The following is a 115343-nucleotide window of genomic DNA, read 5'->3' as shown; positions in this document are numbered from 1 at the left end:
CCAGCCAACGATGCCATAAGCAAACAGCCACCCGCCATGCGATAACGCGAAGTTGGCAGCAAAGAACGCAGAACGATCCCCGTCCCCAGCGGAACGTTGCACAAGCCGTCCACCGGGGGTCTGGGCAAATGTTGTACCTGCCCCGGCAATCAGCCACAGAACTGCAAACGCGAAGACTGACGCCAAATCTGAAATCATCAAAGCACCGCCAAGCAACATCGCGACCGCGGCAGCGACAATACCCGCCAACATCAGATGGCGTTCACCGACGCGTTCGATCAGCCGCGGAATCAGGAACGCCGCACACATCGATCCGGTGCCGGCACAGGCCAGAAAACTTGTCGTCAGCAACTCTGTCCCGCCAAGAATGCCGCGGGTCAGAACGACGGTATTGACGATGATCATTGCCCCAACCGATGAGACGGCAAAGTAAACAGCCAGAAGCCCGCGTAAACGCGGCGTCTTGAGATAAGCCACAATGCCAAACACCGTATTGGCATAAATGCCGCCAGTCCGATCCGTTGGTGCGGCCTGCGGGATCTGAGCTGTCATGATCAGCAAAGCCGAGATCGCAAAGGTCAGGCTATTGGCCAAAAACAGACTGTCAAACGACCACACAACCAAAAGGGCCGCGGCCAAGGCCGGGCTGGCCAGATTTTCAAGGTCATAGGCCAGCCGCGCGTAAGAAAGCCCCTTGGTATATGCCTTTTCATCCGGGAGGATTTCCGGGATGATCGCCTGAAACACAGGGGTAAAGGCGGCTGAGGCCGCGTTTACAACAAACACCAGAACGAAAATCTGCCAGACCTGATCAACAAAGGGCAGACAAAGCACGATCGCCGCACGCAAAACATCCAAGCCGACCAGCCACATTCGGCGCGGCAACAGATGGGCCATGCCGCCAGCCACCGGCGCGATCACGAGATAGGCCACCATTTTCAAAACGAGGATGGAACCGAGCACCCGACCAGCGTCATCCTCGGCAAGATCATAAGCCAACAGCGATAGCGCCACCGTCGTCAGCCCGGTCCCGATCAGGGACGTAATCTGGGCGGAAAACAGATGGCGAAAGGCCGGTTTGGAAAACGGGGATAGGTTTGATGTCATCACCGCCCTTTCATGATCGTCCGAGGCACAGGGTCCTCAGGATGTGGCCTCGGCCTGGTTCGCGCGTTCGCTGGCCGTGCATTTCTTGTCTGGCAATTGAAGCACTTTTCCGGTGCGCAATTCAATAATCCGCGTTGCAAGTTTCCGTCTGAAATGCGGATCGTGCGAGACAAGGATCATGGCTTGTGGCAGCCCCAGCAGGATTTCTTCAAGCCGGCGCAGGTTTTCTTCATCAAGCGCGTTTGTAGGCTCATCAAGCAGCAAAACATCGGGCTTCATGGCAAGGACTGCGGCAACCGAAACCAGCCGTTTCTCACCACCAGAAAGCTCATGGGTAATACGTTCACGCAGGTGTTTGAGATGCAGTTGATCCAGGACCTCATCCACAATCGCAAGGGCTTCCTCGCGACTGGCACCCAAGTTTAGCGGACCAAAGGCGATGTCCTCAATCACGGTCGGGCAAAACAGCTGGTCATCGGGATCCTGCACGATAAAACCAACCCGGCAGCGCAAATCGTGAAATTCTGCATCGGTCACACGCGGGGTACCAAAGGCACGGATTTCGCCCGCATGCGGCTTAATCAGGCCGACAAGAATACGCAAAAGCGTGCTTTTACCAGCCCCATTCGGCCCTGCAAGGAACAGTCGTTCACCCGGATCAAGCGTTAGACTGACACGATCAAGCACATTCTGCCCTGCCCGATAACCATAGGAAATATCATTCAATTCAATAAGCGACGACATACATTCTATCCATCAGGACAAGGGCAATAATCAGGGCAAGAAAGAAAACGGCAAATGCACCGTCCCGACGCTTGAATTCCAGATCATCAATCATCGGGAAATGACCACTAAATCCGCGGCATTTCATGGCTTCAAGCACACGTTCGGCCCGTTCAAGCGACCGCACCACCAACATGCCAAACAAATAGCCAAAAGACCGGTAGGTATGGGCATTGTTGCGTGCCTTAAACCCGCGAAGTTTCATCGCCATGCGAAGACGATGATATTCGTCATGAAGCACCGAAATATAGCGCACCGTGAACATCATCAGATGCACCAGAACCGGCGGACATTTCAAACGATACAGTGTGTGGCCAAGTGTCACCGGCGTCATACCCGACAAAAGGCTCAGCATCATCAGGACAACCGCATTGGCCCGTATGCCGACAAGGATGGCATGCATCAGGCCTTCCTTGCTGGCCTCTGCCCCAAGGACCGAAAACATCGGTGTTCCGGGGGTCGTAAACGGCAACATTACCAGCATCACGATAATGAAGCCGTCCATCGCCGCCATGCGTTTCAGAGTTGCACGCAGCGGCAAGTCCGTCAGGCTCATGGTAATGGCGGCAAATATCAGGGCACCCAGTGCGAATTCGATCTGATGCAGGGCCACCACGACGATTGCAAAAACACAGGCCGCGACCCCCCTTACCCTGGGATCGAACGTCCCGACGAATGACGGTGAATGCCCGCCACGCGCCTGAACGCTCAGGGGTTGGTCATGTCCGAAAAGGTGGCTCATGCGTTGGGTGCTTTTGCTCTTAGCCGTCGCGCAGCGATGTAATAAATGATCCCGAAGGCACCGAATATATAGCCAATGCCGCCCAGAATCGATTGAAGATCATTCTTTTCCTTATAGGCGGTAAGTTCGCGTCTGAGCGGACGCAATTCATCACGCACGATGGTCGCGATGATTTCTTCCTGTTCGCGGGTAATTGCAGGCCCAGCGTTCGATCCTACGCCTGATGCAACCGGTGTCTTTGACGTTTCCGATTGCAAAGCCCCATCAACACCCGCCAGGTCCGCTATGGAAAAGGTTGCTTCGGCAACGTGGCCTGCCCCGAGATCGGCACGAAAACGCAGATCAACCTGCTGGCTTGGTGTGTAGATAAAGAAACCGTCACCATCGGTGGTAACTTCATCAATCTTGTTGCCATCAAGGTCAAAGATCTCAACAGGCGTGTTTTCAGCCATGACACCGTTGGAGAAACCGATTTCACCTTCGATGTTCGAACCACTTGGAAACAGGGATGCGATAACCTTGTGCGCCTGTGCAGGTGCTGCGCCGAACACAAGCATACCAAGCGCAAAGACCAGCATGAGTGATCTAGCCATTTGATGCCTCGCCCGCCTGCTTTGCACGCAAAGTTGCTGCCGGCTGCATCTCAAAGCCCGACGTCTGATCGGCGGCCTGCAGTAAGGCCGGTTTGACCTTGGCGATCAGATACACCGATGCCGCTGATACCAGTCCTTCGACCACCATGATCGGAATGTGGGCAAAGAAGACCAGCTTGGCCGCCGGAACAAATGCATCACCACTGAGTGCAAGCGAAATCGCGACAAACACCGTTGTCAGCGCGATGGAAAACGCACCGGCACATCCACCAAGCACGGCCGCCGTGACCGGGCTGCTGCGCGACACCATTCCCCGGAACAAAAGGCCCGCCAGCACAGCCGGAAAGGCGATATTGACCGTATTGACGCCAAGAACCGTCAAACCGCCAAAGCCAAAGAAAACGGCCTGAAGCAAGAGACCGACAAAAAGTGCCGGAAACGCGGTCCAGCCAAGCACCAGCCCGGCAAGACCGCTCATGATCAGATGCACACTGGATGGTCCCACCGGCACATGAATAAGCGAGGCAACAAAGAATGTTGCCGACAAAACCCCGGTTGCGGGAATTTTATCGATTGGCAGTTTCCGCAGTCCAAGGCTAAGCCCGGCAACTGCAAGAACACCCCCGCCAATCAAGACTTCCGGTGCCAGCGCACCATCAACAATATGCATCTGTTTTGTCCCTCGCCTATTTCACATCATAGGCGCGAACCCACAGGACTGCATCCTGTGAAAGTTCCTTGCCCTGAAATTCTTTGTCAGGGCCGCTGCCAAGTGCTGCAAATCCCCAAAAACCTGCTTTGGGGACACCAAAAGTGAAATACCCGTTTTGATCGGAAATGGCCACAACCGCACCACCGGGCATTGGCGATGCCGTTGGCCCTTTGGGTGTGTTGCTGGCCATATCAGGTTCTGCGGCCATGTATTCGATTTCGACTTCAACACCGGCCACAGGTTGGCCTTCGCTTAAGACACGGCCGGTAAAGGTCGAACCGGCAATGATGTTGGTTGGTCGATTAAGCGGCAGGATTTCGGTTTTAAGACCTTGCGGTTCCATCCAGTCGGTCGGAATTTCATTGCGGTTCACATAGGACTTCGTGATCTGCTGGATGAAGATATCTTCGCTTTCTTCGTAATACGGCGTCGGCACCACCACCATGACGTAATCACCGCTGCGGCGCAGAGTCAAAGTTGCGTCAAAGGCAGCTGCCGAGTTGGCAATTCCGGTGAAAGTAATCGGCGAAATCGTTGATTTCAGATCAATTTTCTCGCCGCGGTTAACCGCATAAAATTCAAGCGGCTCGGCCATATCCATGACATGGCCGTTTTCAAACGGGTGCCAGAAAATCAGCTTCACCGGCTGATCCCCGGCCTTGGTCACGTTCACGTCCGGCGTATAGGCCAATTGAAAATGCGCATGCGTCGGCATGGTCGCCGACAGCACACAGGCGCTTGCAATTGCAAGCCTGCCAAGGGTCTTCAACATATAATCGTCTCTTTCTCAAACGATGCACGCAGGCCAACGGCCCAACGCACAGGGTCAGGACAAAGAACGATAGGATGGCTGGAAGCAAGATTGCGGATCTTCAAAAGACCGTTTGTACCCCTGCAACCTGACGCTCACCCCGGCGTCCAACAGTTTCATACCGGGCAATCGGCACCCGGCAGTCAAAGGCAGGTCTCCTGGCTCACGGTTTGAAAAGCAATGCGCCTTCCCGGTTTGCACCAGTGGCATATGCAATGCTCTGACCGCTTACAGTTGCGGGGGCAGCCGTGGCTTTGTCATGCATGACGCACCACGTTCCCTTTTAAGTTGGTCCAATCGGATCAACACCAAAGACAATGTCATAATCCACGTCGGACGGATTGCTGTCAACTCCTTGCCCCAAGGTCCGTGACAATCTTTTTGCGGATGGCTTGACGCGCCTTAAACCGGGCGCGAAGATCACCCGCAACTTTGCCGACGGGCCGCAAAAGCCTGCAATGAGATGGGTGGAAACATTATGAAACCTGAAACGGTTCTTGTTTTCTGGTTCAAGGAACTCGAAGAAAAACAGTGGTTTATCAAGGATAAAGCCCTCGATCGCCATATCGCGGAACGCTTTGCCGATTTTCATGCCGCCGCCACGGCCGGAGAGCTTTTTAACTGGCGCAAAACCGCCCATGGACGACTTGCAGAAATCATCGTTCTTGATCAGTTTTCACGCAATATGTACCGCGATCAGCCACAGTCCTTTGCATCAGATCCAATGGCATTGGTGCTGGCACAGGAAGCTGTTTCCTTGAGGCTGGATCGCAAACTGGTCACACCGCAGGAACAGGCATTTCTGTATATGCCCTACATGCACTCGGAATCAGAAATCATTCATGAAGTGGCGGTTGACCTGTTTTCACAGCCCGGCCTTGAGCACAATTACGAGTTCGAGCTGAAACACAAGAAGATCATTGACCGGTTTGGCCGCTATCCACACCGCAATGAAATACTGGGTCGTCCATCGACGCCAGAGGAAGTGGCGTTTCTCAAAGAACCCGGATCATCGTTCTGAGCATTAAAAAAGGGACGGTTTCCCGTCCCTTTTATTCGATCTCACTTGATCACGGAACATCAGCCAACATCACGGTCGCGATTATCCCACCAGCCCTGCACAAGGCTTTCTGCCTCATCCATGTAATCCGCCTTGCCGGCAAGGAAGGCTGCCATGGCAGCACTGCCCTTGATCTTGGCTTCGGCAGGAATATCTTCTACCTCGCCACGCCAGACAGCCAGGAAGTGCTTTAGCGACACAGGGCTTTGGTCTTCGCCATCCTTTTCGGTTTTTGATAGCAATGCGGGCCAGCGAACATCATTCAGCTCACCATTATCAAGCATGCGCAGATCGACATGCTTATAGGGTGTTCTTTCGGCTTCGCCGCCACCGCCCTTGATCACACCGATGCGTGGAAGCTCCAAAAGCTTGCCGGTTTCACGATGGACATCAAGAAACGCCGGATGAAACACACCAAGGAAGGCTGCACGCGCATGCAACGGATTAAGCAAACGCAGTAACGTATTGACCGGACTACGCAATCCAAGAAGCGGACGCAATCCGATCAGCTCCTGCAGTTTGGGATGCATGTGACGCAGCGGCAGATATGCAAAGCCCTTCGATGCGATATCAGAACGCGCTTCTTCTGCAGACATGGCAATCGGAAGCTTAAGCGCCTTGATGGCAACTTCTGTGCTGATCCCGTTGACCAGATGCGAGTTATAGCCATGCATCAGCACCGGAACATTATTCTGTGACAGCAAAAGCGCCGACAGCACGAACCAAGGCAGACCACGGGTCCGACCGGCCGCATAGGATGGCCAATCCAGCGCAGGACGCATAAGCGCGTCATCTTTGCTGTCTTCATCCGGTTCAAGGCGCGCGGCCTTGCGCACAGCTTCGATCATGCCAGCCAGTTCTTCGGGCGTTTCAGCACGGTAGCGCAGCATCAAAAGGAATGCGCCAAGCTGGATCGGTTCGACCTCGTCGCGCAGGATCATCGAGAACGCATCAAATGCCTCCTCGCGGGTCAGACTGCGCGAACGGCCCGGCCCACGGAAAAACGTGCGCAGATAGCCAGAAAACGGATGCGCCTCTGGTAAGACATTCTCATCCTCGAGCTGTTCAAGATGCTCGTCGGTCATATGGTTTCACCGGAATAGTTGGTGTTACTGATCGTGAATACGCGTGAAGACCCACTCTGTCTCGGTCGAGAGGTCATCCTGATAGCGATAGCCATCAACATTAAACTTCTTGAGCTCTTGCGGGTCTTCGAGCCGATTGTCAATCATATAGCGTGCCATCATGCCACGCGCACGCTTTGCCGAGAAGCCGACAACCTTGGCCGTACCGCCCTTCACTTCCTTGAACACAGGCGTAATTACCGGGCCATCAAGGACCTTGGTCTTGATCGATTTGAAATACTCGTTCGAGGCGAGATTGATCAGGCTACGGTCCTTGTGACCTTTGGTAATCTCGTTGATTTCTTTTGAAAGCTTATCATCCCAGAACGCGTAAAGGTCCTTGCCCCGCGGGTTCGAAAGGCGCGTTCCCATTTCAAGACGGTATGGCTGCATCAAATCACGCGGCTTCAGAAGGCCATAAAGGCCCGAAAGCATCCGAAAATGGTCCTCTGCCCAGTCGATGTCTTCGGCCTTCATGGTATCGGCATCAAGGCCGACATAGGTATCACCGCGGAATGCAAAGATCGCCGGTTTGGCGTTGGTGCTATTAAACGGACGCGAAAAATGCTGAAAACGCTGATAGTTCAGATCGGCAAGGTTTTCGCTGATGCCCATGAGCTTCATCAAATCGCTGCGGCTTTTTTTGCGCGCGACATCAACAAGTTGTTCGGTGTCGTCCAAAAATGCGGGTTGAGAAACAGACATTTCCGGGACGTCTGTTTCGAAATCCAGCTTCTTGGCCGGGGACACAACAGCAAGCATCAATCTGCCTCTTCTCTTTCATCTCGGTTCGATTTGTCGTAACAAGCCACAAGGCATGGGCAATGTCTAGGGTCCAACCCTATGTACAGGAGCATACGGCTGTACATGGATTTGGACCCTTAGCGTTATCCATAAACTTCTAATCTTGCAGAAAATCCGTCGGTTGCAAGTTTTGACGGATGAAAGGACCCATTATGAGTGAACAAGTTCGCGCGTCGCACATTCTTCTGATGTATGCCGGTTCGGCACGTTCGACCGCCACCCGCACCAAAGACGAAGCCCTGACCGAAATCAACGCGCTGAAAGATCAGATCGCAAACGGTTCTGATTTCGCGGAACTGGCAAAAGCCAATTCCGATTGCCCGTCCGGCCAGCAGGGCGGCGACCTTGGCTTCTTTGGCCGTGGCATGATGGTTCCGGAATTCGATGCTGCTGCGTTCAGCATGGAAGTTGGTTCGACGTCTGACGTGGTTGAGACCGATTTCGGTTACCACCTGCTGCAGCGCACCGCATAAGCAATCGCTTCCGCGTGATGCAAAACGTAAAGGCTGGCATTTGATTGCCAGCCTTTTTCTTTTTCAGACGCGCCTGTCAGAAATCGACAACCGGGGCATCAAGTTCGTATTGCCCCTTGTGATCTTCGATTTCCAGCACCCAGACATCCGGATCATAGCCAATTTGTTTGCGCCAATATTCATCGCAGGCAAACTCGGTTTCGCGGTCCCCATCCGGGCCACCGGCCACCAGCATCCAGCCCAGCTCCCCATCAAGTGTCGTCACACGTGAATAGACAAAGCACCCTGCATCAAACCGGTTGAGCTTCACAAGCACGGCGCCTGCATCTTCGTTGCCCTTATGGACAACCATCGCCGTAATCAGGTTCGACTGGCAAATCGCGATCTGCGCGCGCATCCACAACCCGGCTTTCAGACGCGGTTGCATCTATACCCCTTCCCGTGACGCGGTCACGTTTTCGGGCATTTGCAGGATCAGGTTCGGGTTGGGGCAGATACTTTCCCAGATATCCCATTCAGACGGTTTGGCAGCGCCAAAGAAGTCCCCTTCGCGCCCCAGCATGTCAAAGATGATCTGGAAATGCAGATGCGGGATCCAGTCGCCATTGATCGGGAAATCGCCAAACCGACACAGAATGTCACCGGCGTTGATTTCCTTGCCCTTGTAAAGCCCTTCCAGGGATTCGCGGCTGAGATGACCATAGAGCGTATAGAACCTGATACCCTCGGACGGTTCATGCTGCAAGATAATGGTCGGCCCATAATCCAGATGCAGGTTGTTATCGGCAAAGCTATGCACAACACCGTCCAATGGCGCAAATACCGGGGTATATGCCGGTGCGAACAGATCAATACCAAGGTGCTGACTGCGGGCCTCGCCATCGTTTTTGAACTGTTCGGACTGATAACAGATGCGGTCTTCGCGATAACGCCCAATGCCAACCGGGGCATTGGCATCGGCCAGTTGCTGCCACATGATTTCGGTCTGGCGCGCCGGATCGCTCTCGCCACCAATCACCACATCGCCGTTTGAAGAAAAGTCGTAAACGATCTTCGCGCATGTTTTGAGGTCGCATTCCATGACCGAGTGAAAAACATCTCGGTTCTCATCGATCCACGCACGCAGGTTTGCGGCTTCTGGCATCGGCTCCTCGCCATTTGCAAAGCGGTCCTGATAGGATTGAAGACGTTGGGCAGCAGCAGTCGATCGCAAGGCGGTCACGGTGGTGGCTCCGAAACAGAAAAAGGCAGGGAACGATGCCCTGCCTTTAGCTACATTAATTTTTGCCCGAACGGCAAGCCTTGGCTTACCAGTTGGTCACTTCATATTCGCAGGACACATCATCATCATCGGTGTCGGTCAGTGCAACCGTCAGGCGGCGCATCTGCGGATTGAAGCGTTTGATGAAGTTCAACAGCAGCAGGGCTTCTTCGGAAAGCTCGCCGGCGTCTTCGTCATCTTCATCAATTTCGCAAAGCTCGACCAGTTCCAGGAACAGGGCACCAAGGGCGCGTTTGACGTCTTCGCCACCCTTAAGGCCGCCGGTAAGCTCACCAAGGGGTGAAAGATCGATTTCGAGTTTGCGCAGGTTTTTGCTCATCTGGTCGATGGCATCTTCATCAAGCACCATTTCGGCCGCGATCATGTGCGTGCCGACTTCGTTGATGTTCATGAAACCAATGAACTCGAACAGGTCGTCCTTGGTGCGACCGTCTTCCAGCAGCTTTTCGGTATGGGCTTCGAATTCTTCGAAGTCGATGTCGTCGCCGAGATCGTTTTCAAGATCGCTCATGTCGCTCTCCAATCAAAATTTGCGCTGCTGATACTCTGGATTGCGGGAAAACTCAACCCGGACTGGTGACATGACCATCTGCTATGCATCCATCACATTGCGTGGCAAACAATATTGCGAACGATAGCGCATTATCACTAGGATTAGAATAAATCTGATGGAACGGCTTTGAATGGAACCCGTTATGCCCACCTTCACGCTTCTTGATGTTGTCGCAATTTGTTGGGCGTTTGCCTGGTGGGTTGGTTATACGATTTTTGCCGATGCCAGTTCGCGACGCCGCAACTCCATCTCCGCCCATATGGCACGCAATCGCCATCGCTGGATGGAACAGATGCTCAAACGCGACATCCGGATGGTTGATACATCAATCGCCAGCAACCTGATTACCGGCATCAGTTTCTTTTCCTCGACGACCATTCTGGTCCTGATCGGTCTGATGGCGCTCCTTGGTTATACCGACAAGGCGATTGAAACTGTTTCTGCCCTGCCCTTTGCCGCTGTCACCACGCCAGCTGTGTGGGAGTGCAAGGTGGTGTTGCTGATCGTGATCTTTATTTATGCCTTCTTCAAATTCACGTGGGCGTTTCGGTTATCCAACTATTGCTCCATCCTGATCGGTGCCGCCCCGGAAGCCGACGCGCCAGATGCGGCCCGCGCGGCTGCACGTGCATCACGCATGAGCATGATGTCGGCCCACAACTTCAACCGCGGAATTCGCGCCTATTTCTTTGCGCTGTCGGCATTGGGGTGGTTCTATCATCCGCTTGCCTTCATTGTTTGTGCGACCTGGGTGACGCTGGTTCTCTATAATCGGGAATTCCGATCGCACGCGCTCGATATCCTGAGCGGTCATCACTGATCGTCACCGCAACGAAAAAGGGCCGCACATGCGGCCCTTTTTTATCTATCACAGTCCTGTCTTCAGGCTGCTTGTGCCTTACGTCGGATCGCGAAGGTCGCAACGATCAGCAACACCAGACCAACCGGCAAAGCGGCACTGTAAAGCAGCGTGCCCCATCCGGACCCGGCATAGATCGTGCCTGCCGACAGTGATGCAATCGCAACGGTGCCGAACACGCAAAATTCGTTGATCGCCTGTACCCGTGCCTGTTCGGACGGACGGTAGTTTTCGGTCAGGAACGTCGTCGCACCGACAAACATGAAGTTCCAGCCAACGCCGAGAAGTACCAACGACACCCAGAAATTGCCGATCAAGTCCTGTCCGGCAAGACCAACCGCAAGACAGGCAAAGTTCAGGATTGCACCGGCCTGAATGACCTTGAGCGCACCAAATCGCTTAATCAGGTTACCGGTAAAGAAACCGGGCGCATACATGCCGACCACATGCCACTGAATGATAAAGGCGGCATCACCGAACGCGTAATCGCAATCAAGGATCGCAAGCGGTGTCGCCGTCATCACAAAGCTCATGACCGCATAGCCAAGCGCGCCTGCAATGATCGCAACAATAACGGCGGGTTGACCCATCACGGTCGATAGCGGGCGTGCCGGTTCAGCATGCTTGTGCCCGCGCATATCGGGCAAGCGCAGCTGACCAATGGCAATCACCAACAGGAACTGCAAGCCGATCAGGGCAACGAAGGTGCCAAGAAACGGGATCGTCTCAAACCAGTCCCGCGCAAAGCTTGCCAGGTTCGGCCCGATAAAGGCCGAGGCAAGCCCGCCCAGCATGGTGTAGGAAATCGCACGTGCACGAAATTCCACCGGCGCGGCTTCTGCGGCGGCGAAACGGTATTGCATGGCGATGGCATTGCCAGCACCAATGCAGGCACATGCCACACAAAGCAGCCAGAAATTGGCGTAGTAGACAGCGCCCATACCCGACACTGCCCCCATCATGGCAATGGTCGCCCCCATCCAGAACCCGAATTTTCGGCCCATCTTGGCCATGACAACCGCCGACGGGGCCGTCATCGCCATCATGGCAATCATCATGAAGGCAACTGGCAGGGTTGAAAGGGATTTGTCACTGGCCAGCGAAAAGCCGATCACAGCGGCGACCGTGAAAATCAACGACATCGCGCTGGCAGACAACGCGACGCACAGACTCAAAATCATGATGTTCCGGCGAACTTCCGGGCTCGACATTTGGGGCTCCCTTCGATGGCGTTGGTGGCGCCGTAATAATGTGTTGAACAAAACCTGCCTTTGGCAAAGGCTTGCGTCTTGCTCTACAAGTTTGTCCTGTTATATTAAGTCTTCACCTTACGGGATAGTATCAATGCACGGCTTTGCCGACAAAAAGTTGAATACCGCCAAAAACACTGCACGCCTGATTGGCGTTGCGGCGGTTCGTGCTGTCCCGAAAGTCGCTTTTTTCAAAGAGCGAACTTGACCTCATCCTGAAATTCCTTTTCTTGTGCATTTACCCCGCGTAAACATGCGGGTCCTATATGTGCATTCCTGAATTATGCCCGCAGATAAAGCAGAGTTGAGCCAACCATGATTGCCCTGACCCTTCCCGATGGTGCCGTGCGCGAATTTGACGGCCCGGTATCGGGTTTCGATGTCGCCAAAAGCATCAGTTCTTCGCTGGCAAAGAAGTCCTTTGCCATCATCGTCAACGGTGAAGTGCGCGACCTCGCGCGCGAGATTGACACTGACGCGACTATCGAAATCGTGACCAAGGGCCATGCGGAAGTTCTGCCGCTGATCCGTCACGATTGTGCGCATGTCATGGCCGAAGCCGTCCAGGAACTTTATCCCGATACGCAGGTCACGATTGGCCCGTCGATCGAGAACGGTTTCTATTACGATTTCGCCCGCGAAACGCCGTTTACGCCCGACGATCTTGTGAAGATCGAAAAACAGATGCACAAGATCATCGAACGCAACGAACAGATCGTGCGCGAGGTCTGGGACCGTGATGAGGCGATCAAGTTCTTCCTTGATAAGGGTGAGAAATACAAAGCCGAGATCATCCGTGATCTTCCGGAAACCGAGACCATTACCTGCTATCGCCAGGGCGATTTCATCGACCTGTGCCGTGGCCCGCATGCACCGTCGACCGGCAAGATTGGCAAGGCCTTCAAGCTGATGAAGGTTGCCGGCGCCTATTGGCGTGGCAATTCGGATAACGAAATGCTGCAGCGTATCTATGGCACTTGCTGGGAAAGCAAGGAAGACCTGGATGCGTATCTGCACATGCTCGAAGAAGCCGAAAAGCGCGATCACCGTCGCCTTGGCCGTGAAATGGACCTGTTCCACATGCAGGAAGAGGCCCAGGGCTCTGTGTTCTGGCATGACAAGGGTCTGAAGCTTTATCGCAAGGTTGAAACCTATATCCGTGATCGCCTTGATGCGGCCGGGTATCAGGAAGTGCGTACGCCGCAGTTGGTTGATCGCGTGCTTTGGGAAAAATCCGGTCACTGGGAAAAGTTCCGCGAGAACATGTTCACCACGACCCCGGATGAAGACGATCCCGAGAAGGTTCTGGCGCTTAAGCCGATGAACTGTCCGTGTCACGTGCAGATCTTCCGTCTTGGCAGCAAGTCCTATCGTGACCTGCCACTGCGTATGGCGGAATTTGGCTGCTGTCACCGCAATGAGCCGTCTGGCGGTCTGCATGGCATCATGCGTGTCCGTCAGTTCATTCAGGATGACGCCCATATCTTCTGCACTGAAGACCAGATTGTCTCTGAAACCAAGATTTTCTGTGACCTTCTGAAATCGGTCTACAAGGATTTCGGCTTTACCGACATTCTTGTGAAATTCTCCGACCGTCCGGAAGTGCGTGCGGGTTCTGACGAGATTTGGGACAAAGCCGAAGCGGCGCTCCGCGAAGCGGCTGAAGAAGCGGGTCTGGCACTTGAAGTCAATCCGGGTGAAGGCGCGTTCTATGGGCCGAAGCTTGAGTTCGTGCTTCGTGATGCCATCGGTCGTGACTGGCAGTGCGGCACGCTTCAGGCTGACTTCGTTCTGCCGGAACGTCTTGATGCATCCTATATGGGTGAAGACGGTGAAAAACACCGCCCGGTCATGCTGCACCGCGCGATCCTTGGCTCGCTTGAACGCTTCATCGGTATTCTGATCGAAAACTATGCCGGTCGTTTGCCGCTGTGGCTGTCCCCGGTTCATGCGGTTGTCTGCACCATTACCAATGATGCCGACGACTATGCCCATGAAGTTAAGGCAGCACTTGAAGCCAAGGGCCTGAATGTTGAGCTCGATACCCGTAACGAGAAGATCAACTACAAGGTCCGCGAACACAGCCATGCAAAGGTTCCGATGATCCTTGCGCTTGGCAAACGCGAAGCCGAAGAAAAAACCGCTTCGGTCCGTCGCATTGGGTTCAAGCACCAGAAGACGTTTGGCATTGAAGAGCTTGGTGATGCGATGGCGGCCGAAATCCGCGATCGCGTGATCGAAGCCGACTTCTGATCGACGTTAGAAACACAACCAATAAAGCCCGCAAGTTAAATACTTGCGGGCTTTTCTTTTGGCTCAAGGTGACCTTATTCAGGCGGAAGTTTGGGTTTGTCCGATGGTGGCAAAGCTGATCCGCCTGCCCCGGACAGATTGAGTTTTGGCAGCCCCGTACCAGTGCTTGCTTGTTGCGCACGCGTTTGGGCGTAGGCCACGGACGGATGGCGCGCATTGCCAAACACCTGTCCAATGAACCGCCAGATCTTTGGCACCAGCCAGACCAGAAGCAGAACGAACAGGGCAAACAACACAAAGAAAACCACCGGATGGAAAGCGACCGTGTACAGCGCGCCAAATACGGCGACATCCTCGGCGACTGAGGCGATGCTGTTGCTAAACGGTTCAGGCGATGTATTGATTGCCGCGCGGCTGCCAGCCTTTGTAAAGTGGCTCCCGGCCGCGACCGTCCCGCCAACCAGCAATGCAATCGCAGTTTGAAGGCCATCGCCCATGCCGGTATCAAGGCCGCTCATGGCGCCTGCGGCAAGAAGTGCGCCGGCGGGAATCCTGATGAAGGTATGAATGGCATCCCAGACACTATCAACGATCGGAATTTTGTCGGCCACAAATTCGATCAGATAAAGGAATATCGCAAGAGCCAGCACCCACCAACTTCCCAGAATCTGAAGCTCCGGCGGCAAATCAAGCAGCCCGAAATTGTTCATAAGACCAAGAATAACCACTGTGCCATAGAGGTTTACACCACTGGCCCAGGCCCCGCCCATTCCCAACGCAAGAGTTTCAATTACCCCCACAGATTAGGCCCTTTCAAAGCCATAATTCTCACCAACAAGTGAACAGGAAAAACGTTCAGTTGTGATAAATCACACTTTCAGCGCGTCCCGACACACGTATTAATGCCAAACCAGATCACAGAAAGGTACGACGATGGACCGTAACGGTGAAACCCCAAAAATGATCAAGGCATGTGCTGTTATGATGATGCTTGCCGCCCCGCTTCTGGCAGGCAACGCTTTTGCAATGGGCAGTTCGGATAGCTGGAGTTCGGAAGGTACCGACCTTTCCGCTGTTACGGAGCTTGTTGATACCGGCATGTACGACATGGCGATCGACAAGATTGAAACCATGCTCGAAGAAGATCCGGAAAATGCAGATCTTTACAATTACCTTGCCTACAGCCAGCGCAAGATGGGTGACTTTGACAGTGCGGCGCAAAACTATGAACGCGCCCTGATGATTGACCCTGAACATGTCGGTGCTCTTGAGTATCAGGGCGAACTTTTCCTTCAGACCGGGAAACCTGAAATGGCTCAGGAAAACCTTGCGCGATTGGAACAGCTTTGTGGCATGGACTGCGAAGAGTACAAAACGCTGGCCAGCAGCATTACGAACTGATCTCTCCCGTTTGACCGTCAAGAGAACCTATTCTTTAGAATAGGTTCTTATTTTTGCACTAACACGCCATATGTCTGTCAAAGTTGTACACAAAAAACAGGAATAAAGATGGCCGACGCGGCACTTAGCAAAAGTTATACTGTGGTTTGCCTGCGCAAGACCGGGAACCTGATGGAGCTCGAACCGGTATCGGACTACAGTTCGGCCCTGAAGACTGCCAAGGATGCGATCAGCAGCAAAGGCAATTCTGAAGTACGGATCGTTGAAAACAAGTATGACCAAGATACCCGCAAGGAAAAGAAGCAGGTCATCAAGATTTTGACATCCGAGAACGCGGGCGGTGCGTTGGGTGCCTCCGGCCGATCTTCTCAAAGCCGTGGCATGACGCGTGAAACGGCAAACAAGGCAACAAAAGGCATCATAAATATCGTCATCGCCGTAACCGTGCTGATTCTGCTTATCGGGATCATGGTTCCATTGGCCATGCGGTGATTATATCTGCCTGCGGTTCCGCCCTTCCGAAGGCTATACCGCTTGCCGTCGAATTTGCTATCTCCCTGATTTCCAAAGACAGCTGATCATCATCGTTGCATTAGCAGGAGTTGTTTTTGCTGGCGATGAAAGATATAACTTTCTGCAATACAGCGATGATCAGGTGAAGCGTGAAAATCAGGTTTGCGACAACAAACACTCCCCTTCGACGCAACTGGGGAAGAATAACTGCCGCAGCTCTCTTGCCGCTCCTGACTGCTTGCAGCACTTCTGATTTTTCGGGCCTTTGGTTCGGTTCATCCACTGCCTCGCAAGAACTAAGTTCTCCATCGAACGAACAATTGCCTGCGGCGGAAAAAACAAGCTTTAACCGGGCCGCCTGTGGTTTGTTTTTCGGCCACACGGCTTCCACCGGCACCGGAATGGCGAAGGATGGCTCCACCCCATCCGAACCGATTTCACTTGATCGAAGCCCCGAGGATAACTTCCTGCAGGCAATTTCTTATGACATGGACGGCAACTATGAAAGTGCGCGCAAACTTTATGTTTGGCTGACCGCGACGCCGCCCGACGCCAAGATCGATCTTGATTGCGGCCAAGATGTGCGGCTTTCAGGCAGCATCAACAGCCTCGCCCAACGACGCCTTGTCACGCTTGATGCGTCTTCTCCGAAATATGCGCGATCCAAAGAAATAGATGCAGTTGTCGCATCCGCCACTGTTGCACCAGGTCCAGAATTACCAAACCCGCCAAAGGTCGAACGTGACCGCCGGTTTTATGAAACCGGTGGCGTGGTAGAGGCAGAACCCGAAGCGCCTACCAGTCCCGTGGTTCGGATGGAGATGGAAGTCAGCGAAAACACGGCGCGACTGACGCGTATTGACCGACAGGCCGCTGCACCCAATGCGACGCCAGAAGCGACGCCCGTCCCCGCAGCTGAGCTAACCGATGGGCCGGCGAGCAGTGGAACGGAAACGGCAGTGTCGAAACTTGCCCCGGTTGCAGCCCCTGCGCCGGTGCCCAGTCAGTCAGTGCAATCCGCGGCACCGGTACCCGTCATTGCTGCGCCGACGATTGCCGGCGACGCAGCATCAACAGAACATAAGGGTGCAATGGTCACCTCAAACGCGCGCCCGACCGAACAGGGTGAACTTGATATTGTTGATCCTAAACCCGATGCACCCATGATCGAACTTCCGATCACCTCGACAGAGCCGGTAGCAACACAAAACGCGATGGCGCCATCAACCGAAAACTCGGCGCCAGCGCAAACTGCCGGTAGCCAAACCGCACAAAGTGATAGCCCCTACTACGCTGTTCAGCTTGCAGCGTATCGTTCGCGCGGACGTGCGGAAGATGCATGGACGAAGTTCCAAAGCGCATCGCATGGCATGCTGGCGGCCGCAGACCATGAAGTCGTCAGCATCGCGATTGAAGGCAAAGGTTTGTTCTTCCGCCTGCTGACCGGAATGTATGCTTCCTCTGGCGAGGCAACGCAGGCTTGCAACAGCTTGAAATCTGCCGGGACGGATTGCCTGGTTCGACGCGTTAGTCCTTAGACCGTTGTCTGGCGGATGCCGCCATCTTTTCAGACCGCATCAAGCCATCCGGGCGGGTTTTCCGACCGTGTCTTCGAACGAAACCGGGCATCTTTGCCAAAAAAAATTCGATCTTAGTGTTGTGCCGGTAATACCGCCAACGCAGATGCTGGATAAATCGCCGCGTTCGTTTTGATCCGGCTGCCAACAATGGAATACCAAGCGCAATAAACACCATGCCAAAAAATGGTGGTGGCAATGGCAGGAACAAAAGCCCGACCAGCAAACTGAACGCCCCCAACAGCATCAAAGCTGTCGATTTCAAATGCTTGAACCTGTGCAAAGCCATTCCATCATGCAGTTCCATGAACTTTGGGTGCGGATTATCCGCGTGATCGCGGGTGCCGCCAAAAGAATGTTCAAAGACATTTGATCAAGACGGGAATTGCTATTGTGCGCTTCTGGAGTACATTGCAGGCATGAACGCAAATTCTTCTTCGGGAAATCAAGACATGTTCTCCGTGCTGAAATCAGACAAACCCAAAATGCCAACCGCTGACACCGCGCTTCCGGGACGCGAAGAAGCACTGCCGGTTGCCGATGCCAATATCGTCACAGGCAATCCGATGAAGGGCCCCTTCCCGGGTCATCTGGAAATTGCCGTCTTTGGCATGGGATGCTTCTGGGGGGCGGAACGCCTGTTCTGGAAAGCTGAAGGCGTTTACAGCACTGCTGTTGGCTATGCTGGTGGCTTCACCAAGAACCCGACCTATCGCGAAGTTTGCAGCGGTATGACAGGTCATGCCGAAGTGGTGTTGGTCGTCTTTGATCCTGCTATGACGTCCTATTCAGCGCTTTTGAAGCTGTTTTGGGAAAACCACGACCCGACTCAGGGGATGCGTCAGGGCAATGACATCGGCACCCAGTACAGGTCCGTCATCTACACCTTTACGCCTGAACAACAGCAAGCGGCCGTTCAGTCACGTCAGGACTACAACGCTGCACTGAAAGAAGCAGGTCAAGCCGACGTGACAACCGAAGTCACCGGGGCACCGGAATTCTTTTATGCCGAGGACTTCCATCAGCAATACCTTCACAAGAATCCTGATGGCTATTGCGGGCTCGGCGGCACTGGCGTTTCCTGCCCGGGTATGTAAACAGCAATCCGACTGAGCAGGATCGCTTTGGTCCGTGGAAGAACGCCGGTCTTTAGACCGGCTTTCCTCCATATTCACGGCTCAGGTCGGCGCAGACACGGCGTATTTTAAGCCCCAATTGCTCGATATGGTCGTTTGGAATACGGGCCGCGGGCCCCGAAAGTGATAATGCCGCGATTGGCAAACCCGTTTCATCACGGACAACGCCCGCAACACAACGCAGACCAACCGCGTGCTCTTCATCATCAAGGGCATAGCCACGCTGACGGCAACGCTCCAGATCCTTTTCAAGAGCTTCCTGGGTTATCAGGGTTCGTTCGGTAATTTTTGGCAACCCGTGCTTTGCGACGACCGAATGCAGTTCTTCTTCAGGCAAAAAGGCAAGCAAGGCCTTGCCAACGCCCGAGCAGTGCATCAACGCCCGGCGACCGGGTGTGACGAGTGCGCGCATCATTTTGCGGCATTCCACCTGCGACAGGAAGATGACCTCCCCACCGTCTGCGACAGCAAGATTGACCGTTTCACCGCTGTCTTCCATGAGTGCGCGCATATAGGGGCGCGCGATCTGGCTGAGATTGCGATTTTTGGTAAACGAATTGCCGACGCTGAAAGCCTGAACCCCTACGAACCAAAGGGTGCGCTCCCCCTCGAACGATACATAGCGTTCGTGCTGCATGGTGGTCAGCAACCGGTGTGCTGTCGAGGGCGGCAATTTCACCTGATGGGAAATTTCGGTCAGGGTCATCCCGTCTTCGCTTTCGGCAAGCGCGTTGAGGATACTTAACGCCCGTACCAGTGACTGGACTTGCTGCATTCAGCGACTACTCCCTGTGTGCGGTCGATTTGACCGACCATCATTGTCGTGTTCTCTGAATGTTAGGAGATCATTGCACTGCTTGCACGGACTTTTGGCGGACCCAGACGAAAGTGGTGTACCCGACCAGATAGACCGTAGCAGCACCAAAGGCGCAAAGCGTGCCCAAGCCAAGCCCAAGAACAGGGTAACCAAGGGTCACGGCAAGGATATAAACCCAGAGCGCCCCCATTCCCCTTGGAAAGTTTCGAATAACCGTATGCACCGGTTCGGCCCCATAGGTGAAATGAAGGATCAACATCATGGGATAGAGTGTGACGGGGAAACCTGACAATAACCCTGCCCAGCGCGGACCAATCCACGCCGCCATGCCACTGATGACCAGAACGATGATGGCCGCCAGTGAAGCACGAAGCAAAACAACCCGCTTGGTCAGGCGAACCCGATTGAGAATGCGCACATTCTCGATCTTGCGGAAAAGGATGAGTGCCACAACGATCGCAACCAGCAAAATCACCGCCGCCTGCGTCAAGCTCATCGGTGCGAGCTGAAACAACCAGGAGACCGACAGATAAGTGACAAACGCCCCGAGCGAACTGAGAAGAATCTGTGGAAAGACAGGCAGGCGGACGCATTGGCGCGACACAATGAAATAGGCATACAGAAAGGTTAAGGTCGCAATCAGGCCGGGCAAGGCGTACACCGCGCTTTCACTTGCGAAGGCAACACCCTGCTCGATTGCGATGAAATACAAAAGGATGGCTGTTCCCAACGGGTAACCTGACAACACACCGGCCACACGTGGTCCTGCCCGTTCTGCAAGCATCGAAAGCCCCAGCACCGTTCCAATTGACACGGCAATTTTGGCAAGGATCAGTTCCAACAGCTTTCATCCTTTAAGGCAGATACGATGACATTTTATCAATAAAGTGACAGCATCGTTATCTCTTTTCATGCCAAGGGGCAAGCGCAAACACCTGAGCACAAAACAAAAGAAGACGGGCACTAACACAAGGTACCCGTCTTCGTTTAGCAGATCGATATCGCCGTTTTCCTGGACGTCGACGTTTAGGCGGCGGCATTTTCCGCTCTTGGTGTTTGAACGATAACCCCACGCCAGCCGAGCCCTTGATAGGTCTCGTAACCTGGTGTCAAGGCGTAGGCCACAAGGGATCCGTCTTCAAGCAGATAGGCCCCGCGAGCAGGATCATCGACCCGCAGATTAAATGTTTCGCTGAGCACGCCGCGGTCATCGGAAGCAGCAAGGACCCGATTTTTTGCGTCGATCAACATCACCCGGGTACGTTCACGTTCTTCCGCGTTGAAGTTCAGCGATTTGACGATCATCGGCGCCTGGCTTTCCCAGTCAAAGAAGACCCCCAAAACACCAATAACATCGCCATCAACAGAACCGCCCCTGCGCACGGCGGTCGCATAAGTCGGGGTTGCGGCATTGTTTAATAGCGAATTGGCTGCCACATCCGCGACGGCATAATGTCCGCCATCGCGACAGCGCAACGCTTCCTGAAACCAGCCCTGACCAGAAACATTTTGCCCCATCACGCGATAGGAGTCCGGGCGTCCGTTGGCAATAACGTTCCCGTTCCTGTCAGCCACCCAAAGATCAAGATACACAGTATAGGAATCAAGGATCACACCGAGCCGTTCCGATGCACGCAACGCAAACGCAGGGTCTTGCAGATTTTCACAAACATCGACCACGGCTGCGTCAGTTGCCCACCAGCGCACATCGCAAGATCGTTCGTACAGGTTGCGGTCCATCAATTCGACAGAATAGCGGGCAAGGTCGGCAAAACGATCACCGCGAACCGTCTGCGCTGTTTTCTCCAGATCGGAGGCAAGCGTCAGAAACATGTCTTCAAGTTCTTCGGTAATCACGTTCACACGCTGCGAGATTTCCTTGACCTCGTTGGCAACAACGCCAAAACCCCGGCCCACTTCGCCTGCGCGCGCAGCCTCGATCAACGCATTCAGTGCAAGGGTTCGTGTTGCCCGTGTAACGGCCTTGATTTCGGTAATTTTATCATTGGCTTGCCCGGAAATTGCTGTCGCAACCTGCAGAATTCTTTCTGGCATTTAAATAAAGCTCCCATATGCGCATCAGGTTTCCTCCTGGCTGCTGATCGCGTGCTTTTATTCGCCATCCATTCTGCTTGTCTTTGCAGCACTGATATCTAATAAGCCACTTATACCATTACGTAAATACAGGATTATACCCGGACCACACGGCTATCTAATGGGCATATGCCATGTCCACCCTAAAGCGAGTGGACATATAGCATCAAAACCACTGATCGATACGCCGATAGTTAGTGTGGTGCTGTAAAGTACCGCGCAAACCGATGCGATGTTCAGGCTGTAAATTCGAGGATCGAATCCGCAAGCAGCTTAATCCCGGTCAGGAACAACAGGCTGTAGCAAACCCGGTAGAACAATTTGACACTGACTTTGTCATGCGCCCACAAGCCAAGCCATGTCCCGAACAGCGCGATCGGCACGAACAAAAGTGATGTTCCGAGGTTGGATGCATCGAATTGCCCAAGCAGCGCATAAGGGATCAGTTTGACGTAATTGACGACAATGAAGAACATGACTGTCGTGCCGACAAAGATCGATTTGTCCATTCGCTGCGGCAGCAGATAAACCGATACCGGTGGCCCGCCCGCGTGGGCGACGAAACTGGTAAAACCTGCGAGTGCACCAAGAACTGTACCCTTGCCGATCGTTGCCCTGCCCGGTGCACCGGTTTCCTTCCGGCCACGAAGCCAGTGATCAAGGGTAAAGATGATCGCGATCATTGCGATGATCAATTTGACGGCTGCCTCGTTCAAGTAGCTGAAAGACAATGTCCCGACAAGAATGCCCAACAATGCAGCCGGCACCAGGATCTTCATGTTCCGGCGATCCCAGCGATTGCGATATGCCCAGACATTTGCAAGGTCCATTAGGCACAGAATGGGAAGCATGATCGCCGCGGCTCCCTGTGGTGATACCGCCAAGGCCATCAAAGGCACAGCCACAACACCGAGCCCGCCGCCAAAGCCGCTTTTTGAAACACCGGCAATCAAGACGGCGGGAATGCCGACAACATAGAAAAACGGATCCGAGATAAATTCCATCGGAAGTCCTTGTTAATTGGGGAATTCAGGGATCGCGGGCAATGGATATGGACGGCGTGCGCCTTTATTCTTCAAGAAGACGCGGCATGAGCTCGACGAAGTTGCACGGCCGATGGCGGATATCAAGCTGATAGGTCAGAATTTCGTCCCAGGCATCTTTGCATGCCCCGGTCGATCCGGGTAACGCAAACATATAGGTTCCCATACACACCCCTGCAGTCGCCCGTGATTGCACCGTGGATGTGCCAATTTTCTGATATGATATCCAGCGGAACAGTTCGCCGAAGCCCGGTATTTCCTTTTCGTAGATTGCCCGGTGGGCCTCTACCGTCACGTCGCGCCCGGTAACACCTGTGCCGCCGGTGGTAATGATCACATCGACATCCGGGTTTGAGCACCAAGCACCGAGCTGCTTGCGCAAGGCCAATTGATCGTCTTTCAGGATTTTGCGTTCATAAACGTGATGGCCCTTGGCGATGATGCGTTCACAAAGAACCTCGCCCGAGGTGTCGTTATGGAGATCGCGCGTATCGCTGACAGTCAATACGGCAATATTGATCGATACAAAGGGTTGGCTTTCGTCAATACCTGCCACGGTTATCTCCATGTCTCGTAAAATGCTGTGTCAACCTAATATGCCCAGACAGGCGTGCAAGCGTTTTCACGTGCAAGACACGCCAGCATCGCAACCCAACGAATCACGATAGAACAAAAACTGGCCGCCATTTGATATTTTATTAGTCTTGCGGGCTATTTTTATGCTCCAACCCGCAATATTTTTGAGCATCACAATTTCGTATATTTATAACTTTTAGACAGGTACTTATGAAAATAATCTCACCTTATATATGATGAAAAACAAGACAATTGGTATTACCAGTTAAGGACATCTGTGTTACTTCACTTGCTGGTCCGCATTTTTACGCCTAGAAAAGCGGTAAAGGACTACCAATTTGGCGCCCTCAAAGGATGCGCCGACGAGATCGAAACGTTCGGCAGGAAACAGAGGACTCATGATGAGCGACTTTCTTTGGCAACCGACGAAAGAACGCGTTGAAAATGCAAACGTCACCCGCTTTCGCGACTGGGTGAATGAAAAGCATGCGCTTAACCTTCAGAGTTTCACCGAACTCTATGACTGGTCCGTTGCAGAGATTGAGCGTTTCTGGCCTGCTCTTATCGAATATGCCGATTTGAAAGCGGAAACATGGGGCGACCGTGTCCTGATCGACGGCAACAAAATGCCGGGCGCCCAGTTCTTCCCGGATGCGCGCCTGAACTTTGCCGAGAACCTTCTGGTCCGTGATGACAACATCGACGCCCTGATCTTCTGGGGTGAAGACAAGGTCAAAAGCCGCCTATCCTGGGCGGAACTTAATATTGCGGTATCAAAATTCTCACAGGCTCTTCGCGTAGAGGGCGTTGGCAAGGGTGATCGCGTATGCGGCTATATGCCAAACATGTCTGAAACCGTGATTGCGATGCTGGCAACGGCAGCCATCGGGGCAACCTGGTCTTCCGCCTCACCTGATTTCGGCGTTCAGGGTGTTGTAGACCGCTTTGGCCAGATCGAACCAACCGTGATGATCACCGTTGACGGTTATCACTATAACGGCAAGCAACACGACATCCGCGAAAAGGTTCACGATGTTGTCGAGCGGATCGACAGCCTTAAAAAGGTCGTCATCGTGCCCTATGCCTTTGACGGCGCCAACACGACGGATATCCGCAGCGCCGTCACCTATGACGACTTCATTGCCCCCTTCCGGACCGAGAAAATCGTCTTTGAGCAAGTCGAGTTCAATCACCCGCTTTATGTAATGTTCTCGTCTGGGACGACGGGCAAGCCGAAATGCATTGTTCACGGCACGGGCGGAACGCTGCTGAAACAGGTTTCGGAACATATCCTGCATTGTGATGTCGCGCCCGGTGATCGCGTTTTCTATTTCACCACTTGTGGCTGGATGATGTGGAACTGGTTGATGGCGGGCCTTGCGGCCGGTGCAACCCTTCTGCTTTATGATGGCTCGCCCTTCTATCCGAGTGGCAATATCCTGTTTGATTATGCCGATGCAGAAGGCATGACGCTGTTTGGCACATCTGCCAAATATATTGATGCGTTGGCCAAGGCCGAACTCAAACCGCGAGAAACACACGATCTGTCCACTGTGCGTGCGATGACGTCAACCGGCTCGCCGCTTGCACCGGAAAGCTTCGATTACGTTTATCGCGACATCAAAGAATACATCCATCTGGCGTCCATTTCGGGCGGCACAGATATCCTTGGCTGCTTTGTGCTGGCTTGCCCCGTCCTGCCAGTCAAACGTGGCGTCATCCAGACCCGTGCCCTTGGTGTTGCTGTCGATGTGTTTGACGACGATGGCAACTCCGTGCGGAACGAAAAAGGTGAACTGGTTTGCACCAAACCATTCCCATCGATGCCGGTCGGCTTCTGGAACGACCCGGATGGTTCGCGGTATCACAGCGCCTATTTTGACCGGTTTGATAACATCTGGTGCCATGGTGACTATGTCGAGCTTGATGATGATGGCGGCATGGTCATTTATGGGCGCTCGGATGCGACCCTTAACCCCGGCGGCGTTCGCATCGGCACGGCAGAGATTTATCGCCAGGTAGAAAAACTACCTGAAATTCAGGAATCGATTGTGATCGGCCAGGACTGGGATAACGACGTTCGGGTGATCCTGTTTGTTGTGCTCCGCGACAATTACGAATTGGATACCGCACTTATCGACAAGATCAAGAAGCAGATCCGCAACAACTGCACCCCACGCCACGTCCCCGCCAAGGTGCTTGCGGTTGCCGATATCCCGCGGACAAAATCGGGGAAAATTACCGAACTCGCTGTTCGTGATGTTGTCCACGGACGGCCGGTAAAAAATCAGGAAGCCTTGGCCAACCCGACGGCACTGGAACTGTTTTCCAACCTGTCGGAACTGAAAACCTGATCAAGACAAGCCCCGCATCTCAAAGCGGGGCTTTTTCGTGCCGATCCTGTTTTGCAAGATGCTCGACCGCGCTGCTTAACGAATGCCGCTCCCGATTCCGCACTGCACCCATGCGTATTTTTTAAACAGCGTGAACTGATGCACTTTTTTTGATCATGACCGATTTTTTGGTGAAAAAAAGTTCGTGCAATTCTCGGTCTTGCCGGTGATCAGAACGAAACTACTACTAGGTTATTGAATATATGAGACAAACAAAGTTTTGTATATTTTATGTGATCGTATGTCCGCGCGATATAACCGCAGAAAAAGCCTCAATTTTTAGCCAGCACCGTAGGTTCTAATGTTGCCAAAATTTTTTCACACTTGACACAAGGCGGCCTAAAATTTCTTAATTTGGCGGTCCGATGTTCTTCGGACGAATGGATATGCGGCTGTGCATATCCAGGGTGGCACAAAAGCTAAAAACAATGCTTTGCTAATAAGGGAGCTATCTTATGAAAATCCAGACGATCCTTGCCGCTGGCGCAATGACCGTTGCAGCCGTTGCCGCGCAGAACGCACAGGCAGGTGCCGTTCTTGACGGCATCAAGGCCAAAGGTTTCGTTCAGTGCGGCGTGAACACCGGTCTTCCGGGTTTCTCCGCTGCCAATGCCGAAGGTAAATGGGAAGGTATTGACGTTGACGTCTGCCGTGCAGCAGCTGCTGCAGTTTTTGGTGACGCAAACGCCGTTCAGTACACCCCGCTGACCGCAGCACAGCGCTTCACGGCTCTGCAGTCCGGTGAAATCGACATCCTGTCGCGTAACACCACTGCAACCACCACCCGTGATGCGAAACTGGGTCTGACCTTTGTCGGCATCAACTACTATGACGGTCAGGGCTTCCTGATCCCGAAAGCTCTCGGCGTTTCCAGCGCAACCGAGCTTGACGGTGCGACCGTCTGCGTTGAGCCGGGCACCACGACCGAGCTGAACCTCGCTGACTACTTCCGCGCCAAAGGCATGTCCTTCGAGCCGGTCGTTATCGAGAACATCAACGAAGCAACCGCAGCCTTCTTCTCTGGTCGTTGCGACGTTTACACCACCGATGCTTCGGGTCTTGCTTCCATCCGTACCCAGATGGCTGAAAATCCGGCTGACTATGTGATCCTTCCGGAAATCATCTCCAAAGAGCCGCTCGGCCCGGTTGTCGCCCAGGGCGACGAACAGTGGTCGGACGTTGTTCGCTGGGCTTTTGCTGCGATGGTTGAAGCAGAAGAGTATGGCGTCACCATGGAAAATGTTGACGACATGAAAGCAAACAGCACCAACCCGGGCATTCAGCGTCTGCTGGGCGTTTCGCCGGGCATGGGTGAAGCTCTTGGTCTTGACGAAGCTTGGGCATACAACATCGTCAAGCAGGTCGGTAACTATGGCGAAAGCTATGAGAAAAACGTTACCGCCAAGCTCGGTCTTGAGCGTGGTCTGAACGCTCTGTGGACCGATGGTGGCCTGCAGTATGCATGGCCGGTTCGCTAATCGCTAGCAAACCGACTGCCTAAACCTACGAAGCTCCGCCCCACTGCCTGAACGCATGGGCGGAGCTTTTCGTTAGGTGCTTGCTGATTTTGGATACAATCTACACCTGAGGGTCATATGAGTAAGCCTCAAAATGCCCCGGGGGATGTTCGTTCCAAGGGCCTCGTTGATTATCTCAATGACGAAAACGTCCGTGCGGTGCTTTATCAAGTCGTCGCAATTGGACTGATCGTTCTTGCGGGCTGGTACCTGGTGTCCAACACCTTGTACAACCTTGAACAACAGAACATCTCAACCGGTTACGGGTTCCTTGATCTTGAAGCTTCCTTCGAGATCAGCGAAACCATGATCGACTACAGCGCCCAAAGCGACTATGCGACGGCGTTGATGGTCGGTCTTCTGAACACTGTGAAGGTGTCACTGCTTGGGATCATTTTGTGTACGATTATCGGGACAATCTTTGGCGTTGCGCGCCTGTCCTCGAACTGGATCGTTCGCAAACTTGCGACTGTGTATGTTGAAACGTTCCGGAACATTCCGGTCCTGTTGCAACTCTTCTTCTGGTACGCACTTATTCCAAGCGCTTTCCCGCATCCACGCGACGCGCTGGAGCCTCTGCCCGGTGTTTTGCTGACGTCGCGCGGTATGTATTTACCGGTGCCGGAACCTGATAACGCCTACACCCTTATGACCATTGCGGCCGTGATTGCCTGCGTTGTGATCTATTTCGTCAGGAAATGGGCCAAGAAACGCCAGGACGCCACAGGTCAGCCCTTCCCGATGCTTCTTGCCGGGATCGGTATTTTTGTCGGTCTCGTCCTTGCTGCCTATCTGGCAGGTGGCGCACCGACCGACATGAGCATGCCGGCCCTCAAAGGCTTTAACATTCAGGGTGGCTACAACATTTCGCCTGAATTCATGGCAGTTCTGATCGGTCTTACGGTTTACACCTCGACCTATGTTGCCGAGGTTGTTCGTTCCGGTATTCAGGCTGTTCCGAATGGCCAGTGGGAAGCTGCCGACAGTTTGGGCATTCGCCGTTCTATTGCGCTTCGCAAGGTGATCCTGCCGCAATCGATGCGTGTCGCGATCCCGCCACTGACCAACCAGTATCTTAACCTGACCAAGAACAGCTCTTTGGCTGTTGCCGTCGGTTATCCGGATCTGGTTTCTGTTTCCAACACGACCATGAACCAGACAGGTCAGGCGATCGAGGCCATCTCGATCTTCATGTCGATCTATCTTGGTTTGTCCTTGTTGACCTCGCTCTTTATGAACTGGTTCAACAAGAAAATGGCACTGGTGGAGAGGTAACATGTCAGAAAACGCAAAATTACCTCCTCTTCCGACCGGCACCTTTTCCGAGCGTGCCGTGGCATGGTCGAAAAAGAACCTGTTTGATGGATGGTTCAACACCCTCCTGACCCTTGGTTCGATTGCATTCCTCGTTTGGCTGATCCCGCCAATCGTCGAGTGGGCCATCATCAATGCGACGTTGGCGCCATCAATTGAGGCCTGCGCGGAAGCGACAGGTGCCTGCTGGGGGTTCGTTAATGCCAATTTACGACTGATCCTGTTTGGCACCTACCCGTTTGAAGAACAGTGGCGGCCGCTTCTTGCCATGATCCTTCTGATGGGAATCATTTGCGGCAGTCTGGGTGCGGTTAAGTATCCGAGCCTGCGCAAGGCAATCATTCCGATGTGGGTCATTGGTGTGCCGATTATTGCCATCCTCATGTGGGGTGGTGTGTTTGGCCTTACCTATGTCCAGAACAGCTATTGGGGTGGCTTGCCGCTGACCCTGATCCTGTCCTCGATCGGTGTGATCTTTGCTTTCCCGTTCGGGCTGCTGCTGGCACTTGGTCGTCAGTCGCACATGCCGGCCATCAAAACCGTTTCCGTGGTGTATATCGAAGTCATTCGTGGTGTGCCGCTGATTACGGTTCTGTTCATGGCATCGGTCATGTTCCCGCTGTTCCTGCCAGATGGGGTTACCATCGACAAGCTGCTGCGTGCGCAGATCGGTATCATCCTGTTTACCGCCGCCTACCTCGCCGAGGTATTCCGTGGTGGTCTACAGGCCGTTCCGCGTGGTCAGTTTGAGGCTGGTGACAGTCTTGCGCTGTCTTATTGGCAATCGATGCGTCTGATCATTTTGCCGCAGGCACTGCGTCTGGTGATCCCGCCGACCGTTAACAGCTTTATTTCCATGTTCAAGGACACCACACTGGTCGTGATTATCGGCCTGTTTGACTTCCTTGGCACGGTGAAGCTGGCACTGCGCAGTGACCCGGCCTGGACCAAATATTACGTCGAAGGTTATGCCTTCGCCGCGGCAATATTCTTCCTGATCTGTTTCTCGATGGCGAAATATTCCGCCTATCTTGAAAAAGAGCTTCGCAAAGGCGAACAAAGGTAAGGAGTGAGGAAAAAACAATGACTGTAGCAACTGAACCCACTACCGGCGCTGTGCCTCCTCCGTCCAAAGAGGATGTCATCACCGTCAACAAGATGAACAAATGGTATGGCAATTTCCATGTTCTTCAGGATATTGACCTGTCTGTTCGCAAAGGTGAGCGTATCGTTATCTGCGGCCCGTCCGGCTCAGGTAAATCGACGCTGATCCGCACCCTGAACCGCCTTGAAACCTATCAAAGCGGTGAAGTCTACGTCGATGGCATTTTGCTTGGCGACGATGTCAAAAACATCGAAGCCGTGCGCCGCGAGGTCTGCATGGTGTTCCAGCACTTCAACCTTTTCCCGCACATGACCGTGCTGGAAAACCTGACGCTGGCCCCGATCTGGGTTCGCAAGATGCCCAAGAAGCAAGCCAACGAACTGGCCATGCATTACCTTGAGCGTGTGCGAATTGCCGAGCAGGCCCACAAATTCCCGGGTCAGCTTTCCGGCGGTCAGCAGCAGCGTGTGGCGATTGCCCGTTCGCTCTGCATGCAGCCGAAAATCATGCTGTTTGATGAACCGACCTCGGCGCTTGACCCGGAAATGGTCAAGGAAGTTCTCGACGTGATGGTCGAGCTCGCCAAGGAAGGTATGACCATGCTTTGCGTAACCCACGAGATGGGCTTCGCCAAAGAGGTCGCTGACCGTGTGATCTTTATGGATGCTGGCCAGATCGTCGAAATGGCTGGTCCGAAGGAGTTCTTTGATAACCCGAAAAGCGATCGTACAAAGCTGTTCCTCAGCCAGATCCTGTCGCATTAATCGGCTATCAAACACCCGATCTTTGCAAAACGGCCCCCATTTGCGGGGCCGTTTTCATTTTTGTAAAAATGATCCTTGCCCAGACCGGCGCAATTGCCGAAACTCGGCCCAACACGTTCATCATCCGGATTGCCAATGACCACGCCTGAAACCAGCTCCGCGACCCATCCGGCCTTTATCTCGGTTGAAAATCTCAGCAAACGGTTTGGCGACAAGCTTGCCCTTGATGATGTCAGATTGCATCTTCCCAAGGGCGAAACCATGGCCATTATTGGTCCGTCTGCCGCAGGCAAAAGTGTCCTGATGAAATGTCTGGTTGGGATTTACGGGGCCGATGCTGGCAAGATCCTGTTGGATGGCGATGATGTCAGTCAAACCAATGCACCCAAACGCGCCGCATGGGCCGAACGCATTGGCATGCTGTTTCAGCAAAATGCCCTGTTTGACAGCCTGAAGGTTTGGGAAAACATCTGCTTTCGTCAGATTGAAACCGGTACTCTTAGCCGCAAGGAGGCCCGGGAACGTGCCCTTGATCTGTTGGGTCTTGTCGGTCTGGCATCCGAAAGTGCGGATCTAACGCCAAGTGATCTGTCTGGCGGCATGCAAAAACGCGTTGGTGTCGCAAGGGCGATTTCCACCGATCCGGCGATCCTGTTGCTGGACAATCCGACCGCCGGACTTGATCCGGTTCTGTCGAACCATATCGAACGCATGATTGGCAAGATTGCAGAACAACGCGGGACCACGGTGATATCAATCACCAACGATATGCACATTGCCCGCACCCGCTATCAGAACCTGATGATGATGCATGACGGCAAAGTCTATTGGGCAGGTAAAACCAAAGATATCGATGACGCACACAATGCGCATCTGACCCAGATGCTGAACGGATCGTCACAGGGCCCGATCACCATGCGAACTGGCAAACGCGAAGACCACGTCTATAGCTAACGGCGCAAACAACACCCTGCCCCGTGCTGGAACTAGTTGGCTGTATAGACCGAAACGTCGGCTTCGCGGATCACATCGGCCCAAACCGGCCCAGGATGACGATCGGTAAACAGAGCGTCGATTTCGGAAAGATGTCCCAGACGGACCATCGCACGACGACCGAATTTTGATGCATCTGTGCACAGGAATGTTTGGCGTGCGTTGGAAATAATCGCCCGCGCGACGCGCACTTCACGATAATCGAAATCCATCAGGCTGCCATCCTCATCGACGCCGGATATCCCGACAATCGCGTAATCGACCTTGAACTGGTTGATGAAATCAATGGTGGCCTCGCCGATGACACCGAAATCGCGCTGTCGCACAACGCCGCCAGCAATGATCACTTCAAATCCCTGATTGGCAGCACAGATTTCTGCAACATGCAGGTTATTGGTAATGATCTTAAGGCTTTTATGGCCGAGAAGCGCATGTGCGACTTCTTCGTTGGTCGTTCCAATATTGATAAAAAGAGACGCGCCTTCGGGGATATGTTGCGCCACCAGCTTTGCGATCTCGCGCTTGCTGCCAAGGTTTAGAACCTGACGGTCGGTATAGGCGGTATTTTCGGTGGTCGAGACACTGGCAGCCCCGCCGTGATAGCGGGCAATCAGGCCTTCTTCGGCCATTTCATTGATGTCGCGTCGGATGGTTTGTGGCGTGACAGAAAAATGTTCGGCAAGGGTATCAATGGTCATAAAGCTGTTGGAGGCGACAAGCTCCAAAATCTCTCTACGACGCCGATCCAGTTTCCCCATGCCTCTCTCCTTCTGTTTTCAATTTTCATCTTTATTGGAAAATTTTCATTCCTGATCAAAATGCTTTCTCTTGAGCCATTTGGCAAGCCTTGTCCGCCGAAAGCGAAATGCTCGCAGAACGCCGGCGGCGAACTTCGTTAAGAGCAGAAAACAAAAAAGCCGGGTTTCATTCCCGGCTTTTTGCTTTTGACTTGGTGACAATCACGCCTTTTTGCGTGCCACGATCCGCTCACGAACTGCTGGCTCGGTACCTGTCGGATCGACATCCCCCTCGCCGATCACAATCGCTTCACGCAGCAAGGCGGTTGCTTCTTCAAGCTGTGCCTCGTCTCGGGTATGGGCCAGGCAAATTGGTGTCTCGGCCGATACCGGCTGCCCAACCTTGATGAAATCGGTAAAACCTACCGCAAAATCGATCTTCTGGTCTGCCCGCGTGCGCCCGCCTTTAAGCGACACCAGCGCAAGACCAACCTTTCTGGCATCCATCGAAAGAACACGTCCGGTCTTGGCGGCTGTTACCGTGTTTATCATCGGGGCGGCTTCAAGATACTTGTTGGTGTTTTCGACAAAGTCCGCAGGACCACCAAGACTTGATACCATCTTGCCAAAGGTGTCGGCTGCCTTGCCGCTTTCAAGTGCCTCTGTTGCCATACGCAGACCATCGGAAACGTCGGCCGCCACACTACTAACGGTCAGCATTTCTGCCGCCAGCGCCATGGTGACGTCATAGACACGCTGTTCCTGGTGCTTTCCGGTCAGGAAGTCGATCGCTTCCTGCATTTCAAGTGCATTGCCAACTGTGTCACCCAGCACCTGTTCCATATCGGTCAGAAGTGCGACCGTGGGAACGCCATTGCGGGTGGCAACTTCGGTGATGCTTTCGGCCAGTTCGCGGGCGCGCTCATACTCGTTCATAAAGGCGCCGGAGCCGAATTTCACATCCATGACAAGGCTATCAAGCCCGGCTGCCAGTTTCTTTGACAGGATGGACGCCGTGATCAACGGGATGCTCTCGACCGTCGCAGTCACGTCGCGAATGCCATAGAACCGTTTGTCCGCCGGTGCCAGATCGGCTGTCTGCCCGATAATGGCACAGCCGACTTCACGGGTGACCTTGGCGAATTCGTCAAGACTTGGTGTGGTGCGATAGCCCGGAATGGAGTCAAACTTGTCCAGCGTCCCACCAGTATGGCCAAGGCCACGGCCGGAAATCATCGGCACGAACGCCCCGCAGGCACCAACAATCGGGCCCAGCATCAGGCTTACCTTATCGCCAACGCCGCCGGTCGAATGCTTGTCCACCACCGGTCCTTCAAGGCCAAGCGCCTTCCAGTCCAGAACCGTACCGCTATCGCGCATATTGCGCGTGAGCGCCGCGCGTTCGTCCATGGTCATGCCATTAAAGAACACTGCCATGGCAAGGGCGGCAACCTGCCCTTCGCTGATGCTGTTATCTGTGATGCCCTTGACGAAAAAGGCGATCTCAGCGTCTGTCAGAACTTCGCCTTCACGTTTCCGGCGAATGATTTCTTGGGGCAGCATGTGCTGTCTCCTGCGCACGTGTCGTTAAATCAAATCAGACGCTTTGAAGTCACACGACTTCAGGAAGCGCTTGAAAAATATTGCAGTAATATCTTGATAAGATTGGCCGAACCGACTTTCGACATTTCCAATGTCTGCTCGTGACTAAGCGGTGTCGCACTCATGCCAGCGGCCAGATTGGTGATGTTTGAAACCGCGGCCACCTTGAATCCAAGACGGCGGGCCAGAATGTTTTCCGGGACGGTCGACATACCCACCGCATCCGCGCCAAGAATCTTGAGCGCACGAATTTCAGCTGGTGTTTCAAAGCTTGGTCCGGTGCACCAGCAATAGGTTCCCTCAAACAGTTTGATGCCAAGCTTGGCCGCCGCACCATGCAGGCCAGACCCGATTTCAGGATCATAAGGCACATCCATGCCGACAAAACGGTCGTTTCCGTAATAACCGATCAATGGATTGGGACCAAACAGGCTGATATGATCGGTGATCAGCATCAGACTGCCCGGTACGGCCTCAGGGATCAGTGAACCGGCAGCATTGGTCAAAAGCAGACGTTCCGCGCCAAGTTCGCGCAGAATTTCAAGCGGTTCGGCCATCAGATCCGATCGGCCATGCTCGTAATAATGCGCCCGCCCCTGCATTACAGCGACCGACACACCGCCAATACGGCCAAGAACAAGTGTCCCGCCATGTCCGACCACGGTCGGGCGCGGGAACCCGGGGAGTTCTTCATAGGCAATGCTGATCGCATCACTTACGGCGTCAACCACACCACCAAGGCCGCTACCAAGAACCAATGCAACTTCTGCCTTGAAACCCGGCGCCTTGGCGGCAATGACATCAAGCGCTGCTTTTACGTTGCTCATTTTAGGTTCTCCGGCCCGAAGGAATGCGGAATAAGTTCTTCACGGCTGAGCGTCAGAAGTGTTTCACCGGCATCATTGATGATAAAGATGGTCGCATCCGGACCGGTAAATTCGCGGATCTTCTGGCGGCACCCACCACACGGGGTACAGGCGATATCGCCCAGCCCGACAACGACGATCTCGTCAAAACGGGTTTCCCCTGACAGTACCATTGCCGAAATCGCGCCGGCCTCGGCACAGACGCCTTCGGGATATGCCGCATTTTCAACATTGCAGCCTGAAATGACCTTGCCCTCAGTCGTGCGCAACGCAGCACCGACAAAGAAGTTCGAATAAGGCGCATATGCCTTGTCACGAGCCGCAAGAGCCGCGTCAATCAGATCGCGCGGAGCCTGTTTATGAGCAACCATTTGTTTGATCCTGTTTTGATTACCTATCGCGCCTGACCAAAGCGCACATTTTTGGAAAAGTGGTTCGGGACTGCCTGTATGATAGGCCGAGACCCGAACCACGAAAAGCTTAGCGTTCCTTGACGTATGCCCGCCCAAGCGCCTTTGGCGGAATGGCGCGGCCAATGAAGCCGGCCAGAAGAATGACCGTCAGGATATAGGGCAATGCCTGCACCAATTGGACCGGAACTTCGCCGATACCGGGCAGAACGACACCCTGCAAACGTGTGGCCGCCGCATCCAGGAAGCCAAACAGCAGACAGGCTGCCAATGCCGGGAACGGACGCCACTTGCCAAACACCATCGCGGCCAGCGCGATATAGCCTTTGCCTGCGGTCATGTCTTGGAGGAAGGATGCGCCCTGTGCAGTTGAAAGATAGGCGCCTGACATGCCAACAAGCACGCCGCTGCAAATCACGGCGCGATAGCGCATCGCGACAACGCCAATGCCGGCCGTATCAACAGCCCCCGGGTTTTCACCAACCGCGCGCAGACGCAAGCCAAACCGGGTGCGATACATCACCCACCAGGCTGCCGGAACGGCAAGGAAGGCGACATAAACCAGTATATTATGACCGCTTAGCAGTTCCGAATAGATCAGGCCCAGAACCGGAACGTCCTGAACGGCGTCGGCACCCGGGAACGTGATCGGCTGGAAACGCGATCCTTTATCAAGCGCTGGCGTTTTGCCGCCCTGTGCAAAAAGTGCAATCCCGACAAGGGCGGTCAGACCCGACATCAGGATATTGATCGCCATCCCCGAAACCACCTGGTTGCCCTTGTGCGTGATGCATGCAAAACCATGCAGAAGCGAAAGCGCAATCGTGGTTGCAATCGCGGCCAGTAGCCCGACCCACGGGCTTCCGACATAAAATGCAACCGCAGCAGCCGAAAACGCACCGCCCAGCATCATGCCTTCAAGGGCAAGGTTAATTGTCCCGGACCGTTCGGAAAACATCCCGGCCAAGGCCGCAAGAATAAGCGGTGTCGAGGTCCGCAGCGTCGCATCAAACAACAGGATAATTAGCTGAAATGTATCCATTACGCGGCCTCCCCGGCATCCTGGCGCAGACGCCAGGCTGTATAGATCTTTGTCACACGCGGACGGAACATGTGTTCCATCGCACCGGTAAACAGGATGACAAGCCCCTGAATAACCACAACCATGTCATTCGAGATGGTCGGAATTTCAAATGAAAGCTCCGCCCCGCCCTGATAGAGCATCCCAAACAACAATGCTGCCAAGAAGATGCCAAATGGATGGTTGCGCCCCATCAGCGCCACAGCGATGCCGACAAAGCCATACCCGGCGGTAAAATCAATCAGCAGGCGGTGCTGAACACCCATGACTTCGTTTAGCGCCACGAAGGATGACAGCGCACCTGAGATCATCATCGCAATGATAATAAAACGCCCGGGTTCAAGCCCGGCATAGGTTGCCGCCACCGCATTGGCACCGACTGTCCGGATGGCATAGCCCCAACGGGTATGCCAGATAAACAGCCAGACCATGACGCTGATGACGATGGCATAGACAAATGACAGGTTCAGCGGGCTTGACGCCATATCAATGCCCAGCGCGCCTGCAATGTCATGAATGAATGGCAATCGCAAATGTTCGGCGATCTGTTCGCTTTCGGGCGTCATCGAGCCTTCCGGACGAAGCACATTGACCAGCAGATACACCATCAGCGATGAGGCGATGAAGTTGAACATGATCGTCGTAATAACGACGTGCGATCCGCGACGCGCCTGCAAGTAGGCCGGGATATAAGCCCACGCCGCGCCAAAAATCATCGCCGCCAACATCGCCACAACCAGCATGATCGGGAATGGCAGGAAGTCGAGATAAAGGGCTGCCAAAGTTACACCAAGGCCACCGATATAGGCCTGCCCTTCGGCACCGATGTTAAACAGCCCGCAATGGAACGCGACGGCAAAGGCAAGGCCGGTAAAGATGAAGTTGGTGGTGTAATAAAGCGTATAACCCCACGCCTCTTCATAGCCAAACGCGCCATAAAGCAGGATTTCAACCACCTGAACCGGGTTTTCACCAATCGCCAGAACCACAAGCCCGGACACAACAAGAGCAAGCAGCAGGTTCAGTAAAGGTAATGCGCCAACATCAATCCAGCGCGGCAGTTCGACAGTCTTGCTCATGCCTGCCCCTCCGCTGCCTTGGCTTCATTTGGGTCAACGCCCGCCATCATCAAACCAAGCACGCGTTCGTTGGCCTCGGACGCAGCGACTTCACCAATGATGGCACCATCGCACATCACCAGAATGCGGTCGGCAAGCGACATAATCTCGTCAAGCTCCACTGACACCAGAAGGACGGCTTTGCCAGCATCCCGCATGGCGACAATACGTTTGTGAATGAATTCAATGGCACCGATATCGACACCACGGGTCGGCTGGCCCACCAGAAGCAATTCCGGATCACGCATGATTTCACGCGCCAGAACAAGCTTTTGCTGATTGCCGCCCGAGAAATTGGCAGCTTTCAAATCCGGATTGTCCGGACGAACGTCAAATTCCGACATCATATTGGCTGTGGCAGCTGAAATAGCATCCCAATCCAGAAGCCCGCCCTTTTGATAGGCAGGATCATCTTCATAGCCAAGAATGGCTGCCTCTTTGGCTGAAAAGGCCGTGACCATTGCCATGCGATGGCGATCCTCGGGCACATGCGCGACACCGCGACGACGGAGCTCTGCGGCATCTACCCCTTTACCGGGCGTTACATCTTGCCCGTTCAGTTCCACGGTCCCTTCGCTGGCAGATCTGATTCCACCAAGCGCTTCAAGCAGTTCGCTTTGCCCGTTACCGGATACCCCGGCAATGCCGACGATTTCGCCTGCGCGCACCGTAAAGGTCGCATTTTTGACCTTGCGAACGCCCTGCGCATTATCAACGCAAAGATTATCGACTTTCAGCACCGTTGCCGCCGGATTGGCTTCACCTTTTTCCAAGCGCAACAATACCTTACGGCCGACCATTAATTCCGATAGTTCTTCCGGGCTGGTTTCGGCTGTCTTGCGATGTGCCACCATTGCGCCTTGGCGCATGACGGAAACATTGTCCGTTGCGGCCATGATTTCGCGCAGTTTGTGGGTAATCAGAACAACCGTCTTGCCCTGTTCTTTCAGGGTATCAAGAATTCTGAAAAGATGATCTGCTTCTTGGGGTGTCAGAACACCGGTCGGCTCATCCAGAATAAGAATTTCCGCCCCGCGATAGAGCGCTTTTAGGATTTCCACACGTTGCTGGAGCCCGACCGAAAGATCACCCACCGTGGCATCGGGATCGATGTTGAGCGAATATTCGCGTTCAAGACGTTTGAGTTCTTCGCGTGCCTTTTGCACACCATCGCGCAGAACAGCACCGCCTTCGACGCCAAGAATAACGTTCTCAAGCACCGAGAACGTCTCAACCAACATGAAATGCTGGTGAACCATCCCGATCCCGACCGCAATCGCGTCTTCTGATCCGTTGATTTCACAGAGCTTGCCATCGACGTGAATGGTTCCTGCATCGGCCTGATAAAAGCCATACAGAATACTCATCAGGGTCGATTTACCAGCCCCATTTTCGCCCACGATTCCGTGGATAGTTCCTTTGTCGACCTTAAGGTCGATTTCTTTATTGGCATGTACCGCACCGAACCGCTTGTCTATACCGCGCAGTTCAATAGCGGGTTGCACGGCACCGGTTTCCCCGGCGCCGTGCATTTGATGCATCGTATCCGACACGACAAATCCCCGATTTGCTTTGACGTCTGCCTTACATTGGGCAGGCGCTATCGCTCATGTAATCGTGTACTTCAAGGTTACCGGAAATGATTGCTTCCTTGGCCTCGGCAACGGCTGCTTTCATTTCGTCGGTGATCAGGCTTTCGTTGTTTTCATCAAGTGCCCAATCAACGCCGCCCTCTGCAAGACCCAGAATGGTCAGGCCCTGCTCCCAGGTATCGTTGGCAGCAGCCTCGAAAGCTTCGTAAACAGCAACGTCAACGCGTTTCAGCATAGACGTCAGAACCGAACCCGGATGCAGGCCGTTCTGGTTGGAGTCCACACCAATACCGAGTTTACCGGCATCTGCAGCAGCCTGAAGCACACCAACGCCAGTACCACCTGCAGCATGGTAAACAACATCTGCACCACGGTCGAACTGCGATTTCGCAAGTTCACCACCCTTTACCGGATCGTTCCAGGCCGCACCGGTGGTACCGGTCATGTTCTGGAAGACTTCCGCATCACCGTTCGAATACTTCACGCCCTGTGCGTAGCCGCAGGCGAATTTGCGGATCAGCGGGATGTCCATACCACCAACGAAACCGACTTTGCCGGTTTCAGATGCCATAGCCGCCAGAACACCGACAAGGAACGAACCTTCATGTTCCTTGAAAACCACCGACTGAACGTTCGGCAGGTCTACAACCATGTCAACAATGGTAAATTTGGTTTCAGGGAATTCTTTAGCAACTTTTTCAAGTGCAGAAGCCTGGGAAAAACCAATCGCAACAATCGGATTCATGCCGCGGCGCGCAAAGTTGCGCATTGCCTGCTCGCGCTGTGAATCGTTCTGGATTTCGAAGTCACGATACTCAGTACCGGTATCTTCCTTGTACTTCTCGGCACCCGTGTATGCCGCCTGGTTGAATGAGCGGTCAAAACGACCACCAAGATCGTAAACCACAGCCGGATTGATTTCTGCAGCCGAAGCAACGCCTGCATAGCAAGCAACAGCCGCGACCACCGAGGTCAGAAGCTTTTTCATTCCGATGCCCTTCTTTGTTTGAATTCTGATTATCTTTCCGCCAATGCCCATCTTGTTTGGCGGAACTCCCTCATCGAAAACACATGTCTCGCAACATAAGCAAAGCGGCGTTGGTCAAGGACCAATGCAGCGCAGTTTGGCATGCTGCGAATGCTCATGGTAACTACAAAATATAGTGCCCTGTAAATAGCTGAGCACGCAACACGTTGCACAGACCTGTCCACTTGGTCAGCACCAATGCACTACAACCGGAACTTCAAATCGCATATCTGCGGGGTTTCCCTTAGTTTCGGACCAATCAGGCTCAAACCTGAACCAACCTTTTCTGCACGTTAATTTATCTTTGTCGATACGCGTAAATGGCATCAAATCGGGACCATTGAACCTCGAATGACTGAAATTGGTGCGTTTCCGATTCTTCCCGACATAAATGAACCGGTGCGGACCTAAGACCACAACCGATGTGTAATTTTAACCACACCGTCAACAACCGGACATACCGTTCGCGAAAGTTTGGTGCTAGCATTCCGCGGGGCAAAGATTTTCCGACCCACAGATTTGCGTTTTCATACTTTCCCTCCCGATCGGGACAGGAAGAGTGGATTATTGTTGGAGAACAGGAATGAAAAGAACAATTGCAGGGCTGCTGTCGGCCTGCACCATGCTGAGCCTTGGTGCCGGAAGCGCGTTGGCCGATTATGATTTGCGTCTGATCCATACCAATGACGTTCATGACCGCGTTGAATCGGTCACAAAATACAATAACACCTGCAGTGCCGAGGATGATGCAGAAGGCAAGTGCTTTGGCGGCTACGGCCGTCTTGCCACAGCCATTCGTCACGCCCGTGCCGAAGGCGGCAATGTTCTGGTTGTCGATGCAGGTGATCAGTTCCAAGGGTCCCTTTACTATTCGACCTACAAGGGTTCGCTGACGGCGGAGCTGATGAACCTTGTTGATTATGATGCAATGGCGGTTGGCAACCATGAGTTTGATGATGGCCCGGACGTTCTGGCAAGCTTCATCAAAAAAAGCCTTACCCCCATTTTGTCGGCCAATATCGAAGCGACCACGGATGGGCTGAACGAACTGATCAAACCTGAAACCATCATCACGGTTGGCGGTGAACGCATTGGTATCGTCGGGCTGACAACGCCGGAAACCGCCGATATTTCAAGTGCGGGTCCGAACATCAAGTTCAATGACCTTGCGCAATCACTGCAAAGCTCGGTCGATCGCTTGACCGCCCAGGGCATCAACAAAATCGTCGCACTCAGCCATTCGGGCTCATACGCCGATTTTGAGTATGTCAGCGATGTTACTGGTGTTGACGTGATTGTCGGCGGTCATGATCATCTTCTGTTTTCCAACAGTGATGACAAGGCATCCCATCCCTACCCGGTCGTCAAAAATGGTGCCGATGGCAAACCTGTTCTGATCGTCCAGGCGTATGCCTACAGCCGTTATCTTGGCGATCTGAATGTCACATTTGATGATGCCGGTGTGGCAACCGCATGGTCGGGTGATCCGATTGCCCTTGATGCCAGCATCAAACCGGCCGAGGATGTTCTTGCCGTTATCTCTGAAGCCAGCGGTCAGGTTGATGCCGTTCGCACCCTTGAAGTTGGCAGCTTCACGGCACCTGCAGATGGATCGCGCGAAATCTGCCGCAAGATGGAATGTTCCATGGGTTCGTTGGTTGCCGATGCCATGCTCTGGAAAGCTGGCGATGACTATCAGATCGCCATTCAGAACGGCGGCGGTGTGCGTGCAAGCATCGATGAAGGCACGGTTACCATGGGTGAAGTCCTGACGGTTCTGCCGTTCCAGAATGCGCTGGCAACCTTCAAGCTTTCCGGCGCTGATATCGTTGCATCGCTTGAACATGGTGTATCGCTTGTCGAGGAAGGCAAAGGCCAGTTTCCGCAGGTTGCGGGCCTGAAATTTGACCTTGATCTGTCGCAACCTGCCGGATCGCGTGTTTCAAACGTCATGGTTGCCGATGGCAACGGCTTCGTACCGATCGAGGCTGGCAAAATGTATGGCGTCGTTTCCAACGACTTCATGCGCAATGGCGGTGATGGCTACGCCCTGTTCCGGGATAATGCCGAAGATGTCTATGACTTCGGACCGAACCTTGAGCAGGCTGTTGCCGACTATATCGGGCTTAACTCGCCACTGACCCCAACGACCAAGGGCCGCATCAATCTGAAATAAAAAGGTTTTCTGAGTGATCAAGCGAACGAAAGGCAGTCCGTTACGGACTGCCTTTTTTGTTTTCCTTGCCTTCATGCGCGCTTGAGGCTTATCAACATCGCTTACAGCACATGTCCGTCACTTGCGTGACGTGCCACGACAAAGAGCACCCGTTCTCTATGACGACTAATGCCAACATTCTTTGCTTTGGTGCCGCCCATTTCGACCGCACCCTGCAATGTACCGAGACTTTTGTCCCTGCTGCCTCGAACCCGGTTCGGACATTGCATCGCAAACCTGGCGGTGTCAGCCGCAACATTGCGGTGCATCTTCGGCTTCTGGGCAATAATGTCGCGATGCTTGGTGCTGTCGGGGATGACGGGGATGGCGATCAGGTGATCGAGGCGCTGTCCGAACTTGGGATCGATACCCGCCATCTGATGAAGATCAGTGGCATGGCAACGGCCGGTTACACGGCCCTTCTTGATGAAACCGGCGAACTCGCGCTCGGCATGATGAATGCCGAGGTCTATGACCTGCTGACCATTGATCGCCTTGAACCGCATCTGGCAAACCTTCAGGCACGGCCCTGGTGGTTGGTTGATGCGAACCTGCCAACCGAAAGCATCATGTGGCTTGCCGAAAACAAACAGACGACAAAATTGTGCGCAGCTACCGTTTCGCCCAGCAAGGCAGTACGGTTCAAGCCGGTGCTTGATAAACTGGACCTGCTGATTGCCAACCGTGCAGAAACACGCATCCTGACCGGTATCGAGATCAACGATCTTGTGCAGGCGAAAGTCGCGGTCGAGCTTTTGCGCGGCAAGGGTATCCCAGATGTCGTGATCACGCTTGGTGCCCAAGGGGTTGTCTCCTCGTCGGCATCGGGGACGGCGTTCTGGCATCCGTTGCCCACCAAGGTCAAGGACGTCAATGGTGCGGGTGATGCCTTCTATTCCGGTTTTCTGTCGGCTTACTCGAAACCGCATACAAGCTTTGACGATGCAATGGCATCGGGCCTCGCGATGGCCAGCCTGACGGCAGAAACCGAGGGCACCACTGTTTGGGATCTGACGCTGGACGCGGTCACGGAACGCGCGGCAAAGGCCGAAAGCAAAGTCCTTTGACCCAAAGGGGCCAAACCAAGATCCTGCTTGATGATTGCATGGATCATGCAACGCAGGTAGCTTGTCCTGAATTCAACATCAAACCGGAGCCGATCCGATGCATCCATTTTTCATCTTTGTGAAATGTGAACTTGGCAAAGCCTATGACGTCGCAGCAGCGCTTGTTGAAGAAGTCGAAGGCGTTTCCGAAGTCTATTCCATCTCCGGCCCGTTTGAATTGTTGGTCAAGGTATATATTGATGATGGACAGGATATTGGGCGCTATGTGAACGAAAGTATCCACAAGCTGCCTCATATCAAGGATACGCAGACCATCATTACCTTTAACGCCTTCACCTGATGGCCAAACGGCAAACAAACCAAGCTTGCAGAACCAAAAGCGGCGCCAATCGGGCGCCGCTTTCTTTCTGTCGGATGCAGGCAACGCAACTTAGTTCCTGGCAACATCCCGGATCACATCAAGAATGATCTCGGTCCCCTTTTCGATCAGCACAACATCGTCGCCAACGATCTGACGCAGCGCGCCGTCCGTGCGCGCAGGAAGTCGTGAAATCAGGTTATCGGGTAAATCGCGTTTGGCGATGCCGGGCGGCAAGGTACCACCGCGCTCAAGCTTCATGGCAATACCGGGCGGCAAGCCTTTGTTGCCTTTGCCCTTGTTACCCTTGTTCTTTTTGTCGCTATCTTGGTCAGTCTGCCCGGTCGCAACATCAAGCACATCGCGAATAATGCGCCGTTCCTCATCACTAAAAATGCCACCACCTTGGGCAAGTTCGACGACAGTGTGATGATGTTCCTGATTAGCCGCATGTGACTGTACAGGTGCTGTCAGAGCAAGACTGGCTCCGACAAGAACAAAACCGGTCGTAATTTCTTTGACCCAGCTGGTTGTGAACGGCATGGCGACCTCTGTCATCGTGAAAAACATCCAAACTCATGTGGGGACTTTGCCCAAAATTGCGACAAGCCCAATAAGGATAACGTTTCACCGGCCACCTTTATGCCACACAGCAGAGAATATTTTTCTGGATTGGTCACAGTGCAAATCACGGCAATACCAGATGACGCATTTGACCTTGTCATCAATACGCCTTGGGCTTTTCAATCCGCGACGGTGTTCACCCGAAAACACTGGTCAATTTAACGCTATCATATTGTTTTCATAGACAGTTCATTATGTGATACAAATCACTCTGTCATCGCGAAAAGCGACGGCAACCAAGTTTCATTAGAACAACAGAATTAATTTCCAATATGGCATCCGGTAGATTTTCTGTTCATCTTGCCAAGACCAAACAAGACCTGAAAGCGGCGCAAAAACTTCGCTTTGAGGTCTTCTTTGGCGAATTTCACGCCAAAGCCATGACCGAGCAACACTCGGCCGGCCTTGATAGCGATAAATTCGACGCGTTCTGCGAACACCTGCTGGTCGTGGATAATGAAAATGACAAGAAAGTCATCGCCACCACCAGATTGCTGCTTTCGCAACAGAAACCCGCAGATCTGTCATACATCGCGCAGGAAGAGTTCTCTATTCCCCTGCTTGACGCCGTGAAAGACAACTGCATGGAAGTCGGCCGGTCCTGTGTTCACAAGGACTATCGCGATGGCAAGGCCATTCAGCTTCTGTGGCGCGGTATCACCAAGCTGATTTTCAATCATGACATTCGCTATTTGTTCGGCTGTGCAAGCTTCCATGCGACCGATATCGACAAGATCGCCTACGAACTGTCATACCTGCATCACTACCGATTGGATGATGAACCTCATATTGCGCGCGCACTCGATTATCAGTCGATGGAACGCATCGCAAAAGACGACATTGATCCGGACGAGGCACTTGCGAAATTGCCACCCTTGATCAAAGCCTACTTGTCACTGGGAGGCGTTGTTGGCGATGGCGTCGCACTTGATCCCGATTTCAAGACGCTTGATGTATTGATTACAGTCGATGTCGCCAAGGTTCCCGACCAATACTACAGATTCTACAAAAAGCAGGCTGATCGCCTTGATCTCACACCTCTAAACACGTGAGTGCGATTACTGTTAAAAGAAACATCCGTGACGTCAAACAAGGGTTTTCAAGCGCTTTGGACCAGATGGCAACACCCCACATCACTGCACCGATCACACCAGCACAGCACGTGAAGGCAGGGCTAAAATTCACGACGCTGATGGTCTGGCTGTTTGCGATGCTGATCCCTTTCTTGATCCTTGAAGGTCTCAAGCTCCGGGCCAGTTCCCAGATTGTCCGCATCTGGCATCTTGGTGCCCGCAAGATCACCGGCATTAAGGTCGAAGTCACCGGATCGCCAAGCGAAACACTTCCTTTGCTGCTGTTGGGGAACCATACGTCTTACCTCGACATTCCGGTGATCAACGCGCTGTTCACCGTTAATTTCATCGCCAAGTCCGAAGTTCGCAGTTGGCCGGGGATCGGGTTCCTTGCGCGTTGTTGCCAAACCATTTTTGTTGAACGTCGGGCCATCAAATCCCACGAACAGATCAAGATCCTGCGCGACAAGATCCTGCCCGACCGCAGGCTGGTTCTGTTTGCCGAAGGGACAAGTACGGATGGAAGTGTCGTCCTGCCGTTCAAATCGTCGCTGATGGAATTTGTGTTTGATGAAAAGATTGCTGAAGTTTGCCACGTTCAGCCGATAACCGTTTTATGCCTGAAAGACAGCGCGAGTGGATCTTCGCCAGAACCGGAAACGGTTCTTTACCCGTGGTTTGACGACACCACCCTTGCCTTCCATTTCTGGCGGTTCATGGCAACGTCGGGCTGTACCGTCAAAGTCCATTTCAGTCCAAGCCGTCCGGTATCCGAATTTGACAACCGCAAGGAACTGACGCGATGGGCCCATGCTGGGGTTCAAAACGGCTATGACATCATCCTGAAAAAGGCATAATCAGCTTACGCCTTGCGCGCCCGGGCGTGTGCCCAGTCTTCCTTCATCTGATACCACTTCTTCTCGCCAATCATCTTGCCGAGATACTGGTCAATGACCTTGAGCTTGAAGATGCTGGCAAGACCCGCCGCACGCGCAGGCCAGGTTTCCGGCAAGGCGCGCAATGTCAGGCTGATGCCAGCCGTGCTGTATTCGATGAAATGCCACCAGCGGCTGGGGATAAAGATGGTATCGCCGGGCTCCAGAATGCATTCATAGCCGTGAATATCCTTAAGCTTGGGATAGCGTTCCAGATCCGGGTTTCGAAAATCAATATTGCACGAAACAGTCAGCGGATGCTGATACAGGTGCCGTCCGTTCTCGCTTCCATACAGGATCACACGTTTGGTGCCGGTCATCTGCGTCAGAAAAACATGGCTGTGATCCAGATCGTAATGAATATCGACATACGCGTCCTGACCACCAACAAACAGGAATGGATGATTTTTCAGGAACGTGACGCCCAGGTCAGGATATGAAAAATCCTCGCGCAGTTGTGGCATATGCTTGAACACATTGAACAAAAACATGCGAAGAGGTGTCGGCCCCGCCTGAATAAGATCAAGATATTCGCCAAAGGGCATGCTTTGGGTTGAATCGAGATAGTCGTTGTCCGAGTTCGCAAATGCCTCGCTGTAAAGCGGCACCTCGACATCGCCACAGCCCTGCTTCAGGTAGTCATAAGACCACTTTTCCAATGCAGGCCAGTTTGCGGCGAAACTGCGCATGATGACGGGACGTTTGGGCTTAAGATACTGGACAATAAACTCTTCTCGGCTCAGATCATCTCGTCGATCAATGCTCAGATAGCTTAACTGGCTCGTCATTCCGGCCCCGTCTGTTTTCTTGTTTTGCTGCACACCAGAACGCTCAAGCCCTTTTTCTGTTCCACCTTCGGCTTGGAGCTTTTCAGATAGATCATAGGAAACAGCCGAAATCAAGCTGGCTGCGCCGATGGCGATATGTACTAAACAGTTGTAATTTTTGATCTCTTGCGATGAGCCAACGTGATTTGGGAACGGATCTGGCCTCACCATGATCAATCGCGTCGGCCGCGGCCCAAATGCGCGGGCTCGAAACGAAAAAAGCACCCTTTTGGGGTGCTTTAATCAATGGCGGGCAAGGAGGGATTCGAACCCTCGATAGGGCTTTTGACCCTATACTCCCTTAGCAGGGGAGCGCCTTCAGCCACTCGGCCACTTGCCCTTTATGTCCTTGGTGTTCCCTGCGGAACGACGCCTTTCTTAAACATCGCCATGGCGCATGTCAATGCCCGAAACCGGCGTTAAGGTCGTTTTCTTTTTAACAGTCCTGCCAAATAAAACCAGCAGCTTTTTGACTGCATTGCTCACTGCATTTCACGGTTGATTGGGAAAAGAGTCTTCAAACCATCACATGGCTGTCATCGGATAGAAAAAAACAGCTGTCATAACGGTGTGGTCGATTGGTTTTTCACCGTCTTTTGACGTAAATGCTGGTTGGAGAAAAATGCGTACGATCTATCAAAGCACGGATGATCTCGGTCATACCCTTCGCGCCCTCAAGATGACCAAGGAAGGTCATAACGACCCTGTTTACATGGGGCTGGTCATTCAGGACCGCGAAGTCCTGTTCCGCACCCGCGAAAACAGTTCACGCGATTTCGTTTTGCAGAAGATCAAGGAATTCGTCGCAGGCAACGCGACAAGTTTGGTATCCCAACCGGCCTGATGGCCGGTTTTTTATTGCCTGTACACATGAACCCGACCCGTTCGCGTCCATCCCGAACGGCTTGGGGTGCAAGCGACTTCAGTCGCGCCGGGGCGGCGATCCCCGTTCGCCCTGCAACTTCACCGCCGGTCGTCTTGACCGGCGGTTTCTTTTGATTTCATACGCCTGCGGTTGCTTGCTTTGCGGCATATCCCCGCCACATCAAAATCAGTGCAACACCCAAAACGGGCAGCACACCAAAGTTGATCAGGCTCCAACCGGCACCCGCGATCAATGCCCCGCTGGCAATTGTGGCGACTGTCGCCGTCCCACTGTTGCCAAGCTCCATCAGGCTTTGAGCATGCCCGCGTTCCGCCGCATCATGCCCCTCGCCCAGCATCGTCGTCGCTGCCAACAGCATCATGTTCCAGCCAATCCCCAGAAGGAACGAACTGATCAGAAAAGCGGCAATCGAAATGCCCGAGACGGCAACGCCAACACTTATTACCAGCGCAAACGCCCCGAATGATGCGACCCGGCGTGGCCCAAACCGGTCGATCATTGGCCCGGCAACGAAGGCCGGCAAGAACATCCCGATCAAATGCCAGCGGATCACGTTGGCCGAAACATCCACATCAAATCCACAATATTTCATCGCAAGCGGTGTCGCTGTCATGACCAGGACCATAATACCCTGCCCGGCGGCACTGATGGCGATTGCCCCGCGAATGACTGGGCGACGCAACAGACTGGACATGACTGCCCTGCTCGACCCGGCACGTTGCGGAATGCCACCATCTGGCAACATGATCATCAAGGATGCACCCAAGGCCGCCAGACCTGCCAGTGCCACGTAGGCCCCGGCAAACGGAACCGGGAACATGCCTTGGCTGGCAACAGCAATCTCCGGGGCAATTAGCGCGGCAAGAACACCCCCGCCCAGAACAAGGGCGGCAGCACGCCCCTTTTCGGATGGCGCGACAGTTTCCAGCGCCGCGTAACGATAATACATAGCCGACGCCTGATAGGTGCCAATCAGTGCGGCGGCAAGCGTCACCAGCCAGAACGAACCGATATAAATGCCGTAAGCCACCATCAAGCCACCCAAAACCCCAAAGAGTGCCCCGACAAACAACCCAACGCGTCGTCCACGACGCTGCATCAACATGGCAAGCGGATGAACAGATACGAGATTGCCGACCATAAGCAATCCAAGTGGCAAAGTTGCCATTGATGGCGCGGCGGCAAGCGACACACCGACAAGCGATGTCAGCGTAATGCCGATCAGTGAACAGGACCAATACAGCGCCTGTGCTAAGAAAAGCAGACGCAATGATCCATTGGTCAGCAACAACATGTTCCCAACTCCTGAAATTCAGACTGTGATGAAAGCCGTCAAACCGTCGCTAGTTTGCGGTGACTAATGATTTGCGGGCAAAGCGCTCCGCATATTCCTGGGGACTGACAGAAAGATGGCGCTGAAACGCCCGGCGCAGCGTTTCCGGATGACGGAAGCCACACAACTCGGCAACTTGCCCAATGGCAAGGGCTTCGTCCTGCAACAGCGCACGGGCGGCTTCTACCCGGACGCGTTCGACGTAACGCGCCGGGCTCATCCCCAGATCGCGCGCAAACACCCGTGAAAAAGTGCGCGGTGTCATCCCGGCACGTTCGGCCAGTGTTTCAAGTGACAAATCCTTGGCGATATTGCCGGGCAACCATTCAAGCAGATTTGCAAGCCGTGCTGTGGCACCTGTTTCAGGGATCAGGTAGGCACTGAACTGAGCCTGCCCGCCGGGCCGTTTGAGGAACATCACAAGCCTGCGTGCAACGGACAAGGCCAGGGCACGACCGAAATCCGCTTCGACGATTGCCAGCGCCAGATCAATCCCGGCGGTGACGCCAGCTGATGTAAAAACGTGCGGATCGCCATCCAAGCCCGCGGGATCATAGCTATGCAGCCGATCCCCCATCATTTGGATTGCCGGGTAATCCCGTGCCATTTGCTCACAACGCGACCAGTGGGTTGTGGCCATTTTGCCATCAAGCACCCCGGCCTCGGCCAGAATAAGTGCACCTGAACAGATCGACCCTAGCCGTGGCACGATGCCTTCGGCCTTTCTGACCCAATCAAGGATTTGCGGTTCTTTACATTCTGTCAGAACACCGACACCACCTGGCACCAGCAAGGTATCGACCGTTTCCAGATCAAGGTCGCGCCACGCCATATCGGCATATATTCGCACGCCACAGGATGTCCGTACCGGCCCACTCGCCCCGGCCACAACGATCCCTTCGTATCCTTGTGGCCGACCCAGCGCGGAAAGCTCGTCATTTGCCGAGCCAAACACCTGAAGCGGTCCGATGACATCGAGGCTCATGACACCATCAAAGGCATGGCAGGCGACTAATTTTGGGGTGTGGGGCGAGTTGGACATCATCGTAGCTCCTTGTCAGAGATACATGATGCCGAATTGCGGATGTGGCAACAATGACAAACACCCCACGAATCTTGCCAATCGGCTTTCGTGGGGTGTTTTGATCATTCAACGCCCAAAAAGGATGTATTCGGGTCAGAACCCGCTTCGTTGCAACAATGCATAGAAATCGCGGATCGTGCCTTCCTTGGTCGTCATGTCCTTGATGTCATCGACCAACTTGTCGGTAAAGTTGGGCTGTTTCAGATACCCGACGACCCTTTTACGTGCCATGGCAGCCGACTTGCCCTCAATCAGAACACCGCTTGAACAGAATTGAACCAGCATATAGGCGCGTTTGCGCAGGTGCAGGCTCGGATTATCGATGCGTTCAATCACCTTCTCGCGGACAAGATACTCTGCCAGTCCGTCATCAAGCTTGGCGCCGATTTCGGCCTTCTGCTCATCAGGAACGTTTGATGCCGCAAGCACGTCGTTCATATGTTTGACAGTCGCCATTTTGTCGCGTGGCTTGGCGTCCGGCTCACAGAACGCGCGCAAAGCACGCATATCACCAACAGCGTCGCGCATCATCTCATAGAGTTCGTCGGCAAAGTCTTCGACGATCCCGCTATTGGCGACCGCAATAAGCCAGGTCAGCTTCCGGAAGTTCGGGATCAGGCGACTATTGATTTCTGCAACACCTTCGATCAGCGCCCTTGGGCCGCCAACATTGCGCAGGCGGGCGCCGCGTTCGGCAATCGCGCTGACCATCGGCGTGCCATAAATCACGCCCTGCTCTGTGATCAGGCGTTCAAGGATACCGTCAAGCGGATCCGGATCGCTTTCGTGGCGTTGCAGGCTATTGGCACTGCGCAGTTCACGAACGATGTAATCAAACATCGCTTCCTGACTGTTGGCCAAAAGGCCGGACCCAAACAGCGGGTTCAGAAGTTCAAGAATGTCATCAGCAGCACCGCGATTTCCCTTTGCACGGCCAAGTGCGAGGTCAATGTGCAGGGTCACGGCTTCGCCAAAGCTGCGGGAACCGCCAAGCAGTTCCTTGAGTGCGACGGGAGAGCCGAGAATATCGGCAATCACGTCATCAATCATCTTACGGGCGGCTTCGTCCTTTTCATCGCCCTTAACCTTAAGCGCGAGGTCAAGTTTGCCAACCCAGTTACGGGTCGAGGACAGCACGCGCGTCAACGCAACCATGGTCAGGAAGTCGGTATCTTCCGCAAGGTTGAGGCGTCGGATTTCGTCACGCACTTCCGAAATGGTGGCGTCTTCGAATGCCGGAAGATCGACTTTTTCAACTTCTCGGGCGCGCGCAGAAAGCTGCTCAATCGCGCCATGAAGGTTGTTCATCGCCTCAATGTGATCGCCATCAGTCGCCTTGGCATGAAGCCCGGCAACCTTGTCAACCGCGGTCGGCATCAAAGTGTCATGGAACATCAACTTGCGAAGGTTCTGGTAATTGTACATTACCTCGCAAGGCGTCAGAATTTCCTGCTCGAAATATTTGCGCAGCAACCGGTTGATGGTCGCGCGGCTTTCTTTCTGCAAAAGGTCGTTATCCGTCTCGCACAACGGCGCTTCGTCGATCGAAGTTACCCGAACGTCATCGTCCTGGTCCTCGCCCGCGCCTTGTTTTTCGAGAAGTACTTTTTCAATATGACGACCGTCGCCGCGTTCCCAGTTACGAATAACGCGCACGGCAGAGATCTTGGTTTTCACAAGCTTTTCAGCTTCTGTAACCGCCTCCTGTTCGACATCAAATGTCGAATGGATTATCCAGCGATCCCCACGCTGGACCATAACTTCAAATGTCGTATCCGACATGACGCGCTCTGGCTCCCTAACTTCCTGTTTGGGCGGCATAAGTCTGCCGTTTAACTAGTCAGGCGCGTGTCCCAATTTTTATATTTATTCTTACTTATACTGCTATTCGGGTTCCTAAAACAATAGTTCGATGCAGATGTTTTATATACTTTCGGGTATTTCTTTAGAATTTCCTGAATTCCCCTGCCCTTCGAGCGGGAAATTCTGAAAATCAAACTGCGTATTTGCCCTTGAACCGTCATTTCGCGACGAATCACGGTATCCGCGCCGCAATTTCGGCCGTCAAATCGGCAAGCAGACTGCTCATGGCGATAACAGTGTTATCGAGTGTTTGATCGACTGGTGTGCTGACCTTGTCATACTTGGCCGCTGTGACGATTTCCCCACTTTGGAAATGCACAAGCTTCCAGCGCGCTGTCAGGTTAACATTGCCATCGGCCTGCCGTTCAAAACGGTCAATATCAACAACCACCTGCCATTCCACCATATCCCGTGAGTTCCAGGGAAAGACTTCCAACCGTGCTGCAACCCCGGTCCTGTCGAGGTTATCCATAAGAACACGATTGATGTTCTCGCCCAGTGGTTCGGCCCAGCGGTATCCGGAATTGACCTCCGGTCGATTGGCGGCACTGCGCGTGACGATCGTCGATCGGTCGAGATAGCTTGGAATTGTCACCGGCCCGACACCAATGACCGTCGTTTCACCGGGTGCCGGCGACACCGGCTGCACCATTGGTGACAGCAAATAATATTGGTCAGGAACCGAGGGTGACGCACAAGCGGCCAAAAGCGGTGCAACCAGCAGCACCCCCCATCTGGAGATCATTTTTCGGACTGTCTGTCGCATCATTTATTCTCCTCCGGGCCGCTCTTGCCAAGGATAAGGGCACTCGGGTTCTGTTCGAGGAAATCGGTCAGTTCACGCAGGGAACGCGCCGTCGCACCGAGTTCTTTCAGGGCCTGTTCAAGGTTGTAACGCACAGGTGACGTTGGCGCCGTGACATCGCGAACACCGCCAAGTGCCTCACGTGCTGCATCCAGTGCGGTCTGGGTTGCGGGTAACACACTCGCATCCAGATTGGTAACAAGCGTATTTATGCCCGCTGCGGCCTGTTGCAGGCTGATCATCCCGTTATTCAGGGCCGGCGACGTTACGATATTCTCCATGCCCTCCACGGTCCCAAGCAGGCGAATTCCGATTTCTTCAATCGGGAAGGTTTCGACCTTTTCAAGAAGACTGGTTAGCGAATTTGCAATTTCGTCCAGCTTTTGCGGCAATGTCGGAAGTTCCGGCAAATTGCCCTCTTGATTGCCAAGATAGCGCGCCGGGGAAACCGGATGCATGGACAGATCGACAAACAACTGACCCGTAATGAAACTTCCTGTCTTGAGGCGGGCACGCAGGCCATTATCAATCAGGGTTTCAATGGTTTCCTGCGGGTCAACATCCCCCAAGCGTCCACCGACGATGCTTACCCGTTCGGGTTCAAGTGTGACTTCAACCGGCACACGGAAGGCGTGCTGTGTGACGACATATTCAAGGTCGACACTTTCGACTGTCCCGACACGGATACCGTTAAATTCCACAGGTGCACCGCGCGAAAGCCCGCGAACCGAGGAATCGAAATAAAGCATGTAGCGCTGGCTGTATCCCTCGGCAAGCAGTTCGGCTTTCTCAAGGCTTTCATGCAGGCGGAATACCGTATCTGCGGTTGCCATTTCGTCGTTTTCATTTGCGGGCGGCGTATAAAAGTTGATCCCGCCCGCCAAAACAGAGCGAACAGACTGCGCGCGCACAGAAAAGCCTTCGGCATTCAGATCAAGGGCAATCCCGCTTGAATCCCAAAATCTGGTTTGGCGTTTAACAAGCGCATCGAAAGGTTTGCGGATAAATACGGGGATTGAAACACCATCCGCATTGGCATCCAGTTCGGTATCAAGCACCTCTCCGACCTCGATCCCGCGCAGAAGGACCGGTGTCCCCTCACCCAGGGAACCAAGTTCTTCTGCGGTCAGGACAAAACGCGTGCCGTTTTCTTCATCAGGGATAAATTGCGGCTCTTCCTCGCCAATAAATTGGCGTGCCTTTTCCCCCGACTTGTCCGGTATCACTTCAATGTAGGCCCCGGAAACAATGGTTTCCAAGCCGGTAATACCCCGCGCACTCACACGTGGACGCACAACCCAGAACCGCGTTTTATCTGTCAGGTAATCGCTGAAATCTGCGTTCATCCGGATCGTCAGAACAACATGTTCCATATCGTCGGCAAGATTGATGGCTGTTACCTGACCGACATCGACATCGCGATAACGCACGGCTGTCTTACCGGCAGATAGACCTTCTGCCGCTTCAAACGTCACGGTGATTTCAGGACCCTTTGAGACGATATCACGCCACAACAGCCAACCACCGACGATCAAGGCCACCAGCGGCACCAGCCAGATAATTGAAAAACGGCCCCAGCCTGTTCGGATGTCGGGCTTTTCCGGCTGTTGATCCGGTTCTGAACTTTTCGCGTCACTCATGACGGAATCCCCTGATTTTGAACGCGGTCATGATCTGTCTTCACTCTTGCCAATCTTGGTCGCTTGACCGTTTGCATACCGGCGCGATCCCAAATCAAACGCGGATCAAAGGCCATGGCCGACAGCATTGTCAAAATAACCACCCCACAGAATGCCACAGCCCCGAAACCGGGTTGAACTGTTGCGATATTTCCAAGTTTCACCAGTGCAGCAAGGATCGATACCATAAACACATCAACCATCGACCATCGCCCGATCAGCTCCGTGATACGATAAATCAATGTGCGCTCCTTGAGTGGACCAGACAACCCCAAGGCGGTCGCAATATAAACCCACCCCAACAGCAGGATTTTGATGATTGGCACCAGAATGCTTGCAGTAAAGACAACGATGGCAATTGGCCACTCTCCGGCCCGGACCAGCGCGCTGACGCCGGAAAGTATTGTGTCTGCCTCTGCCCGGCCAAGATACGTCACGGTCATGATCGGAAAGACATTTGCCGGCACATACAAAATGACAGCAGCCAGCAATAACGCCCATGAACGCGACAGGCTGCGTGGTTTTCGGTGATGCACCATCGCACCACAGCGCGGACAATGCACATTTTCATGCCCGCCGCCCAGAACAACCATGGAGCATGTGTGACAGGTCAGAAGTGCTCTGTCTTGCTGATCTGAACCTTGTTGGTTGCCAATATCTTCAGATGTCGAATAACGCAGGTTTGCCGGTGCCAACCGCCGCCAAACGTAGCGCGGATCAAGCGTGATATTCATCAGAAGAACCGTCGGGATCAGACAGCAAATCGCAAAAAACGCAGGACCGGCAATGACGTCAGCAAAATCCGTCAGCTTGGTCAAAGCCACCAGCAACCCGATCAGGAAGACATCCAGCATCGACCAGGGCCGGATGATCGCCAGAATGCGCCAGACCTGCTGCATGCCGGGCACTTGCCGGTTCAAGCTGATCGGCAGCAATACATAGATGTGCGCCGTAATCAGGACCAGCGGTGCCAGTACAGATGTGACGGCGACCATAATGGCCAAAAACGGAAACCCTTCACGCCAGAACGTCAGCACGCCACTGCTCAGTGTGTTGGTCTCAACCCGGCCTTCCATGGCAAAGGTCAATACCGGATAGCTGTTGGCAATCAAGAACAACAGAAAGGCCGTAACAGCCAGTGCCAACGGTTTGTCAAAGCGCACCTGTGCCGCGCGGTACAACGGCGATCCACATCGAACGCAATATGCGACACTGCCCGTCGGGATTTCTTCCTCGACATGGAGATAGTCGCAATTTTCACAGGCGATCAGTCGATGAGACATTGTTTTCCTGTCTTTACAATCCGTTATACGGACTGGTTCGCACATCAAAGTAAGCGACACTTTTGCATGCAAGTCAAATCGGGTCACTTGGCAGCGGTGAATGTCCTTGGCAAATAAGACAAAACAATGTTCAGAGAGACATGATTTTACTGCGAAATTTCCGGCAGATGACGGCGCGCCTCAGACAGGACGATATCGTTGACCTGATCAAGAAGCCGACTGTTGATGGTTTTGTGATGCCAATATAATGGACGATCAATTTCAAACGGACACGGCCGAACCAGCTTTCCGGTGAGAAGCCCCTCTTCCGCCTGATGCTGTTCAACGACGGCGTAGGCGACACCCTGTTCGGCAAGGGTCACGAACCCCTGTGAACTTGGGACCGTGTGGGCGGGGAATTCCCCGGGGTTTAGTCCGAAATATTGATGAAGGAACTGGTTTTGCAGTTCATCATGTTCGGAAAAATTCACCGCTGGACAGGCGCGCAAGGCATCCGAGGTTACGCCATCCTTGAAATAGCGTTCCTGAAATTCTGGTGAAACCACCATAAAGTAACGCATGGAGCCCAGGGGCCGCACCCGACATCCCTGAATGGGTGTATTGCGCAAACTGACCGCACCGAGCACGTTTCCTTCCTGCAAGGATTGATGATTAAGCGATTCATCATCGACGACCAAATGCACCAGAACCCCAAGTTTCTCGAACAGAAGCTTGGGCACATCAACAAACCAGGTCGCCAGACTGTCGGCATTAACCGCAAGCGTTACCTGACCAAATTCGCCTTCGGCGCGCAGCTCTGGCAGTTCTGAACCCAGATCCTGTTCAAGCAGTCGCACACTTTGATAATGCGCAAGCAACCTTTGGCCTGCAACGGTTGGGACAACCGGCTTGGCGCGCACCAACACTGGCTGACCAAGTCGCTCCTCCATCAGCTTGACCCGCTGGGATATTGCAGACTGAGTTAGTCCAAGCGCCCGCGCCGCCTTCTCAAAGCTTCCGAAACGGATAACCTCCGCGCAGGCCTCAACCAATTTGTAATCGAGCATGACTAACCATAAATTTTTCTAATCCATGTTTAGTATAATTCGATTTTCTTAAAGGACAAAGATGCTATCAACGGCGGACCACAGCACAAGGAATGCCAGAGAATGCTTTTAACCTATGCCACCGGATTTGGCCTTGGCGGCGGGCTGATCATTGCGATTGGCGCGCAGAATGCCTTTGTTCTCGGTCAGGGATTGCGGCGCAATCATCCGGTGATGGTGGCCTTCGTCTGCGCCTTGTGTGATGCGGTTTTGATTGCAGCGGGCGTCGCAGGGCTTGGAACGCTGATTGCTGCCTACCCGCTCCTCACAAAGGTTGCGGCTTGGGGCGGCGGTTTATTCCTGATCTGGTATGGATTTGGTGCTCTGCGGCGGTTGTTTGAAACCGAAACATTGTCGGAAAAGGCGATCTCGAAAACCGGCTGGAAGGCGGTTCTTGGGACCACCCTCGCGGTCACGCTTTTGAACCCGCATGTCTATCTTGATACGGTCGTCATGCTTGGTGGTATTGGCGGCCAATATCCAGCGGACGAAAGACTTGGCTTTGCCTTGGGCGCCATGAGTGCCAGTTTTGTCTGGTTCTTTGCCATTGCACTGGGGGCTGCATGGCTTGCCCCCTATGTCGCACGCCCAATCACCTGGAAGATCATTGATGGCGTAACCTGTGGCGTTATGTGGCTGGTGGCCTATAGCCTGCTGGCACCGGAAATACGGGCGCTCATCGGGAACTAGAACGCCATATCGAGTGCGCCTTACTCGTCCATCGCTTCCTTGAAATGGCGACGACAGACCGGGACATAACGGTCATTCCCGCCGATTTCGACCTGTGCCCCTTCGCGGACAGGTTTGCCATCTTGATCAACCCGCAAAACCATGCCGGCCTTGCGACCGCAGTGGCAGATGGTTTTAAGCTCATTAAGCTTGTCCGCCCACGCCAGCAGCCATTTGGAACCTTCAAACAATTGCCCCTGGAAATCGGTGCGGATGCCATAGCACAACACAGGGATGCCATGGATGTCGGCGATATCCGAAAGTTGCCAGACCTGTTCTTTAGACAGGAACTGTGCCTCGTCAATCAGGACACAATCGACTTTTCCCTTTTCGACCTGCTCGAGGATAAGGGCCGTCATATCTGTATTGGCATCAAACAGCAGTGCCGGTGCTTCAAGACCAATGCGCGACGCAATCTTGCCTTCGCCAAAGCGGTTATCAAACGCCACTGTCATCAGTAACGTTTCCATGCCGCGTTCACGGTAATTGAAACTCGCCTGAAGCAAGGTGGTCGATTTCCCCGCATTCATGGACGAGTAATAGAAAAACAGGTTGGCCATGCGTCTCCCCCCGAAAGTCGTCACAGGGGAATAGCCCAACAATCACGAATGATCAATATGGCTGTCGCCTTGAACTTGCCCATTGCGCGAAATATCGATTTCACGCATTTCACGCCGCATATAATCCAGAAGAGACTGAACCTTTGCACTGCGGGTCACACCGCCCGGATAAACGGCATAGATCTCAAGATCCGGCAGCTTGCAATCAGGCAAAACCCGGATCAACTCGCCGTTATCAATTTCCTGCTGAACATCACATAGCGGAACAACCGCCAATCCGTGACCGCCCCGCAGGAACTGCAATCTGGCTGTCGCGTTATCCACCCGAACACTGCCCGACACGCGGATATTTCGGGTGCCGTCGGCGCATTGAAGCGTCAGCGTTTCAGGAACACGGCTATACATTACCCATTCATGTTCGGATAAATCATCCGGGCTTTCGGGCAATCCGAACTTGCTGACGTAGGACTTGCTGGCTGCGATGATCCTGTGGGTCTGATAAAGTTTGAAATTCTTGAGTTCCGAATTTTTCAATGGCCCGGAACGCACGGCAATATCAATGCCGCGACCAATCAGATCGACAACTTCGTCGCTGAGATGCACATCAATCGAGACACCCGGATATGTTTGCCGGAACCGGTCAAGGATCGGCACAATTCGAAGTGTGCCGAGATGAACCGAACAGGTCAGCGATATTTTGCCCACCGGATCGTCACGCAGTTCTTCGACGCGTTTTCGCGCTGCTTCGGCTTCGAGGGAAATGGTGCGGCAACTGTCGTAATAGCGTGCACCTGCATCGGTCAGGCTGAAACTGCGTGTGCTTCTGCGCAACAAAGGCACGCCAAGGCGTGTCTCAAGCTGGCGAATTTGATGGGAAATGGCCGCACGGCTGAGCCCCATTTTCCGCGCGGCCGCTGAAAACCCGCCTTCGTCAACAACGCGGGCAAAAATCATCATCGCCCGAACTTCATCAAGTGCCGACATTCAATATGCTCATTAAATTTGACAATGTGTTCACTTCATCAATCTTTCGCAAATTCTGTCAGCCAGTTAAGATGAGTGCAAATGAATTCCACGCATGGAGGAACTGATGCGTATTTTGATGATTGTTACGTCACATGATCAGATGGGTGACACCGGACACAAGACCGGTATCTGGCTCGAAGAGTTTGCAGCCCCTTACTATCGCTTCAAGGACGTCGAGGCAGAGATCACGCTGGCATCCCCCAAAGGCGGCAAGCCGCCCCTTGATCCCAACAGCCAAGTGCCCGACGCCCTGACCGATGCGACCGAGCGGTTTGAAAAGGACGAAGCGGCAAACGCTGTTTTCGCCAACACCGTCACCCTTGAGGGTTTGAAAGCCGATGATTTTGACGCCCTGTTCTATCCGGGTGGGCACGGTCCGCTCTGGGATCTGGCAACTGATCAGAAATCCATTGCCCTGATCGAGGCGTTCGTTGCCCAGAACAAACCGGTTGCTGCCGTCTGCCACGGTCCGGCCGCCTTGGTGAACGCCAAGACGCCAGATGGCAAACCGCTTGTTTCGGGCAAACGTGTTACCAGCTTCACCAATGATGAAGAAAAGGCCGTCGGCCTTGAAAACGTTGTACCGCTGTCGATTGAGGACGAATTCAAGAAGCATGGCGCAACGTTTGAGCGCGGCGACAACTGGGCGTCCTATGCGGTTGTTGATGGCAAACTTGTCACCGGTCAGAACCCGGCATCAAGCGATGCAACGGCCGATGAAGTCATCAAACTTTTGTCTGCATAAAACTGCTTGACCTTCCATCTACTGGAACCTCCATACTGCGTTCATAGACACTGATCATATGGAGAAATCTGATGGTGAAACTGAAGGTCGAAAAAATGAGCTGCGGTCATTGCGCAAGTGCCGTGACCAAAGCAGCAACCAAGGTCAGCGGCGTTGAAGGTGCCGAGGTTGATCTGGCAAATGGCGAAGTCGCTGTTTCCGGAAACCCCGACGTCAATGCCCTGATCGCGGCGATCACCGATGCCGGTTATCCGGCATCCGAGGCCCGCTAGACTAGACACCCACGTTCTCGTCCCCCACCCGAACGTCAGAGCCGCCAGTATTGAAAATATGCTGGCGGCTTTTCTTTACGCTGCGTGCTCGTTTGTGCAAACATCGCCACAAACAGATAGCGGCACAAAATGACTTTTCATATCACAGCCCTGTGCGGAAGCCTTCGCCAAGCATCGATCAACAAAACGCTCCTTCAAGCGGCACAAAAGGTTGCAGGCCCCCATGGTGCAACCATTCATCTGTTTGATGGCTTGGGCCACCTTCCGATCTTTAATCCGGACAATGAAGATACCGATGATCGCAATGTCGCGGCGCTTCGAGATGCACTTCGTCGCGCGGATGCAGTCCTGATCGCCAGTCCCGAATATGCCCATGGTGTCACTGGCGCGATCAAGAATGCCCTTGATTGGGTGGTGGCCAGTGGCGAATTCATGCAAAAACCGGTCGCCTGCCTGAATGCTTCTGGCCGGGCAACAATCGCACAGGCGGCATTGATTGAAACCATTCGCACCATGGATGCACGCATCGTCACAGACGCCTGCATAACGATCCCGATGAACGGCAAGAACTTTGACGTTGATGATATCGTGCGCGATTCGCCCAGCCGGTCCTTACTTGAAACCGCGCTTCGACACTTAACGGCTGATATTCCACGCGAAATTCAAAACCAGGCCAATTAGTCATACAAAAAAAAGCCGCCCAAACGGGCGGCTTTTTCTTTGGTCTTATGATTACAATCAGCCGAGGATTTTATCGCGTAGCAGCTTGTTGACCATGCCCGGGTTGGCCTTGCCACCCGTGGATTTCATGACCTGACCAACAAACCAGCCAAGCATTTTGTCTTTACCAGCGCGGATCTCTTCGACCTTGTCCGGGTTCGCGGCAATGACTTCGTCAATCGCCGTCTCAATCGCGCCGGTATCGGTGATCTGCTTAAGACCTTTTTCCTCGACGATCTTTTCCGGATCGCCGCCGGTTTCGATCATGATTTCAAAGACATCCTTGGCGATACGGCCAGAAATGGTGTCGTCAGAGATCAGATCGATCAGCTTGCCAAGGTTTTCGGCCGTTACCGGGCTATCAGCAATCCCGACTTCTGCCTTGTTCAGCGCACCGTACAGGTTGGTGATCACCCAGTTCGCCGCCAGTTTGCCATCACGGCCCTTGGCAACAACTTCGTAGTAATCAGCCTTTTCCTTTTCGGCAACAAGAACACCGGCATCATATGCCGACAGACCGTTTTCACGCATGAAGCGGGCCTTTTTCTCGTCTGGCAGTTCGGGCAGTTCTTTTTCGATTTCCGAAATGAACGCGTCATCAAATACCAGCGGAAGCAGATCCGGATCCGGGAAATAGCGATAATCATGTGCCATTTCCTTGGAACGCATCGAGCGGGTTTCCCCCAGACGCTGATCATAGAGACGGGTTTCCTGCTGGATTTCCCCGCCGCCTTCGATGACTTCGATCTGGCGTTTTGCTTCGATCTCGATCGCCTGCATCACGAAACGGATGGAGTTGACGTTCTTGATCTCGCAACGCGTACCAAAACCTTCGCCCGGACGACGCACTGAAACGTTGGCATCACAACGCATGGAGCCTTCGTTCATGTTGCCATCACAGGTGCCAAGATAACGCACAATCGCACGCAGCTTGGTAAGGTATGCACCCGCTTCTTCCGGCGAACGAATGTCTGGCATGGAAACGATTTCCATCAGCGCCACACCCGAACGGTTCAGGTCGATATGCGAATATTTCGGGTCCTGATCGTGCATCGATTTACCGGCATCCTGTTCAAGATGCAGGCGTTCAATGCCAACCGACTTGGTCGAACCATCAGGCATATCCAGAATGATCGTGCCTTCACCGACAATCGGTTTGTCGAACTGCGAAATCTGATAGCCCTGCGGCAGATCGGCATAGAAATAGTTTTTGCGGGCAAAAACGCTTTCCTTGTTGATCTTGGCTTTAAGGCCCAGACCGGTTTTAACCGCCTGACGCACACATTCTGCGTTCACGACCGGAAGCATGCCCGGCATGGCCGCATCAACGAGGCTGACATTGCTGTTGGGCTCGTTACCGAACTTGGTCGAAGCACCTGAAAACAGCTTGGACTTGGAAATCACCTGGCAGTGGACTTCAAGACCGACAACGATTTCCCACGGGCCGGTAGAACCTTCAAGAATATAGCTCATGGATCAGCCCTCCTGCCCGGCAGGTTTTGCGGTAAAGTTGGCAGCACTTTCGAGCACGCCACCGACACGCAAAACGGTTTCTTCATCAAACGGCTTGCCAATCAGCTGAAGACCCAGCGGCAATCCTTCGGCCGAAAGACCGGTCGGCACCGAAATGCCCGGAAGACCCGCAAGGCTTGCAGGAACGGTGAAGACGTCATTGAGATACATCTTGACCGGATCGCCTTCGTTTTCACCGATGGCAAAGGCCGCAGACGGTGCGGTCGGGGTCAGGATCGCATCGACCTGACCAAACGCACCTTCGAAGTCCTGATAAATGCGACGACGGACTTTAAGCGCCTTGTTGTAATAGGCGTCATAATAACCAGCCGACAGCACATAGGTACCGATCATGATACGGCGCTGGACTTCCTTGCCGAAACCGGCAGCACGGGATTTCATGTACATGTCATCAAGGCTGTCGCCGTCATCCATGACACGCTGGCCATAACGAAGGCCGTCATACCGTGCAAGGTTCGACGATGCCTCTGCCGGGGCGACGATGTAATAGGTGCCCAGCGCATATTTGGTGTGCGGCAGGGTCACATCGACAACTTCGGCACCGGCATCGCGCAACATGGCAACGCCGTCATCCCAAAGCTTGCTGATTTCTTCGGGCATGCCATCAACACGATATTCCTTCGGAATACCGATTTTCATGCCACGGATGTCACCGGTCAGGGCCGCTTCGAAATCCGGAACCGCAATCGGTGCAGACGTGCTGTCCTTGGCATCGTGACCCGCCATCGAACCCAGCATGATCGCCGCGTCGCGAACGGTTTTGGTCATCGGGCCGGCCTGATCAAGCGAGCTTGCAAAGGCAACAATGCCCCAGCGTGAGCAACGACCATAGGTCGGCTTCAGACCAACAATACCGCAATAAGATGCCGGCTGACGGATCGAACCACCGGTATCGGTACCGGTCGCGGCCAGCGCCATGTTGGCAGCAACAGCAGCCGCCGAACCACCGGAAGATCCACCCGGAACCAGATCCTTGCCGGATTTGTCTTTCCACGGGTTGATCACATTGCCGTAATAGGACGAGGTATTCGACGACCCCATGGCGAACTCGTCAAGGTTCGCCTTGCCCAGCATCACCGCACCATTGCCAAACAGGTTGCTGGTAACAGTGGATTCATATTCCGGTTTGAAACCTTCAAGGATGTGCGATGCCGCCGTGGTCTGGACACCTTCGGTGCAGAACAGGTCTTTGACCGCAATCGGCAGGCCTTCCATTTTGCCGGCACTGCCCTTGGCGCGCTTGGCATCGGATGCCTTGGCCATTTCCATGGCCTTTTCCGGGGTTTCGGTGATGTACGCATTCAGATTGCGATGTGCGTCCATCGATTTCAGGTGTGCTTCGGTCAGTTCGACCGAGGTATAATCACCCTTTGCAAGCCCGTCGCGGGCTTCTGCAAGTGTCAGCTTTGTCAGATCAGTCATTATTCAACCACCTTGGGCACAACAAAACAGCCAGCATCGGTCATCGGTGCGTTTGACAGCACTTTATGCTGGATATTGCCATCGGTGACTTCGTCCTTGCGCAGCGGCAGGGTCAGATCGGCAACAGATGTCAGCGGCTCGCAGCCTTCAACATCAACTTCTTGCAGTTCCTCGACAAAATCGAGGATACGGGTCAAATCTCCCGCCAGTTCGGAAAGGCCTTCTTCGGACACGTTGATACGCGAAAGATAGGCAATACGGCGAACTGTTTCCTTATCCAAAGACGACATGGATGAAAGTCTCTCTTAAGGAATGACAAAAAACCCGGCAGATAGATATCTGCCAGAACGTGAATTACAGCGCGGAAACTAGCACCCCGCCGCCCCTGCCGCAAGGGTTCGAAGCAATGAAGAACGCCTGTTTCGTGGCTGGTTTGCAGATAACCGTCCGCAGCTTGTAAAAACAAACAGGCCGACAACATCAATGCTGTCGGCCTGTTTGGTGTTTTAGGGCTCGTCGACGACTTAGCCTGGGCTCATCCCACGCAGACGTTCGGAACGACGACGCAGCAGTTCCACCGTCAGCAGCAGCAAGATCGAGACAGATACGAGGATCGTCGCAGCTGCCAGAATGGTCGGCGAAATCTGTTCGCGCAGGCCGGTATACATCTGCCATGGCAGGGTTTGCTGACGGGCAGAACCGACAAACAGGACCACAACCACTTCATCAAACGAGGTGATAAAGGCAAACAGGCCGCCCGAAATCACACCTGGCAGGATCAGAGGCATCTGAACCTTGAAGAAGGTGGTTACCGGGTTTGCCCCCATGTTTGCCGCCGCACGGGTCAGCGACTTGTCAAAGCCAACCAACGTCGCGGTGACCGTGATGATGACAAACGGTATGCCCAGCACAGCGTGGGCCAAAATCACCTTTACATAGCCGACAAATGCCTGATTGAGCCCAAGATTAAGCTCAAGCCAGTTGCCCAGAGGCGCATAGAAGAAGAACATGCCGGTGGCTGATATGATCAGCGGCACGATCATCGGTGAGATAAGCACGGCCATCATTGCCTGACGGCCGGGCACGTGCGACTGACTGAGGCCAATCGCGGCAAGGGTCCCGAGCGATACCGAAATCAGCGTCGCAATCGGCGCGATGATCAACGAGTTCTTAAGCGGTACCATCCATTCGTCGGTACCAAGGAAATCGCGATAATGCTTGAGGCTATAGCCCTCTGCCTTGAAGCTCAGCATTTCAGGCGTAAAGGTAAAGAAGTTCTCGGCATTGAAGCTGAGCCAGATCACCGGCAGAAGCGGCGCGATCAGGAAGAAGAACACAAACGCACAGATAAACAGGAATGCGTTGTGCCAAAGAACCTGACCCGGTGTGTAATAGATCGGAACACCGGCGCGATACCGACCGCTCCCGACCCAGTTGGCAAACCAGCCCATCGAAATACCGACAAGGAAGCCACCAAACAAGCCGCCAAGCCCACCGAAAATCATGCCTACACCGCCGAAAAGCACGCCAGTTGCCAGCGTTTTCTGTTTGCTTTTCACCTTGATGATTTTCGAGAACACAAAGGCCAGCGCCGCACCGACCAAAGCACCGATGACGAACCCGACCCACGGGCTGCCAAAGATGTTGCCGGTAACGAAGCCAAACATCGCGCCTAACAAGGCCACCAGTGGCATTGTGAAGGTCATCAATTCGGGCCGTCTTACGTATGAGATTACTTCATTCATGTTCTTAGCCCCCCAACTTCACGTTATCGATGCCCACAATCTTGTCGTAGCACCAGTACAGGCCAAGAACGACGACGAGAAGGATGGACCCGAGTGCGGCCGCAAGGCCCCAGTTGAGTGAACTTGAAATATGATAGGCAATTCGGTTGGAGATGAAGACGCCATCCGTACCACCAACGATTTCCGGCGTGATGTAGTAACCGATCGCAAGAATGAACACGAGGATCGAACCAGCACCAATACCCGGAACCGATTGCGGGAAATAGACACGCCAGAAGGCCGTCCAGTTCGTCGCACCAAGTGACTTGGCGGCCCGCTGATAGCTGGGCGGAATGGTTTTCATCACCGAATACAGTGGCAGGATCATGAATGGCAGCAGGATGTGGGTCATCGCAATGACCGTACCTGTTGCGTTATTCATCAGAACAAGGCGATCCGCATCATTAACAAAGCCAAGCCAGACAAGGATTTCATTGATCACCCCTTGCTGCTGTAACAAAACCTTCCAGGCCGACGTTCGCACCAAAAGCGACGTCCAGAACGGTAGCAGAACCAAAATCATCAGGATACTTGCCGTCCGCATTGGCAGATTGGCAAGCAACCATGCCACGGGATAGCCAAGAACAATGCAGCTTGCAGTAATGATCAGCGCCATGATCAGGGTGCGCATGAACAGCGTCGTATAAATCTGCTGATTTTCGGGCTTCATCACGATCCCGTCGGGCGTCAGCGTCATATCGACGGAATTCAGGAAGTAGCCCGGGGTCATGCTTGGCGAATAGAGCTTGATGGTTGCCCAGATATCAGCTGAGCCCCAATCTTTGTCTTCTTCGGTGAAAGCTTCGCGGAAACCGAATTGTGGCAGCTGATCAATATTGGCGGCAGCGGCTTGCAAGGTGCTTGCGCCCGCACCGTTATAGCTGTTGATCGCCGAAACCGTATCCGGATTGGTCAGGTCCATACCAAGGGCGCCATAAACGGACTCCCACGGATCTTCCTCGGCAACGGTGTCGCCATCGCGGATCGCAGCCCACAACGCAAAGTCGGTATAGGCACGCGCGGTCCAGGGCAGCAGCTGAATGATTTCTTCTGACGGCACAAAGCCGACATCACCACTCATGTCTTCATCAGACATCAGCGCCATCAGTTCCCGGCGTGTTTCAAGGAAATCTTCGCCGCCTGTGCCCGACATCATTTCGAACCAGAAAGAACCTTCTTCGAAGTTCGGATCGATGTCTTCAAGCGGATCCTGCCAAAGCTCACCGATATCATCAAGCGACCGCCCCGTGGTCCGGAACAAGGATGACAATCCGGATTGCTCGTAGTTCAGGCGAGAACCAAGGCGGGTGTGCTGTTTAGCTTCCTCTGCCTTGAATAAATCAATGTAAAGATTGCGGTAAACGTTTTCGTGCGGCGGTTCCCCGCTTGATCCATCCCACTGGGAAAGCGCAATCACGGTTCCCGGGATCGTATTCGGCACAATGTCGTTTTCAACCGACCGGAAAAGCATCGAGAGAATCGGTACGATAAAAGTCACGACCACAAAGATCAAAAGTGGCGCAACCAGCATGAGCGCGCGCATCTTCTGGCGCATCAATGCCCTTCGTAGACTTTGTTTTAGCGGTCTGCCATCAGCAGCTAACACTACTTCTTGAGATGTATCACCCATTACGCCCCCGTAAGCCTGCCCCGGTGTTTTCGGTCTATTGTTTCGACCGGCAATTTATTGTTTAGCGAATTGGTCGGTAAAGGGGGCCGCGAACGGCCCCCTACCCTTAGCTCTTATTGAGCAAGCCAAGCCTGGAATTTGGCATCGATGTCGTCACGGTAGTCAGCCCAGAACTCGTAGTTATAGAGGAACGTGTTCTTGGCGTTTGCCGGATCGGTCGGCATGTGCGGAGCCATGTCGATACCGAGTTCAGCATGCTTACCAACGAGCGGTGCTGAGGAGAAACGAGCCGGACCATACGAGATGTAAGCAGCCTGGTCAGCAAGACGCTGGGTGTCGGTTGCGAACTTCACGAAGTCCAGAACGCGGTTCAGACGCTCTTCCGGAAGACCGGACGGAATGATCCAACCGTCAAGGTCAAAGACCTGCGCGTCCCAAAGCATGGCGATCGGCTGATCCTGCTCTTCGATTGCGGAGAACAGACGACCGTTGTAGGTCGAGCCCATGAAGACTTCGCCGTCAGCCAGAAGCTGCGGGGTGTCTGCACCAGCACTCCACCAGATAACGCTGTCTTTGATGGTTGCCAGCTTATCAAGAGCGCGCTGCTGACCTTCCGGAGTTTCAAGAACGCTGTAAACTTCGTCCTTGGCAACACCATCGCAGAGCAGAGCCCATTCCATGTTGTTGATCGGGCGTTTTTCAAGCGAACGCATGCCCGGATAGGTTTCGGTGTCGAACAGTGCACAGATATCGGTCGGTGCCGGAGTTCCAGCCGGAACCATGTCTTCGCGGTAACCAAACGTGGTCGAATAAACGATCTGCGGGATGAAGCAGTCACTTACGAGGAGATCACCGAAGTCATCTTCTGCCGAGGTGCCATCCGGCGCTTCTGCAAGAACTTCGTTCGGGTCGATTTCCATAGCGAGGCCTTCGTCGCAAAGGCGCATTGCATCGGAAGCAACAACGTCAACCAGATCCCAGGTCACGTTGTTGGCTTCGTTCATTGCACGCAGTTTTGCAACGGCTTCGTTCGAGCTTTCATCCCAGGTGATCGAAACACCCGGGTTCATTTCCATATAAGGCTCAGCATAAGCCTTGATCTGGCTGTTCTGATAGGCACCGCCCCAGCTGACCAGCGTCATGTCAGACGCCATGTGGTCGTCGGCATAGGCTGAGCCTGCCGCCACAACAAGCAAAGCTGTTGATGCTGTAAGGGTTTTAATAAGCTGCATTAATAGACTCCCTGATTGTTTCCCGGACTATTCGTTGAGGACCAGCACCCGGGCGTACCGGTCCTGTATCTGCCTGACTAAAAGTTACGACGCGTCAAGCGCGCGGCAATCTTCTGCAAGCCAGCCAATCTCGATTTCCTGACCCGGCTTCAGACGCACCTGGTCCGGTGCGTTCCTGGTCTTGATGATGAACTCGTCATTGCCGGCCACACGCAGGCGTGTACGGAAGATGTCACCCATATAGATGAATTCCAGTACCTCGGCCTTGAGCGTATGCGCATCTGCATGCAGGCGATCACGGTTATATTCAACACGTTCAGGACGGATCGAAACGCGTGTACGTTCACCCACCTGGCTGACATTGACCGGAACGGCATCGATGATTTCGCCGCCATCAAGCTGGACAACACAGGTGTTACCCTTGATTTCCTTGATGACGCCTTCGAGCGTGTTGTTTTCGCCAATGAACTGCGCGACAAAGCTGTTTTCGGGCTGTTCGTACAGTTTATCTGGCGGTGCAAGCTGCTGAATACGGCCGTCGTCAAACACGGCGACGCGGTCGGACATGGTCAATGCCTCGGTCTGGTCGTGGGTGACGTAAACCGTGGTAATGCCGAGTTGATGGGCCAGATGCGTGATTTCAAACTGCATCTTTTCACGAAGCTGTTTATCAAGCGCACCGAGCGGCTCATCCATCAGAACCAGTTCAGGTTCAAACACAAGCGCACGGGCCAACGCGACACGCTGTTGCTGGCCGCCGGAAAGCTGTGCCGGACGACGGCCACCGAAGCTTCCCATTTCAACCATGTCGAGTGCGCGTTTGACCTTCTCTTCCTGTTCCGCTTTGCCCAGTTTGCGGACCTCAAGCGGGAAAGCCAGATTTTCGGCAATGGTCATATGCGGAAAGAGCGCGTAGTTCTGGAAGACCATGCCGATACCACGCTTGTGCGGCGGGATATCGTTGATCGAAACGCCACCAAGGCGGATATCGCCATGGGTCGCGGTTTCGAAGCCGGCAAGCATCATAAGACAAGTCGTCTTGCCAGACCCTGACGGACCAAGCATCGTCAGGAACTCGCCTTTAGGCATTGTTAGGTTGAGATCTTTAACGACGAGTGTCTCGCCGTCATAACTTTTCTGTACACGTTCAAACTCAACGAACGCTTCATTTGATGCACCGTCGGCCAAACCCTATACCCCCTGATTTGTCATTGTTTGTTCAGCGTTTTCGCTTTTGGTGATTTTTGTATGCGGAAATCAACTGGAACCTGTCGAGCATGACGGTTCCCGAACCCCGTGGATAGAAGCATTGCGACACTCACGTGTAATAGGTGCGCTGCCTCTTTCTGTTTTCTTTCTCTCAAGATGATCTGCGCATTCGGTCTGCCTGTTTCGCCCTGCATATTTCGATTTCGATCAATTTCGGCAGTGCGATATTAAAACAAACCTGCTGAGGCACTTCAACCCCTCATCATTCAGAAAGATTTTTACGCTAGGAAGTCCGCCATTCTTGGCTGCATTTAGAATAAAATGCGCTCACACACTCAACTCGGCGTCGTTTCTTCCATAAATCGGAAAACGATACATTTGCTTTGCGCTGGCATTTTCGCAAAAAGACTCCTATAAGGTCGCCATGATTTGCAATGACACTCAGGAATTGCTGCGGTTCTTGCCACCGGCAGCACGTGTATTGGGCCTTGATTTGGGCACCAAGACAATTGGCGTAGCCCTATCAGATGTAGGGCTGCAGATTGCCTCACCGTATGAGCTGATTTCACGAAAGAAGTTCACACGCGATATTGCCCAGCTTTCGTCGATTATCGACAAACAGAATGTCGGCGGCATTATCATCGGCTTCCCGCGCGAACTTGATGGGTCGATCGGCAAGGCGTGCCATCGCGTCTATGCCTTTATCGACGAAATGGAAAAGTATATCGACCTGCCGGTTTTGATGTGGGACGAGCGCCTGTCAACAAACGCGGTCGAGCGTATTCTGATTGAAGAAGTCGATATGACCCGCAAACGCCGTGCTGAAGTCGTCGACAAGACAGCTGCTGCTTATATCTTGCAAGGCGCGCTGGACCATTTGAACCGCCATACCGATCCCGGCGAAAACGCCGAAGCCGACGATGACGATATCGAGGCTGAAGAAGACTGATAACCAACAGTCTGCCATGACCAAAAAGATCAAAGCTGCCTGTTCATTCAGGCAGCTTTTTATTTGGCTTTGATCACCATCAACACCCCGAAGAACCTTGAAGGCGGAATGATAAGCATGCCGTCTTTTTCAACGGCCCCCATTGCGACAGCTGCATCAGCGATTTTCGCGATGTCATCGACAATTAATTCAAAGCCGGCAAATCCGTCTGTCGGGAATGCTGAATCCTCAACGCCATAGCGCGAAATCAGTTCGTCGCCATGCAAGGCATCAACAATCGCGTCGACTCCGATTTCCTCATAAAAGTCGCGTACCGCCTCGGCCGCCCAATGATCAACAAGAACCTTGCCAATCGCAACAGCGCCATTCTGATGGCTTTGATAGTCAGGAAAATAGAAATTCTGCACCGGATGACGATGTTGACACACAAACGTCACTGCATGTCGTAACAGTGGATGGTTGGCATAGGCCAACGAAAAGGCAACGCCGACGGTTTCACCATCAGGCGTCTTGGCATCGCGTTCAAAGTGAAATACCGGCGGCACTGCGGCACCGGCTGCGATAAATTTTTGTCTGTCCTGCTCGGCGTCGCGTGATTGCAGCGCCAGCATCGACATGCCTTCACGATGTCGCAGATAGTCGCGATTGTAGATCGGAAACGAAAATGGCTGGGCAAGGTCCGTTTCGGCAATCTTGTCCGGATCAATCACGGCAAGAAGTTCGATATACATGCCGTCAAGCTGGATCAGGGCATTACCGGTACCAAAGGGATGAACTGCACGCGGGGTCACTGTGAATCCGAGCTGCGTATAGACAGCTATCGCGGCATCAAGATCATTCACACATAATACAATGTGATCAATCGCGCGTGACATGGCGTCCCTTTCCTTGAACATTCAGCGAGCTGGACGACTTTGCAGAACAAACAGTCTATCGACGCCAAAACCTGTTGGATGTGCTGACTATCACATCGGAAAACACCGGCAAAGAACAACTCGCCACCAACTGAATTTTAGTCATCTATGCCAATTACATATTGCGAGCGTATTTCACCGTGCTCAGATCGGTGATAACAGTATGGTGACGTTGAAAGTTCTTCTTCATTACGTGATGAAAGCCACCTGATGCTTGCCATTCTCTCAGCACTTCTGCCGACCTTTGCCCTGATCGTTGTCGGGTATGTGCTGCGCGAACGGCGTTTCTTGCCCGACAGTTTTTGGCCGGGTGCCGAGAAACTGACTTATTTTATCACCTTCCCGGCCCTTCTTTTTTCCAACACCGCCAAAGCAGACCTTGGCAGCCTGCCACTGTTGGGGATTGCGACGGCAATGCTGGGCACGATTGCGATCTGCACCGCACTGATCCTTGTGGTGCGCCCCGTTTTGAAGGTTTCCGCACCGACATTTTCATCGCTGGTGCAAGGCGCCATCCGGCCAAACACCTATATCGGGCTTGCCGTTGCCGCGGCCTTGCTTGGCACACACGGACTAACCGTTACTGCCCTTTGCGTCGCGTTGGTCGTACCCACAGTTAACGTTATTTCCGTTTTGGCATGTGCCCATCTGGGTGAAAATGATCGCAAGCCCGGCGTTTTGTCATTGCTGCGTGATGTGGCAAAAAATCCGCTTCTGATGGCATGCGTGCTGGGTAGCCTGTTTAACGTTCTGGGAATTGGCTTGCCGCCAATCATTGGCCCCTTTCTTGAGGTGCTTGGACGCGCGGCCCTACCCATCGGCCTGCTTGCCGTTGGTGCCGGGCTTGATCTTTCGGCTGCACGGCGCGCAGGTTTTCCGGTCGGGGTTTCAAGTGTTGGAAAACTGGTGTTGAGCCCAGCGATTGCAGCCGGTCTGTGCCTGATGCTGGGACTGCCCGATATCGAACTTGCTGCGGTGGTGCTTTATGCGGCACTGCCCTGCTCTGCCAGTGCCTATGTTCTTGCGCGCCTCATGGGGGGCGATGCGCAGATGATGGCCAGCATCATCACCGTTCATACCCTGCTTGCGATTATCACCATGCCGGTGATCGCCATTTTGACCCAGGCCGTCTGATCGCCGATCGTCTGGCCTTCGCCGCCTGAAACCTGACCGATCAGTCAGGAAATTTGAAGCGATTGGATCGGCATTACCGGCAATATTTAACTTTTCGTGACAGGGGCAATTCGTTATGCTCCGCCCGAAATTTTTCAAAGATCATCCAAGGGAAATGTGCAACGCCATGAGCGTCATGGGACCAGCGGCGGATCATTATCCGCACCCACACCTCCTCGGGATCGAGGGTCTTACCCCCGGGGAAATCACCCTTATTCTGGATCGCGCCCAGCACTATGCGGAAAAAAACCGCTCCGCAGACAAGACCAGCAATATTCTGGCCGGCGCGACAGTTGTTAATCTGTTTTACGAAAACTCCACCCGGACGCTGACATCGTTTGAACTGGCTGCCAAACGTCTGGGGGCTGATGTCATCAACATGACGGTCGGCACCAGTTCGGTCAAAAAGGGCGAAACCCTGATTGATACGGCGATGACCCTGAATGCCATGAACCCGGATGCACTGGTTGTCCGCCATGGCGATAGTGGCGCGGTCAAGCTTCTGAGCGAAAAGGTCAATTGTGCGGTTTTGAATGCGGGCGACGGTCGCCACGAACACCCAACCCAGGCACTTCTTGATGCCCTGACCATCCGCCGCCACAAGGGACGCCTGCATCGCCTGAATGTTGCGATCTGTGGCGATATTGCCCATTCGCGTGTTGCACGTTCCAATATCCTGCTTTTGAACACCATGGGATCGCGCGTGCGCCTTGTCGCCCCGCCAACCCTGATCCCGTCCAAGATCGACCGGATGGGTGTCGAGATTTTCCATAACATGGAAGAAGGCCTGAAGGATTGCGACATCGTCATGATGCTGCGTCTGCAGCTGGAACGCATGGAAGGCAGCTTCATCCCGTCGGTGCGCGAGTACTTCCATTTCCACGGGCTTGACCGTGCGAAGCTTGCCAACGCCAAACCCGATGCCCTGATAATGCATCCCGGTCCGATGAACCGCGGTGTCGAGATCGACAGTGAAGTGGCTGACGACGTTGAACGTTCCGTCATCCGCGAACAGGTCGAAATGGGCGTCGCGGTGCGCATGGCAGCGCTTGAGTTGCTTGTGCAGAACCACAGAAAGATCGGAGGTCAGGCATGAGCCCCGCCATTCGCGCCAAAGGAGCCGGCAAAAAAGCCTTCATCAATGCCAGGCTGCTTGATCCGGTCAAACAAACCGATGAAACCGGTGGCCTTCTGATTGAAGATGACACCATTGCCAAAAGTGGCGCGGACATCACCGAAGGTACTGTTCCAGATGGTTTTGAGGTCATTGACCTTGGCGGTGCATGTTTGGCACCGGGTCTGGTTGATATGCGCGCCCAATTGCGTGAACCGGGATTTGAACATCAGGAAACCATCGAAACCGCTGGCAAATCGGCGGCAATCGGTGGCGTCACCACCATTATTGCCCTGCCCAACACCGATCCGGTGATTGATGACGTGGCCGGTGTCGAATTCATTGCCCGTCGCGCCCGCAAGGTTGGCTTGGCCAAGGTATTTGTCTATGGCGCCGTCTCCAAGGGCATCGAGGGGCAGGAAATCACCGAAATGGGTCTGCTTCATCAGGCCGGTGCGGTTGCCTTCTGCGACGGGATCAAGACCATCGCCAGTGCACGTCTGCTCCGCCAGGCCTTGTCCTATTCCACGTTCTTTGATGGCATGATCGTCCAACACCCGGAAGAGCCCGAGCTTTCCAAGGGTGCGTCGATGAATAGCGGCGAACTGGCAACCCGCCTTGGCCTTTCCGGGGTCTCGCCACTGGCCGAAGTCATTCAGATCGAACGCGACTTGCGACTGGTTGAAATGACGGGCGGGCGTCTGCATTTCGCCCATATTTCGACCGGTGAATCGGTGGAAGTGATCCGCAAGGCGAAGAAACGCGGGCTTAAAGTCACCTGCGATACCGCACCGCCCTATTTCGCACTGAACGAGAATGCGGTTTCGGATTACCGCACCTTTGCCAAGCTGTCACCGCCGCTTCGCTCCGAAGATGACCGACAGGCGATTGTTACTGGCCTTGCCGATGGCACGATTGATGCCATTGCATCGGACCACAACCCGCAAGATGCCGATTCCAAACGCCTTCCCTTTGCGCAGGCCGCTGCCGGTGCAGTCGGGTTTGAAACCTTGCTTCCGATGGCGTTGGAACTTTATCACAACGGGCATATGTCGCTGCTCGATGTGATTACCAAACTGACCCGCACACCAGCCGAACTGGTGCGCATCAAAGGGGCTGGAACACTGGCAGAAGGAACCGCAGCCGATCTGGTGATCTTTGATCCGGATCGCCCGTGGAAAATTGATCCGTACCAGTTCCATTCGAAATCGAAAAATTCACCGTTTGACGGCCGTCTGACACAGGGGCGCGTCCTGCGCACCCTGATCGATGGCCGCGAAGTCTTCTCGGAAGGTGCCTGAAATGGAACTTGATGCCACCTATAAGGCAATGTTGATGTCGCTCCAGGTTGCGACGGTCTGTGGGTACCTGTTGGGCTCTATCCCGTTTGGTCTGGTTCTGACCCGCATGGCTGGCCTTGGCGACATCCGCCAGATTGGTTCCGGCAATATCGGTGCAACGAACGTTCTGCGTACAGGTCGCAAGGGATTGGCCTTCCTGACCCTGATCGGCGATGCGGGCAAAGGCGCCTTTGCAGCACTGCTGTTCACCCACCTTTACGGTGCAGAGCAAGGAATCTTTGCCGGCGGCGCCGCGGTTATTGGCCACATGTTCCCGATTTGGCTGCGGTTCAAGGGCGGCAAAGGGGTTGCGACAACCCTTGGCACGCTTGCCGCCGTCAACTGGATTATGGGCCTGTGCGCTGCGCTGACGTGGTTAGTGATGGCGCTGATCTTCCGGATTTCTTCGCTTTCGGCACTTATCGCCATGATCGCGGCACCGTTGGCGGCGTTCTTCATCGCCAACGATCCTGGTGCCGGGTGGCTTGGCGTATTCTTGGCTGTGATTGTCTGGCTTGCCCATCACGCCAATATCAAACGCCTGATCCGCGGTGAGGAACCCAAGATCGGCCAGAAGAAAAAGCAGGCTGACGAAGAAACCCCTGCTTCATAGGCGCAAGATGCCCCTTCGAATAGCTTGACGAAATAACGCCCGGATGACCACAATCCGGGCGTTATGCATTTACCCAACCAACAACCATCGCGATTATCGCAATCGGAACGTCTGGCACGCATGCGACTGGCGCGCAGCACCAATGTCGGACCGGTCACCTTTCGCAAATTGCTGGAACGGTTTGGTTCAGGCCGAAATGCCATTGATGCCCTGCCCGATGTCATTGCCCAAGCAAAGACCACGCGAAAGATCAAGATTGCCAGTCGCGACGAAACGGTTGCGGAAATTGAAGCCGCGAAGGCATCGCGCGCCCGACCGATCATTTTCGGCGACCCGGAATATCCGGCACTTCTGGCGCGGATTGATGATGCCCCGCCCTATTTTTATGCCATCGGACGGATTGAGCTTCTTGGCAAAGCCGCCATCGGGATCGTTGGTGCGCGCAATGCTTCGGCAACGGGATGCGGATTTGCCCGTAAAATCAGTCATGAGCTCGTAAACGCGGGCTATGTTGTTGTGTCAGGTATGGCACGCGGCATTGATGGCGCAGCCCATGCGGCGGCCTTGCAAAGCAAACATGATGCAGGCGGTGGTACGATTGCTGTTCTGGGTGGCGGCGTGGATGTCGTTTATCCCCGCGAACATCAGGACCTTTATGCGCAACTCTGCGAACAGGGGTGTGTGGTGTCAGAAATGCCCCCCAGCCTCCAACCACAGGCAAGGCACTTTCCCCGTCGCAACCGCATCATTTCTGGATTGTCATTAGGAACGGTTGTCATCGAGGCCGGGCGGAATTCCGGATCGCTTATCACCGCCCGCTTTGCCGCCGAACAAGGGCGCGATGTGTTTGCCGTTCCGGGCTCCCCGACCGATCCGCGCGCAGCTGGTCCGAACAGTTTGATCCGTGACGGTGCAATCTTGTGCGACTCTGCCGACGTAATTCTGGATGCCCTTCGAATTGCCGAGCAAAACAGTCATCTGTTTGAACAAAATCACACCTTCAACACAGATGCGCGCGACGCAATCCCTGACGCCTCAGCCGAATCATATCACGAGATAACGGCATCACTGGAACAAGACGCGGTCATTCTGGGTGAAAATAAAACCCGGCAATCAATTGAATTAGAAGAATTTTCTGACGAACCCGACACCAACGAAGACTCCGTCAAAGAGATAGAAGAAATCTTTGATTTGCTGTCTGCTAGCCCCCTTCTGATTGATGAGCTCATTCGTACGTCTGACTTGCCCGCCGAGCAGGTTTCGACAATTTTGATTGAGCTCGAACTTGCAGGAAGGGTTGAACGTCACCCCGGAAATAGGGTATCGCGTATCGCCAAATGAGAGTCGCGTCGGATATGGATGTGACAAATATTGTTGTGATTTGCCGCAATTTGCGCAATTTGATCTGAAAAACAGCGACACACTATAATATATGTGTGCAGACTTTCAGGTTACGGACCACACAGCATAATGACCGCCTTCGGGCGCAAGAACCGGACACGAAAAACGTAATGAATCTTGTCATCGTCGAATCCCCGGCCAAAGCCAAGACGATCAATAAATATCTCGGCGACGATTATAAGGTGCTGGCCTCGTTTGGTCATATCCGCGATCTGCCGTCCAAGGATGGTTCGGTCGATACCGACAATGATTTTGCAATGGTCTGGGAAACCGATGGCCGTTCCGAAAAGCAGATCAAGGAAATTGCTTCGGCGGCACGTGACTCTGACACCATCTATCTCGCGACTGACCCGGATCGCGAAGGTGAAGCCATTTCCTGGCACATTCTTGAAGTTCTCGAGCAGAAAAAATTGCTCCGCGGTCGCGATGTCCATCGCGTCGTGTTCCACGAGATCACCAAGAAAGCCGTCACCGAAGCCATCGCCAATCCGCGCGAGCTTAATCAGGAACTGGTGGATGCCTATCTGGCGCGCCGTGCGCTTGATTATCTCGTCGGCTTTAACCTGTCGCCGGTTCTGTGGCGCAAGCTGCCCGGTTCGCGTTCGGCTGGCCGCGTGCAATCGGTTGCGCTCCGTTTGATTTGCGAACGCGAGATCGAAATCGAAGCTTTCAAACCCGATGAATACTGGTCGCTTGAAGCTGGCTTTGCCGTTCCCGAGGGCAAGTTTTCCGCACGTCTGACCCATCTGAACGGCGAAAAGCTTGATAAGCTGGCACTTGGTGATGAAAGTGCCGCCAAGATCGCCAAGGAAAAGGTCGAAAGCCGCAGCTACACCGTTTCAAAGGTCGAGCGCAAAGACGTCAAACGGCGTCCGCAGCCACCCTTCACCACATCGACCCTGCAGCAGGAAGCATCGCGAAAGCTTGGCTTTGGCGCAAAGCGCACCATGCAGCTTGCCCAGCGCCTTTATGAAGGTGTCGATATCGGTGGCGAAACGGTTGGTCTGATCACCTATATGCGTACCGATGCCGTAGTGCTTTCACAGGAAGCCCTCGCCGCTGCACGCCGCCTGATTGGCAAGGATTACGGTGATCAATACCTTCCGGCCAATGCGCGCAGCTTTGCCAACAAGGCAAAGAATGCGCAGGAAGCCCACGAAGCTGTCCGCCCGACCGATCTGTTCCGTCGTCCGGAACAGGTTTCGCGTCACCTTGATAAAGACCAGTTGGCGCTTTACACCCTGATTTGGAAACGGACCGTGGCGTGTCAGATGGAAGACGCCCGTTTCGATCAGGTCGCAGTTGATCTGTCATCGAATGACAATCACGTGGTTCTGCGTGCAAATGGTTCTGTTGTGAAGTTTGACGGCTTCCTGAAGCTTTATCAGGAAGGCAAGGATGACGAGGCTGAAGACGAAAATGATCGTCGCCTGCCGCCGCTAAAAGAAGGCCAAAAGCCTGACCTTGGCAAAGTCAGCATTGATCAGCACTTCACCCAGCCCCCGCCCCGCTATACCGAGGCGAGCCTGGTCAAGAAGATGGAAGAACTCGGCATTGGCCGTCCGTCGACCTATGCGTCGATCATTTCGGTTCTGCAGGACCGGAACTATGTGTTGCTGGAACGTCGCCGTTTCGTCGCACAGGACCGTGGCCGTCTGGTAACAGCCTTCCTGTCGAAATTCTTTGAACGCTATGTGCAGTACAACTTCACCGCCGATCTGGAAAACCAGCTTGATGAAGTTTCCATGGGCAAGCTGGAATGGAAAGACGTTCTCAAGGATTTCTGGAAGTCGTTCAAAGGCAATGTCGACGAGGCCAAGGAACTCAAAATCACCGACGTCCTTGATGCCCTTCAGGTGATGCTGGAAAACTATCTGTTCCCGCCGCGCGAAGACGGAACAGACCCGCATAAATGCCCGAAATGCACGGATGGAACACTGAGCCTCAAGCTCGGCAAGTTTGGCGCCTTTCTTGGCTGCTCGAACTATCCGGAATGCAATTATACCCGGCCGCTCGTTGCCAATGAAAACGGCTCCGAGTCCGAACTTGACTCCGGCCCCAAAGTCCTTGGCATTGATAAGGAAACCGGCAAGGAAATCACCCTTCGAAAAGGCCCGTATGGCGTTTACGTCCAGCTTGGCGAGGAAGAGGAAGTCGAAGGCAAGAACGGCAAGCCGAAAAAGGTCAAACCGAAACGCACATCCCTGCCCAAGGGATTGGAGCCGTCTGTTGTTGACCTGACCAAGGCCGAAGAACTTCTGACCCTACCGCGTGTTGTCGGGATTTATCCCGATACTGGCGAGGAAATGAAGGCCAATATCGGCCGTTTCGGCCCATACGTTCAGGCAGGCAGCATTTTTGCCTCTCTCAAGGCCGACGATGATGTTTTGACGATCGGTGAAAACCGGGCGATCACCTTGATCGCGGATAAGCGTGAAAAGTCCGGCACGGAAATCGGCAAGCATCCCGATGATGGTGAACCGATCTTTGTCGCCGTTGGCCGCTGGGGACCGTTTGTTAAGCACAAGAAAACCATCGCCAATATCCGCGATGTAGAACGTGATGACATCACCCTTGAAATGGCCATCAAGGCCATCAAGGAAAAGGAAGCCAAGTCGGGCAAAACGACCAAGGCCACGACCAAGAAAACGGCAACCAAAACCGCAACGGCGAAGAAAAAAGCCCCTGCGAAAAAGAAAGCGGCTGCAAAGAAACCCGCAGCAAAGAAGACAACCACGAAAAAGGCGGCGGCGAATTAATCGCCGCCTTCCTTTTCTCTGGAATACCTATGAAAGGACGCCGCAACGTTGGCGAACGATACAGAAGACAAAAAACACTTCCCCACCAAGGAAGAGATTATCGAATTCATCGATATGAGCCCGACACCGGTTGGGAAGCGCGAAATTGCGCGCGCCTTCAACATTAAGGGCGCAGCCAAGATCGAACTCAAAAAAATCCTGAAAGACCTGAAAATTGGCGGCGATGTCGTCAAGGGCCGCCGACGTTTTGACAAACCCGACCGCCTACCCCCGGTTGAAGTTCTGGAAATCACCGGCGTTGATGACGACGGCGAAGTTCTGGCCAAACCGAATGTCTGGAAACATGAATACGAACCGCCGCTGATTGTTGTGAAATCAATTCGTCGCGGCGGCCCAAGCGCGCCAGGTATTGGTGACAAGATTCTCGCCAAGCTGCGCTATACAGGCAAGCACACCTACGAAGCCAGCATCATGCGGGTCCTTGGAAGCGGGCCACAGCGCGTCTTGGGACTCTATCGGCCCAATGAACGCGAAGGCCGCGTTGTGCCCACAGACCGCAAGGATAGCGGCGAGATCGCGGTCCCTCTTGACGACCATCCTGATCTTGAAAGCGGCGCACTGGTTCTGACCGAAATTTTGCCGGGCAAACATTTTGGACTGCGCAAAGGCCGGATTACCGAGGTTCTTGGCAATATAAATGAACCCAAATCCATCAGCCTTGTATCGATCCATGCACGCGGCATTCCGTTTGAATTCCCGCCGGAAGTCGAACTTCAGGCACGTGAGTCCAAGGCCACACCACTGGGTAAACGCACTGATCTGCGCGACATCCCGCTGGTCACCATTGATGGCGCCGATGCGCGTGACTTTGACGATGCTGTCTGGGCCGAAGCCGACCCCGATCCCGCCAATGAAGGTGGCTGGCACATCATGGTCGCGATTGCTGATGTGTCCTGGTATGTGCGTCCGGGCGATGCACTTGATCGCGAAGCGGTCAAACGCGGCAATAGCTGCTATTTCCCGGATCGTGTGGTGCCGATGTTGCCGTTTGAGCTTTCGAACGGCTGGTGTTCGCTTGTCCCGCATGAAGATCGCGGCTGCATGGCGGTTGAAATGTGGCTGGATAAACACGGCCATAAACTGCGTCACAAGTTCTGCCGCGGGATGATGAAATCGGCCGCCCGCCTGACCTATGATCAGGTTCAGCGCGCCATGGACGGACAGCCAGACGACACCACCGGTCCGCTGGTTGATACCATCATCAAGCCGCTGTATGGCGCGTTTAATGCGTTTTTGGAAGCACGCAAGAAACGTGGCGTACTTGAACTTGATGTGCCCGAACGCAAGATCGAGCTCAATGACAGCGGGCAGATCGTTGCCATTGCGCCGCGTGCACGGTTTGACAGTCACAAGCTGATCGAAGAATTCATGATCGCAGCCAATGTCTGCGCTGCTGAGGAACTTGAACGTATCAAGCAACCCTGCATGTATCGTATCCACGATGCACCGAGCGAGGAAAAGCTTGAAGCGTTGCACGAATTCCTTGAAGGCGCTGGCTATAAGCTGAACAAGGCATCGGTCTTGAAACCGCGTGATTTCAACCGCATTCTTGAACTGGCCAAGGACACCCCAGAGTCTGAGCTGATCAACACGGTCGTGCTGCGCAGCCAGTCACAGGCAATGTACAGCCCCGACAATATCGGGCACTTCGGCCTTGCACTGAAACGGTATGCGCACTTTACCTCCCCGATCCGGCGCTATGCCGACCTTCTGGTCCATCGTGCTTTGATCGCGGGCCTTAAACTTGGTGAAGGCGGTTTGACGCCCGAAGAAGGCGAACGGTTCGAACAGATTGGCGAGGACATCTCGGGCACCGAACGACGGGCGGCCATGGCCGAACGTGATGCGGTTGACCGTTATGTCGCAGCCTATATGTCCGACAAGGTTGGGGCAGAGTTCCCCGGTAAGATTTCTGGCGTCACCCACTTTGGTCTGTTTGTTTCATTGAACGAAACAGGGGCAGACGGGTTGGTTCCGATTTCCACCCTGCCCGATGACTATTACGTCCATGACGCAGCAAGCCACGCACTTGTCGGGCAAAATCGCGGCAAGAAGTTCCAGCTGGGTGATACGGTTGTCGTCAGGATCGCCGATGCCGATGCGGCCACCGGATCTTTGGCTCTGCGACTGGCAGAACACGCAGACATTACCGCCCGCGACTTGGTTGAACGGCCACGCGGACGGCGTGGTGCTGGTAAACGGCGCGGCAGCCCGGGCGATCGCAGCCATCGTCATGGCAGCAAGCCGGGTTTCCGATCCGGCCCACGGGACGCAAATGGCCCGGCTGGGTCGTCTGCGACCAAGTCCAAAGGCAAGAAAGCAGCGGCAAAGAAAAAGACCACACCGAAAAAGCAGCGCAAGCTGGTGGCATCAAACCGGGCGGCGCGCAACGCCCCCAAGCAGGGTCCGAAGTCGGATTAGCCCCGATCTGCCAACACAAACAATAAAAGGCGGCCGATATGGCCGCCTTTTTCTTTTCGAAGCTAACGATCCGACAAAAGCTCAGAGCATCGTTTCGATGAATTTCGCCAGGTGCTCTGCGGTTTGTTTACCCTTGTTGCTGATGATCGCAACGTTTTCAGGCAGGCCTTCAAGATCGGGATGCGACGCATCGAAACTCGTCAACAGACCAAGCTTTTTGTCTGACAGGGTTTTCATCGCAGCCAAGGCACGGATCAGTTCGATCCCGCTGAGCCCATCAAGCACAGCAGCTGTAATGACGGCATCCGGGCGCGATTGAACCACCGTTTCGAACGCCTCGACGGCCGAACGGGCCGTAATGGTGCGAAAACCCTTTTCACGCAGTGCACGTTGCAAAAAATGCCCCTGAACAGCGGTCGCGGTGACAATAAGGACTTCCTTATCCTGCGCTACTGCAACTTCGGATGCATCATCCTGCTCATCGGCCTTGGCGCTGCGGGTCGGCAGGGAACGCAGAATACGGGTTTCTTCTTCGGCCTGGGGGTTGGTGCCACTTTCGATGATCTCGCGGATCCAGCTGGTGAAATCCACCAGCGATGCCGCTTCGAGATCATCAATTTCGCTTAGTTCGGCAATATAATCTTCAAGCCGATGCGCAATCGCGCCCACCAGCGGGAAGCCGAATGATCCGGCAAGTCCTTTGACGGTGTGTGCCTCGCGCCGCAGTTCGGCAATTCCCGGTCCGGCTTCGTCCATTCCGCCAGCAACGCGATCAATCGTGGTTTCAATACGATCAATGCGTTCGATGGTGTCCTCGATGAAGTCCTGTTTCAGACCGGCAATGACTGCGTCTGCACTTCCCACTGGGCACTCCCTTGGCAACTGTTCGATCAAGCAAATGTGACCATGTATACGCCCCTGAGGTGAATAGGCAGGGCCGATTTTACTTGCTTGCGCAACCGAACATCATGATGATGGCGTACAGTCTCAATGCCTGTTTTCGCCACACGGATCAAGAGGGCGCTGAGATATGACAGGAGTTAATTTTATATATGAATGCCCCACACGATATTTCTCCCGACACAAATGCCACCAACAGCAACCAAAGCAGCGGTCGACTGATGACCGGTTTGCGTCGCGGATTTCGCCGCAAATGCCCGAATTGTGGCCACGGTTTTGCTTTTGGCGGCTATTTGAAGCTTCGTTCCGAGTGTGATGTTTGCAATCACCCAATCGGGGAATATCGTTGTGATGATGCCCCGCCCTACTTCACGATCTTTCTAGTCGGACACATCGTGGTTCCGGGTGCCTTGGCGATGGAACAGAATTTCAGCCCGTCCATGGCACTGCAACTTTCGATCTGGCTTCCGGCCACCGTCGCATTATGCCTTGGCTTTCTGCCCTTTATCAAAGGGGCTGTTCTTGGCACTCAATGGGCCATGCGCATCAAAGGATAGTCGTTGGCAGAATGCCAATTTTTCCAGTAGAATGCGTAGGTTATCTCGCCTGAATTAACCGGATTGTTTAATTGGTCGCACTTCGCGTAGCACAGAATGCATATTACAATCCCGACGCAGGAGTGCGACGTTTGCGGCGCACCTGTGTTGCCGTCGGGTTATGTGTATTGCAGGCTGCCTGCGCCACTTCAGACCGGATGGCAGTAACCTCGCCTGATGATCCGCAGACGCGCGAGCTGATTTCTCAAACAATCGAACTTGTCGCAACACGCTATATCGATCCGATCAGCCGTGAACAGATCCTGGTGAGCACCCTTGATGGACTCTCATCGATTGACGAAAACATTCGCGTCGACATCACCCCGAGTGATTTGGTCTTGCAATATGATGACCGAACAGTCGGCAAGATTGCCCTTCCGGCGTCATCCGATGGTATGGTGGATCACGAAAACCTTCAGATCTGGTCCGAAATCACGCTAACCGGATTGGCAAGATACCGGGCGCACTCAGCCAAACTGCGCAGCACGGACACCAAAGACATCGAGTCTGCCCTGATCAGTGGTGCGATCCGCAATCTGGACCGTTACAGCCGCTATGAGGGGCCGGTACGTGCAGAAAATGCGCGCAACCGTCGTGACGGCTATATTGGCATCGGCGTTCGTGTGGTTGGCGGAAGTGGCTACCCTGTTGTCAAACTTGTTCATGCGGAAAGCCCGGCTGCGCGTGCCGGACTGCATCCCGGCGATCAGATCCTGACGGTCAATGGCGAGGACATGTATGGCAAAGCCAGTCGCTATGCTGCCGACTTGCTGCATGGCGAAGAAGGAACATCTGTCCTGCTTGAGGTGAATGCAGCCAAAAGCAATGCCATCACCCCCATGGAGATACTGCGTGAACGGGTGATTGACCGGACAGTGTTCGATGATGTCCGTGACAATATCCTGGTTGCGCGTGTCAGCAGCTTCAACTCAGCAACCGCGTCAACGCTTGCAGACAGCATCATGAAGGCGAAACTTTATGATGGTGGCCTTCAAGGTGTTATTCTCGACCTTCGTGGAAACCGTGGCGGACTTCTGCAACAGGGCGTTGCGGTGGCTGACCTGTTTCTGGCCGATGGTCCGATCGGCAAGACATTTTCGCGTGTCACAGCCGCACGTCACATATTCAAGGCAGAAACCGGCGATTTGACCAATGGCGCGCCGCTGGTTGTCCTGATTGACGGACGCACAGCGTCGTCAGCGGAACTGGTTGCAGCAGCCCTTCAGGATCGCCATCGTGCTGTGCTGATCGGGTCCACAAGCTTTGGCAAGGGGTCCGTTCAGGCAATCAATGATCTGCCCAACCATGGGACATTGACCTTTACCTGGTCGCGCATGACAGCCCCTTCTGGATACACCTTTGATAGAATCGGTCTTTTCCCGGCTATCTGCACGAAATCAGGCACAGGTAGCACCGCTATTCACAAGGTGGCGAACGCCCTGTCACAGCGTGATGAGACCGCCTCGGTGATGATGAAATGGCGCAAGCTGGACTATCAGGACGAAAAGAGCCGCCGTGAACTGCGCAGCGTTTGTCCGGCCAGCACAAATGGTGAAACATTTGATGTCGAAGTTGCACTTGAGCTGCTGAAAAATAACCGTGAATACAAGAATCTGGCCTATGTCGGACAACAGGAAATCGCCGATACTTTTGCCAGCCAATAAAATTACATTCTTTTTTCCAAAATGGCTTGACACTCTGCCGATAACCTTTATGTTCCGCCGCCTGAGATACACCTGAACACAGGATGCAGAGACATGGCGAAGCCCGCTTCGATCCTCGTAAAGTTGGTAAGCACCGCAGACACCGGTTACTTCTATGTTGTTAAGAAGAACCCGCGGAATACCACCGAGAAATTCCAGTTTCGCAAGTACGACCCGGTCGTGCGTAAGCACGTCGTGTTCAAAGAAGCGAAAATGAAGTAATCTGGTTCTTCGGAACTCGATTGCAAAGATTTAAAAAAGACGTGTCCTTCGGGACACGTCTTTTTTGTTTGTACTTGCCTGCTTCAGGTTAAATGCCACGTGCTGCGATATCAGCCAAAGCGTCTGTATCCCGCCGCAGCAAGCAACAACCAGCCCCCAATAAAGGCAAAACCGCCAATCGGCGCCACGGCACCAAACGCAGAAACACCGCCAAAGGCAATGGCGTACAAAGACCCGCAGAAGAAAACGATCCCGACAAGCATTGCATAGGCGGCAATGCGCAGGAACTTCTCATCGGGCACATGATGAACCAGACCAGCAATCGCGGCCAGGGCAACAGCATGTACGAGCTGATAATGCGCGCCCTTCTCGACCAGGCCACGTGCATAATCCATTTCGCTTCCAGCCATGCCATGGGCGGCAAACGCCCCCAACGCAACCGCCATCGCACCATTCAGTCCGGCCATAACCACAGAAATACGCATCAGAGGTTCCCTTAAAAAGAAGTGCTGTTGTTTCGTACAGATTAGACATCAACAAATCTGTCCGCCATGCGAAAACGCAAAAAAATGGCCGTACAACAAGTGTACGGCCAGTAACTCTCTTGGGGGAGATGTGCCGGAACATTTAAATGTCCGCCACACCAATACCTTTACCTGTCGATCACCCTCTTCTCTGTGACAGTCATCACATGAAGACAAAAAAAAATCATACAAATACGACCTAATGAATTGACTCACTTAGGAATTCTTCAAGTCGGCGCACATCCGGGACGAAAAGACCGGTCTCAACCTTTGTCACCAGTTGGCGACGCCCAAGCGTGCTCATGACGCGTGCAACGGTTTCACGCGATGTGCTGACACGCCCGGCGACCTCGGAATGAACCGGAACGGGTGACAAAAGTGCCGAGCCGTTATCGTCACAAACATTGTTGGCACGGCGCAAAATTTCCGCCACGACCCGTTCGTTGGCGCCAAGTGTGCTAACATCAACAATTCTTCGGGTCGAGTTCCGCACAATTCTGGCCAGTTCGCTAATCACGTTCCAGGCAACTGACGGGTGATTTTTGACGACCTTTTCAAAGTTGGCCGGGCTCAAAATACCGACACTGGTATCGTCAACCGCAATCACACAGGCCGAACGCGGTTGCCCGTCAATGGCAGAAAGTTGGCCGACACAGCCACCTGCCCCGATTTCCTCAAGGGTGATTTCGCGCCCCGAAAGCGAGTAATTAACGATCCGTACCCGCCCGGACAAAATCAGGTAAACGTCCGAACTATCTGATTCCGGTTCGATAATTTGCGTCCCGGCCGCAAACGTCTTTCGGTTGACGTGGCGTTCGACGTCTGCAATCGCGCTCTCATCGAGATCCGCGAAAATGCCGACCACTGATAATTTAACCATATCCCCCAAGCTTCTCACTACGGTGTTGTTAGTGTCCGGAGCACAGACCCCCTGCGTTCCCTCACATCTTTTACTGTCCCGGACGCAATCATAAGCAAACAACTTCAGACTGACAATCATTGCCAAACCAAAGTCGGACTCCCACATGTGATTGGACAAGATTATGCTGCATGCGCGAACATAATCGAGTTCTTTTTAATCAAGGCATATATTTGCATCGATCCCGCATCGCGAGGAGGCAGGCCATGAGTCCCGAATTGGAGATTTTCCGTCGCAGCCCGACCGGCAAACCCAAAAGTAAACATCCATTGGTGTTTGTACATGGCGCCTATACCGGGGCGTGGTGCTGGAACGAACATTTCCTGACCTGGTTTGCAGATCGCGGCTTTGAGACCGTGGCGTTTTCCTTGCGCGGCCATGGCGGAAGTGGCGGCCGCGAACTGCGCAGCCTCGCATCCATTGACGATTACGTCGAAGACCTTGAAGAGGTTGTCGAGACCCTTGGCAAGAAGCCGGTGCTGATTGGTCATTCGATGGGCGGCTATGTCATTCAGAAATATCTCGAACGCCACAGTGCCGAGGCCGCCGTCCTGATGGCCTCAGTTCCGCCGGAAGGCCTGATTGCCAGCAATGCGATGATGGCAATGGCCCAGCCCGATCTGTTTTTCCATATGTTCTGGCTTCAGGCCATTGGCCCCCATACCCTGCTTCGTGAACGTCTGGGGCGGGCGATGCTGTCGCCTGATATCGCCGAAGATGAAGGCATGATCTATTTCGGTCGGCTCGAAACGGAAAGCCAGCGGGCGATTACGGACATGATGGGCGCAAACCCGATCTTCCTGACAAAGGATGAAGCGCCAGCCATGCTGGTCATGGGCGCACGCGACGATGAAATCATCCAGAGCGAGCTGATCCACCACACAGCCAAGCGCTATGGCGCGGATTATGCTCTGATTGACGATATTCACCACGCGATGATGCTCGATCAAAACTGGGAAAAGGTCGCCGAAACCATACTGGAATGGCTGCAGGTCAAGCTCGTCAGCCAACAGCGCAGCAAAGGCAACAAGACAGCAGCCTAGGCAACCTACACTGGATTTTTACTGCACATTTGCACCCGCATCTGCCACGATGCGGGTGTTTTCTTTTGAGCGCCCCGACAAACAAAATACCCCGCCAAACAAAACAAAGGTCTGGAACATGCCCCTTAACGCTCCTGTATCTTTCGAAACAGTCAAACTTCGCCCACAACTTCTGGCAGCCCTTATCGCTGCGGGCTTATGCGCATGCCTTGGCCAAGGTGCTGTTGCCCAACAAACAACAGACGCCGTTGCGCCTGAGGCAAGCACGGCCGGTTCCTCGTCCGAAATGCGCAAGGCCGCCACTGCCAGCAACTGGATGATCAGTGCTGCAAACACGCTGGCAGTTCAGGCAGGTGCTAATATCTTGCGGTCTGGTGGCAACGCCATTGATGCGATGGTCACCATTCAGACCATGCTTGGCCTTGTCGAACCGCAATCGTCCGGGCTTGGGGGCGGCGCATTTTTGGTTTATTTCGATGCAGCGACTGGAAAGCTGACCACGCTTGATGGCCGCGAAACCGCGCCTCTGAACGCAACGCCGACGCTATTCCAGGATGAAAACGGCGAACCGCTTAATTTTTATGATGCGGTTGTTGGCGGCAGGTCGGTTGGTACGCCCGGAACCCCTGCCCTGATGAAAGCTGCACACGAAAAGTGGGGGCAGCTTCCTTGGAAGAGCCTGTTCGATCCGGCAATTGGTATCGCCACAACGGGCTTTGAAGTTTCTCCACGTCTTGCTGCCTTGATCGCTGATGATCAGGAAAAACTTTCACGCGATCCCGAAGCAAAGGGCTATTTCTTTGACAAGGATGGCGAGCCACTTGCGGCCGGTACGGTTCTTCAAAATCCGAAATATGCCAAGACCCTTCAAGATCTGGCAGCCAACGGGACCGTGAATTTCTATCAGGGTCAGATCGCCCAGGACATTGTCGACAAGGTTAAGGGTGCCAGTTGGAACCCCGGCGTCCTGTCACTTGCGGATTTTGCCAACTATCAGGTCAAGGAACGCCCACCCGTCTGTATCGAGTATCGCGATCATGATGTGTGCGGCATGGGACCACCTTCTTCGGGGGCGCTAACGGTCGGACAGATCCTTGGACTGGTTGAACCCTATGATATCGCCGCGATGGGCCCTGAGTCTGCGCAAAGTTGGCGTTTGATCGGTGATGCATCGCGTTTGGCATTTGCAGATCGCGGACGTTACATGGCAGATATTGATTTTGTCCCGATGCCATTGACGGGCTTGCTCGATAAAACCTATCTGGCGGAACGATCCAAACTGCTTGATCGGGATACCGCACTTGAATCCGTCGAACCCGGCATGCCAAGCTTTAGCCACGCCATGAAATTGGCCGACGACGAAGCGATTGAACTGCCAAGCACCAGCCATTTCTCGATCGTCGATATCTATGGCAATGCGGTTTCGATGACGACCACGATTGAAAACGGCTTTGGTTCACGCCTGATGGTGAACGGCTTTATGCTCAATAACGAGCTGACCGATTTCTCGTTCAAGACCCATTCCGATGGCGTCCCTATTGCCAACGCCTTGGCACCGGGCAAACGCCCGCGTTCATCGATGGCGCCCACCATCGTGATGAAAGACGACAAACCGGTAATTGTCACGGGTTCACCGGGTGGATCGCGTATCATTGGGTATGTGGCCCAATCGCTTATCGGGATGATTGATTGGAACATGTCGCCCAAGGACGCCATCGACATGCCCCACCTGGTCAACCGGTTCGGCACCTTTGACCTTGAAGCAGGATCCGATGCCGAAAACTTGGCCCCGGCACTGGAAGGCATGGGCTTTAAGACCGATATCCGCGATCTTAATTCCGGCATTCACGCCATTATGATCACCGAAGACGGCCTGATTGGCGGGGCTGATTCCCGCCGCGAAGGCATTGTGGTTGGTGAATAAAGACATCCTGCGAAAACAAAAGAACGGGCAGCCCCAACACGGCGCTGCCCGTTCTTTTTTGATGGACACTATGAACGCCAGCTAGGCTGCAGACATCCAATCGGCCAACAGCCGATAAAGGTCGCGATGGTCGGTCGCAATATGATGCGCACCGGCATCAAGAAGGTAGTTGGCCGGCGTAATATCGACAAGACCGATGGTCGTCGCACCGGATGCAACACCTGCGCGCACGCCATTCTGGCTGTCATCGACAACAATGCAGTCCTTGATATCGACACCGATTTTCTGTGCGGCCAGCAAAAAGACATCCGGATGCGGCTTAGGGTTTTCGACATCATGTGCCGAGCAAACCCGCCCTTCAAAACGTTCCTTCAAGCCAACCTTGGCCAGCGACACATCCATCTTGGCATGTGGACCGTTGCTGCCAATCGCAATGGGAATGTTGTTTTCTTCCAGCAGATCAAGCACCGGATCAAGATGTGCGAACGGTGTCAGATCGTTGCGAAAGGCCGTAAACGTACGTTCGTAGCATTCAGACAGCCAGTCTTCTGGCAGCGTAATGCCAAACATCTGTTCCATTTTTGGCGGCACCATCGCCAATGTGCCACCAATGAAAAGATCATGGGTCTTCGCCATATCCATGTCGCAGCCATAATCACAAAGCTGCTCTGTCAACACGCGACAGGCAAGTGTTTCAGTATCGACCAAAACACCATCACAATCAAAGATCACACCCCGAACGACCGGCTTTGCCATTTCCGCCCCCTTACAATCCGGCCAGATCAGACCAGCGTTCCTCATCATAGGCGACCGTCCGGGTCGAACCGAAATCAACAACCGGACGTTTGATCACGGTCGGATTGGCGGCAAGCACCGCGGCCGCAGCGGCACCGCCCTGCTCCAATGTTGCCTTGTCGTCGTTACTCAGGTTGCGATAACTCGGCCCACGCTTGTTGATCAAAACCTTACCCCCGACTTCATCAAGCCAGGCTTCAATGGTCTTGGCGTCAATACCGTCAGCACGGAAATCATGGAGCTTGTTTTCAATACCCTTGGCCTCAAACCATTTAAGGGTTTTGCGGACAGTGTCGCAGTTCTTGATGCCGTAAATCGTAACCATATCAAATCCTGTACTTTAATATCTTCGGGATGCTGCCATGCATCGCGCAATCGGTTTTGACCCTAAATCCCGGAACCTATATAAAGACCGCGCTTGGAATACAGCAACCCTCTTCACCCGGCTTTGACAAAAACGGTAGGCAAATGACTGTTAATCGGCGTATTTCCGTCGCCCCGATGATGGATTGGACGGATCGGCATGATCGCTATTTTCTGCGGCAGATCAGTCGTCATACGTTGCTTTATACCGAAATGGTCACCACGGGCGCCATTCTTCACGGCGGCGTAGACCGTCATTTGCGCTATAACGATGCCGAGCACCCTGTTGCGCTTCAGCTTGGTGGCAGCGACCCGGATGATCTGGCGCGCGCCTGCGAAATCGCCAATGACTATGCCTATGATGAAATCAATCTGAATTGCGGTTGCCCGTCTGATCGTGTGCAGAACGGCGCCTTTGGTGCCTGCCTGATGGCAACGCCCGATGTCGTTGCGAAGTGCGTGAAATCGATGATTTCGGCCAGCAACGCCCCGGTGACAGTCAAAAACCGCATCGGCATTGACGATCAGGAAGACTACCCGTCGCTTAAACGCTTTACCGAAACGGTTGCCGAGGCTGGCTGCAAGACTTTCATCGTTCACGCGCGCAAGGCGTGGCTCAAAGGTCTTTCGCCCAAGGAAAACCGAGAAGTTCCGCCGTTAAAGTACGAATTGGTCTATCAGCTTAAACAGGAATTCCCGGAGCTTGAAATCCTGATCAACGGTGGCATCAAGACGCTTGATGAAACCGCCGAGCATCTGAAACATGTCGATGGTGTCATGATCGGGCGTGAAGCCTATCAGAACCCTTATGTTCTGGCCGATGTCGACCGGCGTTTTTATGGCGATGATGCCAAGCCCCTGACCCGCCATCAGGTGGTTGAGGCAATGCTGCCCTATATCGAAGAACACCTGAAAGAAGCAAACGGCACCATTGGCCATGTCACCCGCCATATGCTGGGCCTGTTCCAGCAAATGCGCGGTGCAAAACAATGGCGCCGTTATCTGAGCGAAAATGCCCATCGCAAAGGGGCTGGTACGGAAGTCGTACGCGAAGCCCTGGCCCTTGTCCCCGAAAAGGATGACGAGGTCCTGTCTGCATGACGGCAAACGATGTCACCATGCCAGCGGAGGGTGATGAACCAAGACCTGCTGGCGAAATAACCTGGCAGGATGGCAATGTGCCGTTCTCTCCGCATTTTGGTGATATCTATTTCAATCCCAAGGATGGGCTTGCTGAAACGCGCTATGTGTTTCTTGAGGGTAACAACCTTCCATCTGCCTGGCAGAACCGCGAAAGCTTTGCTATTGGCGAAACCGGCTTTGGCACCGGACTGAACTTTCTGGCCGCGTGGCAAAGCTGGAACAGTGATCTCAAACGATCCAGACGCCTGCATTTCGTTTCCGTTGAAAAATACCCGCTGTCGCGCGATGACATGATCCGCGCACACCAGAGCTGGCCAGAATTATCGCAATATTCCAAACAGCTTGCCGAAATCTGGCCGCATGAAACCATGTTGCCCGGTGTACACCGCTTTTCCCTTGCCCATGGCAATGTCAGTCTGACGCTTTTGATCGGCGATGCGATTGAATGCTGGTCTGACTATGACGGGAATATTGATTGCTGGTTTCTTGATGGCTTTGCCCCGTCGCGCAATCCCGATATGTGGCATCCTCACTTGTTTGCTGCCCTTGCCGGCGCGTCCAACCCGCGTGGTGCAAGCCTTGCGACTTTTACTGCCGCACGCATTGCACGTGACGGGCTGGAAAGTGCGGGATTTGAAATCAGCAAGCGCAAAGGGTTTGGCTATAAACGCGACATGATCACGGCAACGCTTCCGGCACCGAACGTTGACAACGACAATACGCTGGGCCTTTTCGAAATCGCCGATGATCCTTGGTTTAACCTTCCCCGTCCCAAGAAAACCAAATCTGTCGCCGTCATCGGTGGGGGTCTTGCCGGTGCGGCCTGCGCGGATGCCTTAAACGCACGTGGCCTTGCCGTAACCCTTTTTGAAAAGGCCGATCAACTGGCCAGCGCGGCATCAGGCAACCCGATTGGCATGTTGGAGCCCTATCTGACCGTTGATGATGCCATCATGGGCCGGTTTTATGAGGCTGGTTATCGTTTCAGCCATCGCAAGATCAAAAAACTTTCCAATCAGGGGTTGGTCGAGGCCGATTTCTGCGGTGTGATTGATCTTGCCACCAGTGCACGCAAACGTGAAAGGCTTGATGGCCTGATCGCGCGCCTTGGCGACAAACCCGACCTTGTCGAGGCGCTTGACGGTGATCAGGCCTCAGAACGATTTGGCCTGCCCTTGCCCTATGGCGGTGTTTTTTATCCATCCGCCGGCTGGGTTAATCCGCCGTCGGTGGTACGGGCTTTTTCTGATGGTATAGATATTCGGCTTTCAACAACCATCACGGCCATTAGCGATGCTGAACAAGGCAAAGTCCTGACCGATGAAAACGGGGCTTCCTATGGGCCGTTTGATGCCGTTATCATCGCTGGCGCGCTTGAAATGCAGATGATGGGTCAGACAAGCTGGCTTAGAGATCACCTGAACCCTGTTCGTGGTCAGATCAGCTTTTTGCCAGAAGAAATCTTGGCAAACCTTGGGAATGGTTCCGTCATTAAGTGCGTTCTGAGCCACAAGGGCTACATCACACCAGCGCGCGATGGCCTGCATGTATTTGGGGCCACTTTTGGACGCGACGATGCGCAGACGGACCTACGCGAAGATGACCACGCATTTAACATTTCCCAGCTTGGCAAAGTCCTGCCCGATGTTGCGGAAAAGCTCTCGCCTGACATGCTTCAAGGCCGGGCATCCTTGCGCACGACAACCGCGGATCACCTGCCCCTGATCGGTCCTGCGCCGGATTTTGACGCCTATCTTGCGTCATATGGCGACATCGACAAGGGCAAAAAAGGCGCGCGATATATCGATGCGCCCTACCACAAAGACGTGTATATCTGTACCGGTTTCGGGGCCCGCGGACTGATCGGCGCCCCGCTTGCCGCCGAGATTCTTGCCAGTGAGATTTGCGATATGCCCCTGCCTCTGGAAAAAGTGCTGATGCATGCCATTCATCCGGCGCGTTTCATCATTCGCGGCCTCAAGCGTCGGCAACTCACCGCATGAACACGCCAAACGCCACACCATCATCGAAACCATCACCAGCCACCGACCCGGACCGGATGAAAACGGCGGCAACGCTGGCGTTGTTCTTTTCCGGACTGTTTCTGATTCAGGGTGTTTTTCTGCCTTATTGGCCGGTCTGGCTAAAATCCCAGGGATTATCGGCAGCCGAAATCGGGATCTTGTTATCACTGCCGAACTGGGTGCGTGTCTTTGCCGATCCGTTGATTGCCCAACGCGCTGATCGCACCGGCAATCGCAAGACCCCGATGATGTGGCTTGCCGGGATCTATGTTTTATCCATTCTGGCCTTCCCCATCTCGAGCGATTTCTGGTGGCTTGCCGCCCTTTCCGTCGTGATCGGCTTTACCTTCTCGCCGCTGCTGCCGCTTGGCACGACCATTACGGTGCATGAATGTAAGGCGCGTGAACTTGATTATGGTCGGGTGCGGCTGTGGGGATCGCTTGCCTTCATTCTGGCATCCTATGGGGCGGGCTGGGTTCTGGATGGAACATCAACAGAATGGATCGTCTGGATGCTGTTCGTTGCGGGGATCGTGAATTTTGCGATTACCACCCGCATGCCTGACCCGCAGACAGATCGTCCGCTCAGATCCGGTTCTTCGCTGATGTATCTGCTGCGCAAACCGGTTTTCCTGATTTATCTTGCCTGCATCGGATTTGCCCAGGGTGCTCATGGCACCTATTACGCCTTTGCCTCTGTCCATTGGGAATCAGCCGGTTACTCGCATGAAATGATTGGCGTTTTCTGGTCAATTGGTGTGATTGCCGAGATCGTTCTGTTTGCTGTCGCCGGGCGGTTTGTCCGTGGTCGCCATCCCGGTATCTTGTTTGCGATTGGTGCGGGATCAGGAATTTTACGCTGGATTGTACTGGGCACAACCGACAATCTATGGTTGATTATCTTGGTTCAACCCCTTCATGCTATGACATTCGGGATCACGCATTTGGCCGCTGTCAGTTTTATCGCCCGCGCCATACCCCAACAACTTGCCACCTCGGCACAAAGCCTGATGGCAACACTGTCCATGGGCGTTTTCCTTGGTAGCAGCATCTGGATTTCCGGCCCGCTGTATGAACAGTTCGGATCGCAGGTCTATTACCTGATGGCGGTATTTTCGGCGATTTCGATGGGATTTGCGATTGTGCTGACACGAGCCTGGCGCGGAGAGGATCAGACTTTTTGCAACTGATTAACCTTACCGGCACCGATAGAAACACAATAATTTTGAACTCAAAGGGGCCTTTGATATGACCTCGATGCCGTTCTCTCTCAGAATGCGCCGCTTGAAACTTGGTTTGAAAACACTGATTGGCGCTGAGCCCGCAGGCTATTTCATCCCTTACCGCTATGCCAGCGAGACGGCAAAGGCCGTCGGTCGCCCCAGCTACCCGGCAATCGAAACCATGATGGATACGGCAGCCCCCACCATGAAGGCTTGGCTGACCAAGGCCGCCAATTATCACGAAGCTTTTGCCAGCTTCGGCAATGCCACCCCGCCGGAGCCACGCTGGCAACAAAGCTGGTTTCCGCGCCTTGATGGGATGATGGCCTATGTCTTCACCCGCGAATTTCGCCCGGACCGGATCATTGAAATCGGATCGGGCCATTCGACACGGTTTTATTACCGGGCGATCAAGGACGGCGAACTCGATACGGCATTTCACGCGATTGATCCGGCGCCACGCGCTGATATCGCGAAGCTTCCGATCACAGTCGAACGCACCATCGTGCAAAAGGCCGACCCATCGGTTTTCAAAACCCTGACCGGTGCGGATTTCCTGTCGATCGACTCAAGCCACATCCTGATGCCCGGTACCGATGTTGATCTGCTGTTTTCATCGGTCATTCCGACCCTGCCAAGTGGGGCGATCATTCATATCCACGACATCACCCTGCCCGATGACTATCCGGAAATCTGGCAATGGCGCGGATATAACGAGCAACAAGGGGTCGCAGCGCTTCTGGCTGGCGGCGGGTTTGAAATCATGTGGTCAAGCGCATATGCGAAGACCCGCATGCGCGATGAGGTCGACCAATCCATAGCCAACGGCATTCACCTTCCCGAAGGCGCGCATGAGACCAGTCTGTGGCTGCGCAAAAAGTAATCCTTACTTTGGGTGTGCATGCCTGAAAACAAGGTCATTCGGATCAGGCCGCTGCGCGGTCTGGTCCAAAACGGCACCAATGCGTTCCGCCAGAGTAATAGAACGATCATTTTCCGGTGCGATGTAACTGACAAGCGTTGGCAAGCCGCGCGCGTTAAACGCCCAATCACGCAAGGCCGTTGCTGCCTCAAACGCATATCCCTTGCCTTCTGCATCCGGATACACAAGCCAACCTAATTCATATTCAGGGAACGGCGGCCCAAAATTGATGCCCACTTGACCAACGCAATGACCGGTCGATTTCTCATCCATCATCAGCGCACCAACGCCGAACAAATCCCATTGAGCAGCATCGCGACAAAACATAGCCCATGCAGCCTCAGTGTCATATGGGCCGCCCATGTGTGCTGAGCGCTTTGACGCAAGCATGGACGCGTAATCCGGCCAGTCGCCAAACGACATCCTGCGCAGTATCAGGCGTTCGGTCTCAATCCTAGGGGCCTTAGACGACATAATCCGCTCAGTTCTTGTAGGGGTCGGCTGCATCCCGCAGCCCGTCGCCAAGGAAATTGAACGCAAGAACCACAATCACCACCGGCACCACCGGCAACATCAGCCAAGGATAAACCGCGACCGCATTGATGTTTTGCGCTTCATTGAGCAACACCCCCCAACTGGTCACCGGCGCGCGCAGGCCAAGCCCAAGGAAGCTCAGCGCGGTTTCACCAAGGATCATGTTGGGGATCGATAGCGTCACCGATGCGATCAGGTGGCTGGCAAAGTTCGGCAGCAAGTGACGCGCAATAATCCGCTTTGGCTTCGCCCCCATCAGGCGTGCCGCCAGTGCATAGTCCTCTTCACGAAGCGCCAGAAGTTTCGATCTCACTGCGCGGGCAAGCCCCGTCCAGTCGATCAGACCAAGGATAATCGTGATCCCGAAATAGATTAAAATCGGGCTCCAGGTCACGGGCAATGCGGCTGAAAGCGCCATCCAAAGCGGAATTTCCGGCAACGAACGGATGACTTCAATCGCACGCTGGGCTGTTGAATCCACCCAGCCACCGTAATACCCGGCCGCCCCACCGATCAGGATACCGAGAAGGAAACTGACGGAAATGCCCACCAGACCAATGGTCAGCGAAACCCGCGCGCCATAGATCATCCGTGACAACATGTCCCGACCAAGTCTGTCGGTGCCGAACATGAACAGCGTACCGTCTTCAGACGGGCAGACGAAATGGAAGTCCATATCGATCATGCCCCAGAATTCATACTCATCCCCCGAACAGAAAAAGCGCAATGGCTCTATCCGATCCGTATTGACCGTGTAAGTCGGTTTGAGTGTTTCCATATTGACCGAGAAATCGGTGCCATATGTAAAAGGCCCGACAAATTCGCCCTCATGGAACAGATGAATACCCTGTGGCGGGTGATGGATATATTCCGAATTGCGGGTTTCCTGCGCATAGGGTGCAATGAACTCGACGATAAAGACCGACGCGTACATGATCGCCAGAACAATCAGTGAAAAATACGCCAGCCTGTGCCGTTTCAAACGCCACCACATCAATTGCCACTGGGAGGCCAGGAAATACTTTTCCTGCTCGGGCGTCAGTTCCTCGCGATCCCAGGGATCAAACGGTGCTGAATCAACAAAATGTTCGTTACGCTTTTCGGTTTCCTTGCTCAATTGCCGACCCCTCCCTGCAGACGAATGCGCGGGTCAAGCCAGGCAAGCAACACATCGGAAACAAACATGCCGACAACCGTCAAAAGGGCCAAAAACATCAGGAATGAACCAGCCAGATACATATCCTGACTTTGCAATGCCGTAAGCAACATCGGCCCCGTGGTCGGCAATGACATCACCACCGACACCAGAACCGAGCCCGACACCACTTGCGGCAGGATATTACCGATATCGGCGATAAACGGGTTAAGCGCCATGCGCAAAGGATACTTGAACAGTACCTTGGTCGGTGACAGACCCTTGGCATGGGCTGTAACCACATATTGCTTGCCCAGTTCATCAAGCAGGTTGGCGCGAAGACGGCGGATCATGGCGGCTGTCCCGGACGTCCCGATCACCACGACCGGTGCCCAAAGATGTTCAACGACCGACATCATCTTGGCCAAGGACCAGCCTTGATTGATGTATTCCGGGTCCATCAGACCACCGATTGATGTTCCGAAAACGACATTTGCGTAATAAAGCAGGATCAGGGCAAACAGGAAGTTCGGCATGGCAAGCCCAAGGAAGCCCAGCAACGTGAACCCATAGTCGCCCCAGCTATATTGACGGGTTGCCGAATAGATCCCGATGGGGAAGCTGACGATGTAGATGAAGATGATCGTGCTGAAATTCAGTACCAGCGACAGCCAAAGCCGATCACCGACCACATCGGACACCGGCAGGTTATATTCAAATGAAAAACCGAGATCGCCTTGCAAAAGCCCCCAGGCCCATTCGGCATACTGAATATAGATCGGCTGATCCAGCCCATATTGCCGTTTGAGAAACTCGATCTTGGCCGGGTCAACCGCCTCGCCCTGGGCTTGAAGCTCGTTGAGATACGTGGTCAGAAAGTCGCCGGGCGGCAGCTGAATGATGACAAACACCAGCACGCTGATCATAAACAGAGTGGGTATCATCACGAAAAGCCGTCTTGCCAGATAAGTCAGCATCGGCGCTGTTGCTCCCCCGAGGTTGTTTCACGCCATTCCCTCAACGACGTAAAACAACACGTTTTTAGTTAAAAGATTACCGATCCCACCAGAAGGTATCAGGCCGATAAATCCCAAAGAACGCACCCGGCTCCCAGCTATGGATGCCTTTTTCGGGTACGTTGCGCATGTCCTTGTCGATGACGACCGGTTGCGGCACGTTGCCGATCAAACCGATTGAGAACATGTTTTCCGAATTGATATCGAGAATGGCTTGCCATGCTTGTTTCTGGCCCGCTTCATTGCTGGTTTGCCACTTGCGATACTGTTCCATCAGTTCCCTGGCGGCTGGCATATCGGGTGCTTCACCCGCCTCGCCGTCCGTTTGATAATACTGCCCCCATTTCGGCCATTGCAGGCTGTCTTGCAGGACAGGAACAAATTCGTCAGGGGCAGTGTTGGGCGTCGCCAAGCCGTTATCAATACCGTTGAAAATCGACATGATCGTCTCGCCGGTATAGGCACGGTTGCGCATCACTTCGCGCTGCAACCCCTTGACGAACAGCTTGATGCCAACCTGACGCCAACTGTCGCCAACCAGTTCAAGCATGTCGTCATGTTCGGGGTTTTCCCCAGACGTCTCGACAATGATTTCCATCGGACGTCCATCTGGCAAAAGACGGATACCTTCGCCATTGCGTTCATCCAGCCCCATTGCATCAAGCAGTTGGTTTGCGGCCTTGACGTCGAAATCGGTATAACTTTCGCGATATTCCGGTTTGAACAACGGGCTTTTTGGCAAGATGGTATTGTTGGTTGGTTGCGCCAGACCAAAGAACATGACCCGGTTAATTTCGGTGCGGTTGATCGCCAATGACAGCGCACGACGGAAACGGACATCGCGCAGAACTTCGCGCCAGACCGGATCGCTGCAGGTCAGGTTGGGATACAATGCCGCGTAAGCCCCGGCCCCGACATCCCAAAGACGCACATCATAGTTCTGGTTGGCTTCGGATTGCTTCAGGAACGTGTAGTCCTTAAGCGACAGAATTCTGCTTTGCAGATCGACCTCGCCCGCGCCCACTTTGGCCGGAACCAGCTTTGCGTTCGAGATATTGAAGATCATCCGGTCGATGTAAGGAAGCTGGTTACCTTCCGGATCGACGCGGTGATAATACGGGTTGCGCACGAAGACGAAGCGATCAGACGGCTCCTCTGTCGTGATCAGCCATGGCTCCAGCGATGGGCGATGAATGTTGGAAAGCTTGTAGGGACGATCAATGTCCGTATGCAACACAGCCCAGCTACGCAGACCGCGTTCTTCAACCATCGCTTGAAGTTCGTCCGCATCACGATAATTCTCGTGGAACTGTTTCAGGTAGTGCGCCGGACGATAAATAAATGGCGGGCGGGTTGCTGCCAGTTCGGTCAGGAAAAACGGGTTTGGCTGTGACCAGCTGTAGCGAACGGTATATTCGTCAAGAATTTCAAAGGTTGCCGGTTCATTCCCGACAAACAGGAAACGCGGCGGTCCGACCGGAAACAGTTCATCATTATTGACGATATCTTCCCAGTAATAGCGAAAATCCTCGGCCGTGAACGGCTCGCCATCCGACCATTTGTGACCTTTGCGGATATGCAACGTGAAGACATTGCCTTCTTCGTTCACATCAAGCGCTTCAAGGATGTCTGGACGCAGGTTCAGATCCTGATCATAGCCGATCAAGCGGGCATAGCCATAGACAACCGCCATACGGATATCTTTGGACCGCCCCATGATGGTGACAAACTCCCCACCATACTTACCGATTTCCTTACCCTCACCCGCAAACTCAATCACATGCGGATGTTCTGGCAGGCGGTCGTTCATCGCAGGCAAAGACCCGCTTGCGACCGCATCCTCGAAATAAGGGACTTCTGCATGCGCCGGTGCGACCAAGACACTTGCCGCCAGAAAACCTGTCGTCATCACAAGGCCGGAAAAGGCACGATGAATTCTAGACATCGACGGGTTTAAAACACTGATCATATAGCGATCTCCGTAAAATCGGCACGTTCGGCACGAACAAAGTGATCTTCTGCGACCTGCATCATCTTGGGCTCGCTGGTCTGGTTGATCGTGAACGGGGCTGGCCACCGGGATGGATCAGATGCCTTGCCATCCATTATCTTGTCGAAATCAAGCAGGTGATCCAGATCGGCAAACGGCACGGCATGCAGCAAAGCCTGCGTGTAGGGATGCATCGGGTTTTTAAACAACACTTCACGTGGTGCGGATTCAACAATCCGCCCTGCACACATCACGGCAATCCTGTCTGCAACGTAATCCACGACCGCAAGATTGTGCGAAATGAACAGATAGGTCAAATTAAGATCGCGCTGCAAATCTTTTAAAAGATTAAGTATTTGCGCCTGAACCGACACATCAAGTGCCGATGTCGGCTCATCGAAAATCAACAAATCCGGCTTTAGGCTAAGCGCACGTGCAATCCCGATACGCTGGCGCTGCCCGCCCGAAAAACTATGCGGATAACGGTTCAGAAAGCGCGGATCAAGACCAACCAGGTCCATCAGTTCCAGCACCATTTTCTGTCGATAGTTACTATCCCCGACACCGTGAATAAGCATAGGCTCGGTAATGATATCCTGAACCGTCATTCGCGGATTAAGCGATCCGAACGGGTCCTGAAAAACAAATTGTATCCGCTTTCGGTAGGGATTGAGCTGATCTTCATCAAGCCCTGTCAATTCAGTCATCTGTCCGCTTTCACCGCGAAACAGAATGGAACCTTCATCCGGGCTCATCGCGCGCATGATCAGTTTGGAAAGCGTTGTTTTACCACAACCACTTTCACCCACAAGACCAACGCATTCGCCGCGATTAACCGTCAGCGAGACGTCGGACACTGCGGGTATAAGGCGCTCTTCGGATTTGATCCAGTTACCCTTGCGCGTGGTAAAACTTTTGCTGAGATGGCGAACTGCCAGAACCGGCTCGCTGGCCATGGTCGGGTGCAGGGCCAAAGTTGCCGGAACATCCGATGTATTTTGTTGTGTATCGCCATCACCTGCACTGGCAAGTAGACTGCCGGTTTTCGGCTTGATCTCGCGCAGCGGGCGCAATCTTTCGTCAGGTCCCATATCAAAGTGCGGAACCGCCGCCAGCAATGATCGTGTATAGGTATGGCCGGGATTGATGAACACATCGTCGGTTTTGCCAGCCTCGACCACCCGCCCGTCATAAATCACCACCATCCGGTCTGCCATGTTGGCAACCACACCAAGATCATGGGTGATCAACAGAACCGACATCTGCAGTTCCGCCTGCACTTCCTTGATCAGACGCAGAATTTGCGCCTGAATGGTTACATCAAGCGCGGTTGTCGGTTCATCCGCAATCAGCAAGGCCGGACGACAAACCAGTGCCATCGCAATCATCGCGCGCTGGCGCAGGCCACCGGAAAGTTCGAATGGATAAGTTTTCAGTGAACGCTTGGGCTGCGGAAAGCCGACCAGTGTCAGCATTTCAACGGCAAGCTCACGCGCCTCGGCCGATCCGACCTTGCGATGAAGTTTCACGGCTTCACATATCTGATCGCCGATTGTGTGGAGCGGCGACAGGGAACTCATCGGTTCCTGAAAAATCATCGAAATCCGGCCACCGCGAATGGCGCGCATGTCAGAGCCAGACCGATCCAGCATGGCGATATCCACCCGGGTTCCGGGCTTTTTCGGATCGGCAAAGATGATAGACCCTTTGGTGACTTGGGCCACCTTTGGTAACAAGCCCATGATCGCCTGCGAAATGGTGCTTTTGCCCGATCCGGACTCACCAACCAGTGCCACGGTTTCCTGCGCACCGATGCGAAAGCTTACATTTTCGACAGCCTTGACACGCATGTGCGGCAGTACGAATTCAACTTTCAGATCCTTGATGCGCAGAATATCGGTCATTCTAGTTGGTACCACCGTGTTTGCGTTCGGATGCCGCGGCCTTAACCAGTGTTTCGGCCTCATCCATGCGCATCAAGTTTGTTCTTGTGACGTCATCGACAAGCAGCTGGTTATCTTTCGCCCAATCACGAGAAATTTCAAGGAGATCGTCAAAACCATCCAGTGTTGATTCTGCGACAATTTTCGCATCCCCTGCCTGCAGGGTCAGCTCGAACCATCCCTTGTTGCCATCGCGCTTGGTACTAAAGTAACGCAAACGGAACTTTGAAAGTTCCGGCCAGGCAAAAGCCGTTCCACCGCGCAGACTTGAAAGCCGAATGCCGTATTCCGATACATAAATCTTTGACTGGAAGCGGATAACCGTGCGGGCAAAATAGAAAACGAACAGCAAAGCAAGCCCGGCCGACGTCCATTGAATGATTGCGAGCATCTCGGGAATCAGCGCGATAACCCCGCAAATCAGCAGCCCGACAATTGATTTCGCCAGATCAGGGGCCATCAATTTGGATGGATAGCCCATCGTCTGGACTTCGCTGTCACCAACACCTGCCGGCTTTACCGGGTCCACAGTGCTTGGCACGGTGCTTGGCACACTGGGGGCCTCGGGGGCCGGTGCCTGTTCAGGTTCCACGTGTTGTTTTGGCCTTATTGCCATGGAAATACTCCAGGTATTCTCAACCAGCGCAAGGCTGAATGGTCCATAGAAAACAGATTATCAAGGAACTTCGTGGTGGCCTCGTCATGGACAAGATGATGGGTCAGAATGCCCGTCGGCTCATCCGCGTCGACCTGCCCTGTTCGCCGCGCCGCCAGATGTTCAATCATCGCGCCAAGTGCCGCGTCTTCGCCAACAAAACCGCGTATTCCACGCCAATCAATGACGTCAACATGCGTGTTGACCTGCATGATGCCTTTGTACGGCTCTGCCGCCTTGCGGGCATTGAATGTGCTGATCCCGCAAAAGCCAAGGGAATGCAAAGCCGCCACGACATCTTCGGCCACCCGGTTCCATGGCGGCACCAGGACCGGCAAGAAACGATTGCCAAAACGCGATTGCAGAACCGAAAACCCATGGCGCAGATCGGCAACGACATCGCCAATATCGCGCACGTCATCGAGTTCCTGTTTCTTGCGTCCCTCTGGCATGTGGTTCTGGTGGGACCAGCCATGCTGCAACACACGTGTATCAAGCGTCTCGACAAGACGTTCGACAAGGTCATCCTGCAAAGCCGCCGGAATAACCGCAAGGGCGAGTGGCACTTTATAGTCTTGTTCGAAACGCAGAAGCGTCTCAAGCGCCGGGGTAACAGAAACAGCATCGTCGTCACGCCACCACGCGGTGGCAATCCGGTCTTCCGACTGCCACAGATCAAGCTCTGCGCGTAATTGGTCCCAGCTGCTCATGCCTGCCCTTTGATCTTTTCTGCGATGATTGACGCAGTTCTTTTTGCGCCATCCAGCGCGATTTTAATCCCGCTTGGCTGTCTGGCGTTATCTATTTGTTTTGCTAATGATTGCGCAGACAGGCCATCAAGATCAAGCAGGGAAATAACCCCTTCATTGGCAAGGACTTCTGCACGTTCGGTTTGCTCGCTTTCGCCGCCTTCCGCAAAAGGCACCATGACCGCTGGCGTTCGTGTCGCCAACACATCCATCAGCGTGTTGTATCCGGCCTGTGAAACGGAAACGGCGGCACGCGCCATCCGTTCACGGAAATCGGGCAAGAACCGATGCAGGATCACACCGTCGGGCAACTGGCCGCGCAAAATATCGAACTGATCTGAGGGAAAATGCGGCCCAGAGACAATATCCCAAATAGCGTCGCTATATTTTTGCGAATGCGCGCGGGCAGAAATTGCAAGCCTGATCAGTTCAGCCCCGACGGCACCACCGCCAGCAGAAACGAGAACACCGCTACGATCTGCCTCAACACCATCCGAGACGTCATTGGCAACCTTTGGTGCGACATATCCCGTGTAGGCGATCAGGTCCGATATATCGTCGGCGAACTCAAAGCTGCGATCAAAACCAAACAGTTGCGGATCACCATGCACCAGAACCGCATCAAGATATTTACGCGCGGTATCACGCATCCATCGCGTTTTGCCGATGTCTTTTTTACGCACCAAAAGGTCTCTGACAGAACAAATGATCGGAATGCCTGCCTCAACCGCCGCGTCAAATAGCGGGATCAACTCGAAGCGAAATGCGCGGCGCCCGAATGGGAACATTTCGACCAGAAGCAGTTTCGGCGCGGTTTCCTTTAACGCGGTCAGGAGTTGTCTTTTACGTTCTTCCTGCCAATCGTCCCCCAAGGCGTTCCCTTCCGGATCGACAAGCCCAGAGAAACCAGTATCGGATGTTTTGCACGGGGAAAGCTGAACAACTTCATTGGCCGCGAAATCAAGGCTGTCATCGGGCACACCGCCGCTTACGACCGTGACGCCAAGCCCTTTATCGCGAAGCGCCTGATTGATCAACGCCATACGGCGGACGTGACCAATGCCAAGCAAGTGCTGAACATAAACCATGACGTCACTCATCACGCAGACTCCTGCGCAGGCGCAAGCGGCACATTGAGTGCTTCAACAGAGAGCCCGGCCTCATCAGTATACTGAAACACCTGCAAACAGTGCCAATCGAGTTTGTCTGGAATTTTGCCCATCATGTCCCATCCACGTGCTGCAGCATAGACAGCACGTATCACGCCCTTATGGGTGACCGCACCAAATTCCGGCAGGTCGCAATCCTTTAGAAATGTCGCAACCCGGTTCAAGACATCACGCGGGCTTTCGCCATCATCTGGGAGAAAATCCCATCCACGGTCTTCATTGGCGCGAAGGTCTTCCCCCATCCTTGCACGAAGATCCGACAGTTTTTGGCCCTCCCACGTACCCCAGTCCATTTCAATGAACGCGGGCTCAGTGGCAACGGTTCTGATCCCAAGCGCATCTGCAGTTTCACGTGTCCGGGACAAGGGCGAAGAAAACCACGGGACATTGGCCCACATGGCGGGCAAGCGGTGCTGGCGATACCAAGCAGCTGTCTCGGGCCTGATTGAGATATCTGTCCGTCCCTGAATGCGCTTTTCGGTATTCCAGGCCGTGACACCGTGGCGAAGCAATGCAAAACGGATCTGTTTCATACCAAACCCTGCCCGTTTTGTGACGAAACGTGACCCGGGATGATTTTCTTGAATGTGGTGGATAAAAGATCAGCTGCGGCTTCAAGCGTGTGATGCTGCGCTGCTTTCGATGCGCCAGCGGCACCTATATCGCGCAGTACGGCAATATCCGCCCCAAGGCATTCCGCTAAACGGTCTGAAAAAGCATCGACATCACCAACAGGCACAAGCCACCCGGTCACACCGGATGAAACAATACCCGACACACCGCCAGTATCCCCCGCCAGAACCGGAAGCCCCGCAGACTGGGCCTCAAGCAATGCCATTCCGAAGGCTTCATTGATCGCGGGCCATACGAACAAATCTGACTGCGCGAGAATATCTTTGGTTTGTTCCGGTGTTTTCAGGCCCACTAGTGAAACCTTGTCTTCACCAAGTCCATGTTCTTCAAAAAGGTCCTCGACCTCCTGACGCGCTGGGCCATCACCAATCACTGTCAGGTGCCAGTTATCAACACCATTGCGCCTGAGGCGACCCAGTGCGTCTGCCAAAAGCGCATAGGATTTCAGTTTGTCACCATCGCGCATCATTGCGGTTGTCACCAACCGCACCCATTCTGGATTGATTGCTACCCGCTGTCCGACATGCCATGACGCGACACGTGTAAAGGGCGGCAGGAAGTGCAGACGATCCGGTTGGCAGACCTGTGCAAGGCATTCCATATCGACCCGATTGAGTGAGAAAACTGCATCCGCCTGCCTAATTGCTGTCTCGACTGCCAGATGGCTTTGTCCCCATGGCCCGTTTGCACGCTTTGGGGCAAAGGATGCTTCGGCCACCACATACGGGATACCCAGCGCATCGGCGACAATCGGCCCGATCCAGTCCGGTGCCTTGTAATAAATATGATAGGTAAACCAGATATCCGGTTTGGGACGGAACCCCGATTGGTACTGGCGCACTAAACGGGCAGCAAGTTTGGTACCCAGTTCGGCAAGCCGCGCCTGCTTAAGGACATTGCCATCAGCAACGCGGCTACGAAGGCGGGCAGCAATATCGACCTTCATACCTGCTGACTGAAGGGCTTCACACAGCATGCGGGCAATCAGGCGGTCACCCGACGGAACAGGATGGTCAGTCGGCTTTAGCGGGGCGTAAAAGGCAACCTGCAAGTGCGTGCCTCCTACTCTGCGGCGGGTTGTTCGGCGGGGATTGCAGCCTGTTCGTCGGACTGGGAGTTAACACCGAAACGTTCCGCCAGTTCCTTCATGCCGCGATAGAACGAGAAATCACGACGCACAATCTCATTGCCCTTACGACCCATGGTTTCTCGAAGACGGGGATCAGTGATCAAGGCTTTCAGCGCACTCGCAAGTGCATCCGGATCACGTTCGGGCACAAGTTTGCCGTTTACGCCGTCTTTAATCAGTTCAGGAATGGCCGAAATTGCAGTCGAAACCGCAGCAAGTCCGCAAAGCTGCGCTTCCATCAGAACGTTTGGCAGCCCGTCGCGATCACCATCCTTCTCAATCCGGCTGGCCAGTACGAACAAATCGGACGACTGACATGCCGCGATAACTTCTTTCTGATCACGCGCCCCTTGCCAGTCACAGCGGTCCGCTATGCCGAGCTCCGTTGCAAGTTTTTGATATTTTTCACCATCGCCGCCACCAATATGAACGAACCGCCAATGAAGGTCGGCTGGCAACTTGGCCAAGGCGCGCAGAAGGTCGTCATAGCCCTTCTTGCCCACCAGTCGCCCGACCGACAGGATCCTTACCGGGTTATCGGCATCCGTCCCATCGCGCAGAGGTCTTTCTGGAAGGTCTTCGGGGAAACGCGAAAAATCCAGTCCGTGATAGAGCAGATTAACTTTATCCGGATCCTCAGCAAGTTTACGAAGGTAATCGACATTGGCGCTTGTACAGGTCACCAGCCAATCCATATCGCGCAGCTTTTCGCGCATGTCCCAGTCCTGACTTGTATAGATATCCTTGGCATGCGCCGAACAGGACCACGGCAAACCGCGCATGATCGCGCAATAGCGCGCCACAGATGCCGGGGTATGCAGGAAGTGGGCATAGATGCGGGTCACATCATCGGGCAGCTCGGCGGCCATCACCATGGCCTGGGCAAGTCGTCGCGCGCGATTGGCAGTGCGGTCCCGGCGGTAATCCTGCCACCAGATATTCAGGGCACGACGATATCCCGGAATCTTGCGGGCCTTAAGCCAGCCACGCAAAACCCGCATCGGTTCCTGATAGACATATTCCGGGAGATAATCGACCGCACCTGTAATGCGATCATTGATCGGATGGCGTTTTTTGTCGGTTGGATGGCGCAGCGACACAATCCGATAGGGAATGCCTGCCTGCTGAATACCCAAAATTTCCTGGGCGATAAAGGTCTCCGACAATCGCGGATAACCCTTCACCACGATTGCCAGATTGTCGCGTTCCATCAAATCTATTCCCGATGAATTATTCTGCGGCCATTTGTGGCGGAAGCCAGCGATCAACCAATTCGCCAACGCGATCCAGTCCGCCCATAAGGTTTGGAACAGTCACATGTGACGGTTTTGGCTGATGTATCAGACCACGCAGTGCGTCGGCCATTTCGCGCGGATCGCGACCACCGTCTTCGGTCAGCATTCTGACCAGACCAAGCTTTTCTGCCGCCGCAGCGCGAACATACTGTTCAAGACGCGGCACAGTACGCGGCACGATAACGGCCGGTTTATCAAAGGACAGGATCTCGCAGAAGGTGTTGTAACCGCCCATGCCGATCACGCCGGCCGACTTGTGCATCAACACTTCGACATTGGCATCAAAGGTAATGACCGACAGTTTGTCGATCTTTTCCGCACGCTTCATGAATTCGTTTTGCTGTGTCGGCCCCATAAAGGGTCCGAGAACAACCAGCGACGGCACCGGAATGTCCGGATCGGTTTCATAGGCGCTAATCACCCAATCGACCAGATTGACGCCGTCCCCGCCACCGCCTGTCGTTACCAGATAATACGGTTCTTCAAGACCAAGCGCCCCGTGCTCGGGTGCGGGTCTGCGAGTGGCAGTACGTGGCAGATAGCCGGTATAGGACATCTTTTCTTCAACGCCCGGGGGCAAGTCGATCCCTTCGAGCGGATTACAGATTTCCTTGAGGCCATAGACCCAGATTTCGTCATAGAGATTTGCCAAGGCCGGAACGCATTGCTTGCGGTCCCATTCTTCGCGCAGGTTCACGGGATCATCCATCACATCGCGCAAGCCCATCACCAAACGGGTGCGACGATGGCGCAACATCTGCAAGGTAGACTCGACCTCGCCGCGCAAGCCAAGCGGTTCTTTATCAACGATAAAGATATCCGGGTTAAACACATCGGCTGTATGCTGGATAATCGATTCTCGCATCGCCAGAATCTGGTCGACATCGATATTAAGGTTAAGCGAAGTATATTCGCCATTCGACAGCTTGATCACGCCCGGAATGCGGACAAAGTCCACGCGCGAGCGGAATTCAAAGCTGCCGATAATCGGCGAGCCTGACAAAATCAGTACAGATACATCATCGCGATGCGATACCAGGGCATGCGCAATCGTACGGCAACGGCGCAAATGCCCAAGCCCAAAGGTATCATGGCTGTATATCAGAACCCGATATCCGGAATTCCCTACGATTGACATATCCCCGCCCGTATGCGTAGTGATCTCAGTTCCCCGCACAACCCATAAACAGGGTGACAGGTTCTTTGTTTATGGCAAGTAAATCCGTGAAGTCGGGGTTTGCGCCCTTCTTTCAGCTCCTGGACAATTGCTCTCATACTGAACCGATATCGCGCAAGACTTTTTCGAGCATCTCTTTTCTTTCTTCCGCGGTTTCAAGCGAACGAAGTTTTTCCGAAAGCGCAGTTACTGTACCTGCATAAAGATTATGCCAGTCATCGCGCGAGAGTTCTTCACCCGAAAGACGTGCCTGCGGAATAGCCGGTTGGCCTTTGCCCTTCTTGAGGGTGACCGTATCATCAAGCATCGGCATGGAAATCTGCTTTTCCTCGATGCCGTGCGCCATCAGAACTTCGCGGAATGCCGCACGTGCGCCTTCTTCACCGTGGGTGAGGAAAATCTGACGCGCGACTGGCAAGCGGTTCTTGGTCCATTGCAAAAGCATGTCCTGATCGGCGTGGCCGGAATAAACGTCCAACGTCCGAATACGGGCACGCACTTCGATTTCATCGCCGTGGATCCGCACATGTTTTGCCCCGCCCTGCAAAACACGCCCGAAAGAGCCCGCCGCCTGAAAACCGACCAGAAGCACAGTGCAATTAGGCCGCCACAGGTTGTTCTTCAGATGATAGCGAATGCGACCGGCATCGCACATGCCACTTGCGGAAATAATGATCGCACCGCTGGTGACCTGTGCGAGCTGCTTACTGGCCTGAACATCCGGCACCATATGGAACTTCGGATGCGACAGCGCCTGTGCGTCGCCGCGCTTCAGGTGTTTGGCAAATACATCGGTCGCACGTTGCGCCAAGGGGCTATCGACAAAGACATTTGCCGGTGGCAACTGGCCGCGGTTGAAAAGATGCGCAAGATCAACAAGCAACTCTTGCGTTCTGGCAACGGCAAAACTCGGAATAACCAGATTGCCGCCATTGCCCAGCGCATCCTGAACTTCCTTGCGCAGCATCTCGCGGCGTTCTTCGTCGGTCATCACCGGACGGTTACGATCGCCATAGGTGGTTTCGACAAACAGATAGTCGACCCCCGTCGGGGCCTCGGGCGCTTCGTTGAATACGGCCTCACCGGTTCCAACATCACCCGAGAACAGCAATCTTGTCGGTTTACCGTCTTTGTCGCCGTTCTCAATCTCCACCTCGATCGACGCGGAACCAAGAAGATGCCCCGCATCCCAGAATCGCGCCCGCACGCCGTCGATCACCGGCAACCATTCGTGATAGTCGACAGTCTTGAGCTGCGAAAGCGTATTTTCCGCGTCTTCACGGGTGTAGATCGGGGTGACTTCCGGACGACCGCGCCGCGCATTGCGACGGTTCAGACGTTCGACTTCGCTTTCCTGAATGTATCCCGAGTCCGGCAACATATAGGTCAGAAGATCACAGGTCGGCTCCGTCGCATAAATCGGCCCGCCAAACCCGGCCTTGACCAGCTTGGGCACCAGGCCGGTATGGTCAATATGCGCATGCGTCAGCAACACAGCCGAAATCCGGTCCGCCTCAAACGGGAACTTGCCATAGTTCAATTCACGGACGGTTTTGCTGCCCTGGAACATACCGCAATCGACAAGAAAATTGCCCTGATCGGTCTGCAAAAAATAGCAAGACCCGGTCACCCCACCAGCAGCACCACAAAACGTCACCGATATCGTCATTCTATTCACTTTCGCGGATTGGAAACGATCCAACAGTCCGGCAAACCATGTTCGTTTGCAATGATGTGGATCATTTTTGATGAAGTCACTGCAGGCCTTGCAGCGGCAAATAAAGAACCTGATCTCCCTTGGAGACCTGTCCGCAATTTTCCGGCAGTTCAATCAGACCTTCGGCCCAGACCATTGATGACAGCATCCCTGAACTGGTCGAAGAAAAAGCAATCGTTTCGAATTCGCCGTCATCATTCTGCACCAGACGCGCACGCAACCATTCCCTGCGTCCGGTGCCACGCCTGAAATCAAACCCGGCACGGACCGGGATACGTGTTGGCGCCAATTTGGAATGATCCGCGCCCATCGCATGGCGCAGCAATGGCAAAACATAGAGCAACCCTGAGACCAGGACTGATACCGGGTTCCCCGGAAGCCCGATCACCAGACAATCACCGATCTTGCCGCGCATCAAAGGCTTGCCGGGCTTGATCGCAAGCTTCCAGGCGGTGATTTCACCAAGGCTGTCGACCACCGGTTTCAGAAGATCGGCCTTGCCGACCGAAACACCGCCAGATGTCATGATCACGTCATGCGACTTTGCCGCGCTCGACAACGCGTTTTGCAACACATCAAAATTATCAGTCAGCAATCCAAGGTCTGTGACCTCGCAACCTATGGACCGCAACATCCCGATCATTGCAAACCGGTTGGAATCATAAATGCCCCCCGGCGGCAACGGATCACCGGGCTTGGCCAGTTCATCTCCGGTGGAGAAGACAGCAACTTTAAGGGGCCGCGCAACCGACAAGCTGCCAAATCCCTGCCCGGCCGCAATCGCAATATCCTGTGGGCGCAGGATTGTGCCTGCCTTCAAAACTGTATCACCGGTTTTGATGTCTTCACCCAGCCAGCGGATATTTTGATGCAAACTTGTGCGTGCGATCACGTCGGCATCAATTTCAATGATGGTTTCATCGGCATTGGCTTTGACATTTTCCTGAATGATCACGCAATCCGCGCCATCGGGGATCGCTGCCCCCGTCGCAATACGGATCGCGCATCCCATTGGCAGGGTTCCGTCATAAGGGTGGCCAGCCAACGATGCACCAACGACCGAAACCGGGCCGTCTATTGCGGCCAGATCGGCATGACGCAGGGCGTAGCCATCCATTGCCGAGTTATCTACCGACGGCACAGAAATCCGCGCAATGACGTCCTTGCGCAAAATCGCACCGTAGCAATCACTGATCGGGCGTTCTTCGGATGGCGTCATCACCGGCACTTCGGCAAAGGCAATGTCGAGCGCATTGGAAAGTGTTGTCAGTCCCGGTTTGATTGTTTGCATTCCGAAAGTTTCCTGCCGCCCTTGATCTTGTTTTGTATTCCCATCCGCAATCAGGATAGCCCGATCATCGGCGGGACGCATCAGGATTGTCCGCTATGCCCCGGACGGGATTTTGAAATTGCACGGCTCAGCATAATCACCGGCACCACACCGACAAGCACAATGGTTAGCGCCCCAAGGGCAGCATGTTCAATCATTTCATCCTTGGCGAACTGATAGACATGGGTGGCCAGTGTATCAAAATTGAACGGACGCAAAATAAGCGTTGCTGGCAGTTCCTTCATGCCATCGACAAAGACCAGCACCGATGCCGCCAAAATGCCACCACGCACCATCGGGAAGTGAATGCGTTTTAGCGTTCCCCAAGGGCTTTCGCCCAAGGTGCGCGCCGCATCATCCATGCTTGGCCGAACCTTGCCAAGGGCAGCTTCGATCGAGCCATAGGATACCGCCATGAACCGCACTGCATAGGCAAAGACCAACGCGAATACCGTCCCGCTTAGCAGCAACCCGGTCGATATGCCGAAGGTATCGCGCATCACCGCGTCCAACGCGTTGTCAAACCGTGCAAACGGGATCAAAACACCGATGGCCAGAACCGCGCCCGGCACGGCATAGCCGACCGATGAAAGACGGACACAGAATTTCAAAAGCGGTTGCGGGAACAGGCGCAGCGCATAGGCCATGAATATCGCGCAGCCAACGGCAACAAGTGTCGCAAGCCCGGATACCAAAAGGCTGTTACCGGCAATTTCAAAGAAATCCGCCGTCCAGCTTTGATCAAAATAGCCAATGGAATAATAAATCAGCACCAGCGACGGCACGACAAAGCCCAGCACAATCGGCAGGATACAAACCGCCAACGCCCCGGCCTTGGCAAGCGGGCTCAGTTCATAGCCCGGGAGTTCCTGAAAACGGCTGGTGGTGTCATGGAAACGCTGGCGGCGACGTGAATAGCGCTCAATCACCATCAATGCGATCACAACAGCCAGCATGGTCAGGGCAATCTGGGCAGCACCACCGGCATTTCCCATACCAAGCCAGACATTAAAAATACCGGCCGTCAGGGTATGCACGGCAAAGAAATCAATCGTGCCAAAGTCATTGAGCGTTTCCATCAACGCAATCACAACGCCAACAACAATTGCCGGTCGCGCCAACGGCAACGCGACCGTAAGAAACGAACTCCAGGCACTCCGTCCCAGAATACGGGCGGCTTCAATCGCGCAGATCGATTGCGACAGGAAGGCTGCACGTGCGAGCATGTAAACATAAGGATACAGCGTCAGGCTAAGCACAATGATCGCACCGCCCTTGGTGCGAATATCGGGGAACCAGTAATCAGCCGCCGATTGCCAGCCAAACATATCGCGCAGCATCCCCTGCACCGGCCCGGCATATTCCAGAAGATCGGTATAGACATAGGCCACGATATAAGCCGGGACCGCCATGGGCAGCAGCATCGCCCATTCAAAGAAACGCTTGCCCGGAAGTCGGCACATGGTCACAACCCACGCCGAGGCAACCCCGATCAAGGTCACCCCGATGCCAACGCCCAGCATCAGAATGCCGGTGTTTTTAAGGTACCTTGGCAACATGGTTGAAGCCAGATGCGGCCAGATATTCTCGGTCGGGAACAACGCAATCCACGCCACGGCTACAATCGGTGCTGCCACCATCGCCGCAACGATAAACGCCCCGATCAACCAGACAGCCGACTGACCACGCGGCAACCAACGCATTGCCGTGCGCCCGGATGGTGCACGCATCGGGTCAAAGGTCTCCGTCACGGCGGCGGGCCGGA

General features: G+C 53.9%; 108 protein-coding genes, 1 tRNA gene and 1 riboswitch (1 of these 110 cut by a window edge). Of the genes, 41 read left to right on the top strand and 68 right to left on the bottom strand.

Going from position 1 to position 115343, the window contains the following annotated elements; all coding sequences use genetic code 11:
* The 6 genes in view from WBY09_RS10295 to WBY09_RS10270 are tightly spaced (at most 36 nt apart) and all read right to left on the bottom strand, a layout consistent with a single transcriptional unit that may run on beyond the window.
* Nucleotides 1–1107, bottom strand: the 5' portion of a protein-coding gene (locus WBY09_RS10295; protein WP_336232672.1) for an MFS transporter. 309 nt of this gene lie to the left of the window's left edge; only the first 1107 of its 1416 coding nucleotides appear in the window; its start codon is at nt 1105–1107; its stop codon lies beyond the left edge, outside the window.
* Nucleotides 1108–1143: 36 nt separating this feature from the next.
* Nucleotides 1144–1851: an energy-coupling factor ABC transporter ATP-binding protein gene (locus WBY09_RS10290; protein ID WP_336232671.1), complete on the bottom strand. Its 708-nt coding sequence runs from the start codon at nt 1849–1851 to the stop codon at nt 1144–1146.
* On the bottom strand, nt 1835–2632 hold the full coding sequence (gene cbiQ / locus WBY09_RS10285; protein ID WP_336232670.1) for a cobalt ECF transporter T component CbiQ: 798 nt from the start codon (nt 2630–2632) through the stop codon (nt 1835–1837). Before cbiQ ends, WBY09_RS10290 begins: the two co-directional genes overlap by 17 nt.
* Entirely contained in the window at nt 2629–3225 is a 597-nt protein-coding gene (locus WBY09_RS10280) for a cobalt ABC transporter permease (protein WP_336232669.1), read from the bottom strand. The genes cbiQ and WBY09_RS10280 overlap by 4 nt, the downstream gene beginning before the upstream one ends.
* On the bottom strand, nt 3218–3895 hold the full coding sequence (cbiM, locus tag WBY09_RS10275; RefSeq protein WP_336232668.1) for a cobalt transporter CbiM: 678 nt from the start codon (nt 3893–3895) through the stop codon (nt 3218–3220). The genes WBY09_RS10280 and cbiM overlap by 8 nt, the downstream gene beginning before the upstream one ends.
* Before the next feature lie 16 nt (nt 3896–3911).
* Nucleotides 3912–4709: a DUF4198 domain-containing protein gene (locus WBY09_RS10270; protein ID WP_336232667.1), complete on the bottom strand. Its 798-nt coding sequence runs from the start codon at nt 4707–4709 to the stop codon at nt 3912–3914.
* A 170-nt stretch (nt 4710–4879) separates the two neighbouring features.
* Nucleotides 4880–5076, bottom strand: a riboswitch (cobalamin riboswitch).
* A gap of 150 nt (nt 5077–5226) precedes the next feature.
* Here WBY09_RS10270 and WBY09_RS10265 point away from each other — a divergent pair.
* Nucleotides 5227–5769, top strand: coding sequence for a DUF924 family protein (locus tag WBY09_RS10265; protein ID WP_336232666.1), 543 nt, complete (start codon nt 5227–5229; stop codon nt 5767–5769).
* Nucleotides 5770–5828: 59 nt separating this feature from the next.
* Here WBY09_RS10265 and WBY09_RS10260 read toward each other — a convergent pair whose 3' ends face one another.
* Together WBY09_RS10260 and yaaA are read right to left on the bottom strand one after the other, a co-directional pair.
* Nucleotides 5829–6893: a glycosyl transferase family protein gene (locus WBY09_RS10260; protein ID WP_008890716.1), complete on the bottom strand. Its 1065-nt coding sequence runs from the start codon at nt 6891–6893 to the stop codon at nt 5829–5831.
* 24 nt (nt 6894–6917) lie between these two features.
* A complete protein-coding gene (yaaA, locus tag WBY09_RS10255; protein ID WP_197147539.1) occupies nt 6918–7694 on the bottom strand; it encodes a peroxide stress protein YaaA in 777 nt (258 codons plus the stop codon).
* Between the two features lie 194 nt (nt 7695–7888).
* Between yaaA and WBY09_RS10250 the strand changes: the two genes are divergently transcribed.
* Nucleotides 7889–8209 (top strand): peptidylprolyl isomerase, encoded by a 321-nt coding sequence (locus WBY09_RS10250; protein WP_063089685.1) that lies wholly within the window; start codon nt 7889–7891, stop codon nt 8207–8209.
* Between the two features lie 76 nt (nt 8210–8285).
* Here WBY09_RS10250 and WBY09_RS10245 read toward each other — a convergent pair whose 3' ends face one another.
* The 3 genes from WBY09_RS10245 to WBY09_RS10235 form a co-directional block, all read right to left on the bottom strand.
* A complete protein-coding gene (locus WBY09_RS10245; protein WP_197147540.1) occupies nt 8286–8636 on the bottom strand; it encodes a DUF1491 family protein in 351 nt (116 codons plus the stop codon).
* Complete coding sequence (locus WBY09_RS10240) at nt 8637–9431, bottom strand: peptidoglycan DD-metalloendopeptidase family protein (RefSeq protein WP_336232665.1); 795 nt, start codon at nt 9429–9431, stop codon at nt 8637–8639.
* A gap of 85 nt (nt 9432–9516) precedes the next feature.
* Nucleotides 9517–10002: a hypothetical protein gene (locus WBY09_RS10235; RefSeq protein WP_008890721.1), complete on the bottom strand. Its 486-nt coding sequence runs from the start codon at nt 10000–10002 to the stop codon at nt 9517–9519.
* Between the two features lie 172 nt (nt 10003–10174).
* Between WBY09_RS10235 and WBY09_RS10230 the strand changes: the two genes are divergently transcribed.
* Entirely contained in the window at nt 10175–10864 is a 690-nt protein-coding gene (locus WBY09_RS10230) for a DUF599 domain-containing protein (protein WP_008890722.1), read from the top strand.
* 62 nt (nt 10865–10926) lie between these two features.
* On the opposite strand, the gene WBY09_RS10225 is transcribed toward WBY09_RS10230, so the two are convergent.
* Nucleotides 10927–12114: an MFS transporter gene (locus WBY09_RS10225; protein ID WP_286792080.1), complete on the bottom strand. Its 1188-nt coding sequence runs from the start codon at nt 12112–12114 to the stop codon at nt 10927–10929.
* Nucleotides 12115–12468: 354 nt separating this feature from the next.
* Here WBY09_RS10225 and thrS point away from each other — a divergent pair, with 354 nt between their 5' ends.
* The gene (gene thrS, locus WBY09_RS10220; protein ID WP_336232664.1) at nt 12469–14406 is read left to right on the top strand and encodes a threonine--tRNA ligase; all 1938 of its coding nucleotides are present in this window, start codon (nt 12469–12471) and stop codon (nt 14404–14406) included.
* Nucleotides 14407–14480: 74 nt separating this feature from the next.
* Here the strand turns inward: thrS and WBY09_RS10215 are convergent, their stop codons facing one another.
* Nucleotides 14481–15206 (bottom strand): DUF4126 domain-containing protein, encoded by a 726-nt coding sequence (locus WBY09_RS10215; RefSeq protein ID WP_286792083.1) that lies wholly within the window; start codon nt 15204–15206, stop codon nt 14481–14483.
* A 133-nt stretch (nt 15207–15339) separates the two neighbouring features.
* Here WBY09_RS10215 and WBY09_RS10210 point away from each other — a divergent pair, with 133 nt between their 5' ends.
* Nucleotides 15340–15807 (top strand): tetratricopeptide repeat protein, encoded by a 468-nt coding sequence (locus WBY09_RS10210; protein ID WP_286792084.1) that lies wholly within the window; start codon nt 15340–15342, stop codon nt 15805–15807.
* Between the two features lie 108 nt (nt 15808–15915).
* Nucleotides 15916–16299, top strand: a complete 384-nt coding sequence (locus WBY09_RS10205) for a hypothetical protein (protein WP_286792085.1) — start codon at nt 15916–15918, stop codon at nt 16297–16299.
* 100 nt (nt 16300–16399) lie between these two features.
* On the opposite strand, the gene WBY09_RS10200 is transcribed toward WBY09_RS10205, so the two are convergent.
* A complete protein-coding gene (locus WBY09_RS10200; RefSeq protein ID WP_157097734.1) occupies nt 16400–16741 on the bottom strand; it encodes a hypothetical protein in 342 nt (113 codons plus the stop codon).
* Here WBY09_RS10200 and WBY09_RS10195 point away from each other — a divergent pair.
* On the top strand, nt 16722–17858 hold the full coding sequence (locus tag WBY09_RS10195; protein WP_336232663.1) for an SPOR domain-containing protein: 1137 nt from the start codon (nt 16722–16724) through the stop codon (nt 17856–17858). The two genes, WBY09_RS10200 and WBY09_RS10195, sit on opposite strands and share 20 nt — an antisense overlap.
* Here WBY09_RS10195 and WBY09_RS19915 read toward each other — a convergent pair.
* Nucleotides 17848–18144, bottom strand: coding sequence for a hypothetical protein (locus WBY09_RS19915; RefSeq protein WP_064780967.1), 297 nt, complete (start codon nt 18142–18144; stop codon nt 17848–17850). The genes WBY09_RS10195 and WBY09_RS19915 overlap by 11 nt on opposite strands.
* Nucleotides 18145–18349: 205 nt before the next feature.
* Between WBY09_RS19915 and msrA the strand changes: the two genes are divergently transcribed.
* Nucleotides 18350–18994: a peptide-methionine (S)-S-oxide reductase MsrA gene (gene msrA / locus WBY09_RS10190; protein ID WP_064781049.1), complete on the top strand. Its 645-nt coding sequence runs from the start codon at nt 18350–18352 to the stop codon at nt 18992–18994.
* A 52-nt stretch (nt 18995–19046) separates the two neighbouring features.
* On the opposite strand, the gene WBY09_RS10185 is transcribed toward msrA, so the two are convergent.
* The 5 genes from WBY09_RS10185 to moaB all read right to left on the bottom strand — a co-directional run bounded on the left by WBY09_RS10185 (nt 19047) and on the right by moaB (nt 23543).
* Nucleotides 19047–19808 carry an IclR family transcriptional regulator gene (locus WBY09_RS10185; protein WP_008890731.1) on the bottom strand — a complete coding sequence of 254 codons (762 nt, stop codon included), beginning with the start codon at nt 19806–19808 and terminating at the stop codon, nt 19047–19049.
* A 70-nt stretch (nt 19809–19878) separates the two neighbouring features.
* Nucleotides 19879–20691, bottom strand: coding sequence for a hypothetical protein (locus WBY09_RS10180; RefSeq protein WP_286792087.1), 813 nt, complete (start codon nt 20689–20691; stop codon nt 19879–19881).
* A 185-nt stretch (nt 20692–20876) separates the two neighbouring features.
* Nucleotides 20877–21905, bottom strand: coding sequence for a methyl-accepting chemotaxis protein (locus tag WBY09_RS10175; protein ID WP_286792088.1), 1029 nt, complete (start codon nt 21903–21905; stop codon nt 20877–20879).
* 275 nt (nt 21906–22180) lie between these two features.
* Nucleotides 22181–22948: a sulfite exporter TauE/SafE family protein gene (locus tag WBY09_RS10170; RefSeq protein WP_286792089.1), complete on the bottom strand. Its 768-nt coding sequence runs from the start codon at nt 22946–22948 to the stop codon at nt 22181–22183.
* Between the two features lie 64 nt (nt 22949–23012).
* Nucleotides 23013–23543 (bottom strand): molybdenum cofactor biosynthesis protein B, encoded by a 531-nt coding sequence (gene moaB / locus WBY09_RS10165; RefSeq protein ID WP_040823811.1) that lies wholly within the window; start codon nt 23541–23543, stop codon nt 23013–23015.
* Nucleotides 23544–23964: 421 nt separating this feature from the next.
* On the opposite strand from moaB, the gene WBY09_RS10160 reads away from it, so the two are divergent.
* From WBY09_RS10160 to WBY09_RS10135, 6 genes are all read left to right on the top strand, one after another.
* Nucleotides 23965–25917 carry an acetoacetate--CoA ligase gene (locus tag WBY09_RS10160; RefSeq protein ID WP_286792090.1) on the top strand — a complete coding sequence of 651 codons (1953 nt, stop codon included), beginning with the start codon at nt 23965–23967 and terminating at the stop codon, nt 25915–25917.
* Nucleotides 25918–26411: 494 nt separating this feature from the next.
* Entirely contained in the window at nt 26412–27434 is a 1023-nt protein-coding gene (locus WBY09_RS10155) for an amino acid ABC transporter substrate-binding protein (protein WP_008890737.1), read from the top strand.
* A gap of 117 nt (nt 27435–27551) precedes the next feature.
* On the top strand, nt 27552–28748 hold the full coding sequence (locus tag WBY09_RS10150; RefSeq protein WP_008890738.1) for an amino acid ABC transporter permease: 1197 nt from the start codon (nt 27552–27554) through the stop codon (nt 28746–28748).
* Nucleotide 28749: 1 nt separating this feature from the next.
* Nucleotides 28750–29853 carry an amino acid ABC transporter permease gene (locus WBY09_RS10145; RefSeq protein WP_063089713.1) on the top strand — a complete coding sequence of 368 codons (1104 nt, stop codon included), beginning with the start codon at nt 28750–28752 and terminating at the stop codon, nt 29851–29853.
* A 17-nt stretch (nt 29854–29870) separates the two neighbouring features.
* Nucleotides 29871–30656 carry an amino acid ABC transporter ATP-binding protein gene (locus WBY09_RS10140; RefSeq protein ID WP_040823744.1) on the top strand — a complete coding sequence of 262 codons (786 nt, stop codon included), beginning with the start codon at nt 29871–29873 and terminating at the stop codon, nt 30654–30656.
* A 135-nt stretch (nt 30657–30791) separates the two neighbouring features.
* On the top strand, nt 30792–31610 hold the full coding sequence (locus WBY09_RS10135) for an ABC transporter ATP-binding protein (protein ID WP_336232660.1): 819 nt from the start codon (nt 30792–30794) through the stop codon (nt 31608–31610).
* A gap of 32 nt (nt 31611–31642) precedes the next feature.
* Here WBY09_RS10135 and WBY09_RS10130 read toward each other — a convergent pair whose 3' ends face one another.
* The 8 genes from WBY09_RS10130 to WBY09_RS10095 form a co-directional block, all read right to left on the bottom strand.
* Nucleotides 31643–32407 (bottom strand): DeoR/GlpR family DNA-binding transcription regulator, encoded by a 765-nt coding sequence (locus tag WBY09_RS10130; protein WP_008890742.1) that lies wholly within the window; start codon nt 32405–32407, stop codon nt 31643–31645.
* Nucleotides 32408–32608: 201 nt separating this feature from the next.
* On the bottom strand, nt 32609–33949 hold the full coding sequence (deoA, locus tag WBY09_RS10125; RefSeq protein WP_336232658.1) for a thymidine phosphorylase: 1341 nt from the start codon (nt 33947–33949) through the stop codon (nt 32609–32611).
* A gap of 59 nt (nt 33950–34008) precedes the next feature.
* Nucleotides 34009–34815 carry a purine-nucleoside phosphorylase gene (locus tag WBY09_RS10120; RefSeq protein ID WP_336232657.1) on the bottom strand — a complete coding sequence of 269 codons (807 nt, stop codon included), beginning with the start codon at nt 34813–34815 and terminating at the stop codon, nt 34009–34011.
* Nucleotides 34812–35225: a cytidine deaminase gene (locus tag WBY09_RS10115; RefSeq protein WP_008890745.1), complete on the bottom strand. Its 414-nt coding sequence runs from the start codon at nt 35223–35225 to the stop codon at nt 34812–34814. Before WBY09_RS10115 ends, WBY09_RS10120 begins: the two co-directional genes overlap by 4 nt.
* 109 nt (nt 35226–35334) lie before the next feature.
* The gene (locus WBY09_RS10110) at nt 35335–36306 is read right to left on the bottom strand and encodes an ABC transporter permease (protein ID WP_197147555.1); all 972 of its coding nucleotides are present in this window, start codon (nt 36304–36306) and stop codon (nt 35335–35337) included.
* Nucleotides 36306–37424, bottom strand: a complete 1119-nt coding sequence (locus WBY09_RS10105; RefSeq protein WP_197147556.1) for an ABC transporter permease — start codon at nt 37422–37424, stop codon at nt 36306–36308. The genes WBY09_RS10110 and WBY09_RS10105 overlap by 1 nt, the downstream gene beginning before the upstream one ends.
* On the bottom strand, nt 37421–39004 hold the full coding sequence (locus WBY09_RS10100; protein WP_414716640.1) for an ABC transporter ATP-binding protein: 1584 nt from the start codon (nt 39002–39004) through the stop codon (nt 37421–37423). The genes WBY09_RS10105 and WBY09_RS10100 overlap by 4 nt, the downstream gene beginning before the upstream one ends.
* Before the next feature lie 43 nt (nt 39005–39047).
* A complete protein-coding gene (locus WBY09_RS10095; protein ID WP_197147557.1) occupies nt 39048–40043 on the bottom strand; it encodes a BMP family lipoprotein in 996 nt (331 codons plus the stop codon).
* Between the two features lie 622 nt (nt 40044–40665).
* Here WBY09_RS10095 and WBY09_RS10090 point away from each other — a divergent pair.
* The 3 genes from WBY09_RS10090 (at nt 40666) to WBY09_RS10080 (ending at nt 43704) form a co-directional block, all read left to right on the top strand.
* Nucleotides 40666–42258, top strand: coding sequence for a bifunctional metallophosphatase/5'-nucleotidase (locus tag WBY09_RS10090; protein WP_336232654.1), 1593 nt, complete (start codon nt 40666–40668; stop codon nt 42256–42258).
* A 158-nt stretch (nt 42259–42416) separates the two neighbouring features.
* Nucleotides 42417–43364: a carbohydrate kinase family protein gene (locus WBY09_RS10085; RefSeq protein ID WP_336232652.1), complete on the top strand. Its 948-nt coding sequence runs from the start codon at nt 42417–42419 to the stop codon at nt 43362–43364.
* A 97-nt stretch (nt 43365–43461) separates the two neighbouring features.
* Nucleotides 43462–43704 (top strand): Lrp/AsnC ligand binding domain-containing protein, encoded by a 243-nt coding sequence (locus tag WBY09_RS10080; RefSeq protein WP_063089733.1) that lies wholly within the window; start codon nt 43462–43464, stop codon nt 43702–43704.
* A gap of 90 nt (nt 43705–43794) precedes the next feature.
* Here the strand turns inward: WBY09_RS10080 and WBY09_RS10075 are convergent, their stop codons facing one another.
* On the bottom strand, nt 43795–44265 hold the full coding sequence (locus WBY09_RS10075; RefSeq protein WP_336232650.1) for a hypothetical protein: 471 nt from the start codon (nt 44263–44265) through the stop codon (nt 43795–43797).
* 353 nt (nt 44266–44618) lie between these two features.
* Here WBY09_RS10075 and WBY09_RS10070 point away from each other — a divergent pair, with 353 nt between their 5' ends.
* Both WBY09_RS10070 and WBY09_RS10065 read left to right on the top strand, forming a co-directional pair.
* Nucleotides 44619–45398 carry a GNAT family N-acetyltransferase gene (locus tag WBY09_RS10070; protein WP_336232649.1) on the top strand — a complete coding sequence of 260 codons (780 nt, stop codon included), beginning with the start codon at nt 44619–44621 and terminating at the stop codon, nt 45396–45398.
* Between the two features lie 65 nt (nt 45399–45463).
* Nucleotides 45464–46276 carry a lysophospholipid acyltransferase family protein gene (locus WBY09_RS10065; RefSeq protein ID WP_296994642.1) on the top strand — a complete coding sequence of 271 codons (813 nt, stop codon included), beginning with the start codon at nt 45464–45466 and terminating at the stop codon, nt 46274–46276.
* Nucleotides 46277–46281: 5 nt separating this feature from the next.
* Here WBY09_RS10065 and WBY09_RS10060 read toward each other — a convergent pair whose 3' ends face one another.
* The gene (locus WBY09_RS10060; RefSeq protein WP_336232648.1) at nt 46282–47142 is read right to left on the bottom strand and encodes a cupin-like domain-containing protein; all 861 of its coding nucleotides are present in this window, start codon (nt 47140–47142) and stop codon (nt 46282–46284) included.
* 286 nt (nt 47143–47428) lie between these two features.
* Nucleotides 47429–47521 (bottom strand) — tRNA-Ser (locus WBY09_RS10055).
* Nucleotides 47522–47803: 282 nt separating this feature from the next.
* On the opposite strand from WBY09_RS10055, the gene WBY09_RS10050 reads away from it, so the two are divergent.
* Nucleotides 47804–48025 (top strand): hypothetical protein, encoded by a 222-nt coding sequence (locus WBY09_RS10050; RefSeq protein ID WP_008890757.1) that lies wholly within the window; start codon nt 47804–47806, stop codon nt 48023–48025.
* A 157-nt stretch (nt 48026–48182) separates the two neighbouring features.
* Here WBY09_RS10050 and WBY09_RS10045 read toward each other — a convergent pair whose 3' ends face one another.
* The 7 genes from WBY09_RS10045 to WBY09_RS10015 form a co-directional block, all read right to left on the bottom strand.
* Nucleotides 48183–49361, bottom strand: coding sequence for an MFS transporter (locus WBY09_RS10045; protein ID WP_336232646.1), 1179 nt, complete (start codon nt 49359–49361; stop codon nt 48183–48185).
* 49 nt (nt 49362–49410) lie between these two features.
* A complete protein-coding gene (locus WBY09_RS10040; protein ID WP_336232644.1) occupies nt 49411–50442 on the bottom strand; it encodes a GlxA family transcriptional regulator in 1032 nt (343 codons plus the stop codon).
* 135 nt (nt 50443–50577) lie between these two features.
* Complete coding sequence (locus tag WBY09_RS10035; protein WP_063089746.1) at nt 50578–52266, bottom strand: hypothetical protein; 1689 nt, start codon at nt 52264–52266, stop codon at nt 50578–50580.
* A gap of 253 nt (nt 52267–52519) precedes the next feature.
* Complete coding sequence (locus WBY09_RS10030) at nt 52520–53116, bottom strand: PqiC family protein (RefSeq protein WP_082923541.1); 597 nt, start codon at nt 53114–53116, stop codon at nt 52520–52522.
* Entirely contained in the window at nt 53113–54792 is a 1680-nt protein-coding gene (locus tag WBY09_RS10025) for a PqiB family protein (RefSeq protein ID WP_336232641.1), read from the bottom strand. The genes WBY09_RS10030 and WBY09_RS10025 overlap by 4 nt, the downstream gene beginning before the upstream one ends.
* Nucleotides 54789–56114: a paraquat-inducible protein A gene (locus WBY09_RS10020; protein ID WP_286792100.1), complete on the bottom strand. Its 1326-nt coding sequence runs from the start codon at nt 56112–56114 to the stop codon at nt 54789–54791. Before WBY09_RS10020 ends, WBY09_RS10025 begins: the two co-directional genes overlap by 4 nt.
* 146 nt (nt 56115–56260) lie before the next feature.
* The gene (locus tag WBY09_RS10015; RefSeq protein ID WP_286792101.1) at nt 56261–57160 is read right to left on the bottom strand and encodes a LysR family transcriptional regulator ArgP; all 900 of its coding nucleotides are present in this window, start codon (nt 57158–57160) and stop codon (nt 56261–56263) included.
* 102 nt (nt 57161–57262) lie between these two features.
* Between WBY09_RS10015 and WBY09_RS10010 the strand changes: the two genes are divergently transcribed.
* Nucleotides 57263–57889, top strand: coding sequence for a LysE/ArgO family amino acid transporter (locus tag WBY09_RS10010; RefSeq protein WP_064780943.1), 627 nt, complete (start codon nt 57263–57265; stop codon nt 57887–57889).
* 20 nt (nt 57890–57909) lie between these two features.
* On the opposite strand, the gene WBY09_RS10005 is transcribed toward WBY09_RS10010, so the two are convergent.
* The gene (locus WBY09_RS10005; protein ID WP_336232640.1) at nt 57910–58488 is read right to left on the bottom strand and encodes a thymidine kinase; all 579 of its coding nucleotides are present in this window, start codon (nt 58486–58488) and stop codon (nt 57910–57912) included.
* Nucleotides 58489–58530: 42 nt separating this feature from the next.
* Nucleotides 58531–59472 carry a LysR family transcriptional regulator gene (locus WBY09_RS10000; RefSeq protein ID WP_336232639.1) on the bottom strand — a complete coding sequence of 314 codons (942 nt, stop codon included), beginning with the start codon at nt 59470–59472 and terminating at the stop codon, nt 58531–58533.
* Nucleotides 59473–59578: 106 nt separating this feature from the next.
* Here WBY09_RS10000 and WBY09_RS09995 point away from each other — a divergent pair, with 106 nt between their 5' ends.
* The 3 genes from WBY09_RS09995 (at nt 59579) to WBY09_RS09985 (ending at nt 61212) form a co-directional block, all read left to right on the top strand.
* On the top strand, nt 59579–60259 hold the full coding sequence (locus WBY09_RS09995) for a type 1 glutamine amidotransferase domain-containing protein (RefSeq protein ID WP_336232638.1): 681 nt from the start codon (nt 59579–59581) through the stop codon (nt 60257–60259).
* A gap of 71 nt (nt 60260–60330) precedes the next feature.
* Nucleotides 60331–60531 carry a heavy-metal-associated domain-containing protein gene (locus WBY09_RS09990; protein ID WP_008890769.1) on the top strand — a complete coding sequence of 67 codons (201 nt, stop codon included), beginning with the start codon at nt 60331–60333 and terminating at the stop codon, nt 60529–60531.
* Between the two features lie 129 nt (nt 60532–60660).
* Nucleotides 60661–61212: an NADPH-dependent FMN reductase gene (locus WBY09_RS09985; RefSeq protein ID WP_336232637.1), complete on the top strand. Its 552-nt coding sequence runs from the start codon at nt 60661–60663 to the stop codon at nt 61210–61212.
* Nucleotides 61213–61269: 57 nt separating this feature from the next.
* On the opposite strand, the gene gatB is transcribed toward WBY09_RS09985, so the two are convergent.
* From gatB to WBY09_RS09950, 7 genes are all read right to left on the bottom strand, one after another.
* Nucleotides 61270–62724 carry an Asp-tRNA(Asn)/Glu-tRNA(Gln) amidotransferase subunit GatB gene (gene gatB / locus WBY09_RS09980; RefSeq protein ID WP_336232636.1) on the bottom strand — a complete coding sequence of 485 codons (1455 nt, stop codon included), beginning with the start codon at nt 62722–62724 and terminating at the stop codon, nt 61270–61272.
* Between the two features lie 3 nt (nt 62725–62727).
* Nucleotides 62728–64206, bottom strand: a complete 1479-nt coding sequence (gene gatA / locus WBY09_RS09975; protein ID WP_336232635.1) for an Asp-tRNA(Asn)/Glu-tRNA(Gln) amidotransferase subunit GatA — start codon at nt 64204–64206, stop codon at nt 62728–62730.
* Nucleotides 64206–64496, bottom strand: a complete 291-nt coding sequence (gatC, locus tag WBY09_RS09970; RefSeq protein ID WP_336232634.1) for an Asp-tRNA(Asn)/Glu-tRNA(Gln) amidotransferase subunit GatC — start codon at nt 64494–64496, stop codon at nt 64206–64208. The genes gatA and gatC overlap by 1 nt, the downstream gene beginning before the upstream one ends.
* Before the next feature lie 234 nt (nt 64497–64730).
* Nucleotides 64731–65912 carry an ABC transporter permease gene (locus WBY09_RS09965; RefSeq protein ID WP_336232633.1) on the bottom strand — a complete coding sequence of 394 codons (1182 nt, stop codon included), beginning with the start codon at nt 65910–65912 and terminating at the stop codon, nt 64731–64733.
* 43 nt (nt 65913–65955) lie between these two features.
* Nucleotides 65956–67545: an ABC transporter permease gene (locus tag WBY09_RS09960; protein ID WP_336232632.1), complete on the bottom strand. Its 1590-nt coding sequence runs from the start codon at nt 67543–67545 to the stop codon at nt 65956–65958.
* A 188-nt stretch (nt 67546–67733) separates the two neighbouring features.
* On the bottom strand, nt 67734–68852 hold the full coding sequence (locus tag WBY09_RS09955) for an extracellular solute-binding protein (protein WP_336232631.1): 1119 nt from the start codon (nt 68850–68852) through the stop codon (nt 67734–67736).
* An 84-nt stretch (nt 68853–68936) separates the two neighbouring features.
* Complete coding sequence (locus tag WBY09_RS09950) at nt 68937–70040, bottom strand: ABC transporter ATP-binding protein (protein ID WP_008890777.1); 1104 nt, start codon at nt 70038–70040, stop codon at nt 68937–68939.
* 445 nt (nt 70041–70485) lie between these two features.
* On the opposite strand from WBY09_RS09950, the gene ruvX reads away from it, so the two are divergent.
* A complete protein-coding gene (ruvX, locus tag WBY09_RS09945; RefSeq protein WP_008890778.1) occupies nt 70486–71010 on the top strand; it encodes a Holliday junction resolvase RuvX in 525 nt (174 codons plus the stop codon).
* A gap of 59 nt (nt 71011–71069) precedes the next feature.
* On the opposite strand, the gene WBY09_RS09940 is transcribed toward ruvX, so the two are convergent.
* The gene (locus tag WBY09_RS09940) at nt 71070–71885 is read right to left on the bottom strand and encodes a VOC family protein (protein WP_286792230.1); all 816 of its coding nucleotides are present in this window, start codon (nt 71883–71885) and stop codon (nt 71070–71072) included.
* Nucleotides 71886–72134: 249 nt separating this feature from the next.
* Between WBY09_RS09940 and WBY09_RS09935 the strand changes: the two genes are divergently transcribed.
* From WBY09_RS09935 to rnr, 7 genes are all read left to right on the top strand, one after another.
* Entirely contained in the window at nt 72135–73058 is a 924-nt protein-coding gene (locus WBY09_RS09935; RefSeq protein ID WP_064780935.1) for an AEC family transporter, read from the top strand.
* A 175-nt stretch (nt 73059–73233) separates the two neighbouring features.
* A complete protein-coding gene (locus tag WBY09_RS09930; protein WP_086013196.1) occupies nt 73234–74193 on the top strand; it encodes an aspartate carbamoyltransferase catalytic subunit in 960 nt (319 codons plus the stop codon).
* Nucleotides 74190–75512 (top strand): dihydroorotase, encoded by a 1323-nt coding sequence (locus tag WBY09_RS09925; RefSeq protein ID WP_336232630.1) that lies wholly within the window; start codon nt 74190–74192, stop codon nt 75510–75512. Before WBY09_RS09930 ends, WBY09_RS09925 begins: the two co-directional genes overlap by 4 nt.
* Before the next feature lies 1 nt (nt 75513).
* Complete coding sequence (gene plsY, locus WBY09_RS09920) at nt 75514–76164, top strand: glycerol-3-phosphate 1-O-acyltransferase PlsY (RefSeq protein WP_008890783.1); 651 nt, start codon at nt 75514–75516, stop codon at nt 76162–76164.
* Between the two features lie 63 nt (nt 76165–76227).
* Entirely contained in the window at nt 76228–77505 is a 1278-nt protein-coding gene (gene dprA / locus WBY09_RS09915) for a DNA-processing protein DprA (protein WP_336232629.1), read from the top strand.
* A gap of 170 nt (nt 77506–77675) precedes the next feature.
* Nucleotides 77676–80324: a type I DNA topoisomerase gene (topA, locus tag WBY09_RS09910; protein WP_336232628.1), complete on the top strand. Its 2649-nt coding sequence runs from the start codon at nt 77676–77678 to the stop codon at nt 80322–80324.
* A gap of 48 nt (nt 80325–80372) precedes the next feature.
* Nucleotides 80373–82805, top strand: coding sequence for a ribonuclease R (rnr, locus tag WBY09_RS09905; protein ID WP_210517458.1), 2433 nt, complete (start codon nt 80373–80375; stop codon nt 82803–82805).
* 81 nt (nt 82806–82886) lie between these two features.
* On the opposite strand, the gene WBY09_RS09900 is transcribed toward rnr, so the two are convergent.
* On the bottom strand, nt 82887–83669 hold the full coding sequence (locus WBY09_RS09900; RefSeq protein ID WP_063089808.1) for an Hpt domain-containing protein: 783 nt from the start codon (nt 83667–83669) through the stop codon (nt 82887–82889).
* A 188-nt stretch (nt 83670–83857) separates the two neighbouring features.
* On the opposite strand from WBY09_RS09900, the gene WBY09_RS09895 reads away from it, so the two are divergent.
* From WBY09_RS09895 to rpmG, 3 genes are all read left to right on the top strand, one after another.
* Nucleotides 83858–84262 carry a DUF983 domain-containing protein gene (locus WBY09_RS09895; RefSeq protein ID WP_197147584.1) on the top strand — a complete coding sequence of 135 codons (405 nt, stop codon included), beginning with the start codon at nt 83858–83860 and terminating at the stop codon, nt 84260–84262.
* Between the two features lie 197 nt (nt 84263–84459).
* Complete coding sequence (locus WBY09_RS09890; protein ID WP_197147585.1) at nt 84460–85965, top strand: S41 family peptidase; 1506 nt, start codon at nt 84460–84462, stop codon at nt 85963–85965.
* Between the two features lie 93 nt (nt 85966–86058).
* Entirely contained in the window at nt 86059–86226 is a 168-nt protein-coding gene (rpmG, locus tag WBY09_RS09885; protein WP_008890790.1) for a 50S ribosomal protein L33, read from the top strand.
* A 110-nt stretch (nt 86227–86336) separates the two neighbouring features.
* On the opposite strand, the gene WBY09_RS09880 is transcribed toward rpmG, so the two are convergent.
* Nucleotides 86337–86711: a DUF423 domain-containing protein gene (locus WBY09_RS09880; protein WP_197147586.1), complete on the bottom strand. Its 375-nt coding sequence runs from the start codon at nt 86709–86711 to the stop codon at nt 86337–86339.
* 238 nt (nt 86712–86949) lie between these two features.
* A complete protein-coding gene (locus WBY09_RS09875; protein ID WP_008890792.1) occupies nt 86950–87630 on the bottom strand; it encodes a Crp/Fnr family transcriptional regulator in 681 nt (226 codons plus the stop codon).
* Nucleotides 87631–87875: 245 nt separating this feature from the next.
* Between WBY09_RS09875 and WBY09_RS09870 the strand changes: the two genes are divergently transcribed.
* Together WBY09_RS09870 and ggt are read left to right on the top strand one after the other, a co-directional pair.
* Nucleotides 87876–88712: an alpha/beta hydrolase gene (locus WBY09_RS09870; protein ID WP_064789621.1), complete on the top strand. Its 837-nt coding sequence runs from the start codon at nt 87876–87878 to the stop codon at nt 88710–88712.
* 118 nt (nt 88713–88830) lie between these two features.
* On the top strand, nt 88831–90636 hold the full coding sequence (gene ggt / locus WBY09_RS09865) for a gamma-glutamyltransferase (RefSeq protein ID WP_336232626.1): 1806 nt from the start codon (nt 88831–88833) through the stop codon (nt 90634–90636).
* Nucleotides 90637–90717: 81 nt separating this feature from the next.
* Here ggt and WBY09_RS09860 read toward each other — a convergent pair whose 3' ends face one another.
* A complete protein-coding gene (locus WBY09_RS09860) occupies nt 90718–91392 on the bottom strand; it encodes an HAD family hydrolase (RefSeq protein ID WP_197147587.1) in 675 nt (224 codons plus the stop codon).
* A 10-nt stretch (nt 91393–91402) separates the two neighbouring features.
* Nucleotides 91403–91756, bottom strand: coding sequence for an ArsC/Spx/MgsR family protein (locus WBY09_RS09855; protein WP_197147588.1), 354 nt, complete (start codon nt 91754–91756; stop codon nt 91403–91405).
* Nucleotides 91757–91899: 143 nt separating this feature from the next.
* Between WBY09_RS09855 and dusA the strand changes: the two genes are divergently transcribed.
* From dusA to WBY09_RS09835, 4 genes are read left to right on the top strand one after another with little or no spacing between them, the layout of a single operon-like run.
* A complete protein-coding gene (dusA, locus tag WBY09_RS09850; RefSeq protein WP_197147589.1) occupies nt 91900–92895 on the top strand; it encodes a tRNA dihydrouridine(20/20a) synthase DusA in 996 nt (331 codons plus the stop codon).
* A complete protein-coding gene (mnmC, locus tag WBY09_RS09845) occupies nt 92892–94940 on the top strand; it encodes a bifunctional tRNA (5-methylaminomethyl-2-thiouridine)(34)-methyltransferase MnmD/FAD-dependent 5-carboxymethylaminomethyl-2-thiouridine(34) oxidoreductase MnmC (RefSeq protein ID WP_197147590.1) in 2049 nt (682 codons plus the stop codon). Before dusA ends, mnmC begins: the two co-directional genes overlap by 4 nt.
* A complete protein-coding gene (locus tag WBY09_RS09840; protein ID WP_008890799.1) occupies nt 94937–96151 on the top strand; it encodes a 3-phenylpropionate MFS transporter in 1215 nt (404 codons plus the stop codon). Before mnmC ends, WBY09_RS09840 begins: the two co-directional genes overlap by 4 nt.
* A 58-nt stretch (nt 96152–96209) precedes the next feature.
* A complete protein-coding gene (locus WBY09_RS09835) occupies nt 96210–97067 on the top strand; it encodes a class I SAM-dependent methyltransferase (RefSeq protein WP_197147591.1) in 858 nt (285 codons plus the stop codon).
* 3 nt (nt 97068–97070) lie between these two features.
* On the opposite strand, the gene WBY09_RS09830 is transcribed toward WBY09_RS09835, so the two are convergent.
* The 15 genes from WBY09_RS09830 to WBY09_RS09760 form a co-directional block, all read right to left on the bottom strand.
* Nucleotides 97071–97580, bottom strand: coding sequence for a GNAT family N-acetyltransferase (locus tag WBY09_RS09830; RefSeq protein WP_286792213.1), 510 nt, complete (start codon nt 97578–97580; stop codon nt 97071–97073).
* 7 nt (nt 97581–97587) lie between these two features.
* Nucleotides 97588–98757 (bottom strand): ABC transporter permease, encoded by a 1170-nt coding sequence (locus WBY09_RS09825; protein WP_197147593.1) that lies wholly within the window; start codon nt 98755–98757, stop codon nt 97588–97590.
* The gene (locus WBY09_RS09820; protein ID WP_064780909.1) at nt 98754–99752 is read right to left on the bottom strand and encodes an ABC transporter permease; all 999 of its coding nucleotides are present in this window, start codon (nt 99750–99752) and stop codon (nt 98754–98756) included. The genes WBY09_RS09825 and WBY09_RS09820 overlap by 4 nt, the downstream gene beginning before the upstream one ends.
* Nucleotides 99753–99828: 76 nt before the next feature.
* A complete protein-coding gene (locus WBY09_RS09815; protein WP_197147594.1) occupies nt 99829–101760 on the bottom strand; it encodes an ABC transporter substrate-binding protein in 1932 nt (643 codons plus the stop codon).
* A complete protein-coding gene (locus tag WBY09_RS09810) occupies nt 101757–103685 on the bottom strand; it encodes an ABC transporter ATP-binding protein (protein WP_286792208.1) in 1929 nt (642 codons plus the stop codon). Before WBY09_RS09810 ends, WBY09_RS09815 begins: the two co-directional genes overlap by 4 nt.
* Nucleotide 103686: 1 nt before the next feature.
* Nucleotides 103687–104316: a hypothetical protein gene (locus WBY09_RS09805; RefSeq protein ID WP_252724132.1), complete on the bottom strand. Its 630-nt coding sequence runs from the start codon at nt 104314–104316 to the stop codon at nt 103687–103689.
* A gap of 14 nt (nt 104317–104330) precedes the next feature.
* Nucleotides 104331–105089, bottom strand: coding sequence for a polysaccharide deacetylase family protein (locus WBY09_RS09800; protein ID WP_286792205.1), 759 nt, complete (start codon nt 105087–105089; stop codon nt 104331–104333).
* Nucleotides 105086–106228, bottom strand: coding sequence for a glycosyltransferase family protein (locus tag WBY09_RS09795; RefSeq protein WP_336232624.1), 1143 nt, complete (start codon nt 106226–106228; stop codon nt 105086–105088). Before WBY09_RS09795 ends, WBY09_RS09800 begins: the two co-directional genes overlap by 4 nt.
* Nucleotides 106228–106830, bottom strand: a complete 603-nt coding sequence (locus WBY09_RS09790; RefSeq protein WP_197147599.1) for a histidine phosphatase family protein — start codon at nt 106828–106830, stop codon at nt 106228–106230. Before WBY09_RS09790 ends, WBY09_RS09795 begins: the two co-directional genes overlap by 1 nt.
* Entirely contained in the window at nt 106827–107981 is a 1155-nt protein-coding gene (locus WBY09_RS09785; RefSeq protein WP_286792200.1) for a glycosyltransferase family 4 protein, read from the bottom strand. Before WBY09_RS09785 ends, WBY09_RS09790 begins: the two co-directional genes overlap by 4 nt.
* A gap of 11 nt (nt 107982–107992) precedes the next feature.
* On the bottom strand, nt 107993–109270 hold the full coding sequence (locus tag WBY09_RS09780) for a glycosyltransferase family 4 protein (RefSeq protein WP_336232623.1): 1278 nt from the start codon (nt 109268–109270) through the stop codon (nt 107993–107995).
* A 19-nt stretch (nt 109271–109289) separates the two neighbouring features.
* Nucleotides 109290–110492, bottom strand: a complete 1203-nt coding sequence (locus WBY09_RS09775) for a glycosyltransferase family protein (RefSeq protein WP_063089861.1) — start codon at nt 110490–110492, stop codon at nt 109290–109292.
* 133 nt (nt 110493–110625) lie between these two features.
* Complete coding sequence (locus WBY09_RS09770) at nt 110626–112200, bottom strand: MBL fold metallo-hydrolase (RefSeq protein ID WP_197147602.1); 1575 nt, start codon at nt 112198–112200, stop codon at nt 110626–110628.
* An 85-nt stretch (nt 112201–112285) separates the two neighbouring features.
* On the bottom strand, nt 112286–113539 hold the full coding sequence (locus WBY09_RS09765; protein WP_197147603.1) for a molybdopterin molybdotransferase MoeA: 1254 nt from the start codon (nt 113537–113539) through the stop codon (nt 112286–112288).
* An 80-nt stretch (nt 113540–113619) separates the two neighbouring features.
* Nucleotides 113620–115308, bottom strand: a complete 1689-nt coding sequence (locus WBY09_RS09760; RefSeq protein WP_371810700.1) for an ABC transporter permease — start codon at nt 115306–115308, stop codon at nt 113620–113622.
* Between the last annotated feature and the right edge of the window lie 35 nt (nt 115309–115343).

Source organism: Thalassospira sp. CH_XMU1458 (genome assembly GCF_037027205.1).
Taxonomy (GTDB): domain Bacteria; phylum Pseudomonadota; class Alphaproteobacteria; order Rhodospirillales; family Thalassospiraceae; genus Thalassospira; species Thalassospira tepidiphila.
This window is presented reverse-complemented; position numbering and strand designations above follow the sequence as displayed.

Excerpts from the sequence above, each read along its gene's own strand:
- cbiQ (WP_336232670.1), bottom strand. The coding sequence starts at position 2,632 with ATGAGCCACCTTTTCGGACATGACCAACCCCTGAGCGTTCAGGCGCGT.
- msrA (WP_064781049.1), top strand. The coding sequence starts at position 18,350 with ATGTTCTCCGTGCTGAAATCAGACAAACCCAAAATGCCAACCGCTGAC.
- WBY09_RS09810 (WP_286792208.1), bottom strand. The coding sequence starts at position 103,685 with ATGACCGATATTCTGCGCATCAAGGATCTGAAAGTTGAATTCGTACTG.
- WBY09_RS10205 (WP_286792085.1), top strand. The coding sequence starts at position 15,916 with ATGGCCGACGCGGCACTTAGCAAAAGTTATACTGTGGTTTGCCTGCGC.
- WBY09_RS10015 (WP_286792101.1), bottom strand. The coding sequence starts at position 57,160 with ATGCTCGATTACAAATTGGTTGAGGCCTGCGCGGAGGTTATCCGTTTC.
- WBY09_RS10195 (WP_336232663.1), top strand. The coding sequence starts at position 16,722 with ATGGCGAAGGATGGCTCCACCCCATCCGAACCGATTTCACTTGATCGA.
- WBY09_RS10010 (WP_064780943.1), top strand. The coding sequence starts at position 57,263 with ATGCTTTTAACCTATGCCACCGGATTTGGCCTTGGCGGCGGGCTGATC.
- WBY09_RS10150 (WP_008890738.1), top strand. The coding sequence starts at position 27,552 with ATGAGTAAGCCTCAAAATGCCCCGGGGGATGTTCGTTCCAAGGGCCTC.
- WBY09_RS09870 (WP_064789621.1), top strand. The coding sequence starts at position 87,876 with ATGAGTCCCGAATTGGAGATTTTCCGTCGCAGCCCGACCGGCAAACCC.
- WBY09_RS10070 (WP_336232649.1), top strand. The coding sequence starts at position 44,619 with ATGGCATCCGGTAGATTTTCTGTTCATCTTGCCAAGACCAAACAAGAC.
- WBY09_RS10090 (WP_336232654.1), top strand. The coding sequence starts at position 40,666 with ATGAAAAGAACAATTGCAGGGCTGCTGTCGGCCTGCACCATGCTGAGC.
- WBY09_RS10265 (WP_336232666.1), top strand. The coding sequence starts at position 5,227 with ATGAAACCTGAAACGGTTCTTGTTTTCTGGTTCAAGGAACTCGAAGAA.
- WBY09_RS09875 (WP_008890792.1), bottom strand. The coding sequence starts at position 87,630 with ATGGTTAAATTATCAGTGGTCGGCATTTTCGCGGATCTCGATGAGAGC.
- WBY09_RS10135 (WP_336232660.1), top strand. The coding sequence starts at position 30,792 with ATGACCACGCCTGAAACCAGCTCCGCGACCCATCCGGCCTTTATCTCG.
- WBY09_RS10145 (WP_063089713.1), top strand. The coding sequence starts at position 28,750 with ATGTCAGAAAACGCAAAATTACCTCCTCTTCCGACCGGCACCTTTTCC.
- WBY09_RS10120 (WP_336232657.1), bottom strand. The coding sequence starts at position 34,815 with ATGAGCAACGTAAAAGCAGCGCTTGATGTCATTGCCGCCAAGGCGCCG.
- WBY09_RS10020 (WP_286792100.1), bottom strand. The coding sequence starts at position 56,114 with ATGTCTCATCGACTGATCGCCTGTGAAAATTGCGACTATCTCCATGTC.
- WBY09_RS10280 (WP_336232669.1), bottom strand. The coding sequence starts at position 3,225 with ATGGCTAGATCACTCATGCTGGTCTTTGCGCTTGGTATGCTTGTGTTC.
- WBY09_RS10170 (WP_286792089.1), bottom strand. The coding sequence starts at position 22,948 with ATGGAATTTATCTCGGATCCGTTTTTCTATGTTGTCGGCATTCCCGCC.
- WBY09_RS10095 (WP_197147557.1), bottom strand. The coding sequence starts at position 40,043 with ATGAAAAAGCTTCTGACCTCGGTGGTCGCGGCTGTTGCTTGCTATGCA.
- WBY09_RS10140 (WP_040823744.1), top strand. The coding sequence starts at position 29,871 with ATGACTGTAGCAACTGAACCCACTACCGGCGCTGTGCCTCCTCCGTCC.
- WBY09_RS10250 (WP_063089685.1), top strand. The coding sequence starts at position 7,889 with ATGAGTGAACAAGTTCGCGCGTCGCACATTCTTCTGATGTATGCCGGT.
- WBY09_RS10065 (WP_296994642.1), top strand. The coding sequence starts at position 45,464 with ATGGCAACACCCCACATCACTGCACCGATCACACCAGCACAGCACGTG.
- thrS (WP_336232664.1), top strand. The coding sequence starts at position 12,469 with ATGATTGCCCTGACCCTTCCCGATGGTGCCGTGCGCGAATTTGACGGC.
- WBY09_RS10100 (WP_414716640.1), bottom strand. The coding sequence starts at position 39,004 with ATGCATCAAATGCACGGCGCCGGGGAAACCGGTGCCGTGCAACCCGCT.
- WBY09_RS09985 (WP_336232637.1), top strand. The coding sequence starts at position 60,661 with ATGACTTTTCATATCACAGCCCTGTGCGGAAGCCTTCGCCAAGCATCG.
- deoA (WP_336232658.1), bottom strand. The coding sequence starts at position 33,949 with ATGCTGCCCCAAGAAATCATTCGCCGGAAACGTGAAGGCGAAGTTCTG.
- WBY09_RS09860 (WP_197147587.1), bottom strand. The coding sequence starts at position 91,392 with ATGGCAAAGCCGGTCGTTCGGGGTGTGATCTTTGATTGTGATGGTGTT.
- WBY09_RS09800 (WP_286792205.1), bottom strand. The coding sequence starts at position 105,089 with ATGAGCAGCTGGGACCAATTACGCGCAGAGCTTGATCTGTGGCAGTCG.
- WBY09_RS09760 (WP_371810700.1), bottom strand. The coding sequence starts at position 115,308 with ATGCGTGCACCATCCGGGCGCACGGCAATGCGTTGGTTGCCGCGTGGT.
- dusA (WP_197147589.1), top strand. The coding sequence starts at position 91,900 with ATGACTGTTAATCGGCGTATTTCCGTCGCCCCGATGATGGATTGGACG.
- WBY09_RS10245 (WP_197147540.1), bottom strand. The coding sequence starts at position 8,636 with ATGCAACCGCGTCTGAAAGCCGGGTTGTGGATGCGCGCGCAGATCGCG.
- dprA (WP_336232629.1), top strand. The coding sequence starts at position 76,228 with ATGCATTTACCCAACCAACAACCATCGCGATTATCGCAATCGGAACGT.
- WBY09_RS09890 (WP_197147585.1), top strand. The coding sequence starts at position 84,460 with ATGGCAGTAACCTCGCCTGATGATCCGCAGACGCGCGAGCTGATTTCT.
- WBY09_RS09790 (WP_197147599.1), bottom strand. The coding sequence starts at position 106,830 with ATGAAACAGATCCGTTTTGCATTGCTTCGCCACGGTGTCACGGCCTGG.
- WBY09_RS09780 (WP_336232623.1), bottom strand. The coding sequence starts at position 109,270 with ATGGAACGCGACAATCTGGCAATCGTGGTGAAGGGTTATCCGCGATTG.
- WBY09_RS10080 (WP_063089733.1), top strand. The coding sequence starts at position 43,462 with ATGCATCCATTTTTCATCTTTGTGAAATGTGAACTTGGCAAAGCCTAT.
- WBY09_RS10035 (WP_063089746.1), bottom strand. The coding sequence starts at position 52,266 with ATGTCGGATACGACATTTGAAGTTATGGTCCAGCGTGGGGATCGCTGG.
- WBY09_RS10045 (WP_336232646.1), bottom strand. The coding sequence starts at position 49,361 with ATGTTGTTGCTGACCAATGGATCATTGCGTCTGCTTTTCTTAGCACAG.
- WBY09_RS09935 (WP_064780935.1), top strand. The coding sequence starts at position 72,135 with ATGCTTGCCATTCTCTCAGCACTTCTGCCGACCTTTGCCCTGATCGTT.
- WBY09_RS10160 (WP_286792090.1), top strand. The coding sequence starts at position 23,965 with ATGAGCGACTTTCTTTGGCAACCGACGAAAGAACGCGTTGAAAATGCA.
- WBY09_RS09795 (WP_336232624.1), bottom strand. The coding sequence starts at position 106,228 with ATGAGTGACGTCATGGTTTATGTTCAGCACTTGCTTGGCATTGGTCAC.
- WBY09_RS09930 (WP_086013196.1), top strand. The coding sequence starts at position 73,234 with ATGGGACCAGCGGCGGATCATTATCCGCACCCACACCTCCTCGGGATC.
- WBY09_RS10085 (WP_336232652.1), top strand. The coding sequence starts at position 42,417 with ATGACGACTAATGCCAACATTCTTTGCTTTGGTGCCGCCCATTTCGAC.
- WBY09_RS09955 (WP_336232631.1), bottom strand. The coding sequence starts at position 68,852 with ATGCAGCTTATTAAAACCCTTACAGCATCAACAGCTTTGCTTGTTGTG.
- gatA (WP_336232635.1), bottom strand. The coding sequence starts at position 64,206 with ATGACTGATCTGACAAAGCTGACACTTGCAGAAGCCCGCGACGGGCTT.
- WBY09_RS09895 (WP_197147584.1), top strand. The coding sequence starts at position 83,858 with ATGAATGCCCCACACGATATTTCTCCCGACACAAATGCCACCAACAGC.
- WBY09_RS10105 (WP_197147556.1), bottom strand. The coding sequence starts at position 37,424 with ATGAGCAAGACTGTCGAACTGCCGCGCTGGATTGATGTTGGCGCATTA.
- WBY09_RS10270 (WP_336232667.1), bottom strand. The coding sequence starts at position 4,709 with ATGTTGAAGACCCTTGGCAGGCTTGCAATTGCAAGCGCCTGTGTGCTG.
- WBY09_RS09990 (WP_008890769.1), top strand. The coding sequence starts at position 60,331 with ATGGTGAAACTGAAGGTCGAAAAAATGAGCTGCGGTCATTGCGCAAGT.
- WBY09_RS10025 (WP_336232641.1), bottom strand. The coding sequence starts at position 54,792 with ATGAGTGACGCGAAAAGTTCAGAACCGGATCAACAGCCGGAAAAGCCC.
- WBY09_RS09830 (WP_286792213.1), bottom strand. The coding sequence starts at position 97,580 with ATGTCGTCTAAGGCCCCTAGGATTGAGACCGAACGCCTGATACTGCGC.
- WBY09_RS10290 (WP_336232671.1), bottom strand. The coding sequence starts at position 1,851 with ATGTCGTCGCTTATTGAATTGAATGATATTTCCTATGGTTATCGGGCA.
- WBY09_RS10060 (WP_336232648.1), bottom strand. The coding sequence starts at position 47,142 with ATGACGAGCCAGTTAAGCTATCTGAGCATTGATCGACGAGATGATCTG.
- WBY09_RS10000 (WP_336232639.1), bottom strand. The coding sequence starts at position 59,472 with ATGTCGGCACTTGATGAAGTTCGGGCGATGATGATTTTTGCCCGCGTT.
- WBY09_RS10130 (WP_008890742.1), bottom strand. The coding sequence starts at position 32,407 with ATGGGGAAACTGGATCGGCGTCGTAGAGAGATTTTGGAGCTTGTCGCC.
- WBY09_RS09940 (WP_286792230.1), bottom strand. The coding sequence starts at position 71,885 with ATGTCACGCGCGATTGATCACATTGTATTATGTGTGAATGATCTTGAT.
- WBY09_RS10230 (WP_008890722.1), top strand. The coding sequence starts at position 10,175 with ATGGAACCCGTTATGCCCACCTTCACGCTTCTTGATGTTGTCGCAATT.
- WBY09_RS09965 (WP_336232633.1), bottom strand. The coding sequence starts at position 65,912 with ATGACCTTCACAATGCCACTGGTGGCCTTGTTAGGCGCGATGTTTGGC.
- rpmG (WP_008890790.1), top strand. The coding sequence starts at position 86,059 with ATGGCGAAGCCCGCTTCGATCCTCGTAAAGTTGGTAAGCACCGCAGAC.
- gatC (WP_336232634.1), bottom strand. The coding sequence starts at position 64,496 with ATGTCGTCTTTGGATAAGGAAACAGTTCGCCGTATTGCCTATCTTTCG.
- WBY09_RS10235 (WP_008890721.1), bottom strand. The coding sequence starts at position 10,002 with ATGAGCGATCTTGAAAACGATCTCGGCGACGACATCGACTTCGAAGAA.
- cbiM (WP_336232668.1), bottom strand. The coding sequence starts at position 3,895 with ATGCATATTGTTGATGGTGCGCTGGCACCGGAAGTCTTGATTGGCGGG.
- WBY09_RS19915 (WP_064780967.1), bottom strand. The coding sequence starts at position 18,144 with ATGCTGTTGGGGGCGTTCAGTTTGCTGGTCGGGCTTTTGTTCCTGCCA.
- WBY09_RS10185 (WP_008890731.1), bottom strand. The coding sequence starts at position 19,808 with ATGCAGCAAGTCCAGTCACTGGTACGGGCGTTAAGTATCCTCAACGCG.
- plsY (WP_008890783.1), top strand. The coding sequence starts at position 75,514 with ATGGAACTTGATGCCACCTATAAGGCAATGTTGATGTCGCTCCAGGTT.
- WBY09_RS10260 (WP_008890716.1), bottom strand. The coding sequence starts at position 6,893 with ATGACCGACGAGCATCTTGAACAGCTCGAGGATGAGAATGTCTTACCA.
- gatB (WP_336232636.1), bottom strand. The coding sequence starts at position 62,724 with ATGAGCTATATTCTTGAAGGTTCTACCGGCCCGTGGGAAATCGTTGTC.
- WBY09_RS09960 (WP_336232632.1), bottom strand. The coding sequence starts at position 67,545 with ATGCGCCAGAAGATGCGCGCGCTCATGCTGGTTGCGCCACTTTTGATC.
- WBY09_RS10075 (WP_336232650.1), bottom strand. The coding sequence starts at position 44,265 with ATGCCGTTCACAACCAGCTGGGTCAAAGAAATTACGACCGGTTTTGTT.
- WBY09_RS09765 (WP_197147603.1), bottom strand. The coding sequence starts at position 113,539 with ATGCAAACAATCAAACCGGGACTGACAACACTTTCCAATGCGCTCGAC.
- WBY09_RS09775 (WP_063089861.1), bottom strand. The coding sequence starts at position 110,492 with ATGTCAATCGTAGGGAATTCCGGATATCGGGTTCTGATATACAGCCAT.
- WBY09_RS09835 (WP_197147591.1), top strand. The coding sequence starts at position 96,210 with ATGACCTCGATGCCGTTCTCTCTCAGAATGCGCCGCTTGAAACTTGGT.
- WBY09_RS09815 (WP_197147594.1), bottom strand. The coding sequence starts at position 101,760 with ATGATCAGTGTTTTAAACCCGTCGATGTCTAGAATTCATCGTGCCTTT.
- WBY09_RS10110 (WP_197147555.1), bottom strand. The coding sequence starts at position 36,306 with ATGGATACATTTCAGCTAATTATCCTGTTGTTTGATGCGACGCTGCGG.
- WBY09_RS10115 (WP_008890745.1), bottom strand. The coding sequence starts at position 35,225 with ATGGTTGCTCATAAACAGGCTCCGCGCGATCTGATTGACGCGGCTCTT.
- WBY09_RS10210 (WP_286792084.1), top strand. The coding sequence starts at position 15,340 with ATGGACCGTAACGGTGAAACCCCAAAAATGATCAAGGCATGTGCTGTT.
- mnmC (WP_197147590.1), top strand. The coding sequence starts at position 92,892 with ATGACGGCAAACGATGTCACCATGCCAGCGGAGGGTGATGAACCAAGA.
- ggt (WP_336232626.1), top strand. The coding sequence starts at position 88,831 with ATGCCCCTTAACGCTCCTGTATCTTTCGAAACAGTCAAACTTCGCCCA.
- ruvX (WP_008890778.1), top strand. The coding sequence starts at position 70,486 with ATGATTTGCAATGACACTCAGGAATTGCTGCGGTTCTTGCCACCGGCA.
- topA (WP_336232628.1), top strand. The coding sequence starts at position 77,676 with ATGAATCTTGTCATCGTCGAATCCCCGGCCAAAGCCAAGACGATCAAT.
- WBY09_RS10155 (WP_008890737.1), top strand. The coding sequence starts at position 26,412 with ATGAAAATCCAGACGATCCTTGCCGCTGGCGCAATGACCGTTGCAGCC.
- WBY09_RS10050 (WP_008890757.1), top strand. The coding sequence starts at position 47,804 with ATGCGTACGATCTATCAAAGCACGGATGATCTCGGTCATACCCTTCGC.
- WBY09_RS09925 (WP_336232630.1), top strand. The coding sequence starts at position 74,190 with ATGAGCCCCGCCATTCGCGCCAAAGGAGCCGGCAAAAAAGCCTTCATC.
- WBY09_RS10225 (WP_286792080.1), bottom strand. The coding sequence starts at position 12,114 with ATGTCGAGCCCGGAAGTTCGCCGGAACATCATGATTTTGAGTCTGTGC.
- yaaA (WP_197147539.1), bottom strand. The coding sequence starts at position 7,694 with ATGCTTGCTGTTGTGTCCCCGGCCAAGAAGCTGGATTTCGAAACAGAC.
- WBY09_RS09880 (WP_197147586.1), bottom strand. The coding sequence starts at position 86,711 with ATGCGTATTTCTGTGGTTATGGCCGGACTGAATGGTGCGATGGCGGTT.
- WBY09_RS10175 (WP_286792088.1), bottom strand. The coding sequence starts at position 21,905 with ATGCCAGAAAGAATTCTGCAGGTTGCGACAGCAATTTCCGGGCAAGCC.
- WBY09_RS09820 (WP_064780909.1), bottom strand. The coding sequence starts at position 99,752 with ATGCTGACTTATCTGGCAAGACGGCTTTTCGTGATGATACCCACTCTG.
- WBY09_RS10040 (WP_336232644.1), bottom strand. The coding sequence starts at position 50,442 with ATGTCCAACTCGCCCCACACCCCAAAATTAGTCGCCTGCCATGCCTTT.
- WBY09_RS09855 (WP_197147588.1), bottom strand. The coding sequence starts at position 91,756 with ATGGTTACGATTTACGGCATCAAGAACTGCGACACTGTCCGCAAAACC.
- WBY09_RS09840 (WP_008890799.1), top strand. The coding sequence starts at position 94,937 with ATGAACACGCCAAACGCCACACCATCATCGAAACCATCACCAGCCACC.
- WBY09_RS09770 (WP_197147602.1), bottom strand. The coding sequence starts at position 112,200 with ATGACGATATCGGTGACGTTTTGTGGTGCTGCTGGTGGGGTGACCGGG.
- WBY09_RS10005 (WP_336232640.1), bottom strand. The coding sequence starts at position 58,488 with ATGGCCAACCTGTTTTTCTATTACTCGTCCATGAATGCGGGGAAATCG.
- WBY09_RS09995 (WP_336232638.1), top strand. The coding sequence starts at position 59,579 with ATGCGTATTTTGATGATTGTTACGTCACATGATCAGATGGGTGACACC.
- WBY09_RS10030 (WP_082923541.1), bottom strand. The coding sequence starts at position 53,116 with ATGATGCGACAGACAGTCCGAAAAATGATCTCCAGATGGGGGGTGCTG.